The sequence below is a fragment of the Pseudomonas paraeruginosa PA7 genome, assembly GCF_000017205.1.
In the GTDB taxonomy this organism is placed as follows: domain Bacteria; phylum Pseudomonadota; class Gammaproteobacteria; order Pseudomonadales; family Pseudomonadaceae; genus Pseudomonas; species Pseudomonas paraeruginosa.
On record NC_009656.1, the window covers coordinates 1,816,687 to 1,927,930 of the forward strand.

The 111,244-nt window shown below is 67.2% G+C and carries 102 protein-coding genes and 2 tRNA genes (2 of these 104 running past the window's edge); 61 read left to right on the plus strand and 43 right to left on the minus strand.

What is annotated here, in order from left to right; translation table 11 throughout:
• The 7 genes from hsbR to PSPA7_RS08565 form a co-directional block, all read left to right on the plus strand.
• Positions 1-965, plus strand: partial view of a two-component system response regulator HsbR gene (hsbR, locus tag PSPA7_RS08535; protein ID WP_012074899.1) — the 3' portion only. Its footprint begins 751 nt before the window's first position; only the last 965 of its 1,716 coding nucleotides appear in the window; its start codon lies beyond the left edge, outside the window; its stop codon occupies positions 963-965.
• Positions 966-1,030: 65 nt separating this feature from the next.
• Positions 1,031-1,381, plus strand: a complete 351-nt coding sequence (htpB, locus tag PSPA7_RS08540; RefSeq protein ID WP_003151931.1) for a two-component system sensor histidine kinase HtpB — start codon at positions 1,031-1,033, stop codon at positions 1,379-1,381.
• A gap of 84 nt (positions 1,382-1,465) precedes the next feature.
• Positions 1,466-3,601 carry a DNA helicase RecQ gene (gene recQ, locus PSPA7_RS08545; RefSeq protein WP_003151933.1) on the plus strand — a complete coding sequence of 712 codons (2,136 nt, stop codon included), beginning with the start codon at positions 1,466-1,468 and terminating at the stop codon, positions 3,599-3,601.
• Between the two features lie 88 nt (positions 3,602-3,689).
• The gene (locus PSPA7_RS08550; RefSeq protein ID WP_033996574.1) at positions 3,690-4,859 is read left to right on the plus strand and encodes a GGDEF domain-containing protein; all 1,170 of its coding nucleotides are present in this window, start codon (positions 3,690-3,692) and stop codon (positions 4,857-4,859) included.
• Between the two features lie 152 nt (positions 4,860-5,011).
• On the plus strand, positions 5,012-6,028 hold the full coding sequence (locus PSPA7_RS08555) for a DUF2804 domain-containing protein (RefSeq protein ID WP_033996572.1): 1,017 nt from the start codon (positions 5,012-5,014) through the stop codon (positions 6,026-6,028).
• A gap of 112 nt (positions 6,029-6,140) precedes the next feature.
• Positions 6,141-6,575 (plus strand): MarR family transcriptional regulator, encoded by a 435-nt coding sequence (locus PSPA7_RS08560; RefSeq protein ID WP_012074902.1) that lies wholly within the window; start codon positions 6,141-6,143, stop codon positions 6,573-6,575.
• A gap of 275 nt (positions 6,576-6,850) precedes the next feature.
• Positions 6,851-8,902 (plus strand): motility hub landmark protein FimV, encoded by a 2,052-nt coding sequence (locus PSPA7_RS08565; protein WP_012074903.1) that lies wholly within the window; start codon positions 6,851-6,853, stop codon positions 8,900-8,902.
• Between the two features lie 7 nt (positions 8,903-8,909).
• Here the strand turns inward: PSPA7_RS08565 and plpD are convergent, their stop codons facing one another.
• Entirely contained in the window at positions 8,910-11,096 is a 2,187-nt protein-coding gene (gene plpD, locus PSPA7_RS08570; protein ID WP_012074904.1) for a patatin-like phospholipase PlpD, read from the minus strand.
• A 68-nt stretch (positions 11,097-11,164) separates the two neighbouring features.
• Here plpD and PSPA7_RS08575 point away from each other — a divergent pair, with 68 nt between their 5' ends.
• The 3 genes from PSPA7_RS08575 to PSPA7_RS08585 all read left to right on the plus strand — a co-directional run bounded on the left by PSPA7_RS08575 (position 11,165) and on the right by PSPA7_RS08585 (position 13,379).
• Complete coding sequence (locus PSPA7_RS08575) at positions 11,165-11,455, plus strand: Rdx family protein (RefSeq protein WP_012074905.1); 291 nt, start codon at positions 11,165-11,167, stop codon at positions 11,453-11,455.
• 97 nt (positions 11,456-11,552) lie between these two features.
• The gene (gene rfaD / locus PSPA7_RS08580; protein WP_012074906.1) at positions 11,553-12,545 is read left to right on the plus strand and encodes an ADP-glyceromanno-heptose 6-epimerase; all 993 of its coding nucleotides are present in this window, start codon (positions 11,553-11,555) and stop codon (positions 12,543-12,545) included.
• 228 nt (positions 12,546-12,773) lie between these two features.
• Entirely contained in the window at positions 12,774-13,379 is a 606-nt protein-coding gene (locus tag PSPA7_RS08585; protein ID WP_012074907.1) for an ATP-dependent Clp protease proteolytic subunit, read from the plus strand.
• A 40-nt stretch (positions 13,380-13,419) separates the two neighbouring features.
• Here the strand turns inward: PSPA7_RS08585 and PSPA7_RS08590 are convergent, their stop codons facing one another.
• The 3 genes from PSPA7_RS08590 to PSPA7_RS08600 are packed head-to-tail and all read right to left on the minus strand — an operon-like array spanning position 13,420 to position 16,961.
• Complete coding sequence (locus PSPA7_RS08590) at positions 13,420-14,307, minus strand: metal-dependent hydrolase (protein ID WP_012074908.1); 888 nt, start codon at positions 14,305-14,307, stop codon at positions 13,420-13,422.
• Positions 14,308-14,316: 9 nt separating this feature from the next.
• Positions 14,317-16,089 (minus strand): SDR family oxidoreductase, encoded by a 1,773-nt coding sequence (locus PSPA7_RS08595; protein WP_012074909.1) that lies wholly within the window; start codon positions 16,087-16,089, stop codon positions 14,317-14,319.
• On the minus strand, positions 16,086-16,961 hold the full coding sequence (locus tag PSPA7_RS08600) for a M24 family metallopeptidase (RefSeq protein WP_012074910.1): 876 nt from the start codon (positions 16,959-16,961) through the stop codon (positions 16,086-16,088). The genes PSPA7_RS08595 and PSPA7_RS08600 overlap by 4 nt, the downstream gene beginning before the upstream one ends.
• A gap of 312 nt (positions 16,962-17,273) precedes the next feature.
• On the opposite strand from PSPA7_RS08600, the gene PSPA7_RS08605 reads away from it, so the two are divergent.
• On the plus strand, positions 17,274-18,083 hold the full coding sequence (locus tag PSPA7_RS08605; RefSeq protein WP_012074911.1) for a MerR family transcriptional regulator: 810 nt from the start codon (positions 17,274-17,276) through the stop codon (positions 18,081-18,083).
• Positions 18,084-18,090: 7 nt separating this feature from the next.
• Here the strand turns inward: PSPA7_RS08605 and PSPA7_RS08610 are convergent, their stop codons facing one another.
• Positions 18,091-19,005, minus strand: a complete 915-nt coding sequence (locus PSPA7_RS08610) for a LysR substrate-binding domain-containing protein (RefSeq protein ID WP_012074912.1) — start codon at positions 19,003-19,005, stop codon at positions 18,091-18,093.
• An 88-nt stretch (positions 19,006-19,093) separates the two neighbouring features.
• On the opposite strand from PSPA7_RS08610, the gene PSPA7_RS08615 reads away from it, so the two are divergent.
• Both PSPA7_RS08615 and PSPA7_RS08620 read left to right on the plus strand, forming a co-directional pair.
• Positions 19,094-19,549 (plus strand): DMT family transporter, encoded by a 456-nt coding sequence (locus PSPA7_RS08615; RefSeq protein ID WP_003155646.1) that lies wholly within the window; start codon positions 19,094-19,096, stop codon positions 19,547-19,549.
• Positions 19,550-19,777: 228 nt separating this feature from the next.
• Entirely contained in the window at positions 19,778-21,856 is a 2,079-nt protein-coding gene (locus tag PSPA7_RS08620; protein ID WP_012074913.1) for a phosphocholine-specific phospholipase C, read from the plus strand.
• A 37-nt stretch (positions 21,857-21,893) separates the two neighbouring features.
• Here the strand turns inward: PSPA7_RS08620 and PSPA7_RS08625 are convergent, their stop codons facing one another.
• The 5 genes from PSPA7_RS08625 to PSPA7_RS08645 form a co-directional block, all read right to left on the minus strand.
• Positions 21,894-22,622 (minus strand): hypothetical protein, encoded by a 729-nt coding sequence (locus PSPA7_RS08625; protein WP_012074914.1) that lies wholly within the window; start codon positions 22,620-22,622, stop codon positions 21,894-21,896.
• A 113-nt stretch (positions 22,623-22,735) separates the two neighbouring features.
• On the minus strand, positions 22,736-23,506 hold the full coding sequence (gene phnE, locus PSPA7_RS08630; protein ID WP_012074915.1) for a phosphonate ABC transporter, permease protein PhnE: 771 nt from the start codon (positions 23,504-23,506) through the stop codon (positions 22,736-22,738).
• Positions 23,503-24,336: a PhnE/PtxC family ABC transporter permease gene (locus tag PSPA7_RS08635; RefSeq protein WP_012074916.1), complete on the minus strand. Its 834-nt coding sequence runs from the start codon at positions 24,334-24,336 to the stop codon at positions 23,503-23,505. The genes phnE and PSPA7_RS08635 overlap by 4 nt, the downstream gene beginning before the upstream one ends.
• Positions 24,330-25,133: a phosphonate ABC transporter ATP-binding protein gene (locus PSPA7_RS08640; RefSeq protein WP_012074917.1), complete on the minus strand. Its 804-nt coding sequence runs from the start codon at positions 25,131-25,133 to the stop codon at positions 24,330-24,332. The genes PSPA7_RS08635 and PSPA7_RS08640 overlap by 7 nt, the downstream gene beginning before the upstream one ends.
• Positions 25,130-25,987 carry a putative selenate ABC transporter substrate-binding protein gene (locus tag PSPA7_RS08645; RefSeq protein WP_012074918.1) on the minus strand — a complete coding sequence of 286 codons (858 nt, stop codon included), beginning with the start codon at positions 25,985-25,987 and terminating at the stop codon, positions 25,130-25,132. The genes PSPA7_RS08640 and PSPA7_RS08645 overlap by 4 nt, the downstream gene beginning before the upstream one ends.
• Before the next feature lie 148 nt (positions 25,988-26,135).
• Here PSPA7_RS08645 and PSPA7_RS08650 point away from each other — a divergent pair, with 148 nt between their 5' ends.
• On the plus strand, positions 26,136-27,026 hold the full coding sequence (locus PSPA7_RS08650; RefSeq protein WP_012074919.1) for an NAD(P)-dependent oxidoreductase: 891 nt from the start codon (positions 26,136-26,138) through the stop codon (positions 27,024-27,026).
• 3 nt (positions 27,027-27,029) lie between these two features.
• On the opposite strand, the gene PSPA7_RS08655 is transcribed toward PSPA7_RS08650, so the two are convergent.
• Complete coding sequence (locus tag PSPA7_RS08655; RefSeq protein ID WP_012074920.1) at positions 27,030-29,210, minus strand: putative bifunctional diguanylate cyclase/phosphodiesterase; 2,181 nt, start codon at positions 29,208-29,210, stop codon at positions 27,030-27,032.
• Between the two features lie 319 nt (positions 29,211-29,529).
• Here PSPA7_RS08655 and PSPA7_RS08660 point away from each other — a divergent pair, with 319 nt between their 5' ends.
• The gene (locus PSPA7_RS08660) at positions 29,530-31,185 is read left to right on the plus strand and encodes a phosphoethanolamine transferase (RefSeq protein ID WP_012074922.1); all 1,656 of its coding nucleotides are present in this window, start codon (positions 29,530-29,532) and stop codon (positions 31,183-31,185) included.
• Positions 31,186-31,252: 67 nt separating this feature from the next.
• On the opposite strand, the gene uspN is transcribed toward PSPA7_RS08660, so the two are convergent.
• Both uspN and rapA read right to left on the minus strand, forming a co-directional pair.
• Positions 31,253-31,708 (minus strand): universal stress protein UspN, encoded by a 456-nt coding sequence (gene uspN, locus PSPA7_RS08665; protein WP_003091672.1) that lies wholly within the window; start codon positions 31,706-31,708, stop codon positions 31,253-31,255.
• 266 nt (positions 31,709-31,974) lie between these two features.
• Positions 31,975-34,827: an RNA polymerase-associated protein RapA gene (gene rapA, locus PSPA7_RS08670; RefSeq protein WP_170870639.1), complete on the minus strand. Its 2,853-nt coding sequence runs from the start codon at positions 34,825-34,827 to the stop codon at positions 31,975-31,977.
• 227 nt (positions 34,828-35,054) lie between these two features.
• Between rapA and PSPA7_RS08675 the strand changes: the two genes are divergently transcribed.
• The 7 genes from PSPA7_RS08675 (at position 35,055) to PSPA7_RS08700 (ending at position 39,819) form a co-directional block, all read left to right on the plus strand.
• Positions 35,055-35,363, plus strand: a complete 309-nt coding sequence (locus PSPA7_RS08675) for a hypothetical protein (RefSeq protein ID WP_012074925.1) — start codon at positions 35,055-35,057, stop codon at positions 35,361-35,363.
• A gap of 52 nt (positions 35,364-35,415) precedes the next feature.
• Positions 35,416-36,018 (plus strand): alpha-ketoglutarate-dependent dioxygenase AlkB family protein, encoded by a 603-nt coding sequence (locus PSPA7_RS08680; RefSeq protein ID WP_012074926.1) that lies wholly within the window; start codon positions 35,416-35,418, stop codon positions 36,016-36,018.
• On the plus strand, positions 36,015-36,176 hold the full coding sequence (locus tag PSPA7_RS32380) for a hypothetical protein (RefSeq protein ID WP_012074927.1): 162 nt from the start codon (positions 36,015-36,017) through the stop codon (positions 36,174-36,176). The genes PSPA7_RS08680 and PSPA7_RS32380 overlap by 4 nt, the downstream gene beginning before the upstream one ends.
• 246 nt (positions 36,177-36,422) lie before the next feature.
• The gene (ccoM, locus tag PSPA7_RS32895; RefSeq protein WP_003091657.1) at positions 36,423-36,536 is read left to right on the plus strand and encodes a cytochrome c oxidase subunit CcoM; all 114 of its coding nucleotides are present in this window, start codon (positions 36,423-36,425) and stop codon (positions 36,534-36,536) included.
• A 213-nt stretch (positions 36,537-36,749) separates the two neighbouring features.
• Positions 36,750-38,744, plus strand: a complete 1,995-nt coding sequence (locus PSPA7_RS08690) for an FUSC family protein (protein WP_012074928.1) — start codon at positions 36,750-36,752, stop codon at positions 38,742-38,744.
• The gene (locus PSPA7_RS08695; RefSeq protein ID WP_012074929.1) at positions 38,731-38,934 is read left to right on the plus strand and encodes a DUF1656 domain-containing protein; all 204 of its coding nucleotides are present in this window, start codon (positions 38,731-38,733) and stop codon (positions 38,932-38,934) included. Before PSPA7_RS08690 ends, PSPA7_RS08695 begins: the two co-directional genes overlap by 14 nt.
• Before the next feature lie 27 nt (positions 38,935-38,961).
• The gene (locus PSPA7_RS08700; protein WP_012074930.1) at positions 38,962-39,819 is read left to right on the plus strand and encodes an efflux RND transporter periplasmic adaptor subunit; all 858 of its coding nucleotides are present in this window, start codon (positions 38,962-38,964) and stop codon (positions 39,817-39,819) included.
• Here PSPA7_RS08700 and PSPA7_RS08705 read toward each other — a convergent pair.
• From PSPA7_RS08705 to PSPA7_RS08715, 3 genes are all read right to left on the minus strand, one after another.
• Entirely contained in the window at positions 39,800-40,975 is a 1,176-nt protein-coding gene (locus PSPA7_RS08705) for an MFS transporter (RefSeq protein WP_012074931.1), read from the minus strand. The genes PSPA7_RS08700 and PSPA7_RS08705 overlap by 20 nt on opposite strands.
• A 149-nt stretch (positions 40,976-41,124) precedes the next feature.
• Entirely contained in the window at positions 41,125-41,595 is a 471-nt protein-coding gene (locus PSPA7_RS08710) for a MaoC family dehydratase (protein ID WP_003151072.1), read from the minus strand.
• On the minus strand, positions 41,592-42,542 hold the full coding sequence (locus tag PSPA7_RS08715) for an alpha/beta hydrolase (protein WP_012074932.1): 951 nt from the start codon (positions 42,540-42,542) through the stop codon (positions 41,592-41,594). The genes PSPA7_RS08710 and PSPA7_RS08715 overlap by 4 nt, the downstream gene beginning before the upstream one ends.
• Positions 42,543-42,788: 246 nt before the next feature.
• Between PSPA7_RS08715 and fadD2 the strand changes: the two genes are divergently transcribed.
• From fadD2 to hrpA, 4 genes are all read left to right on the plus strand, one after another.
• Positions 42,789-44,477, plus strand: coding sequence for a long-chain-fatty-acid--CoA ligase FadD2 (fadD2, locus tag PSPA7_RS08720; protein ID WP_012074933.1), 1,689 nt, complete (start codon positions 42,789-42,791; stop codon positions 44,475-44,477).
• 234 nt (positions 44,478-44,711) lie between these two features.
• Positions 44,712-46,400, plus strand: a complete 1,689-nt coding sequence (fadD1, locus tag PSPA7_RS08725) for a long-chain-fatty-acid--CoA ligase FadD1 (RefSeq protein WP_012074934.1) — start codon at positions 44,712-44,714, stop codon at positions 46,398-46,400.
• Positions 46,401-46,522: 122 nt separating this feature from the next.
• Positions 46,523-46,732, plus strand: a complete 210-nt coding sequence (locus PSPA7_RS08730; RefSeq protein WP_012074935.1) for an addiction module protein — start codon at positions 46,523-46,525, stop codon at positions 46,730-46,732.
• A 173-nt stretch (positions 46,733-46,905) separates the two neighbouring features.
• A complete protein-coding gene (gene hrpA, locus PSPA7_RS08735) occupies positions 46,906-50,886 on the plus strand; it encodes an ATP-dependent RNA helicase HrpA (protein WP_012074936.1) in 3,981 nt (1,326 codons plus the stop codon).
• Positions 50,887-50,952: 66 nt separating this feature from the next.
• Here the strand turns inward: hrpA and phoA are convergent, their stop codons facing one another.
• Positions 50,953-52,383: an alkaline phosphatase gene (phoA, locus tag PSPA7_RS08740; RefSeq protein ID WP_012074937.1), complete on the minus strand. Its 1,431-nt coding sequence runs from the start codon at positions 52,381-52,383 to the stop codon at positions 50,953-50,955.
• A gap of 203 nt (positions 52,384-52,586) precedes the next feature.
• Between phoA and PSPA7_RS08745 the strand changes: the two genes are divergently transcribed.
• Positions 52,587-53,024: an HIT family protein gene (locus tag PSPA7_RS08745; protein WP_012074938.1), complete on the plus strand. Its 438-nt coding sequence runs from the start codon at positions 52,587-52,589 to the stop codon at positions 53,022-53,024.
• A gap of 51 nt (positions 53,025-53,075) precedes the next feature.
• Here PSPA7_RS08745 and PSPA7_RS08750 read toward each other — a convergent pair whose 3' ends face one another.
• Positions 53,076-53,489: a 3-isopropylmalate dehydratase large subunit gene (locus PSPA7_RS08750; RefSeq protein WP_012074939.1), complete on the minus strand. Its 414-nt coding sequence runs from the start codon at positions 53,487-53,489 to the stop codon at positions 53,076-53,078.
• A 111-nt stretch (positions 53,490-53,600) separates the two neighbouring features.
• On the opposite strand from PSPA7_RS08750, the gene PSPA7_RS08755 reads away from it, so the two are divergent.
• Positions 53,601-54,092: a cysteine hydrolase family protein gene (locus PSPA7_RS08755; protein WP_012074940.1), complete on the plus strand. Its 492-nt coding sequence runs from the start codon at positions 53,601-53,603 to the stop codon at positions 54,090-54,092.
• Here PSPA7_RS08755 and PSPA7_RS08760 read toward each other — a convergent pair.
• On the minus strand, positions 54,076-54,591 hold the full coding sequence (locus tag PSPA7_RS08760; RefSeq protein WP_012074941.1) for an ankyrin repeat domain-containing protein: 516 nt from the start codon (positions 54,589-54,591) through the stop codon (positions 54,076-54,078). The genes PSPA7_RS08755 and PSPA7_RS08760 overlap by 17 nt on opposite strands.
• Positions 54,592-55,084: 493 nt before the next feature.
• On the opposite strand from PSPA7_RS08760, the gene PSPA7_RS08765 reads away from it, so the two are divergent.
• The 13 genes from PSPA7_RS08765 (at position 55,085) to PSPA7_RS08825 (ending at position 65,604) form a co-directional block, all read left to right on the plus strand.
• Positions 55,085-56,206 carry a beta-ketoacyl-ACP synthase III gene (locus PSPA7_RS08765; RefSeq protein ID WP_003156534.1) on the plus strand — a complete coding sequence of 374 codons (1,122 nt, stop codon included), beginning with the start codon at positions 55,085-55,087 and terminating at the stop codon, positions 56,204-56,206.
• A gap of 2 nt (positions 56,207-56,208) precedes the next feature.
• Positions 56,209-56,820, plus strand: a complete 612-nt coding sequence (locus PSPA7_RS08770; RefSeq protein WP_003156535.1) for an RNA polymerase sigma factor — start codon at positions 56,209-56,211, stop codon at positions 56,818-56,820.
• Positions 56,814-57,053 (plus strand): anti-sigma factor family protein, encoded by a 240-nt coding sequence (locus tag PSPA7_RS08775; RefSeq protein WP_012074942.1) that lies wholly within the window; start codon positions 56,814-56,816, stop codon positions 57,051-57,053. The genes PSPA7_RS08770 and PSPA7_RS08775 overlap by 7 nt, the downstream gene beginning before the upstream one ends.
• A gap of 327 nt (positions 57,054-57,380) precedes the next feature.
• On the plus strand, positions 57,381-57,695 hold the full coding sequence (locus PSPA7_RS08780) for an HvfA family oxazolone/thioamide-modified RiPP metallophore (protein ID WP_003156537.1): 315 nt from the start codon (positions 57,381-57,383) through the stop codon (positions 57,693-57,695).
• 18 nt (positions 57,696-57,713) lie between these two features.
• Complete coding sequence (locus PSPA7_RS08785; RefSeq protein WP_012074943.1) at positions 57,714-58,568, plus strand: HvfB family MNIO-type RiPP peptide maturase; 855 nt, start codon at positions 57,714-57,716, stop codon at positions 58,566-58,568.
• Entirely contained in the window at positions 58,565-59,299 is a 735-nt protein-coding gene (locus tag PSPA7_RS08790; protein ID WP_041025307.1) for an HvfC family RiPP maturation protein, read from the plus strand. Before PSPA7_RS08785 ends, PSPA7_RS08790 begins: the two co-directional genes overlap by 4 nt.
• A gap of 2 nt (positions 59,300-59,301) precedes the next feature.
• A complete protein-coding gene (locus PSPA7_RS08795; protein ID WP_003156539.1) occupies positions 59,302-59,892 on the plus strand; it encodes an HvfX family Cu-binding RiPP maturation protein in 591 nt (196 codons plus the stop codon).
• A gap of 247 nt (positions 59,893-60,139) precedes the next feature.
• Positions 60,140-61,456, plus strand: coding sequence for an outer membrane porin OprO (gene oprO, locus PSPA7_RS08800; RefSeq protein ID WP_003156540.1), 1,317 nt, complete (start codon positions 60,140-60,142; stop codon positions 61,454-61,456).
• A 448-nt stretch (positions 61,457-61,904) separates the two neighbouring features.
• Positions 61,905-63,227 (plus strand): outer membrane porin OprP, encoded by a 1,323-nt coding sequence (gene oprP, locus PSPA7_RS08805; RefSeq protein WP_023443253.1) that lies wholly within the window; start codon positions 61,905-61,907, stop codon positions 63,225-63,227.
• Between the two features lie 166 nt (positions 63,228-63,393).
• Positions 63,394-63,693 carry a hypothetical protein gene (locus PSPA7_RS08810; protein ID WP_012074946.1) on the plus strand — a complete coding sequence of 100 codons (300 nt, stop codon included), beginning with the start codon at positions 63,394-63,396 and terminating at the stop codon, positions 63,691-63,693.
• Between the two features lie 116 nt (positions 63,694-63,809).
• A complete protein-coding gene (locus PSPA7_RS08815) occupies positions 63,810-64,622 on the plus strand; it encodes an SDR family oxidoreductase (protein ID WP_012074947.1) in 813 nt (270 codons plus the stop codon).
• A 233-nt stretch (positions 64,623-64,855) separates the two neighbouring features.
• Entirely contained in the window at positions 64,856-65,278 is a 423-nt protein-coding gene (locus PSPA7_RS08820; RefSeq protein WP_003156546.1) for a hypothetical protein, read from the plus strand.
• On the plus strand, positions 65,275-65,604 hold the full coding sequence (locus PSPA7_RS08825) for a YnfA family protein (RefSeq protein WP_012074948.1): 330 nt from the start codon (positions 65,275-65,277) through the stop codon (positions 65,602-65,604). Before PSPA7_RS08820 ends, PSPA7_RS08825 begins: the two co-directional genes overlap by 4 nt.
• Before the next feature lie 79 nt (positions 65,605-65,683).
• Here the strand turns inward: PSPA7_RS08825 and PSPA7_RS08830 are convergent, their stop codons facing one another.
• The gene (locus tag PSPA7_RS08830) at positions 65,684-65,971 is read right to left on the minus strand and encodes a hypothetical protein (protein ID WP_012074949.1); all 288 of its coding nucleotides are present in this window, start codon (positions 65,969-65,971) and stop codon (positions 65,684-65,686) included.
• A gap of 164 nt (positions 65,972-66,135) precedes the next feature.
• Here PSPA7_RS08830 and PSPA7_RS08835 point away from each other — a divergent pair, with 164 nt between their 5' ends.
• Positions 66,136-66,519, plus strand: a complete 384-nt coding sequence (locus PSPA7_RS08835; protein WP_003091614.1) for a hypothetical protein — start codon at positions 66,136-66,138, stop codon at positions 66,517-66,519.
• A 68-nt stretch (positions 66,520-66,587) separates the two neighbouring features.
• A complete protein-coding gene (locus PSPA7_RS08840; protein ID WP_012074950.1) occupies positions 66,588-70,934 on the plus strand; it encodes a DEAD/DEAH box helicase in 4,347 nt (1,448 codons plus the stop codon).
• Between the two features lie 7 nt (positions 70,935-70,941).
• Here the strand turns inward: PSPA7_RS08840 and PSPA7_RS08845 are convergent, their stop codons facing one another.
• Complete coding sequence (locus PSPA7_RS08845) at positions 70,942-74,421, minus strand: PAS domain-containing hybrid sensor histidine kinase/response regulator (RefSeq protein ID WP_012074951.1); 3,480 nt, start codon at positions 74,419-74,421, stop codon at positions 70,942-70,944.
• Positions 74,422-74,686: 265 nt separating this feature from the next.
• Here PSPA7_RS08845 and PSPA7_RS08850 point away from each other — a divergent pair, with 265 nt between their 5' ends.
• The 4 genes from PSPA7_RS08850 (at position 74,687) to PSPA7_RS08865 (ending at position 80,505) form a co-directional block, all read left to right on the plus strand.
• Positions 74,687-75,274, plus strand: coding sequence for a GNAT family N-acetyltransferase (locus PSPA7_RS08850; RefSeq protein ID WP_023443179.1), 588 nt, complete (start codon positions 74,687-74,689; stop codon positions 75,272-75,274).
• 66 nt (positions 75,275-75,340) lie between these two features.
• Positions 75,341-76,195 (plus strand): helix-turn-helix transcriptional regulator, encoded by an 855-nt coding sequence (locus tag PSPA7_RS08855; protein ID WP_012074952.1) that lies wholly within the window; start codon positions 75,341-75,343, stop codon positions 76,193-76,195.
• A 95-nt stretch (positions 76,196-76,290) separates the two neighbouring features.
• Positions 76,291-78,456 (plus strand): TonB-dependent receptor family protein, encoded by a 2,166-nt coding sequence (locus PSPA7_RS08860; protein WP_003155399.1) that lies wholly within the window; start codon positions 76,291-76,293, stop codon positions 78,454-78,456.
• A 174-nt stretch (positions 78,457-78,630) separates the two neighbouring features.
• Positions 78,631-80,505 (plus strand): MFS transporter, encoded by a 1,875-nt coding sequence (locus PSPA7_RS08865; protein WP_012074953.1) that lies wholly within the window; start codon positions 78,631-78,633, stop codon positions 80,503-80,505.
• A 60-nt stretch (positions 80,506-80,565) separates the two neighbouring features.
• Here the strand turns inward: PSPA7_RS08865 and PSPA7_RS08870 are convergent, their stop codons facing one another.
• The 4 genes from PSPA7_RS08870 to rdgC all read right to left on the minus strand — a co-directional run bounded on the left by PSPA7_RS08870 (position 80,566) and on the right by rdgC (position 83,384).
• Positions 80,566-80,775 (minus strand): cold-shock protein, encoded by a 210-nt coding sequence (locus tag PSPA7_RS08870; RefSeq protein WP_003091604.1) that lies wholly within the window; start codon positions 80,773-80,775, stop codon positions 80,566-80,568.
• A gap of 214 nt (positions 80,776-80,989) precedes the next feature.
• The gene (sugE, locus tag PSPA7_RS08875; RefSeq protein WP_003155402.1) at positions 80,990-81,304 is read right to left on the minus strand and encodes a quaternary ammonium compound efflux SMR transporter SugE; all 315 of its coding nucleotides are present in this window, start codon (positions 81,302-81,304) and stop codon (positions 80,990-80,992) included.
• A 136-nt stretch (positions 81,305-81,440) separates the two neighbouring features.
• Complete coding sequence (locus PSPA7_RS08880) at positions 81,441-82,376, minus strand: bile acid:sodium symporter family protein (protein ID WP_012074954.1); 936 nt, start codon at positions 82,374-82,376, stop codon at positions 81,441-81,443.
• Between the two features lie 87 nt (positions 82,377-82,463).
• Complete coding sequence (gene rdgC / locus PSPA7_RS08885) at positions 82,464-83,384, minus strand: recombination-associated protein RdgC (RefSeq protein ID WP_012074955.1); 921 nt, start codon at positions 83,382-83,384, stop codon at positions 82,464-82,466.
• 164 nt (positions 83,385-83,548) lie between these two features.
• Here rdgC and PSPA7_RS08890 point away from each other — a divergent pair.
• The 4 genes from PSPA7_RS08890 to PSPA7_RS08905 all read left to right on the plus strand — a co-directional run bounded on the left by PSPA7_RS08890 (position 83,549) and on the right by PSPA7_RS08905 (position 85,535).
• Positions 83,549-83,624, plus strand: a tRNA-Val gene (locus tag PSPA7_RS08890).
• Positions 83,625-83,640: 16 nt separating this feature from the next.
• Positions 83,641-83,717: transfer RNA gene (locus PSPA7_RS08895), tRNA-Asp, on the plus strand.
• A 254-nt stretch (positions 83,718-83,971) separates the two neighbouring features.
• Entirely contained in the window at positions 83,972-84,733 is a 762-nt protein-coding gene (gene bamJ, locus PSPA7_RS08900; protein ID WP_003158049.1) for a BamJ family beta-barrel-assembly machinery protein, read from the plus strand.
• Positions 84,734-85,103: 370 nt separating this feature from the next.
• The gene (locus PSPA7_RS08905) at positions 85,104-85,535 is read left to right on the plus strand and encodes a YkvA family protein (protein WP_012074956.1); all 432 of its coding nucleotides are present in this window, start codon (positions 85,104-85,106) and stop codon (positions 85,533-85,535) included.
• On the opposite strand, the gene PSPA7_RS08910 is transcribed toward PSPA7_RS08905, so the two are convergent.
• Entirely contained in the window at positions 85,523-86,269 is a 747-nt protein-coding gene (locus PSPA7_RS08910; protein ID WP_012074957.1) for a substrate-binding periplasmic protein, read from the minus strand. The genes PSPA7_RS08905 and PSPA7_RS08910 overlap by 13 nt on opposite strands.
• A 103-nt stretch (positions 86,270-86,372) precedes the next feature.
• On the opposite strand from PSPA7_RS08910, the gene PSPA7_RS08915 reads away from it, so the two are divergent.
• The 3 genes from PSPA7_RS08915 to PSPA7_RS08925 are packed head-to-tail and all read left to right on the plus strand — an operon-like array spanning position 86,373 to position 87,521.
• The gene (locus PSPA7_RS08915; RefSeq protein WP_012074958.1) at positions 86,373-86,684 is read left to right on the plus strand and encodes a helix-turn-helix domain-containing protein; all 312 of its coding nucleotides are present in this window, start codon (positions 86,373-86,375) and stop codon (positions 86,682-86,684) included.
• A gap of 2 nt (positions 86,685-86,686) precedes the next feature.
• Positions 86,687-87,052: a hypothetical protein gene (locus tag PSPA7_RS08920; protein WP_003114793.1), complete on the plus strand. Its 366-nt coding sequence runs from the start codon at positions 86,687-86,689 to the stop codon at positions 87,050-87,052.
• Positions 87,042-87,521 carry an SEL1-like repeat protein gene (locus PSPA7_RS08925; RefSeq protein WP_012074959.1) on the plus strand — a complete coding sequence of 160 codons (480 nt, stop codon included), beginning with the start codon at positions 87,042-87,044 and terminating at the stop codon, positions 87,519-87,521. The genes PSPA7_RS08920 and PSPA7_RS08925 overlap by 11 nt, the downstream gene beginning before the upstream one ends.
• Positions 87,522-87,534: 13 nt before the next feature.
• On the opposite strand, the gene PSPA7_RS08930 is transcribed toward PSPA7_RS08925, so the two are convergent.
• Positions 87,535-89,283: a bifunctional diguanylate cyclase/phosphodiesterase gene (locus tag PSPA7_RS08930; RefSeq protein WP_012074960.1), complete on the minus strand. Its 1,749-nt coding sequence runs from the start codon at positions 89,281-89,283 to the stop codon at positions 87,535-87,537.
• 94 nt (positions 89,284-89,377) lie between these two features.
• Entirely contained in the window at positions 89,378-91,477 is a 2,100-nt protein-coding gene (locus PSPA7_RS08935; RefSeq protein WP_012074961.1) for a carboxy terminal-processing peptidase, read from the minus strand.
• A gap of 129 nt (positions 91,478-91,606) precedes the next feature.
• Between PSPA7_RS08935 and PSPA7_RS08940 the strand changes: the two genes are divergently transcribed.
• Positions 91,607-92,569 (plus strand): NAD(P)H-quinone oxidoreductase, encoded by a 963-nt coding sequence (locus PSPA7_RS08940; RefSeq protein WP_012074962.1) that lies wholly within the window; start codon positions 91,607-91,609, stop codon positions 92,567-92,569.
• A gap of 51 nt (positions 92,570-92,620) precedes the next feature.
• Here PSPA7_RS08940 and PSPA7_RS08945 read toward each other — a convergent pair whose 3' ends face one another.
• The 6 genes from PSPA7_RS08945 to PSPA7_RS08970 are packed head-to-tail and all read right to left on the minus strand — an operon-like array spanning position 92,621 to position 97,810.
• Positions 92,621-93,271, minus strand: coding sequence for an HAD family hydrolase (locus tag PSPA7_RS08945; RefSeq protein ID WP_012074963.1), 651 nt, complete (start codon positions 93,269-93,271; stop codon positions 92,621-92,623).
• A complete protein-coding gene (locus PSPA7_RS08950; protein ID WP_012074964.1) occupies positions 93,271-94,266 on the minus strand; it encodes an ABC transporter ATP-binding protein in 996 nt (331 codons plus the stop codon). The genes PSPA7_RS08945 and PSPA7_RS08950 overlap by 1 nt, the downstream gene beginning before the upstream one ends.
• Before the next feature lie 2 nt (positions 94,267-94,268).
• Positions 94,269-95,066 carry an ABC transporter permease gene (locus tag PSPA7_RS08955; protein ID WP_012074965.1) on the minus strand — a complete coding sequence of 266 codons (798 nt, stop codon included), beginning with the start codon at positions 95,064-95,066 and terminating at the stop codon, positions 94,269-94,271.
• The gene (locus PSPA7_RS08960) at positions 95,053-95,892 is read right to left on the minus strand and encodes an ABC transporter permease (protein WP_012074966.1); all 840 of its coding nucleotides are present in this window, start codon (positions 95,890-95,892) and stop codon (positions 95,053-95,055) included. Before PSPA7_RS08960 ends, PSPA7_RS08955 begins: the two co-directional genes overlap by 14 nt.
• Positions 95,889-96,698, minus strand: coding sequence for an alkaline phosphatase family protein (locus tag PSPA7_RS08965; RefSeq protein ID WP_003150351.1), 810 nt, complete (start codon positions 96,696-96,698; stop codon positions 95,889-95,891). The genes PSPA7_RS08960 and PSPA7_RS08965 overlap by 4 nt, the downstream gene beginning before the upstream one ends.
• 53 nt (positions 96,699-96,751) lie before the next feature.
• A complete protein-coding gene (locus tag PSPA7_RS08970; protein ID WP_012074967.1) occupies positions 96,752-97,810 on the minus strand; it encodes an ABC transporter substrate-binding protein in 1,059 nt (352 codons plus the stop codon).
• A 363-nt stretch (positions 97,811-98,173) separates the two neighbouring features.
• Here PSPA7_RS08970 and PSPA7_RS08975 point away from each other — a divergent pair, with 363 nt between their 5' ends.
• Entirely contained in the window at positions 98,174-98,890 is a 717-nt protein-coding gene (locus PSPA7_RS08975; RefSeq protein WP_012074968.1) for a UTRA domain-containing protein, read from the plus strand.
• A gap of 65 nt (positions 98,891-98,955) precedes the next feature.
• Positions 98,956-99,507: a GNAT family N-acetyltransferase gene (locus PSPA7_RS08980; protein WP_003150356.1), complete on the plus strand. Its 552-nt coding sequence runs from the start codon at positions 98,956-98,958 to the stop codon at positions 99,505-99,507.
• Between the two features lie 11 nt (positions 99,508-99,518).
• Here PSPA7_RS08980 and PSPA7_RS08985 read toward each other — a convergent pair whose 3' ends face one another.
• The 5 genes from PSPA7_RS08985 to minC form a co-directional block, all read right to left on the minus strand.
• Positions 99,519-100,808 (minus strand): M18 family aminopeptidase, encoded by a 1,290-nt coding sequence (locus PSPA7_RS08985; protein WP_003150358.1) that lies wholly within the window; start codon positions 100,806-100,808, stop codon positions 99,519-99,521.
• A gap of 170 nt (positions 100,809-100,978) precedes the next feature.
• On the minus strand, positions 100,979-101,614 hold the full coding sequence (locus tag PSPA7_RS08990) for an RluA family pseudouridine synthase (RefSeq protein WP_012074969.1): 636 nt from the start codon (positions 101,612-101,614) through the stop codon (positions 100,979-100,981).
• A 103-nt stretch (positions 101,615-101,717) separates the two neighbouring features.
• Positions 101,718-101,972 (minus strand): cell division topological specificity factor MinE, encoded by a 255-nt coding sequence (gene minE, locus PSPA7_RS08995; protein WP_003091581.1) that lies wholly within the window; start codon positions 101,970-101,972, stop codon positions 101,718-101,720.
• On the minus strand, positions 101,969-102,784 hold the full coding sequence (gene minD / locus PSPA7_RS09000; protein WP_003150362.1) for a septum site-determining protein MinD: 816 nt from the start codon (positions 102,782-102,784) through the stop codon (positions 101,969-101,971). Before minD ends, minE begins: the two co-directional genes overlap by 4 nt.
• 61 nt (positions 102,785-102,845) lie before the next feature.
• On the minus strand, positions 102,846-103,637 hold the full coding sequence (gene minC, locus PSPA7_RS09005; RefSeq protein ID WP_012074970.1) for a septum site-determining protein MinC: 792 nt from the start codon (positions 103,635-103,637) through the stop codon (positions 102,846-102,848).
• A 159-nt stretch (positions 103,638-103,796) separates the two neighbouring features.
• Between minC and PSPA7_RS09010 the strand changes: the two genes are divergently transcribed.
• Positions 103,797-104,735, plus strand: a complete 939-nt coding sequence (locus PSPA7_RS09010; protein WP_012074971.1) for a lipid A biosynthesis lauroyl acyltransferase — start codon at positions 103,797-103,799, stop codon at positions 104,733-104,735.
• Positions 104,736-104,802: 67 nt separating this feature from the next.
• Positions 104,803-105,972, plus strand: coding sequence for a patatin-like phospholipase family protein (locus PSPA7_RS09015; protein ID WP_012074972.1), 1,170 nt, complete (start codon positions 104,803-104,805; stop codon positions 105,970-105,972).
• 166 nt (positions 105,973-106,138) lie between these two features.
• Here PSPA7_RS09015 and PSPA7_RS09020 read toward each other — a convergent pair whose 3' ends face one another.
• The 4 genes from PSPA7_RS09020 to PSPA7_RS09035 form a co-directional block, all read right to left on the minus strand.
• The gene (locus PSPA7_RS09020) at positions 106,139-106,996 is read right to left on the minus strand and encodes a pirin family protein (RefSeq protein WP_003157069.1); all 858 of its coding nucleotides are present in this window, start codon (positions 106,994-106,996) and stop codon (positions 106,139-106,141) included.
• Positions 106,997-107,135: 139 nt separating this feature from the next.
• Positions 107,136-107,948, minus strand: a complete 813-nt coding sequence (gene mlaZ, locus PSPA7_RS09025; RefSeq protein ID WP_012074973.1) for an outer membrane lipoprotein MlaZ — start codon at positions 107,946-107,948, stop codon at positions 107,136-107,138.
• Positions 107,949-107,951: 3 nt separating this feature from the next.
• Positions 107,952-109,313: a lipid asymmetry maintenance lipase MlaY gene (mlaY, locus tag PSPA7_RS09030; RefSeq protein WP_012074974.1), complete on the minus strand. Its 1,362-nt coding sequence runs from the start codon at positions 109,311-109,313 to the stop codon at positions 107,952-107,954.
• 150 nt (positions 109,314-109,463) lie between these two features.
• Complete coding sequence (locus tag PSPA7_RS09035) at positions 109,464-109,688, minus strand: DUF2061 domain-containing protein (protein WP_003157072.1); 225 nt, start codon at positions 109,686-109,688, stop codon at positions 109,464-109,466.
• A gap of 293 nt (positions 109,689-109,981) precedes the next feature.
• Here PSPA7_RS09035 and PSPA7_RS09040 point away from each other — a divergent pair, with 293 nt between their 5' ends.
• Positions 109,982-110,839, plus strand: coding sequence for a glycine betaine ABC transporter substrate-binding protein (locus tag PSPA7_RS09040; protein WP_041025308.1), 858 nt, complete (start codon positions 109,982-109,984; stop codon positions 110,837-110,839).
• 217 nt (positions 110,840-111,056) lie between these two features.
• Positions 111,057-111,244, plus strand: the 5' portion of a protein-coding gene (locus tag PSPA7_RS09045; RefSeq protein ID WP_012074976.1) for a DUF485 domain-containing protein. Its footprint extends 124 nt past the window's final position; the window shows 188 of its 312 coding nt (coding positions 1-188); it begins with the start codon at positions 111,057-111,059; the stop codon falls past the right edge of the window.

Sequence of the window (111,244 nt, forward strand, 5' to 3'; positions counted from 1 at the left end):
TGCCGGTCGGCGTGTTCTGCTGCGCCACGCTGCTCAACCTGAGCTTTCAGCGCGAACTGGTGGAGGTCTGGAACGGCGGCCTGCCGGACGGCTACCTGGTGCGCGCCGCCGGCGGCGAGCGGGTCGCCCTGGTGTCCCGCCACCTGCCGCTGGGCATCCTCGATCCGATGGCCTTCAGCGACCGCTGCGAAACCTACCCGCTGGGGCCGGAGGACCGGATCTTCCTGTTTTCCGATGGCGTTCTCGAAGCCAGCAACAAGGTCGGCGAGATGTTCGGCGAGGCGCGGCTGCTCGAGTTGTTCGAGCGCAATCGCCAGCCTTCGGCGCTGTTCGACGAGATCCAGCGCAGCCTGGCGCAGTTCCGTGGCGTGGTGCAGGACGACGTGAGCATGCTCGAGGTGCGCCTGGAGCCGGACCCGGACCTGCAATGCCCGCCGCTGGCGTTTTCCGACAGTGGCGTCAGCAGTCCGCTGGACTGGTCGGTGAGCTTCGAATTCCGCGCCGAGACCCTCAAGCATTTCAATCCGCTGCCCCATGTGCTGCAACTGCTGCTCGAGGTCCACGATCTGCGCGCGCGTGGCGGCGCCCTCTACACGGTACTTGCCGAACTGTATTCGAATGCCCTGGAACATGGGGTCATCGGCCTGGACTCGGCGATGAAGAGCGACGCGGCGGGTTTCGCCCGCTACTACCAGGAGCGCGTCAGTCGCCTGCAGGCGCTGCGCGACGGCTACGTGCGGCTGCACCTGGACCTGGCGCCGCATGGCGAAGGCGGGCGGCTGCTGGTACGGGTCGAGGACAGTGGCGAGGGGTTCGACGTCGAGCGCGCGCTGGATGCCGTGGAACGCCGGGAGCGACTCTGCGGCAGGGGGTTGCGGCTGATCCGCGAGCTGTCCGACCGCTGCCAGTGGTCGGCCGACGGCAAGGTGGTCTCCGTGGAGTTTTTCTGGTCGCCTCAGGCATAATCGCGCTTTCGTCGCGGTGCTCCCAATGGGTGGGGCATCGGAAGTCGACTTCAGGGAGCGATCGAATGTCCGCGCCGCATCTCGATGACCGTGTGCTGGCCTCGCTGCAGGAGGTGATGGAGGACGAGTATCCGGTCCTGCTGGATACCTTCGTGCTCGACTCCGAGGAGCGCCTGCGCAGCCTGCATGCCGCCGTCCAGGCCGGCGACGCCCAGGCCCTGCGGCATACCGCGCACAGTTTCAAGGGGGGCAGCAGCAACATGGGCGCGGTGCTCCTCGCCGGCTACTGCAAGGAGCTGGAGGAAAGCGCCAGGCGCGGCGACCTGCAACGGGCGCCGGCGCTGATCGAACAGATGGAGCGCGAATTCGCTATCGTGCGCATCCTTTTCAAACAGGAGCGTCAGCGCTATCGCTGAGGCTTTCGTCCTCATCCGGCGACAAGGGAACGGCCCGTTCGAGCATCCCTGGCGTATAATGCGCCGCTCGATTTGGAGTCCCTCATGCGCGAGCAAGCCCTACGCATCCTCAAAGACGTTTTCGGTTACGACGCCTTCCGCGGCAACCAGGCGCGGATCATCGAGCGGGTGGCCGACGGTGGCGATGCGCTGGTACTGATGCCCACCGGCGGTGGCAAGTCCCTGTGTTTCCAGGTCCCGGCGCTGTTGCGCGACGGCCTGACGGTGGTGGTGTCGCCGCTGATCGCGCTGATGGAGGACCAGGTCGCCACCCTCGACGAGCTCGGCGTGCCGGCGGTGGCGCTGAACTCCACCCTCAACCCCGAGCAGCAGCGGGAGATCGCCGAGCGCCTGCAGCGCGGCGAGATCAAGCTGCTCTACCTGGCGCCGGAACGGCTGGTCCAGCCGCGCATGCTGGCCTTCCTGCAACGACTGCCGGTCGGCCTGTTCGCCATCGACGAAGCGCACTGCGTGTCGCAATGGGGCCATGACTTCCGCCCCGAATACCTGCAACTCGGCCAGCTCGCCGAACTGTTCCCGCAGGTGCCGCGGATCGCCCTGACCGCCACCGCGGACATGCGCACCCGCGAGGAGATGATCCAGCGCCTGCACCTGCAGAACGCCGAGCAGTTCCTCTCCAGCTTCGACCGGCCGAACATCTTCTACCGCATCGTGCCCAAGGAGCAGCCGCGCAAGCAACTGCTCGGCTTCCTCGCCGAGCGACGCGGCGATGCCGGCATCGTCTACTGCCTGTCGCGGAAGAAGGTCGAGGAGGTCGCGGAATTCCTCGGCAACCAGGGCTTCCCCGCGCTGCCGTATCACGCCGGACTGTCCAACGAACTGCGTGCCCACCACCAGAAGCGCTTCCTCAACGAGGAGGGGCTGATCATGGTGGCGACCATCGCCTTCGGCATGGGCATCGACAAGCCCAACGTGCGTTTCGTCGCCCACCTCGATCTGCCGAAGAGCCTCGAGGCCTATTACCAGGAAACCGGCCGCGCCGGGCGCGACGGGCTGCCGGCCGACGCCTGGATGGCCTACGGCCTGCAGGACGTCCTGCTGCTGCGGCAGATGATGCAGAGTTCCGAGGGCGACGAGCGGCACAAGCGCGTCGAGCGGCACAAGCTGGAAGCCATGCTGGCGCTCTGCGAGGAAACCCGCTGCCGGCGCCAGGCGCTGCTGGCCTATTTCGACGAGGAGATGCCGCAGCCCTGCGGGCATTGCGACAACTGCGTGGACGGCGTGGAGACCTGGGATGCCACCGAGTCGGCGCGCCAGGCGCTGTCGGCGATCTACCGCAGCGGCCAGCGCTACGGCGTCGGCCATCTGGTGGATATCCTGCTCGGCCGCGAGACCGAGAAGATCCGTGGTCTTGGTCACCAGCACCTGGCAGTGTTCGGTATCGGCAAGGGACGCGGCGAGGACGAGTGGCGCACCCTGTTCCGCCAACTGGTCGCGCGCGGCCTGGCCGATGTCGACCTGGACGGATTCGGCGGCCTGCGCCTGACCGAGGCCTGTCGTCCGCTGTTGCGCGGCGAGGTGCGGCTGGAACTGCGTCGCGACCTCAAGCCGCAGCGCGCCAAGGGGTCCTCCGGCGGCGCCAGCGCCGCCAGCCAACTGGTGCGCGGCGAGGAGCGGGAGATGTGGGAGGCGCTGCGCATGCTGCGGCGCAAGCTTGCCGAGGAGCACTCGGTGCCGCCCTACGTGATCTTCCCCGATGCCACCCTGCTGGAAATGCTCCGCAGCCAGCCGCGTTCGCTGTCCGACATGGCCCAGGTCAGCGGCGTCGGCGCGCGCAAGCTGGAGCGCTACGGCCAGGCCTTCCTCGATGTCCTCACCGATTCGCCGGCGGCGCCCGCCGCGCCGCCGCAGGACCTGCGCCACGAACTGGTCAGCCTGGCCTGTGCCGGGATGACCCCGGCGCAGATCGCCCGCCAGCTCAACTGCAGCGAGAAGAACGTCTATGCCATGCTCGCCGAAGCCATCGCCGGCCAGCAGGTGAGCCTGGAGCAGGCGCTCGACCTGCCGGAGGAGCTGCTCGGCGAGATCCAGGACGCCTTCCTCGAGGAGGATGGCGAACTGCCGCCGGTGGCGGCGCTCGAAGAGCGCTTCGGCGAGCGCGTGCCGAGTGGCGTTCTGCACTGCGTGCGCGCCGCCCTGCAGCTGGAACTGGAGTCCTGATATGGCCATTTGCCGGTATTTTCCGGCGCCAATCTTGTGACGTCCTGCGCAAGCGTCTACTGTGACGCCAAGCCCTCCAAGAGAAGAGGTGTGCGTGACACAGAAGGACAGGTTGGACGACGTGCGTTCCAATCTCTATTCCGAGCAACTGAGCCGCGGGTTCCGCGGGCTGCGTTTCCTTCCCGAACTGGAACGTGACTACCGGCGCTACATGCTGGAGGACAGCTTCGCGCTGAAGCGCATCGCCCTCAGCGTCGGCATGCTCGTCTGGCTGGCGTTCATCGGCATCGACCTGCTGATCCTCGCCGGCCCACCGCTGTGGGGCGTGCTGGCGGTACGCCTCGGCGTGCTGGTCCTGCTGCTGGTCTGCGGCTGGCTGATCATGTTGCGCCGACACATCCATCTGATGGTGCCGCTGAGCATCGCCTGCGTCCTCGCCCTCGGCGTCGGCGCGGCGGCGGTGGTCGGCCTGGCGCACCGGGCCGATCCCGACTACCCCTACGAAGGCCTGCTGCTGGTCAGCTTCGCCGCCTACTTCCTCGCCGGCCTGCGCCTGGCCCAGGCGCTGAGCTGTGCGCTGATCGTGCTGCTCGCCTACCTGGGCTGCGAAGTCTGGGCGGGCACCCACGAGCCGTTGGGCAACAACCTGCTGTTCCTGCTGTTCGGCAACCTGATCGGCGCGGTCGGCTGCTACCTGCTGGAATACAAGTCGCGCGAGCACTTCCTGATCAGCCGCCTGCTGCGGTTGATGGCCGACCACGACAGCCTGACCGGCCTGCACAACCGGCGCAGCTTCAACCAGCACCTGGACCGCCTCTGGCGCCAGGCCCAGCGCGAGCAGCAGACTCTCGCGCTGCTGCTCTGCGATGTCGATCATTTCAAGGCCTATAACGATCGCTATGGCCACCAGGCCGGCGATACGGTGCTGCAGCGTATCGGCGGGGTGCTCGAGGCGAACGCCCGGCGCCCGCTGGACATGGCCGTGCGCCTGGGCGGCGAGGAGTTCGCCCTGCTGTTGTACGGCGCCAACGAGCACGAGGCCAGGCTGCGCGCGGAAGCGCTGCGCGAGCAGGTCCAGGCGTTGCGCATGGAGCACGAGGGCTCGCAGACGGCGCGGGAGGTGACCCTGTCGATCGGCGTGTCGTGCCTGTGGCCGGCTCCCGGCAACGACCTGAAGCGCCTCTATGACCTTTATGAGCATGCCGACCGGGCGTTGTACGAAGCCAAGGCGTTCGGTCGCAACCAGGTGGTGGCCTGAGAGCGGGGCGGCGGCGTGGCCGATTTTGTCCCTGCGCCTGGCGTCAGCGGTGACTGCGGGAGGGCGCGGCGGATGCTAGGTTCTGCAGGAAAATGGCAGGCGCAGCCACAGGGCTGCCGTTCCCGCCGCGAAACGATAGCCGGATGAAACCCATGCAGCGCTTGATCCAGGCCAACGGCCAACCGCACTACGGCATCTTCCCGAATGCCCCGCAGCACATCAATTACCGCGACTTCGACTTCCGTTCGCCGATGGGGCGGCGCCTGGGCGCGCTGAGCAAGTGGCGCCGCTTCCATCAGTTCCAGTACTTCGGCCTGATCAGCCCGCAGCTGATCGGCGGCTGCGCCCTGGCCCAGCTGAGCCTGCTCGGCGTCGGCTTCGTCTATCTCTACCAACCTTCCAGCGGACGCATGCTGGAGCGGCGCTTCAAGCTGCCACTGGGGTTCGGTACGCGGTTTTCCCAGTCCCCGGACGACGGTGTCTGCGAACTGCGCCAGGGACGCAACCTGCTGCGCCTGGAGAACCACCCGGCGCCGCGGGAAAAGCGCCTGCTGGTGGAGCTCGACGACGGCACCCGCATCGATGCGCGCTTCAGTGAGGACGCGCCGCCGTTCCAGCCGATGTGCCTGTGCACGCCGACCGCGGTGAACGGCTGGGTCTACGCGCAGAAGGTGGCTGGCGTGCGTTGCCGCGGCGAAGTCCGCAGCGCCCTCGGCGAGCACGACCTGCAGGCCCTGGACGCCTTCGCCCATCACGACTGGTCGGCCGGCTACATGCGCCCGGAGACTTTCTGGAACTGGGCTTGCCTGTCCGGCGAGGCGGGTGGGCTGCGGGTCGGCCTGAACCTGTCGTGCGGAGTCAACGAGACCAGCTTCACCGAGAACTGCTACTGGCTGGACGGCCAACTGGTGAAGGTCGACAGCGTGCGCTTCGAGTTCGACCGCGACCAACCGTTGCGCCCCTGGACCATCCGTTCCTGCGACGGCCAGGTGGAATTGCGTTTCGAGGCCCATGGCATGCACCAGGAGCGCCTCGATCTCGGCCTGCTGGCGAGCAATTTCAAGCAGATCTTCGGCTGCTTCAGCGGCGTGTTGCGGCCGGCCGGGCGAGCCGAGGTGAGGATCGAACGGCTCTGGGGCTTCGTCGAGGACCAGTACGCCAAGTGGTAGGCGGGGGCTGCGCACATCGTGCGACAATTTGTCATTGTACGGCGGAAAATTGGACGGGCATTATTAGCCGACTAATAATTAGTCAAATGATATATCGGACCTCCATTTCCCCATGGCTCAGACAGACAAGCACTACTTCGGCACCTTGCTAGCCCAGACTTCCCGTGCCTGGCGCGCTGAACTCGACCGCCGCCTCAGCCACCTCGGCCTGTCCCAGGCGCGCTGGCTGGTGTTGCTGCACCTGGCGCGTCACCGCGACTCGCCGACCCAGCGCGAACTGGCCCAGTCGGTCGGGGTCGAGGGCCCGACCCTGGCGCGCCTGCTCGATGGCCTGGAGTCCCAGGGCCTGGTGCGGCGCCTGGCGGTAGCCGAGGACCGGCGGGCCAAGCATATCGTGCTGACACCCAAGGCCGACGTGCTGATCGCGGACATCGAGGCCATCGCCGCCAGCGTGCGCAACGACGTCCTGGCCGGGATCGACGAAAGCGAACAGGCGCTGTGCCAGCAGGTGCTCCTGCGCATCCTGGCGAACCTGGAAAAACGCTGAGCATTGCGTCACGCAATTCCGCGAGAGTCGCCATTTTTATGGCAGCACCCCCCGGGCTTTCATGCGAAAGCCCAGTAACAAGGTTTTCGTCGGTTTTCTGGCGAAAAGTCTTGACCGCCTCCACGGCTTTCCTCTATTCAGTGATGGCAAAAAGCCATGTCCTGCGCCATTCGGTGCGCTCAGCCCCGTAGAGGGCGAAATCCGGGCTAGTGTGAAATAGATGTAGCAGTGCGCCGAGGGCGGCTGTGTGCTCGACGTGCGGAGAAAGAACGGAAATGCCCGGTAAAGCCTTGCGTGTATTGCTGTGTGCCTGCGCCTGCCTGATGGCGGCGCGAGCGAGCGCCCTGGGAGTAGGGGACATCACCCTGCATTCGGCGCTCAACCAGCCACTGGATGCGGAAATCGAACTGCTCGACGTCGGTGATCTCGACGCGGAAGAGATCAAGGTCGGTCTGGCGGGCGCCGACGCCTTCGCCGCGGCCGGTGTGGAGCGCCTGCAGTTTCTCCAGGAGCTGCGCTTCAGGCCGGTGCTCCAGGGCCGGGCCGGCAACCGCATCCAGGTCTCCTCGAGCCGGCCGGTGCAGGAGCCCTATCTGAATTTCCTGGTGGAGGTGGCTCGACCCAACGGCCGCATCGTCCGCGAGTTTACCGTGCTGCTCGATCCGCTCGGCTATGCTCCGCGTCCGGCGCCCGCGCGCGCGGCGTCCACGACGCAGTGGGCGCCTTCCGCAGCGCAGCCTCGCCGCCGTGCTCCCGTGGCGCTGAGCCCGGCGCTGTTGCGGCCCGGCGAGGAATACCTGATCCGCCCCAGCGACAGCCTATGGGCCATCAGCGGACGCCTGCGCGGCGGCAACGCCGACCGCGCGCAGTTGATGGAAGCCTTGTACCAGCTCAATCCGCAGGCCTTCGTCGGCGCCGACCGGCATCGTCTCAAGGCCGGCCAGCGCCTGCGCCTGCCGGCCGGCTACCAGGCGCCGCAAGAGGCGCCGGTCGTGGCCCCGGACGCTGTGCTGGAACTCTTGCCGCCGGCCGCTGCCGCCCTGGCGGAGGATACGCCGGCCACGCTGGCCGAGGCGCAGCGCCAGGCGGACGCCGAAGCCGAGCTGCTGGCCCGCCAGCGCGCCGAGCTGAGTCAGCGGATGGACGACCTGCAGCGCCAGCTCCAGGCCTTGCAGGAACAGTTGCAACAGCGCGACCGCCAGGTCAGCGAGCTGCAGCAGCAACTGGCCCGACGCCAGGCGGCGAAACCCGCCGCCCCGCCCGTCGCGGTCGCTGCGCCGACGCCAACCGGCGAGAGTGCGGCGGACTCGGAGCACTGGCGCTGGCTGATCATCCTGCTGCTGGTCCTGGCCTTGTTCGGCTTGCTGCTGTGGCGGCGGCGGCGTGAGGCGCCAGTGGTTGCCGGCGATCAACCGAAGCGGCGCATGCCGCTGGCCTTGCCGCTCCGTCGGGCACCACCTGTGCCAGCGGCCGAAGCGCGGGCGGCCACGCCGCCACCGCTCGCGCGCCAGCCCGCGACGGCATCCGCCGTACCGTTCGGGCCGCCCGTTGCGCCTGTCCCGGCACCCGCGCCGGGCGCCGCTCCGCGGGGCGCAACGACGCCGGCGGACAAGCTGGATGGCGCCGACATCTATATCGCCTACGGACGCTACGGGCAGGCCCGCGACCTGCTGCGCCAGGTGCTCGCCGAACAGCCGCAGCGCCTGAGCGCACGCATGAAGCTGTTGCTGGTGCTGGCGGAGCTGGGCGATGCGACGGGCTTCGATGCGCTGGCCGCGGAAACCCTGGCCAATGGCGGTAGCGCCGCGGCCATCGACGAATTGCGTGGGCGCTACCCGGCACTGCTACGAATGCCGGCGACCGAGGCGCCGGCGGCAACGATGAACGACGATGACTGGAGCGACCTGCCGCTGGTCGAGCCGCCCGCCGCGCAGCAGCCGGATGCGTCCTCGGGCGCCGACGGCTTCGGCGACCTCAACCTCGATCTCGATCTCGATTGGGGCGCCCTGGAGAATCCCCTGGACAACCCCGATCTGCCGCGCCGCGCCACTGTCGGCAGGGCGGAACCGCCGGAGGAGGAGGCATTGGCGTTCGAGAGCAATCTCCATGAGCTGCCGGATGTCGCCGAGTACGAACATCTTCAACTCGACGAGCCGGAGCCGGCCGCGACGCCGGCGGAAGAGGCCTCGGCCAGCCTGGACCGGGCCCGCGCCTGCATCGACAGCGGCGACCTCGACCAGGCCAGCCGGATCCTGCGCCTGGTGGCGGCGCATGGCGATCCGTGGCAGAAGGCCGAGGCCCGCGAGTTGCTGGCGCTGATCGCCTGAGCCCCGCTCAGAAGTTCTGCCCGAGGTTCAGGTAGAACGCCTTGAAGTTCTCGTCGTTGATCCCGTAGCTGAAGGTCAGCGGCCCCAGCGGTGTATCGAAGCCGAACATCAGGCTGGCGGCGTTGATGTAGCCGCTGTCGTATTGGTTGTCGTTGTTCCAGATGCGTCCGCGCTCGATGCTGCCGCCCAGGTACAGCGGGAAGTCCAGCGGCAGGAAGGAACGCTCGGTCAGGCGCCGGTAGTAGACGATCCGCCCGAGGCTGTAGTTCTGTCCGGACAGCGCGTCGCGGCGGAAGCCCGACAGCTCGCGGGCGCCGCCGAGAGTGAAGCTGGAAGCGACCACCTCGGCGTCGTCCAGGGTGCGCCCGTAGCCGCCGCCGAATACCCAGGTGTCGGCGCCGAAGCTGAGCGCCTTGTTCAACCGCAGGTCCCACTGCCGGTAGCTGTCGTCCGAGCCCAGGGACTTGTCGTAGCGGCGCATGGTCAGGCCGATTTCCTCGCCTTCGTGGGGGAAGTTGACGTCGTCGACGGTGTCGAAGGAATACTTCAGTTCGTAGTAGCCCTCGGTGAAGTCGATGTCCGGCAGCCCCGGGTCGCCGATGCGCACGTCGGCCTTGCCGTAGGCCTGCACCGCGCCCAGGCGGATCTCGCCGTTGTTGGCGATCTGCCTGCCGATGTTGAGGCCGTAGCCGTAGCGTTCCAGGCGGTAGCGCAGCAGCGGGTCGTTGTCCTCGGTGACGTCGACGTTCTGCGCCTCGTGGAAGAGGAACGGCGCGACGAAGTAGCGCGAGCCGACGTCCAGCGGCTGGTAGAACTCGCTGTAGAACTCCTGGCGATCGCCCAGCTGGACGCGGGTCAGCCACTCCGCGCCGAGCCGGTTGAGGCCGTTCATGCGGTAGCTGCCGCCGAGGTTGAAGGTGCTTTCGCCGCGCATGTCGTCGGACAGGTTGAGGCCCAGGCGCAGGAAGTCGGTGCCACCTTTCTTGCCGGTGGCATGGATCACCAGGGTATTGAGCTTCTTCTCCTTGACCACCCGGTACTGCACCTGGTCGAAGTAGTCGAGGCCGTAGAGCGTGCTCATGTCGTCTTGCAGGCGGCCGAGGTCCAGGCGCGCGCCGAGCGGCTGGCGGATATAGTGGCGAATCACCTCGTCGCTGACCTTCGAGTTGTTCTCCACCCGGATCGCGTCGATCACCGGCTTGCGCTGGTTCGGCGTGCGCGCCACGGCGAGCGCCTCGCTGTTGCGGTCCTGCGGCTTGCGCAGTTCCGCCAGGCGCGCGGCGAGCAGGGTGGTGGCCCGGTAGCCGGCGTCGATCAGTTGCGGCACGCGGCCGAAGTCGGTGGTGCCGAAGCCGGACAGCGGCGGCTGGATCAGTACGTCGCCGGGTTTCAGGGTGGCCAGCTGGGCTTCGGAGTTCTTCCGGGTCATCAGGGTGATCGACTGGTTCATCACGTCGAGCACGGTTGCCAGGTCCTTGCGGTCGCGCAGCGGGTTGCCGATGTCGACCACGATCACCACGTCCACGCCCATCTCGCGCGCCACGTCCACCGGGACGTTGTCGACCATGCCGCCATCCACCAGCAGCCTGCCGTCGATCTCCACCGGGGCGAACACCGCCGGGATCGACATGCTGGCGCGGATCGCCTGGGGCAGGTGGCCCTTGCGGAACACCACCTTCTCGCCGGTGGCGATGTCGGTGGAGACGGCGCGGAAGGGAATCGCCAGCCTGTCGAAGTCGCGGGTGTCGCTGGTGTGCACCAGCAGGCTTTCCAGGACCATCGCCAGGTTCTGGCCCTGGATCACGCCCAGCGGCAGGCCGAGGGAGCCGTCGTCGCGGAAGCTGATCTTCTGCTTGACCAGGAAGTCGCGGTCGTCCTGCTTGCGCCGGAACGGCACGTCCTTGCGCGGCGAGGCGTCGGAAAGCGCCTGCTTCCAGTCCATCTCCAGGGCGATGCGCTCCAGCTCCGCCGGGGTGTAGCCGGAGGCGTACAGGCCGCCGATCACCGCGCCCATGCTGGTGCCGGCGATGGCGTCGACCTGGATTCCCTGTTCGTCCAGGGCCTTGAGCACGCCGACGTGGGCCAGGCCGCGGGCGGCGCCGCCGGAAAGGACCAGGCCGATCTTCGGCCGGGTTTCCGCGGCGAGGCAGAAGAAGGGGAGCAGAAGCAGCGGTAAGAGCAGCAGGCGGCGCATGAGAACGATCCGGAGCCGGGTGAAAAGGCGGCTATTATAGGCGCGACCGTTTCCCCTGAGCCGCCGACATGTCCACCACGAAAGCCGAAATCGTCATCACCTATTGCACCCAGTGCCAGTGGCTGCTGCGTGCCGCCTGGCTGGCCCAGGAACTGCTCAGCACCTTCGCCGACGATCTCGGAAAAGTCTCTCTCGAACCTGGCACCGGCGGGGTCTTCCGGATCACCTGCGACGGCGTGCAGATCTGGGAGCGCAAGGCCGACGGCGGCTTCCCCGAGGCCAAGGCGCTCAAGCAGCGGGTCCGCGACCGCATCGATCCGCAGCGCGATCTCGGCCACAACGACCGCCCTTCGCGCTGAACCGGCGTCCTTCGCCGCCGGGCTTGTTGCAGGTCAACGGGCGAGCGGGCGCGGAGGAATAGCCTGGGGGGCATTCATCCTGTCGAAGGGAGTGCCCATGAGCATCATCGTCACCGGCGCCGCCGGCTTCATCGGCAGCAATCTGCTGCAGGCGCTGAACCAGCGCGGCGAGACCGACATCATCGCGGTGGACGATCTCACCGACGGCGAGCAGTTCCGCAACCTGGCGGACGCCGATATCGCCGACTACCTGGACCAGAACGACTTCATCGAACGCTACGCCCGTGGCGACTTCGGTCCTGTGCGCGCGCTGTTCCACCAGGGGGCCTGCGCCAGCACCCTGGAAAGCAACGGGCGCTACATGATGGAGAACAACTACCGCTACAGCTGTCGCCTGCTGGAGGCCAGCCTGGAACTCGGCGTGCCGTTCCTCTACGCCTCGTCGGCGGCGGTCTACGGCGCCGGCCGGACTTTCCGCGAGGCGCGCCGGTACGAGCGGCCGCTGAACGTCTACGGCTACTCCAAGTTCCTCTTCGACCAGCGCGTGCGCCGGGCGCTGCCGCAGGCGCGCAGCCAGGTGGTCGGCCTGCGCTACTTCAACGTCTACGGTCCGCGCGAGGGGCACAAGGGGCGGATGGCCTCGGTGGCCTACCACTGCTACCAGCAGCTGCGCCGCGACGGGCGGGTGGTGCTGTTCGGCGAACATGATGGCTTCCCGGCCGGCGGCCATCTGCGCGACTTCGTCGCGGTGGAGGACGTGGCGCGGGTCAACCTGCATTTCCTCGACCACCCGCAGCGCTCGGGCATCTTCAACCTCGGCAGCGGCCGCGCGCGCAGCTTCAACGAAGTCGCCCTGGCGGTGATCAACAGCGTTCGTGCCAGCGCCGACCAGCCGCCGCTGGTGCTGGCGCAGGCGCTGGAGAGCGGCCTGCTCGGCTACCGCGAATTCCCCGAGGCGTTGCGCGCGCGCTACCAGAGCCATACCTGCGCCGACCTGGAACTGCTTCGCGAGGCGGGTTACCGCGACGATTTCCTCAGTCTGGAGGAGGGCGTCGGCGGGTACTGCCGCTGGCTGGCGCGCAGCGCCTGAGTGCCCGTCGGGCGGCGCGCTCCCCGCGCCGCCTGTCAATTCTGGTAGGGGGCCGCATGCCACACGGAGCGCTGGACGGGGATATGCTCACAGGCTTCCGGCGTTTCGTTTGCCGCACCGGGCCCGCTTAACGGCGGTTCCGGTCGAGACACACGGAGGCGCGTCGCCATGGTGGCCGGCCGAGCGAACCGGCCGGGCGGATCTTTCGACATTACCAGGAGGGTGGGCATGAGGACCGACGAGAAAGACCGGGAAGGCGCCGAGCCGGGCGGCGCCATCGGCGCCAGGCTGATGGAGTTCGCGCTCAAGGCCAGGAAGGTGTTCGTCATCGGCGAGGTCAACGAAAAGCTGGCCAGGGACGTGGTGCAGCAGTTGCACATCCTCGCCTCGATCAGCGACGAACCGATCCATATGTTCGTCAATTCGCCGGGTGGCCACGTCGAGTCCGGCGACATGATCTTCGATGCGATCCGCTTCATCACACCGAAGGTCATCATGATCGGCTCGGGCAGCGTGGCCAGCGCCGGCGCGCTGATCTACGCCGCGGCGGACAAGGAAAACCGCTATTCGCTGCCGAACACCCGCTTCCTCCTGCACCAGCCGTCCGGCGGTATCCAGGGGCCGGCGAGCAACATCGAGATCTACCGCCGCGAGATCGTGCGCATGAAAGAGCGCCTGGACCGGATCTTCGCCGAAGCCACCGGGCAGACGGCGGAAAAGATCAGCGCGGACACCGAGCGCGATTTCTGGCTGAACGCCGAGGAGGCGCAGGCCTACGGCCTGGTCAACCGGATCATCGTCTCCGAACGTGAGATCGTCCTGCCGCGCGACTGATCCCGGCGACGCCCGGCGCGGTGCCGGGCGCCGCCACTTTTCAGGCGCTCGCCGCGCGCCGCGCCGCCGGTGAGCTGGCCAGGTACTCCAGGGCTTCCTGAGTGTTCGCCTCGTGCTCGGGATGGTACCAGGGGTTGAAGTAGCGGCCGACGTCGCGGAAGGTGTGCACCAGGTTCGGCAGCAATCCCCGCTTGCCGAGACGCCACCAGATGCGCAGGAAGCCCTGGCGCTTGCCGTCGCGCAGGCTCGGATCCTGGGCGAGGAGGGTGCGCGTGCCGGCGTCGAACAGGTACATCAGCAGGACGATCACCAGGATCATGCTCAACTGGCGGGTGACGAAGCTGCCACCCAGGTGCACGTGCAGGTCATGGGCGACGCTGCGATGCTCGACTTCCTCGGCGCCGTGCCAGCGCAGCAGGTCGAGCATCACCGGGTCGCTGCCGCGGCGGTCCAGTTCCTTCGCTTCCAGCACCCATTTGCCGAGCACGCAGGTGAAATGCTCCACCGCGGCGATGATCGCGCAGCGCTGGCGCAGCCACCAGCCGTCGAGGGCGCGGGTCAGGCGGTTGCGGCCCAGCGGGTAGTCGCAGAGCAGGCGCTCGAAAAGGAAGTCCATCCTGGCGGTGAACGGCTTCGAATCGATGTCGAACCTGCCCAGGTAGCGCTGGATCGCGCCGTCGTGGGCCCGCGAGTGCATCGCCTCCTGGCGGATGAAGCCCTGCACGTCGTCGCGCAGGTGTTCATCGCTCACCAGTGGCAGGGCCCTGTTGTAGAGGCGGCAGAACCACAACTCGCCGGCCGGCAGGAGCATGTGCAGGACGTTCATCACATGGGACGCTTCCGCTTCGCCGGGTACCCAGTGCAGGGGGGTATCGGTGAAGTCGAAGCGGACCTTGCGCTGTACCAGCCTGTGCTGGAATTCGCTCATGGCGGGACCTCAGGACGTCAGGTCGAAACGCGCGAGAAGCCGCGTGGCCCAGGGCGCGAAGCGCCATTGCAGGGCGCCGAGATGGACCTCGCTGCCCACCGAGACCACCGCCTTGTTGCGCTCCACGGCACGCACCAGCTTTTCCCCGACGGTGTCCGGGCTCAGCCGGCGACGCTTGTAGAAACGCTGGATCTTGGCCTGGCGCCGCGCCTGGCGCTCAGCATCCATTCCGGCTAAGCGGGTGGCCTGGACGATACCGGTGTCGACGAAGCCCGGACACACCGCTGTGACCCCGATCGAGCGTCCGGCCAGTTCCGCCCGCAGGCATTCGCTGAGCATCAGCACCGCGGCCTTGCTGGTGGCATAGGCCGGATAGTTGCGCGACGGCGCGAAGGCCACCCCGGAGGCGACGTTGACCAGGTGCCCCGGCTTGTTCGCCGCGACCATCTGCCGGCCGAACAGGCGGCAGCCGTCGATCACGCTCCACAGGTTGACCCGCAGCAGGCGCTCCCATTCAGCCGGCGAGGTGTCGAGCATCGGCCCGGCCATGCCGATGCCGGCATTGCTGACCACCACATCCGGGACTCCGAGATTGCCGCGGACCCACTCGGCGAAGATCTCCATGGCCTGGGTGTCGCCGACGTCGACCTGGTAGGCATGGGCCGTGGCGCCCAGCGCGCGGGCCAGTTCGGCGCTGCGTTCGGCGGCTTCCAGGTCGAGGTCGGCGGCGAGCAGGCTGGCGCCGCGCTCGGCGAAGCTGAGCAGGGTCGAACGGCCGATGCCGCCGCCGGCGCCGGTGACCACCACCAGCTTGCCACTCATCGAGCGCGCGTCGGGCCTGACCTGGGCGCGTTGCAGGGCGGGCGTGGGCGCGCCGGTTTCCTGGGCGTCGATGAACTCGCCGAGCCAGCCGGCCAGTTGCTCCGGTTCGGCCAGCAGTTGCCAATGGCCGACGCTCGCCTCGCGCCGCCACAGGCGCGGCGCCCACAGGCTCAGATGCTGGAACAGTTGGGCGCCGACGTAGCGATCGCGGGTCGGCACGATCAGTTGCACCGGCACCTCGGTGTGGCGCTTGCGCGGACGGAACAGGCAGCGGATGAAGTTGCCGCGGTACAGCTTGACGCCGTGCCGGCCGTCGCTGGCCTGGGTCGGGTTGACCGGCGGATGGCGCACGCCCTCGGCGCGCTTCAGGAACTGCGGCCAGAGCCGGGCCAGGCCCATGCTCCAGAGCAGCTCCGGGACGATGGGGGTGTGGAAGAAGGCGATGTACCAGGAATGGAGCAACTGGCTGGCCACCTGTTTCAGGGCCTTCGGGCTGCGCTGCCTGAGATGTTCGCGCATCCAGAAGCCGACGTGATCCAGGCAGGGCCCGGAGATCGAGGTGTAGGAGGCGATCAGCGCGCGGCACTGCGGATCGGTGACGCTTTCCCAGGTCTGGATCGAGCCCCAGTCATGCGCTACCAGATGCACCGGGCGCTCCGGGCTGGTGGCGCGGATCACCGCCTGCAGGTCCTCGCTGAGCAGCCTCAGGTGATAGTCGCGGCTCCAGCGTGGCTTGTCCGAGGCGCCGGCGCCGCGCACGTCGTAGGCGACGATCCGGTAGCGCCCGGCCAGTTGGCGGATCAGCGGCAACCAGGTCTCGTGGTTGTCCGGATAGCCGTGCACCAGCAGCAGGGTCGGCTTGTCCGCCGCGCCCCAACAGTAGACCGCCAGGCGTACGTCGCCGGATTGCACGAACAGGCGTTCCGGCTGCAGGTCGGGAAGGGCGAGGAGCGCGTTCATGCGGCCTCCCGTGCTTGCGGCAGCAGTCCGCGCGCCTGCCAGCGGCGGACGTGCGGCAGGTCGTCGTCGAGCCAGTAGGCGTCGTCCTCGGTGACTACCAGCAGTTCCTCGAACTTGGCGCCCACCCCGCGTAGCCCCAGGTGCGGTTCCACCGCCCAGAGACCGGGCGTTGGCGGGTGCTCGGAGCGCTTGCCGCCGGACCACAGCGGCGACCAGCCCTCGCGCCTGCCGGTGACCAGCGCGTTGCGCGTCAGGGTGTACAGGTTGCGCACGCCGAAGCGCGCCACCGAGGGGCCACGGCGATGACCGAGCTTTTCCACGCGATGGGCGAGCACCTCGAAGGGATAGGCCTTGTGCCGTGGCTGGGTACCCTGGATCACGCACAGGCGGTCCACCGCCTGGCTGACCTCGGCCAGGGTACGGCGCTCGCGGACCAGGTCGAGGATGGTGCGGCGATGGACCAGCAGGTCGTCCATCAGCCGCTCCTGCATCAGGTTGTGGCCCAGCGCCCCGGAGTAGCCGACGTCGGCGGTATAGGCACCGAGGGTCGGCGCGCAGTCGAGGATGAACGGCATGCCGTCCTCCAGGCGCTGCTTGCCGGGGTAGAAGGCCAGGTTGAAGCCGCCGAGATGGCGCAGGCCATCGAAGCCCTTGAACGAGGTGCGGCTGCCGAACCAGGCGAAGGGCTGGTGGAACCAGTCGTCGACGCCGTGATCCAGCAACCAGGTTTTCATCAGTGCCGCGGCTTCCTTCTCGCTGATGCCGGGGCGCAGTTCGGCATGGATGGTTTCGCAGCAGGTATAGGCCAGTCTCTGGACCTGGCGGAAGTGTTCGAGATCGTCGGCAGTGGGTACCCAGGCGCCTTGGGGCATGGCTCTCTCCAGGCTGGCTTGTCGTTATTGTGACATTGAATGATGTCATGGTTGATGCTGGCCCATGGGCGGACATTGCGCCAGCCCTGGGAAGTCTCTTCACGCCGGTGTTACGGCACTTGCTACCAGCGCTGGAAGGCCCGTCGCAGAAGGCGCGCGGCGTTTCAACCGGGTTTTGGCGGTAGCGCCGAAAGGTGGGGAGACCGACGAGTCCAGTCTTTGGTTGGCGCCCACGCTACCCGTCACCGGCGAAGGAGCGTTCCGCCCTCGGTGGTTGTGGCCGTTCGGCGCGCCTGGCTATGATCCGCTTCCATGAGCACACCCCTGACCCTCCTGCAGCGCCTGTTGCAACGTGGCGACCAACCCTCCGCCGACACCCGCGAATACAGCGTCGACGAACTGGCCCGCGCGGCCGGCAGCAGCGTGCGCAACGTGCGCGCCTACCAGGACCGCGGCCTGTTGCCGCCGCCGGAGCGGCGCGGTCGGGTCGGCGTGTACTTCGACAGCCACCTGAAGCGCCTGCGCCTGATCAACCAGTTGCTCGAACGCGGCTACTCCAGCGCCAACATCAAGGAACTGCTGGAAGCCTGGGAGCAAGGCCGCGACCTTGACCACGTGCTCGGCCTGGACCAGGCGATCATCGGCGAATGGAACCTGGAGACGCCCGGCAGCATCGGCTTCGACGAACTGCAGGCGATCTTCGGCGACGAACTGAACGACCGGGTGATCGACAAGGCCCAGGCGCTGGGCCTGCTGCTGTTCGACGGCGAGCGGATGAAGATCCCCAGCCCGCGGCTGTTCCAGGCCGGCCTGGAGCTGTACCGCAGCGGCATACCGCTGGAGGCGCTGCTCGATCACCTCGGCGAACTGCGCAGCGATACCGAGCACCTGGCGGCGGGAATCGTCCGCCTGATCGTTACCCACCTGGTGGATGGCCGCGGCACCGACCTGCTGCCGGGGGCGCCGGACCTGCAGGAGCTGGCCAAGGTGTTCCTGCGCCTGCGGCCCCTGGCGGAACACGTGGTACAGGTGGAACTGGCGCGCGGCCTCAAGCTGTCGGCCAACGAAATGCTCGGCGAGCGTGTCGGCGAGATGCTGCGCAAGCTGGAAAAGCCTTCCTGATCGGTCTTCAGATCTTCCGCGCCGCCGCCTGGATCTGCTCCCTTAGCCAGGCGCCGGCTGCTTCGCGCTCGGCGTCGCCGCGCCAGATCTGCACGTAGTCGAAGCGCGGGATCGCCAGCGGCGGCTCGCAGACCGCCAGTTCCTCGGGCAGGCGCAGGCGTTCGAGAATGCGCTCGGCGATGGTCAGTACCAGGTCGGTGCCGGCCAGCAGCGCCGGGGCCACGGTGAAGTGCGGCAGGGTCAGCGCCACCTGCCGGCGCAGGCCGCGTTTCTCCAGGGCGCTGTCGACTTCCTCGGCCGGATTGTCCTGCAGCGAGACGCGCACGTGGCGGGCCGCCAGGTAGGCGTCGAGGGACAGGCCGCCGGTGTGGTCGAACAGGCTGCGGCGGCAGACGCAGACGAAGCGCTCCTCGAACAGGCGCCTGGCACGCACGCCCTCCGGAAGCAGGGGGAAGACTCCCAGCGCGCAATCCAGTTGACCCTCGGCGACCTGCCGGGCGGTTTCCAGGCGCGGCTCCTGGATGATCCCGAAGCTCACCCCGGGCGCGAGCGCCTGTTGCTGGCGCAGCAGCGCCGGCAGCACCACCCAGGCGCCATAGTCGGACATACCGAGGCGGAAGTGCCGCCGGCTGCGCGCCGGCTCGAAGGCCGGTCCGCCGATCACCCCGCGCACCTGATCGAGGCTGGCCTGCAGTTTCGGCGCCAGTTCCAGGGCCAGGCTGGTCAACTGCATGCGGCTTTTCACCCGCACCAGCAACGGGTCGCCGAACAGTTCGCGGAGGCGCCCGAGGGCATGGCTGACCGCCGGCTGCGACATTGCCAGGCGCTGCGCCGCTCGGGACACATGGCGTTCGCTGAGGAGCGCGTCGAGCACCACCAGCAGGTTGAGGTCGATACGGCGAAGATCATGAATCTGCTGCATGCCAGGTGTACTAACTATCGATTTCCATTCGTGAAGTGGATAGCAAAAACTTCTCGCCAGAGGCAATGGCCGGACCAGGAGAAACTGCATGCCCAATTATCTGATGGTACTGATGGCCGTTTCGGTGGGCGGCATGGTGGTGCTGCAGGCCGGCAGCAACGCCTTGCTCGGAAGGCTGCTCGGCCACCCGCTGAGCGCCAGCCTGACCTCGCTCGGGGTCAGTCTCGGGGTGGTCAGCCTTGGCCTGCTGCTGGTGCGGGTGCCGCTGCCGGCTGCCGCCAGCCTCGGCGCCGCACCCTGGTGGAGTTGGCTCGGCGGGCTGTTCGGCGCGGCCTACCTGACGGTGGCGATCCTGGTCGCGCCGCGCCTGGGCGGCGCCACTTTCATCGCTTGCGTGGTGGCCGGGCAGATGCTGGTCTCGGCGCTCTGCGACCAGTTCGGCTGGGCCGGCTTCCCGGTGCGGCGGTTGTCCTGGGAGGGGCATCTCGGCCTGGCGCTGGTGGTGGCGGGAGTACTGCTCCTGCAATGGCGGGGAAGGCTGTAGGAATGGCATCGCCAGGGCTGTCAAGGGGAATCTGGCCTAGACCAAAATCTTCATCTGAAACTGTGACAAGGTTGGCATGAATAGTTGTTGCAAAGCGTGTTGAAACCAAAGCTTCTTTTTCCCTCACTAGCGTCGTCGGGGTTCGAACAGCTTGCTGCCGAGTGAGCCTGCGGGCGTCACGGATGCGCTCGGCAGCCCTGTGTCACACCCAGACCTGGTGAGTCCCCGATGATTTCGAAAAGCAGAAGAAGCTTCATCCGCCTGGCCGCCGGCACGGTCGGCGCCACCGTCGCCAGCAGCATGCTGCCGCCAAGCATCCAGGCGGCCCTGGCGATTCCCGCGCAGCGCCGGCATGGCAATCTCAAGGACGTCGAGCACGTAGTGATCCTGATGCAGGAAAACCGGTCCTTCGACCATTACTTCGGCACCCTCAAGGGCGTCCGCGGCTTCGGCGACCGCATGCCGATCCCGCTGCCCGACGGCCAGCGGGTCTGGCACCAGAAGGGCAGCAAGGGCGAGATCCTGCCCTACCACTTCGACACCAGCACCACCAGCGCCCAGCGCGTCGACGGCACCCCGCACACCTGGCCGGATGCCCAGCAGGCCTGGAACGAAGGGCGCATGGACAAGTGGCTGCCGGCCAAGACCGAGCGCTCCCTGGGCTACTACAAGGAACAGGACATCGCCTTCCAGTTCGCGATGGCCAACGCCTTCACCATCTGCGACGCCTATCACTGCTCGTTCCAGGGCGGCACCAACCCCAACCGCCTGTTCCTCTGGACCGGCACCAACGACCCGCTCGGCCAGCACGGCGGCCCGGTGACCACCAACGACCACGACAGCAACGGCCCGGTGGAGCAGGGCTACACCTGGACCACCTATCCCGAGCGCCTGCAGGCCGCCGGCATCAGCTGGCGGGTCTACCAGGACATGGCCGACAACTTCTCCGACAACCCGCTGATCGGCTTCCGCCAGTACCGCGGCGCGGCGCCCGACTCGCCGCTGATCGTCAACGGCCTGAGCACCTGGAAGCTCGACGCGCTGAAACGCGACGTGCTGGCCAACGCCCTGCCGCAGGTGTCCTGGATCGTCGCCCCGGCCAAGTACTCCGAGCATCCCGGCCCGTCCAGCCCGATCTGGGGCGCCGAGTACACCTCCTGGGTACTCGACGCGCTGACCGCCAACCCGGAGGTCTGGAGCAAGACCGCGCTGCTGGTGATGTTCGACGAGAACGACGGCTTTTTCGACCACGTCGCACCGCCGGCCGCGCCGAGCCTGAACAAGGACGGCACGCTGCGCGGCAAGACCACCGCCGACGCCACCCTCGAATGGCACACCAAGGGCGATATCCGTTATCGCAACCAGCCCTACGGCCTCGGCCCGCGGGTGCCGATGTACGTGATCTCGCCGTGGAGCAAGGGCGGCTGGGTCAACTCCCAGGTGTTCGACCATACCTCGGTGATCCGCTTCCTGGAGCAGCGCTTCGGGGTCATGGAGCCGAACATCAGTCCCTGGCGTCGTGCCGTCTGCGGCGACCTGACCTCGGCGTTCAACTTCGCCAACCCGAACGACGAGCCGTTCCCCGAACTGCCCGACACCAGCCAGGCCGACGCCATCGTCGCCAGCCAGATCAAGCTGCCGAAGCCGAAGCCGCCGGCGGTGGCCGCCATGCCCAGGCAGGAAATGGGCATCCGCCCGGCGCGCGCCTTGCCCTACGAACTCGGCGTGCACGCGCGCTACCGCAGCGGCGGAGACGCGCTGAGCCTGACCTTCGCCAACACCGGCAAGGCCGGCGCGGTGTTCCAGGTGTTCGACCTGCTCGATAGCGAGAGCCCGCCGAAACGCTACACCGTCGGCGCGCGCAAGCGCCTGCACGACAGCTTCCAGGGTGACGCCAGCGGCGACTACCACCTCGAGGTGCACGGTCCGAACGGTTTCCTCCGGGTCTTCCGCGGCAACCTGCGGCGCGACCTGGCGGAGCGCAAGGCGCCGCTGCCGGAGGTGCGGATCGACTACGAGCCGTTGTTCGGCAACCTGCGCGTGCAACTGATCAACCGTGGCCGCCATCCGGTCAAGCTGACGATCAAGGACAACGTCTATCGCCAGGGCGAGCGGCGTACCGTCAACGTGCCGCCGGGACAGCGCCGGGAAGTCCGCTATTCGCTGCGCAGCAGCGGCAACTGGTACGACTTCAGCGTCAGCGCGCAAGGTACGGAAAGCTTCCTCCGGCGCTTCAGCGGGCGCATGGAGGATGGGCGTTCCGGCTTCAGCGACCCGGGCATGGGGCTGGGCACGCTGACCTTCTGAAGCCGCGCGGGCCCGCCATGGCGGCGGGCCCTTGCGCTCAGTCGCGATAGCGCGGCGGCGGCGCGTAGCCGGGGCTGTCCTGGCGGTCGGCGGGAAATGCCTGCGGACCGTCGGCCGGCGCCTCGCGGCCGCTGGCCGGGGCGTCCAGCTCGAACAGGGCCACGCCGATCACGCCGAGGTTGCGGCTGTCGCCGGCGGCACTGTTGCTGGCGTAGGCATCCTCGGGATTGGCGAAGCGGAACGCCGCGACTTCCCGCGTGCTCTTGCGGAAGCCCTCGATCACCAGGCTGGCGCCCGGTTCCAGCACATAGCCACGGTTCTTCAGGCTGCCCGGCTGGCCGTTGAGCACGTCCAGGCCGTCCACCGTGGAGACCACTTCGTAGGTCGCGCTGCCGAGGTTGTTCAACCACAGACGGTAGCGCTGGCCGTCGCGGCCCTGCAATTGCAGGGTGCTGCGGTGCTGCACCAGGTCGAACTTGCCACCGTCTTCGTCGAGCACCGCGAAACCCACCCGGCCCTTGGCCAGGGGCAATTCCTTGAGGGCCCGGCCGTCGAAGCGACGCGCGCTGTAGAACACCTGGCGGCGATCGACCGGCTGCTCCGAGACACGCCGCAGGGCCACCGAAGTGACCGGGGAGGCGACGCCTTCGCCCCACTGGGTGCCGAGTCGCTGGTTGGCCGGCGCCCCGGCCTGCTGCTGCGGCAGGCTGCAACCGCCGAGGGCCAGCAGGCCCAGCAGTAATACGGATGACAGTGTTTTGCGCATTGGCTTTTTCCTCTCCCTGGACAAGTGGAGGCGGGGCGCCTCCGTGATGGCTCTGACCACCACCGAGGATGGATCTTCGACGCGAGCCGAAAAAATTTCCCCGGCGCCGCTGGCTACTGGCTGACCCAGCGCTGCCGAGCCCAGGCGCTCAGGCTGTCGACCCCGAGCACCAGCACCAGCATGGCCAGGATCACCGTGGCGGCCTGGGCCTGCTGGAACAGGCTCAGGCTGAAATAGAGCATCTGCCCGAGCCCGCCGGCGCCGACGAAACCGAGCACGCTGGCCATGCGGATATTGTTCTCCCAGCGGTACAGGGTATAGGCCACCAGTTGCGGCCAGACGCCCGGCAGGGTGCCATAGAGGAATGCCGCGACGCGTCCGCTGCCGGCCAGGCGCAGGGCCTCGGCGGGTTGCGCCGGGGTGTTTTCCAGGGCTTCGGCGAACAGTCGGCCGAGCACGCCGCCGGTGTGCAGCGCCAGGGCCAGGGTTCCGGCGTTCGGCCCGAGCCCGGCCGCCAGCACCATCAGTGCTCCCCAGACCAGTTCCGGCACCGCGCGCAGCGCGTTGAGCAGCAATCGCGCCAGGCTCTGCGCCGGCACGCCGAAGCGTCCCGCCGCCGGCAGCGCGAACAGCAGGCCGAGAAGTGCCGCCAGCAGGGTGCCGATGGCCGACATGGCCAGGGTTTCCAGCAGGCCCCGGCCGATCGCCGCGAGGTGCGGGGCGGACAGGTCGGGCGGGAAGAATTCGCTGGCGTAGCCGGCCATCTGGCCCAGCCCCTTGGCGCTGAACAGGCCGCCGGCATCCACCTCCAGGTAGGCGAACGAGGCGCCCACCGCGACCAGGAGCAGCAGTGGCCAGAACAGCAGGCGCCAGGCCCGGCTCATGCCAGCCTCCCGCGCAGGAAGCGGCTCAGCAGGTCGGCCAGGAGCACCAGCAGGAGGAAGGTCAGCAGGATGCTGGCGACCTCGCCGCCGGCGAACATCCGCAGCGACAGGTCGATCTGCTGGCCGAGGCCGCCGGCACCGACGAAGCCCATCACCACCGAGGCGCGGACCGCGCATTCCCAGCGATAGACGGTGTAGGAAATCATTTCCCCGGCGGCGTTCGGCAGCACCCCGTAGGCGAACGCTGCCAGCCGCGATCCGCCGCCCAGCAGCAGGGCGCGGGTCGGGCGTGGGTCCACCGACTCGAAGATTTCCGCATAGACCTTGCCGAGCATGCCGGCATAGGTAATGGCGATGGCCAGCACCCCGGCGGTCGGACCCAGGCCCACGGCGCGGACGAACAGCAGTGCCCAGACGATTTCCGGCACGCTGCGCAGGAGGATCAGCAGGCCACGCACCGGCCAGCGCAGCGCCCGTGCCCACCAGGCCGGCAGGCCGCCGCGCGGCAGGGCCGAAAGCGACAGCGCGCGGGTCGCCAGCAGCGCGGCGGGAAACGCCAGGAGCCAGGCCAGGGCCATGCCGGCGGTGGCGATGGCCAGGGTTTCCAGGGTGGCGCGGCCGAGCAGGGCGAGGAACTCGGGATCGTGTGCCGGCGGCCAGAAGCCGGCGAGGAAGTTACCCATGGTGCGCGCATTGTCGCCGTTGAACAGGCCGGGAATGTCCAGTTCGCTGAGGCGCAGGCCAGGCCAGAGCAGCAGCACGGCGACCAGGGTCAGCAGCAGGCGCGGCAGGGCGGCGGGGTCGCGCGGCGGAGAAGCGCTGTTCAGCATCGCGGGATGTGCACCACGGCGGGTTCGCTGGCCGGGCTGGCGCGCTCGGCCTGTAGCTGTTCGTTGGCGTAGAGGGCGTCCAGCGCGGCGCGGTCGACCTCGGTGGCGGGCAGGTCGAAGGCGATGCGCCCGGCGCGGATGCCGATCACCCGGGGGAAGTGCGCCAGCGCCAGGTCCACCGCGTGCAGGCTGGCCAGCAGGGTGCTGCCGCGCGCGGCGGCTTCGCGATTGAGCAGGGCCAGGGTATGCCCGGCGAGCACCGGGTCCATGGCCGATACCGGTTCGTCGGCGAGGATCAGCTCGGCGCGCTGGTAGAGCACGCGGGCGATGCCGACCCGCTGCAACTGCCCGCCGGAAAGCTGGTCGCAGCGCTGGAACAGCTTGTCGCCGAGATCCAGGCGTTGCAGGGCGTCGTGGGCGCCGCCGCGGTCCAGCGGATAGACCAGGCTGGCCAGGCTCTTCCACAGCGGCCACTGGCCGAGGCGCCCGGCCAGCACCGCGCTGACCACCCGCTGCCGTGGCGGCAGCGGCGGCGCCTGGTGGACTAGGCCGATGCGTGCGCGCAGTCGCTGGCGGGCGCCGGCGGACAGCGACCAGGGGTTCTCGCCGAGCAGCTCGACGCGGCCGGCGCTGGGCCGCCACTGGCTGGCGAGCACCCGCAGCAGGCTGGTCTTGCCGGCGCCGGAAGGACCGATCAGGGCTACCCGCTCGCCGGGCGCCAGGCGCAGGCGGATGTCGGCGAGGGCGCGCTGGCCGTCGGCGTGGACCAGGCCCACGCCGTCGAGACTCAGGCTCACTTCAGCAGGCCGGCGGCGCGTGCGGATTCCTCGATGCCTTTGTAGTTGTCCGGGTTGGTCTCGATGAAGCGGCTGGCGGCCTGCAGGTCGAGAATCTCCTTGTCGGCCGGTTTCGCCGGATCGAGGGCGAGGAAGGCCTGCTCGATCTTCTCGGCCAGGGCCGGCTCAAGGTTGCCGCGCACGGTCCAGTTGTAGTCGTAGTAGGTCGGGGTGGTGGCGAAGACCTTGACCTTGGTGGTATCGACCTTGCCGCTGTCGACCAGCTTCTGCCAGACCGAGGCGTTCAGCACGCCGGCGTCGACCTTGCCGGCCTGGACCCAGGCCACGGTGGCGTCGTGGGCGCCGGAGTAGGCGACGCGGGAGAAGAACTGCTCGGGGACGATGCCGTCCTTCTGCATGAAGTAGCGCGGCATCAGGCTGCCCGAGGTGGAGGAGACCGAGCCGAAGGCGAAGGTCTTGCCCTTCAGGTCCTGCAGGGACTTCACCCGGGGATCGGCGGTGATGAATTTGCTGGTGAACTGCTGGTCCTGCTCGCGCTGCACCAGGGGAATGGCGTTGCCGGTCTTCAGCCGCGCCTGGACGAAGGTGAAGCCGCCCAGCCAGGCCATGTCCAGGCGGTCGGCGGCCAGCGCCTCGACCACCCCGGCGTAGTCGGCCACCGGGACGAACTTCACCGGCATGCCCAGCTGCTGCTCCAGGTAGGCGCCGAGCGGCTTGAACTTGCGCAGCAGTTCGGTGGGCGCCTCGTCGGGGATCGCCGAGACCTTCAGTTCCTTCAGGGTTTCGGCGTGGGCGAGCGCGGCGGACAGGGACAGGGCGATGCCGGCGGCGAGCGCCAGGGAGCGTTTCAGCATGGGAGAGTTCTCCGGTTCAATGGCGGAAAAAACCCGGGGATTATAGTGGCGCGCGGTCCGCTTGGGCAGCCGTCGCGGCGTTGCTCGACGGCGCCGCGGGGGTAAGATGGCGCTCCCCGTGCCCATTCGCTGCGTATTGGAGTCCGCCATGTCCGCTTCCCTGCCTTCCCTTGCCTTCGCCGGTCTCGGCCTGATGGGCGTGCCCATGTGCCGCCGGCTGCTGGCCGCCGGCTATCCGCTGGCGGTCTGGAACCGTTCGCCGGGCAAACGCGAGCTGCTGGCGGCCGAGGGGGCGAAAGCCGTCGAAGTCCCGGCCGACCTGGCCGCCGACGCGGAGATCCTGATGCTTTGCCTGGCCGATACGGCGGCGGTGCGCGAAGTGGTGTTCGGCAGCGGCGGCATCGTCGAGAAAGGCAGGCCCGGACAGTTGCTGGTGGATTTCTCCAGCGCCGAGCCGGCCGCCACCCGCGCGATGGCCGCCGAACTGGAGGCGCACTGCGGCATGCGCTGGGTCGACGCGCCGGTCTCCGGCGGTACGCCGGGTGCGGAAAGCGGCAGCCTGGCGATCATGGCCGGCGGTCGCGAAGCGGACATCGGGCGCCTGCGGCCGGTCCTCGCGCACCTCGGCCAGCGCCTGACGCGCATGGGCGAGGTCGGCGCCGGGCAGGTGACCAAGGTCTGCAACCAGATGATCGTCGCCTGCAACGCCCTGGTGATCGCCGAGGTGGTGGCGCTGGCGGAGAACGCCGGGGTCGATGCCAGCCTGATCGCGCCGGCGCTGGCCGGCGGCTTCGCCGACTCGAAGCCGTTGCAGATCCTCGCCCCGCAGATGGCCGAGAGCCGCTACGAGCCGGTCAGGTGGCACGTGCGGACCCTGCTCAAGGATCTCGATACGGCGGTGAAGCTGTCCCGCGAGCAAGGCGCGGCCACGCCGATGAGCGGACTGGCCGCGCAACTGATGCGCCTGCACGGCAGCCGGGGCTACCTCGAGCGCGACCCGGCGACCCTGGTCGAACAGTACCGTGCCGGCGACCAATGAGCCTCAGGCCTGGTCCAGGCTGCACAGCGGCGGGGTGGTGTCGAGCCGGTAGGCGCGGAGGAATTCCTCCAGCGCGGCCAGCGGCAGCGGCCGGCTGAACAGGTAGCCCTGCACCAGCTCGCAATGGTTTTCCCGCAGGAACGCCAGCTGCTGTGGGGTTTCCACGCCTTCGGCGACGACCTTCAGGTGCAGTTTCTGGGCCATCGCGATGATCGCCTGGGCGATCTCCATGTCGCGCTGCGAGGCGGGGATGTCCATGATGAACGAGCGGTCGACCTTCAGCGCGTCCAGCGGCAGGCGGCGCAGGTAGGCGAGCGACGAATAGCCGGTGCCGAAGTCGTCGATCGACAGGCTGACGCCCAATTCGCGCAGGCGCTCCAGCAGCGGGATGGTCTGGTCGATGTTGTACATCAGCGCGTCCTCGGTCACCTCCAGCTCGAGGAAATGCGCGGCCAGATCGGCCTGCTCAAGGGCATGGCGGACTTCATCGACCAGGCTGGCGCGGCCGAGGTTGCTGGCGCAGCAGTTGACCGCCACGCGCAGCCGCGCATGGCCCGCCAGGTGCAGGCCACGCAGGTCGCGGCAGGCGCGCCGCAGGACCCAGTCGTCGAGCTGGTCGATCATGCCGTTGGCTTCGGCCAGGCCGATGAAGCGGTCCGGGCCGAGCAGCCCCTGGCTCGGGTGGCGCCAGCGCACCAGGGCTTCCAGCTGGTGCACCTCGCCGTCGGCGAGGGCGAGGATCGGCTGGTAATGCAGCTCCAGCTGGTCGTCGCACAGGGCCTGGCGCAGTTCTTCCTCCATCTGCAGTTCCTGGGTCGCCCGCAGCAGCAATTGGCGGCTGAAGAACTGTGCATTGTTGCGCCCGCAGGACTTGGACTGATGCAGGGCGAGTCCGGCGTTCTTCAGCAGTTCCTCGCACTGTTCGCCATCGTTGGGGTAGAGGCTGACGCCGATGCTGGCGGTCATCACCAGGGTGCGGCCGTCGAGGGCGATCGGCTCCTTCATCTTCTGCAGCAGGCGCTGCGAGAGAATGTGCGCCTCATGGTCCTGGGCGAGGTCGGCGAGCACGCAGAACTCGTCGCCGGCGAAGCGCGCCACCACATCGGTATCGCGCAGCACGCTACGGATGCGTTCGGAGACGATCTTCAGCAGTTCGTCGCCGGAGTCGTGGCCGAGCGAATCGTTGATCCGCTTGAAGTGATCCAGGTCGAGGAACATCACTGCCAGGCCTTTGCCCCGCAGCTGGCAGTTCTGCAGGTGCTGGGCGAACACTTCGTTGAAGGCCGTGCGGTTCTGCAGGCCGGTCAGGGCGTCATAGCGGGCCAGCTGGCGCAGCGAGGCGTGGGCGTGGTCGAGCTGGTTGAGCAGGGCGTTGACCCGGCTGTTTTCGCTGAGCTGGCGTTCCCGCTGTTTCTCCGACCAAGCGGCCGAGATGCCGCAGGCGGCGATGGCGCTGGCGAGCAGTCCGGTGAGCCAGCCCAGACGCAGCGAGTCGGCGCTGGCCTGCAGTTCCAGTGGCGTGCCGGCGGGTACGCTGAGCACCAGCGCGGCCATCCCGGTGAAATGCATGGCGGCGATGGCGCCGGCCAGCAGCAGGCTGGCGACCAGCTTCATGTAGCGGTAGCGCGCGCTGCGCCGGCCGCGCAGGTAGGGGACCGCGGCGAGGGCGGTGAAGGCGGCGCCGATGGCGATCAGCACCGAAAGGGTGAACAGCGATGGCTGGTAGTACTGGGTGGCCACCGAGCGCATCGCCGCCATCCCGGTGTAGTGCATGGCGGCGATCCCCAGGCCGATGCAGCAGGCGGCGAGCAGGCAGGGCAGCAGGCCGAAGCGCGGGCGGGCGGTCATGTACATCGCCAGGTAGGAGGCGGCGATGGCGATCAGCAGCGACAGGCCGGTGACCGGCAGGTCGTAGCGCAGGGCGACCGGTGCGTGGAACGCCAGCATGGCGACGAAATGCGTGGCCCAGATGCCGCTGCCCAGGCAGAACGCCCCGATCCATTGCCAGCGGCGTGGGTGGCGCAGGCTGTTGCCGACCCGTTCGACCATGTCCAGCGCGGTGTAGCCGGCCAGGCAGGCGACCAGGAAGGCCAGCGCCACCAGCGAGGGAGCATAGGTGCAGTTCTGCAGGACATAGCCATCGACGGGAGACTCTCCGATGAAGCGCAGGCCTTGCCAATCCATAGCGGTGTCTCCCGGGACACGTGGGGCCCGCGCACGGCGCGGGCTTGGGGGTGGCATTGTGCTTCCAGTATAGATAGCGCGCGCCGCCTGCAAGGGCCGGCTGCAACGAAGTCGACGGCCGCCGACATACGGGCTGCTTTCAGTATTTTCCTAGGGGCTAAAGGGATAGCTGCCATTGTTCGGGGCTCACCGCCACGGGCATGATCGCAGCGCCTCCAGGGGTTAGCGGGGCTTCACGAAATTTTGACCAGGCGCCCGATAGAGTTCGGGCGCCCCGCCACGGGGGTGGCGTGGTTCGTTCTGTTCAGGAGTTGCTTCAATGGGTGGGGGTCTCAAGCGTTTCTTGCCGGTCATCGGTTCGACCCGGCTGGTGATGTTGTTCGCGCTGGTTCTGGTGGTGTTCTACAACGCGGCGACCTGGAAGGCCCTGCATGGCCTGGTGCCGCTGCAGGGCCTGAAGGGCTTCGCCTTCTTCGCTTCGTTCGCGGTGTTCCTGTGGGCGGCCTTCACCCTGCTGCTCACCCTGGTTTCGTTCCGCCCGTTGCTCAAGCCGGTCCTGACCCTGGTCGCCCTGTGCTCGGCCGGGGCGACCTACTTCATGGGCAGCTACGGCATCAGCATCGACACGGTGATGGTGCAGAACGTCTTCGAGACCAACGCCACCGAGGCCGGCGACCTGGTCAACCCGACCCTGCTCGGCTACCTGCTGCTGCTCGGTGTCCTGCCATCGCTGCTGGTCTGGCTCTGGCCGGTGCGCTACCGGTCGTTCTTCCGCGGCCTGCTGAACAAGATCCTGACGATCGCCGGTTGCCTGCTGATCGTCGCGGTGATGGTAGGCAGCTTCTATTCCACCTACGCGCCGATCTTCCGCGAGGAAGACAAGCTGACCCACTTCATCAACCCGACCAACTATATCTACGCCGTCGGCAAGTACGCCAAGCAGCGCCTGGTGATCAAGGAGCACCTGGTGGTCGAGCCGATCGGCCTGGATGCCCGCCAGGCGCCGGCGGCGCTGCAGCGGGAGAAGAAATCGCTGCTGGTGTTCGTGGTCGGCGAGACCGCCCGTGCCGATCATTTCTCGTTGAACGGCTATGCCCGCGAGACCAACCCGGAACTGAAGAAGCAGGACATCCTCAATTTCACCCAGGTCCATTCCTGCGGCACTTCCACCGCGGTCTCGGTGCCCTGCATGTTCTCCCAGTACCCGCGCGAGGATTACAGCGACAAGAAGGCCAAGACCCACGAGGGCCTGCTGGACATCCTCCAGCGCGCCGGGGTGCAGGTGCTGTGGCTGGAGAACAACAGCGACTGCAAGGGCACCTGCCTGCGGGTGCCCAACCGGGACATCCCGAAGACCCAGCCGAGCCCGTTCTGCGACGGCAGGAACTGCCTGGACGAGTCGCTGCTGGTGGGCCTGCAGGAGTACATCGACGGGCTGAAGGACAACGCCATCATCGTTCTGCATTCCGACGGCAGCCACGGCCCGGAGTACTACGAGCGCTACCCGAAGGAGATGGAGCGCTTCCAGCCGGTATGCCGGACCAACCAGCTCGGCAGTTGCAGCAAGGAGGAACTGGTCAATGTCTACGACAACACCATCCTCTATACCGACCACTTCCTGTCGCAGGTGATCGAACTGCTCAAGCGCAACGCCGACAAGCGTGACACGGCGATGATCTACGTCTCCGACCATGGCGAATCGCTGGGCGAGAACGGCGTCTACCTGCACGCCGCGCCCTATTCGATAGCGCCCCAGGCGCAGATCCACGTGCCGATGGTCATGTGGTTCGCCCCGCAGGCGTTGGGCAACTGGGGAATCCAGCGCAGTTGCCTGGACGGCAAGCGTGACGAGAAGGGCCTGAGCCACGACAACCTGTTCCATTCGGTGCTCGGCCTGCTGGACGTGCAGACGTCGGTGTACCAGCCGGGCCTGGACATCTTCGCCGGCTGTCGCGCGCCGGGGCCTGCCCAGTGAGCGTCGGGCGTTGAACGAAAAAGGCCGTGGAGGTTTCCCTCCACGGCCTTTTTCATCGGCTTTCGTCTTACTTGTCGCGGACCAGCAGCACCGGGCGCGAGGCCACGCGGATCAGGCCTTCCGCCACGCTGCCAAGCATCAGGCGGCGCATGCCGCGACGGCCATGGGTACCCATGACCACCACGTCGGCATCGCTGGCCTGGGCCTCGAGCTCGATGCGCTCGGCGATTTCCTCGCTGGCGCGCTCCTGGCAGACGCGGTCGAAGGTGGCTCCTTCGACGTTGCTCGCCTCGACCTTCTCGCGGGCCTTGGCCAGGACGTCGTCCGCGGCCTTCAGCGCGGCTTCGCGCAGCGGCTCGGGGTTGTAGTACACCGCGTAGTCGGGGAGGTGGCGCAGCGGGCTGTCGACGATGGTGATGACGCGCAGCTTGCCGCCGCTGAGGCCGGCCAGCTTGATGGCCTCTTCCAGGGCTCGGTCGGAGACCGGGCTGCCGTCCACGGCTACCAGAATGCGATCGTACATAAGGTGTCCCTCCAGAGTGAGTGTCCGCCCGCCGGGCGTTCTTGAAACTTCAAGGACACTGTAGTCCCTCGTGGGGAGCGGACCTTTGCCGGAGGTCAATAAGTCGCAGGGCGACCGTTGCGATTCCGCCGCAACGTCCAGTCTTCGGCCCGGCGAGGGCCTGGGAACGGGGCGAAGGGGCACCGCGCGGCAGCCGCCGCCGTGGAAATGAAAGAAGCCATGGGGGATGCCCATGGCTTCTTGTCCCGCGCAGCCGTTGCCGGACGTCAGCCGGCGACCAGGATGCGGATCGCCTCCAGGCGCAGGGATGCCTTGTCGAGCAGGGCCAGGCCTTCCTCGCGCTGGGTGCGCAGGCTGTCCAGCTCGCTGTCGCGGACGCTCGGGTTGACCGCCTTGAGGGCGGTCAGGCGCGCCAGTTCCTCGTCCATGGCGGCGGCGAACTGCTGCTTGGCCTTGGCTACGCGTTCCTCATGACGCGGGACGATCTTGCCCTCGGCCACGTCGAACTGCTTGGCCAGCACGTCGCGCTGGGCCTGGACGAACTTGTTGGCGCTGACCCGCGGCACGCTTTCCAACTGGTCGTTGAGGGTTTCCAGGGAAACCCGGGCGGCCAGGTCATTGCCGTTGCCATCGAGCAGGCAGCGCAGCGCCTGCGGCGGCAGCCAGCGGCCGAGCTGGAGGGCGCGCGGCGCGACGGCCTCGCTGACGAACAGCAGTTCGAGCAGCACGGTCCCGGGTTTCAGCGCCTTGTTCTTGATCAGCGCCACCGAGGTATTGCCCATCGAGCCGGACAACACCAGGTCCATGCCGCCCTGCACCATCGGGTGCTCCCAGGTGAGGAACTGCATGTCCTCGCGGGCCAGGGCCTGGGCGCGGTCGTAGGTGATGGTCACGCCTTCGTCGTCGCCGAGGGGGAAGCCGGCGTCGAGCATCTTCTCGCTCGGCTTGAGGATCAGGGCATTTTCCGAATGGTCTTCGCTATGGATGCCGTAGGCGTCGAACAGGCGCTCCATGTAGATCGGCAGGGCGAAGTCGTCGTCCTGCTCCTCGATCGCCTCCACCAGCGCCTCACCTTCGCCGGCACCGCCGGAATTCAGCTCCAGCAGGCGGTCGCGCCCGCTGTGCAGCTCCGCCTCGAGGGCTTCGCGACGGGCGCGGCCTTCGTCGAGCAGCGCCTCCCAGGCCTTGTCCTCGCCGCCGTCGAGCAGCGGCAGCAGGCGCGGGCCGAACTCGTGCTGCAGGGCATTGCCGGTGGGGCAGGTGTTGAGGAAGGCGTTGAGCGCCTGGTGGTACCACTGGAACAGGCGTTGCTGGGCGCTGTTCTCCAGGTGCGGGACATGCAGCTGAATGGTGTGCTGCTGGCCGATCCGGTCGAGACGGCCGATGCGCTGTTCGAGCAGGTCCGGGTGGGCCGGCAGGTCGAACAGCACCAGGTGGTGGGCGAACTGGAAGTTGCGACCTTCGCTGCCGATTTCCGAGCAGATCAGCACCTGGGCGCCGAACTCTTCGTCGGCGAAGTAGGCGGCGGCGCGGTCACGCTCGAGGATGCTCATGCCTTCGTGGAACACCGTGGCGGAGATGCCCGAGCGCAGGCGCAGGGCGTCCTCCAGGTCGAGGGCGGTCTCGGCGTGGGCGCAGATGACCAGGACCTTGAACTGCCTGAGCATCTTGAGGGTATCGATCAGCCACTCGACGCGCGGGTCGAAGCGCCACCAGCGGTTGTTGTCGTCGGCGTCTTCCCACTGCTGCTGGAAGTTGACCTCCGGATACAGGTCCGGGTGCTCGCCGGCGGGCAGCTCCTGGTACTGGCTCGGCATCGGTAGCGGATAGGCGTGCAGCTCGCGCTGAGGGAAGCCCTGCACGGCGGCGCGGGTATTGCGGAACAGCACGCGGCCGGTGCCATGGCGATCGAGCAGTTCGCGGACCAGGCGCGAGCGGGCTTCTTCATCGCCACCCTCGACGCTGGCCAGCAGCTCGTCGCCCTCGCTGCCGAGGAAGCCGTGGATGGCCTGGCGCGCGCCGGCGGAAAGACTGCCGTGGTCGAGCAGTTCCTGCACCGCTTCGGCGACCGGGCGGTATTGCTCGCTTTCCCGGCGGAAGGCCTCGAGGTCATGGAAACGGTTCGGATCGAGCAGGCGCAGGCGCGCGAAGTGGCTGTCCTGGCCGAGTTGCTCCGGGGTCGCGGTGAGCAGCAGGACGCCGGGAATGATCTCCGCCAGTTGTTCGACCAGCGCGTATTCGGCGCTGACCTGGTCCTGGTGCCAGACCAGGTGGTGGGCTTCGTCGACCACCAGCAGGTCCCAGCCGGCGGCGAACAGGGCGTCCTGGGCGCGCTCGTCGTCCTTCAGCCACTCCAGGGCGACCAGGGCCAGCTGGGTGTCCTCGAAGGGGTTGCTGGCATCGCTTTCGGCGAAGCGCTCGCTGTCGAACAAAGCGACCTGCAGGTTGAAGCGCCGACGCATCTCCACCAGCCACTGGTGCTGGAGGTTTTCCGGGACCAGGATCAGCACCCGCCCGGCGCGGCCGGAGAGCAGTTGGCGATGGATGATCAGGCCGGCCTCGATGGTCTTGCCCAGGCCCACTTCGTCGGCCAGCAGGACGCGCGGCGCCATGCGGTCGGCAACTTCGCGGGCGATGTGCAGTTGGTGAGCGATCGGCTGGGCGCGGGCGCCGCCGAGGCCCCAGAGCGACGACTGGAGCAACTGGCTGCGGCGTTCCAGGGTGTGATAGCGCAGGGAGAACCAGGGCAGGGGGTCGATCTGGCCTGCGAACAGGCGGTCGCTGGCGAGGCGGAACTGGATGAAGTTGGAGAGCTGGGTTTCCGGCAGGGTGCGCTGCTCGTTCTGCGCGGTGAGGCCGTGGTAGACCAGCAGGCCTTCGCTTTCCTCGACTTCGCGGACGGTCATCTTCCAGCCCTCGAAGTGCGTCACCTCGTCGCCGGGGGCGAAGCGCACGCGGGTCAGCGGCGCATTGCGCAAGGCGTACTGGCGGGTATCGCCGGTCGCCGGATAGAGCACGGTGAGCAGGCGGCCATCCTGGGCCAGGATGGTCCCCAGGCCCAATTCCGCTTCACTGTCGCTGATCCAGCGTTGCCCCGGTTGATACTGCGCCATGTCCACCTCCCGAAAAAAGCCGAGTATGGTACCGGATCGCAGGGCGTTGAGCGACGGTTGGCGATGGATTGCGCAGGCTGTGAGGACGTTCTCGCAGCGCCATCCGTCGGACCGCTGCCGCTCTGTCCTCAAGCAGGACCCGGAGGCGGCCGACAGCCCTCGTAGAAGAACGCCGCAAACCGGCACGCCGCGAGAACCCCTTGCACGCGGCATTACCCAGAGAGGTCGCCTGCATGCTCCCGCCGATTCCCCAGGGCCTGATACCGGTCACCGTCCAGCAGGACCCGCCCAAGCCCCGGCCGGCCACGCCGCCGGTCGCGCCGACCCAGGCCGGCGCGGGCAGCGATGGCGTCGCCTTGCGCCAGGAGCGTGACGAGGAAAGCTGGCTGGAAGAGGAGTACCGCCGTCGCCAGCGTCGCCAGGGCGGCGGCGCGCAAGCCGGCAGCGAGGACGAGGGCGAGGCGCCGGCCGATGACGCGGCGCAAACCCCCGCGGCGGACGAGCCGCCGCGCAAGGGGCGATTGATCGACATCGAAGTGTAACCCTGGTTTTCCGCGCTTCAGCCACCGGTTCCGGCGTAGTAACCTGCCGCCCATGGACCTGTTCGCCGACGTGCCCCTGACCCTGCCGGACGCCGAGCTGCGCTACCTTCCGCACTGGCTGGAGGCGCCGCTGGCGAGCGCCTGGCTGTTGCGCCTGGAACAGGAGACTCCCTGGGAACAGCCGGTCCTGCGCATCCATGGCGAGGAATACCCGACGCCGCGCCTGGTGGCCTGGTACGGCGACGCCGAAGCCATCTATCGCTATTCCGGCCGGGTCCACCGGCCGTTGCCCTGGACCGCGCTGCTCGGCGAGATCCGCGAACGCGTGGAGCGCGAGGTCGGCCAGCGGGTCAATGGCGTGCTGCTGAACTACTATCGCGACGGCCAGGACTCCATGGGCTGGCACAGCGACGACGAACCCGAGCTGCGCCGCGAGCCGCTGGTCGCCTCGCTGAGCCTCGGCGGCACCCGGCGCTTCGACCTCCGGCGCAAGGGCCAGAGCCGCATCGCCCACTCCCTGGAACTGAGCCATGGCAGCCTGCTGGTCATGCGCGGCGCAACCCAGCATCATTGGCAGCATCAGGTGGCGAAGACCCGTCGCTCCTGCATGCCCCGTTTGAACCTGACCTTCCGCCTGGTGTATCCCCAGCCATGAACGACGACGACAAGGTGATCGACCTCAGCGCCGAGCGCGACAAGCGCATCCACGATGTGCACGAGAAACGCCTGCAGGAGGTGCGCAAGGCCTTCGAACAGGTACTGCCGCTGGGCAAGCCGCGAAAGAAGTCCAAGGGCAAGCCGAAGAAACGCTGAACCTTCCGCCGCCGCGCTCGCCGGCGGCCTCTTCCTGTGGCGACCTGCGCCGATCCGGCGCCTTCCTTCGCTCATCTGCGGCGTCCGACCGCATTCTCCGTCCCGCGAAACTTGACCTGGATCAGTGTCATGCACCTGGCCGAAACGGCCCGTCCGGGCGATTGATCCAGGTCAATATTGCGCCGCCGTGCCTCGCTAATCTGAGCCCATCGAGCAACACCCAACCGGCAACTGGAGGCCATCAACATGTTCATCGACGAAGTGGTTCTCGCAGGGATTCTTACGGTAGGCCTCATGGTCGCTTTCTTCGGTGGGGTCGGTTACTTCATCTGGAAGGATTCCCACAGCCGCAAGGGCTGATCCTTCCCGATACACAGAGCACGCAAGGCACTTAGGGCGACTTCGGTCGCCCGTTTTTTTGTGCCCGCAAAAGCCCGGCCGGCGTACGCCCGGAGGGGATGCTACGAATGGCGCTGGACGATATAGTTAGCAGCCTAATAATATAAGCTGCACATATCGCCGCGACACCCGCCGGCTATCTATGCTGATGTAGACCCCGTTTCGGAAGACTCCGTGCCCATTCACTGGAAGCCGTTCCTGGCACCTTCGACGCTGGCGCTCAAGTTCGCCATCAAGACGCTCCTGGCCGGTGGCCTGGCGTTGTGGTGCGCCTTCCGTTTCGACCTGGAACAGCCGCAGTGGGCGCTGATGACCGTGCTGATCGTGTCCCAGCCGCTGTCCGGCATGGTGGTGGCGAAAGGCCTGTTCCGTCTGCTCGGCACCCTGGTCGGCACCGCCATGTCGGTGCTGATGATCGCGCTGTTCGCCCAGACGCCCTGGCTGTTCCTGCTGGCCATCTCGCTCTGGCTGGGACTCTGCACGGCGGCCTCGACCTCGCTGCGCAACCACATTTCCTATGCCTTCGTACTGGCCGGTTACACGGTAGCGATCATCGGCCTGCCGGCGGTGGACCAGCCGCTGCTGGTCTTCGAGCAGGCGGTGGCGCGCAGCACCGAGATCTGCCTGGGGATCATCTGTGCCTCGGTGGTCAGCGCGATCCTCTGGCCGCAGCGGGTCGAGCAGGACCTCGACAAGCAGGCCCATGCCACCTGGCTGCTGGGCATGCAGGCCGCGCGTGGCGAGATCGACCCGCGCCAGCGCCAGCCGCAGGGGTTGCTCAATGCGTTGAGCAGGATCGTCGAGGTCGATGCGCAACGCGACCACGCCTGGTTCGAAGGCGAGCGCGGGCGGCGCCGGGCCGGGGCGCTGGCGCTGCTGTCGCGCGACCTGCTCAGCCTGTTGCGCACCGCGCGCGGCGTGGCCCGGCAACGGGCGCGGCTGAGCGAAGAGGATGAGCGCCAGGTGGAACGCTGGCTGGCCGCGCTGGCCACCGCCCTGGAGGAGGCCGACCCGGTGTCGATGCAGGCGCTGCGCGAGGAATTGGCACAGGTCGCGGTCGAGCCGCAGTGGAGCAACGACCAGCGCTACCTGCTGACCCGCTGCTCGGTGCTGCTGCTCAAGGCGGTGAACGCCGAGAGGGGCATGCGTGCGGTGGCCAGCGGCGAGATCGCGGGGCGGGTCGGCAGCGCCGGCACCCTGTCCTGGCACCGCGACCTGCAGATGGCGTTGTTCTACGGTGCGCGCAGCGCCCTGGCACTGCTCGGGCTGTCGCTCTACTGGATCCATACCGCCTGGCCGGCGGCGTCCGGCGCGATGCTGCTGGCGGCGGTGGTCTGCAGCCTGTTCGCCAACCGCGACAATGCGGTGGCCATCGGCCTGAGCTTCCTGCGCGGTATCGTCTATGCCATCCCGGCGGCGATGCTGGTCAGCCAGTGGCTGCTGCCGCAGTGGAACGGTTTCCCGCTGCTCTGCCTGGCCATGGGCGTGCCGCTGTTCTTCGCCACCCTGGGCATGGCGGTGCCGGTCACCGCCGGCACCGCCACCTCGTTCGCGATCCATTTCATCGTCCTGGTCGCGCCGCGCAACCAGATGAACTACGACCTCGCGGCGCTGCTCAATTCCGCCCAGGGCGTGCTGATCGGGGTCGGTTTCGCGGTGGTGATCTTCCGCCTGCTGACCTTGCGTCCGGGCTGGCTGACCCGACGTCTGCTCGACGCCACCTGCGTCGACCTCGGCCGCCTGACCCGGCGTCCGCTGGCGCAGGCGGAGAACTGGTTCGGCGGGCGCATGGCCGACCGCCTGCTGCGCCTGGCGCGGCACGCCAACCTGTTGCCGGAGCGGGAGCGCCGGCGCTGGGACGACGGCCTGCTGGCGCTTGACCTGGGCAACGAGCTGATCCACCTGCGGGCCTGCCTGGAGGGTGCGCGGGGTGTCCTGCGCAAGGCGCGCGACCGCTTCCTCGGCGAGCTGGGCGACCTGCTCGAGGCCGGCCCCGACGACCCGCGCGGCGAGCGTCTGGAGCGCATCAGCCAGCCGCTGCGCGAGGCCCTGGAGCGCGACGTCCGCCACGACGACGAGGCCAGCCGCCTGGCGCGCGCGGCCCTGGCGCAGTTGCTGTTCACCTGGCAGCAGTGGTGCCAGCAGGAGGAAGTCCATGAGTCTGCATGAATGGGCCTGGGGCGGCGTCTACCTCAGCCCGCTGTTCGTCTATGCCCTGCTGGCGCTGGCGGCCACCGCCGCGCTGCGGGTGCTGATCCAGAAGACGCCGCTGCGTCGCTGGGTCTGGCACGAGGCGCTGTTCGACTGCGCCCTGTTCATCCTGATGTTGAGTGGCATTACCTGGGCGGCCACGACCTGATTGCGTCGCCCCGAGAAGGAGATTCGCATGCGTGCATCGCTTCGCGTCGTCGTCACCCTGCTGGTGGTGGTCGCTGCTGTCCTCGCCGGTATCTGGCTCTGGCGCTACTACATGCTCTCGCCCTGGACCCGCGACGCCCGCGTGCGGGCCGACGTGGTGGTGGTGGCGCCGGACGTATCCGGCTGGGTCACCGATCTGCAAGTGAAGGACAACCAGGTGGTCAAGGTCGGCGACGTGCTGATGCGCATCGACCAGGAGCGCTACCAGGCCAACCTGGAGCAGGCCCGCGCCGTCGCCGAAACCCGTCACCAGCAATACCTGCTGCGGCAGAACGAGGCGGCCCGGCGCAGCCGCCTGGGCATCGGCGCGATCAGCGCCGAGGACAAGGAAAACGCCCAGATCAACGCGGCCATCGCCCGTAGCGAGTACCAGGAGGCGCTGGCCCAGGTGAAGATCGCCGAACTCAACCTCAAGCGCAGCGAACTGCGCGCTGCGCGCAACGGCCAGGTGACCAACCTGCGCCTGGCTCAGGGCAACTACGCCACGGCGGGCCAGGCGGTGATGGCGCTGGTCGACCAGCAGTCCTTCTATGTGGTCGCCTACTTCGAGGAAACCAAGCTGCCTGGTATCCGCGTCGGCATGCGCGCCCAGGTCCGCCTGATGAGCGGCGACCAGCCGATCGCGGGCACGGTGGAGAGCATCAGCAGCGGCATCACCGACCGCAATTCGACGCCGGACGGCCAGTTGCTGGCCAACGTCGAGCCGACCTTCAACTGGGTGCGCCTGGCCCAGCGTATCCCGGTGCGCATACGCCTCGACCAGGTGCCCGCAGGCGTCCACCTCAGCGCCGGGATGACCGCCAGCGTCACCGTGCAGGGCGACTGAGCGGCAGCGCCTGCGCGGCGCCGCTCAGCGCACAGGCGCCGAGGGCACAGGCCAGCGCCGCCAGTACCAGGGCGAGGCCGACCCAGGGTGTCGCGGCGACCCCCAGCAGCGCCACCACCAGGCCGCCCAGCGCCGCCCCGAGACCCACGCCCAGGTGCATCGCCGAGGTGTTCAGGGCGACGCCGGCGGAACCGCTGGCCGGGTCGCTACGAAGCAGGAAGCTCTGCACCACCGGCGAGATCATCCAGCTGATCGCGCTCCAGACCATCAGTACCGGTACGAACCAGGCGCTGCCCAGGCTCGGCGGGAGGGCTGCCAACGCCACGGCGAACGCCGCCGGCACCCATTGCAGGGCGCGCCGGTGGCCGAGGCGGTCGGCCAGCCAGCCGCCCATGTAGCCGCCGCTCAGCGCCGCCAGGCCGATCAGCAGGAGGATCAGGCTGACCTCGTCGGCCGAGCGGATGCCGGCCATGCTCGCCAGGTACGGGGTGAAGTAGGCGAACAGGGTGAAGTGCCCGCCGAGCAACAGGATCGAGACCAGTTGCGCGAGCCACAGCGCCGGTTGGCGCAATTGCCGGAGGTAGCCTTCGCGGCCTGGCAGGTCGCCGGGCTGGCGTTGCGGCAGGCAGCGCCAGAGCAGCAGGCACAGCGGCAGCGAATAGAGGGCGATACCGGCGAAGATCCAGCGCCAGCCGAACCAGTCGCTGACCAGCACGCCCAGCGGCACGCCGAACACCAGCGAGCCGCTGATGCCGACGAAGATCAGGCCGATCGCCCGGCCGCGCTGGCCCGGGGCAGCGAGTTCGGCGGCGAGCAGGCTGGCCAGGACGATCAGCAGCCCGCAGCAGGCCGCCATCCCCAGGCGCGCCAGCAACAGGCCGGCATAGCCCGGGGCCAGGGCGGCGAGCGCGTTGCAGAGGGCGAACGTCAGCAGCGTCGCCAGCAACAGGCGGCGGCGTTCGACACGACGGGTCAGCCAGCTGAGCAGCGGCGCGGCGACGGCGAAGCCGAGGGAGAACAGGGTGGTCAGCTGGCCGGCCAGGCTGATGGAGACCCGCAGGTCTGCGGCCAGTGGCGGCAGGATGCCGATCAGGATGCTTTCCGCCAGGCCGGCGGCGAAGGTGGTCAGGGCTAGCGACAGCAAGCGAAGGTCCATGGCGGCTCCGATTCCCGGGTGAGGGGTTTCGGGCGGTGATGCCTTCGGTTATCCCTGAAGATTGAGGTAAGACAGCCGACAGGGTAGAGCAGCGCGCGGCGGCCCGGCAAGTCCGCCGGGCTGGACGGCCCGACGGCAGGGGAAGCCGATCAGCCGATGCTGATCGGCGGCAGTTCGGCCAGCTCGACGCTGAGCCTGTCTTCCGGCGCCATGATCTCCGCTTCGCCGTCGACCACTTGCTTGCCGGCCTGGTTGAACACCCGGGTGGCCATGCGCACACGGTTCTTCGGCAGCTTTTCCAGGACTTCCAGCTCGACCCGCAGGTCGTCGCCGAGTTTCACCGGACGGGTGAAACGCAGGGTCTGGCCGAGGTAGATGGTGCCCGGGCCGGGCAACACGGTGGCGATCGCCGCGCTGATCAGCGCGCCGCTGAGCATGCCGTGGGCGATGCGCTCCTTGAACTGGGTGGTGGCCGCGTAGGCGGCGTCCAGGTGCACCGGGTTGCGGTCGCCGGAGACTTCGGCGAACAACTGCAGGTCGCGTTCGGCGATGCTGCTGGTGTATTCGGCCTTCTGCCCGACCTCGAGTTCGGCGTAGGGAATGTTCTGTACCTGGCTCATGTTCTCTCCTTTGTCGAATGATCCCGGCGGTGGCGCAGGGCCTGTTCCAGCCAGTCGATCAGGTCTTGGGTGACCGCGTCGCGGTTGCTCTCGTTGAACAGCTCGTGGCGGGCCTCGGGATAGGTTTTCAGGCTCACCTGGCGCAGGCCGGCGCCGCGCAGGGCATCGGCCAGGTCGTGCAGGCGCTTGCCCTGGCTGACCGGGTCGCGCTCGCCGCCGATGACCAGCAGCGGCAGCTCCGCGTCGATCTGGCGCAGGTGGGCGAGCGGGGTGATGTCGGCCAGGCCGCCGAGCAGGTCGACCCACAGCTGGTTGCTGCAGCGGAAACCGCACAGCGGGTCGGCGACGTACCGGTCGACTTCCTGCGGGTCGCGGCTGAGCCAGTCGAAGGCGGTGCGGTTGGGCCTGAACGCCTTGTTGAAGGAGCCGAACGAAAGGAAGTCGATCAGCGCGCTCTTGCCCAGCGGGCCCTGGCGCCAGCGCTCGAAGCGGGCGATCAGCCGGGCGGCACGGTAGAGCGCCCGTGGCTGGTAGTTGGAGCCGGACAGCACCGCGCCCTGCAGGCTGCAGCTGTGGTGCAGCAGGTAGGCCATGGAGATGTAGCTGCCCATGCTGTGGCCCAGCAGGAAGATCGGCAGCTCCGGGTGCTGCTGGCGGATATGGTGGTTCAGGCTGGCCAGGTCTCCGACCACCTTGCCCCAGCCGCCGTGGTCGGCGAAGTGGCCGAGTTCGTCGGCATTGGCGGTCTGGCCGTGGCCGCGCTGGTCGATGGCATAGAGGTGGTAGCCGGCGGCGTTCAGCGCGGCGGCGAGCCGCTCGTAGCGGCCCGCGTGCTCGGCCATGCCGTGGGCCAGCATCACCGCGCCGATGGCCTTTTCGCAGGGCCAGTGGCGAGTGTACAGCGGGGTTTCGTCGCTGGCGGGAAGCCAGTAGGCAGCGGCGGGCATGTTCGTTCCTTGTGCCGGGCGGACGCGTTCCGGCGCATTCTAGCAGCGTGCGCGGTTTCCACCCGGAAAAGCGCCGTCTTTGCGGTAAAGCCGCTCTAGGACGGCGCACGGCGGATGGCGACAGGCTCGAGATTCACACTATCAATAAGGGCAGGTCGAGTATTTGCGCTGCCCGGCGCAGCTGCTAAGTTGCCGGATGCCCCGCTCACGCGGGCCAGACCCGCTCAGGTAAGAGGACAAGAATAAATGCAACCTGAATTCTGGAACGACAAGCGCCCGGCCGGCGTACCCGACAGTCTCGACTTCGCCGCCTACCGTTCCGTGGTCGAGGTCTTCGAGCGCTCCTGCAAGAAATTCGCCGACCGCCCGGCCTTCAGCAACCTCGGTGTGACGCTCAGCTACGCCGAACTCGATCGCCTGTCCGCCGCCTTCGCCGCCTACCTGCAGAAGCACACCGACCTCAAGCCCGGCGACCGCATCGCGGTGCAGATGCCCAACGTCCTGCAATACCCCATCGCGGTGTTCGGCGCCCTGCGCGCCGGGCTCATCGTGGTCAACACCAACCCGCTGTACACCGCCCGCGAGATGCGCCACCAGTTCAAGGACGCCGGCGTGCGCGCGCTGGTCTACCTGAACCTGTTCGGCAAGCTGGTCCAGGAAGTGCTCCCGGATACGCGGATCGAGTATCTGATCGAGGCGCGCATGGGCGACCTGCTGCCGGCGCTGAAGGGCTGGCTGGTGAACAGCGTGGTGAAGTCGGTGAAGAAGATGGTGCCGGACTACCAGCTGCCGCAGGCGCTACCGTTCAAGCAGGCGCTGAAGCAGGGCCAGGGGCATGCCTTGCAGCCGGTCAGGGTGGGCCTGGAAGACATTGCCGTCCTGCAGTACACCGGTGGCACCACCGGCGTGTCCAAGGGCGCGATGCTCAGCCATGGCAATCTGGTGGCGAACATGCTGCAGGTCCATGCGCAGCTGTCCCAGCTCGGCAAGGACGGCCTGCCGCTGATGAAGGAGGCGCAGGAAGTGATGATCGCGCCGCTGCCGCTGTACCACATCTATGCCTTCACCGCGAACTGCATGTGCATGATGGTCAGCGGCAACCACAACGTGCTGATCACCAATCCGCGCGACATCCCCGGTTTTGTCAGGGAACTGAAGAAATGGCGGTTCTCCGCGCTGCTCGGCCTCAACACCCTGTTCGTCGCGCTGATGGAGCACCCCGGGTTCAAGGACATCGATTTCTCCAACCTGAAGCTCACCAACTCCGGTGGCACCGCGTTGGTCAGCGCCACTGCCGAGCGCTGGAAGGGCGTCACCGGCTGCACCGTGGTGGAAGGTTATGGCCTCACCGAATGCTCGCCGGTGGTGACCACCAACCCCTACGGCGAGCAGGCGCGCCTGGGCACGGTGGGGATCCCGGTGGTGGGCACGGCGCTGAAGGTGATCGACGAGGAGGGCAAGGAGCTGCCTGTAGGAGAACGCGGAGAGCTCTGCGTGAAAGGTCCGCAAGTGATGAAGGGATACTGGCAGCGGCCGGAGGCCACCGAGGAAATCCTCGATGCCGAGGGCTGGCTCAAGACCGGCGACATCGCGGTGATCGACGGCGATGGTTTCGTGCGCATCGTCGACCGCAAGAAAGACCTGATCCTGGTCTCCGGCTTCAACGTCTATCCCAACGAGATCGAGGACGTGGTGATGGCCCACCCGAAGGTGGCCAGCTGCGCCGCGGTGGGCATTCCCGACGAGAAATCCGGCGAGGCGGTGAAGCTCTTCGTGGTCGCGCGCGACCCGAGCCTGTCGGTCGAGGAGCTGAAGGCCTACTGCAAGGAAAACTTCACCGGATACAAAATTCCGCGACAGATTGTGCTCAAGGATGCATTACCGATGACGCCTGTGGGTAAAATCCTCCGTCGTGAGCTGCGCGAAATCGCCTGACGGCCCTACAGGGCCCTGAAACGGGCATTTGCCAGGGACAGGAAAGACCGTGACCGAGACTAATGTCTCGGTCATTTTTTTGACTGGATAGGTCATGTTTGGTGCTGGTCTGCCCCTGGCAAAGCTGATAATCTCGGCGCGCCTAATAGCCCTGGGACCAGGGTTAGCGAGCAGATCACAACAAGATGCCGCCATGAGCGGTGAAGATTAGCTGTTGCTTAGGAGTGGGCTTCCATGATCGAAAACTTCTGGAAGGACAAGTACCCAGCGGGTATTGCTGCCGAGATCAATCCCGACCAGTACCCGAACATCCTGTCGGTACTGAAGGAGTCCTGCCAACGTTTTGCCACCAAGCCCGCGTTCACCAACCTGGGCAAGACCCTGACCTACGGCGAGCTGTACAAGCTGTCCGGCGACTTCGCCGCCTACCTGCAGCAGCACACCGATCTCAAGCCCGGCGACCGCATCGCCGTCCAGTTGCCCAACGTCCTGCAGTACCCCATCGTGGTCTTCGGCGCCATGCGCGCCGGCCTCATCGTGGTCAACACCAACCCGCTGTACACCGCGCGCGAGCTGGAGCACCAGTTCAACGACTCCGGCGCCAAGGCGGTGGTCTGCCTGGCCAACATGGCCCACCTGGTCGAGGGCGTGCTGCCGAAGACCGGCGTCAAGCAGGTGATCGTCACCGAAGTCGGCGACATCCTGCCGCCGCTGAAGCGCTTCATCGTCAACTTCGTGGTCAAGCACATCAAGAAGATGGTGCCGGCCTACAGCCTGCCGCAAGCCACCAAGCTGACCGACGCGCTGGCCAGGGGCGCCGGCAAGTCGTTCCAGGAAGCCGCGCCGAAGGCCGACGATGTCGCCGTGCTGCAATACACCGGCGGCACCACCGGGGTCGCCAAGGGCGCCATGCTGACCCACCGCAACCTGGTGGCGAACATGCTGCAGTGCAAGGCGCTGATGGGCGCCAACCTCAACGAGGGCTGCGAGATCCTCATCGCGCCGCTGCCGCTGTACCACATCTACGCCTTCACCTTCCATTGCATGGCGATGATGCTCACCGGCAACCACAACATCCTGATCACCAACCCGCGCGACCTGCCGTCGATGCTCAAGGACCTCGGCCAGTGGAAGTTCACCGGCTTCGTCGGTCTGAACACCCTGTTCGTCGCCCTGTGCAACAACGAGACCTTCCGCAAGCTGGACTTCTCCGCGCTGAAGCTGACCCTTTCCGGCGGCATGGCGCTGCAGCTGGCCACCGCCGAGCGCTGGAAGGAAGTCACCGGCTGCGCCATCTGCGAAGGCTATGGCATGACCGAGACCGCGCCGGTGGTGTCGGTCAACCCGTTCCAGAACATCCAGGTCGGCACCATCGGCATCCCGGTGCCCTCGACCCTGTGCAAGGTGATCGGTGACGACGGCCAGGAAGTGCCGCTGGGCGAGCGCGGCGAACTCTGTGTGAAAGGTCCGCAGGTGATGAAGGGCTACTGGCAGCGCCAGGAGGCCACCGACGAAATCCTCGATGCCGATGGCTGGCTGAAGACCGGCGACATCGCGATCATCCAGGAAGACGGCTACATGCGTATCGTCGACCGGAAGAAGGACATGATCCTGGTCTCCGGCTTCAACGTGTACCCGAACGAACTGGAAGACGTGCTGGCGACCCTGCCGGGCGTCCTGCAGTGCGCCGCGATCGGCATCCCCGACGAGAAGTCCGGCGAGTCGATCAAGGTCTTCGTGGTGGTCAAGCCGGGGGCGACCCTGACCAAGGAGCAGGTCATGCAGCACATGCATGACAACCTGACCGGCTACAAGCGGCCGAAAGCCGTGGAGTTCCGCGACAGCCTGCCGACCACCAACGTCGGCAAGATCCTGCGCCGCGAACTGCGCGACGAAGAGCTGAAGAAAGCGGGCCAGAAGTAAGTCCGCCGTTGCCTGAAGAAGCCCCGCCGATGCGGGGCTTCTTCGTTGCAGGCAGTCGGTTGCGGGGTGAGCCGGCCTGTGCGGAGCGTGCCGGCATCGCATCACGGGCGCAGGAAATCCCCATGGCCCGCATCGATCCTGCCCTGGCCGGAGAAATACGCCGTCTGCCGGTCAGCCGGCGGTTGGAACTGGACGAGGCATTGCTGGAGAGCCTGGATCGCGCCGACCCCGAGGTGGAGCGCCAAGGGTTGCGAGTGGCCGAGGAACGCCTCGCCGCCTACCGGGCGGACGCCACCGATGCGCTGCCGTTGGCCGAGGTGCTCAAGCGCTGAGGTGGCCATCGCCCACCAGCAGCGTCGGCCGTATCGCGGCGGCGAGCGTTAACCGGGATTCGTCCTCGTCCGCCCAAATCTGCGACAATTCCGAATATTTTTCGCCTCGGCAGTGGCTGGAGGCTCTTCCCGTCTCGCGTAGTTCCGCCACGCCCACAGCATCGATAGCCTACATGACCGACCAGACTCCTTCCTTCGACCAGCTCGCCAGGCGTATCGACCAGGCCCAGATCAGCGACCGCCACCGCCTGCGCCGGCAGCTCCACGAACTGCGCAAGCAGCCCGACGACGCGCGCCTGGCGCAGTGGGTCGAGCGCTTCCAGGCTTCCTGCGCCAAGGTCGAGGCGCGCCGCGCCAGCGTGCCGGCGATCCGCTACGACGACAGCCTGCCGATCGCCGCCAAGCGCGACGAGATCAAGGCCGCCATCGCCGCCCACCAGGTGGTGGTGATCGCCGGCGAGACCGGTTCGGGCAAGACCACCCAGTTGCCGAAGATCTGCCTGGAGCTGGGGCGTGGCACCCACGGCCTGATCGGCCACACCCAGCCGCGCCGGCTGGCGGCACGCAGCGTCGCCACGCGGGTCGCGGAAGAGATCGGTACGCCGCTGGGCGCGCTGGTCGGCTACCAGGTGCGCTTCGAGGACCAGAGCGACGACAGTACGCTCATCAAGCTGATGACCGACGGTATCCTCCTGGCCGAGACCCAGCACGACCGCTACCTGGAGCGCTACGACACGCTGATTGTCGACGAGGCCCACGAGCGCAGCCTGAACATCGATTTCCTCCTCGGCTACCTGAAGACCCTGCTGCACCGGCGTCCGGACCTGAAGCTGGTCATCACCTCGGCGACCATCGACCTGGAACGCTTCTCCAGGCATTTCGACGGCGCCCCGGTGATCGAGGTATCCGGCCGCACCTATCCGGTGGAGACCTGGTACCGGCCGCTGGCGGCGGAAACCGACGAGGAGGGCAACCGGGTCGAGGACGACCTCTCGGTGGACCAGGGCATCCTCGCCGCCCTCGAGGAGATCGCCGCCCACGAGCGCGAGCTCGGCAAGCGGCCCGGCGACGTGCTGGTGTTCCTCCCCGGCGAGCGGGAGATCCGTGACGCCGCGGAGATGCTGCGCAAGGCCAACCTGCGCCATACCGAGGTGCTGCCGCTGTACGCGCGACTGACCCCGGCCGAGCAGCAGAAGATCTTCCAGCCGCGCCCGGGACGCAAGATCGTGCTGTCCACCAACGTCGCGGAGACCTCGCTGACGGTGCCGGGCATCCGCTACGTGATCGACAGCGGCACCGCGCGGATCAGCCGCTACAGCTACCGCGCCAAGGTCCAGCGGCTGCCCATCGAGGCGGTGTCGCAGGCCAGCGCCAACCAGCGCAAGGGCCGTTGCGGACGGGTCGAGCCGGGCATTTGCGTGCGCCTCTACAGCGAGGAGGACTTCAACGCGCGTCCGGCCTTCACCGATCCGGAAATCCTCCGCACCAACCTGGCCGCGGTGATCCTGCAGATGCTCCACCTGCGCCTGGGCGACATCGAGGCGTTCCCCTTCATCGAGCCGCCGGACGGCAAGGCGATCAAGGACGGTTTCACCCTCTTGCAGGAGCTTTCCGCGGTCAACCGCGAAGGCCAGCTGACCCCGCTGGGGCGCCAGCTGGCGCGCCTGCCGATCGACCCACGGCTGGGGCGCATGCTGCTGGAGGCGGCCCAGCAGGGCAGCCTCGAGGAGGTGCTGACGGTGGCCAGCGCGCTGTCCGTGCAGGATCCGCGCGAGCGTCCGGTGGAGCGCCAGCAGGCCGCCGACCAGGCGCATGCGCAATGGAAAGACCCGGATTCCGACTTCGCCGCGCTGATCAATCTCTGGCGCGGCTTCGAGGAACAGCGCCAGGCGCTGGGTTCCAACGCCCTGCGCAGCTGGTGCCGGAAGAATTTCCTCAACTACCTGCGCCTGCGCGAGTGGCGCGACGCCCATCGTCAGCTGACCCTGATCTGCCGCGAGCTGAAGCTGCCGTTCGGGCGCCCGGCCAGGGCCGAGGCGCGCAAGCCGGAGGCGAAGAAAGGCGCGCCGGCCAATGGCGAGCGCGAGCTGCCGGGCATCGACTACGCGGCGGTGCACAAGGCGATCCTGTCCGGCCTGCTCAGCCAGATCGGCCAGAAGGCCGAGGAAGGCGACTACCTTGGCGCCCGCCAGCGACGCTTCTGGATCCATCCGTCCAGCGGCATCGCCCGCAAGCGCCCGCAATGGATCATGGCCGCCGAACTGGTGGAGACCACCAAGCTGTTCGCGCGGATGGTCGCGAAGATCGAGCCGGACTGGCTGGAGCCGCTGGCCGGGCACCTGATCAAGACCAACCACTTCGAGCCGCACTGGGAGAAGCGTCGCGGCCAGGTGGTGGCGTTCGAGCAGGTCACCCTCTACGGCCTGATCGTCATCGGCCGACGTCCGGTGCACTACGGCCCGATCGACCCGCCGGTGGCGCGCGAGCTGTTCATCCGCGAAGGCCTGGTACGTGGCGAGATCAACAGCCGCGCCAGGTGCCTGAGTGCCAACCGGCAGTTGCTGGAAAAGCTCGACGAGCTGGAAGCCAAGGCGCGCCGGCGCGACATCCTGGCCGACGAGGAAACCCTGTTCGCCTATTACGACGCGCGCCTGCCGGCGGACATCTACCAGACCGCCAGTTTCGAGAAATGGTACGCCCGCGAGCGACAGAACCAGCCGGACCTGCTGCTGATGCGCGAGGAAGACGTGCTGGCCCGCGAAGCCAGCGAGGTCACCGCCGCGCAGTACCCGGACCGCCTGCGCCTGGGCGACCTGCAGCTGTCGCTGAGCTACCAGTTCGAGCCCGGCACCGCGCGCGACGGTGTCACCGTGCGGGTACCGGCGCCGCTGCTGCCGCAGTTGCCGGCCGAGCGCATCGACTGGCTGGTGCCCGGCCTGCTCTACGAGAAGGCGGTGGCGCTGGTGCGCAACCTGCCGAAGGCGATCCGCAAGAGCTTCGTGCCGGTACCGGACTTCGTCCGTGCCGCCCTGGAGCGCATCACCTTCGGCGAAGGCTCGCTGCCCCAGGCGCTGGGCCGCGAGCTGCAGCGCATGACCGGCGCGCGGGTGGCCGACGAAGCCTGGGCCGAGGCGGCGACGCAACTGGACGATCACCTGCGGATGAACATCGAGGTGGTCGACGCCCAGGGCAAGTTCCTCGGCGAGGGCCGCGACCTGGCCGAACTCACCGCGCGTTTCGCCGAAGCCAGCCAGGCGGCGCTGGCGATACCCCAGGCGAGCGAGGAACAGCAGCGGCCGGTGGAGGCCAAGGCCTTCGCCAGCGTCGCCGAGAAGGTCCAGCAGAAGATCGCCGGGCTGTCGATGACAGTGTATCCGGCGCTGGTGGAAGAGCAGGGCGAGGTCAAGGAAGGGCGCTTCCCGACCCAGGCCGAGGCCGACTACCAGCACCGCCGCGCCCTGCAACGACTGCTGTTGCAGCAACTGGCCGAACCGGCCAGGTACCTGCGCGCCAAGCTGCCGGGGCAGACCGAGATGGGCCTGCTGTACCGCGAGCTGGGACGGGTCGAGGCGCTGGTCGAGGACATCCTTCTGGCCAGCCTCGACAGCTGCGTGCTGCAGGGCGAAAGCCTGCCGCGCGACGGTGCCGCCCTGGCGGCGCTGGCCGAACGCAAGCGCGGCGCCTGGAACGAGCATGCCGAGCGCCTGGCGCGCCTGGTGCTGGAGATCCTCAAGCTCTGGCACGGCCTGCAGAAGCGCTTCAAAGGCAAGGTCGACCTGGCCATGACGGTGCCGCTGAACGACGTCAAGGGCCAGTTGGCCAACCTGGTCTATCCGGGCTTCGTCCGCGCCACTCCGCTGGAGTGGTTGAAGGAGTATCCGCGTTACCTCAAGGCTGTCGAGCAGCGCCTGGACAAGGTCGCTGGCCAGGTCCAGCGCGACCGGGTGTGGAGCGGCGAGCTGGGCGAACTCTGGGCGCAATACCAGGCGCGCCTCGCCAAGCACGCCCAGGAAGGCAAGCGCGACGCCGAGTTGCAGTTGTATCGCTGGATGCTGGAGGAGTACCGGGTCTCGCTGTTCGCCCAGCAACTGGGAACCCGGCTGCCGGTCTCGGACAAGCGCCTGGCCAAGCAGTGGAGCCAGGTCGAGGGCTAGGGAATCCGCGGGAAATGAAAGAGGCGCGCCGGTCGAAACCGGCGCGCCTCTTTCGTTCTGCTCCGATCAGTCGCGCAGGTTCAGTGCGCGACGGATGGTGAAGAACAGGTCGGTCTGGTCGGTCAGGCCGGTGACATTGGCGGCTTGCGGGCCATAGGCGGCGATGCGCAGCTGGGTGCCGGTATGTTCCTGGGAGCCTTCCTCGGAATTGCCGTAGCTGATCGCCAGCGGTGCGCCGTCCTTGGTCGTGAGCAGCTGGGTCAGCCCTGGCGCGGCGGTTTCCGGCGGGATGATCTGGCTGGAATGGGCGTGGTCGGCGGTGACGATCACCAGGGTCTCGCCGTCGGCCTTGGCGAAGGCCAGGGCCTTCTGCACGGCTTCGTCGAGATCGACTGTCTCGCCGATCTGGCCACAGGGGTTGGCGGCGTGGTCCTGCTTGTCGATGGACGCGCCCTCGACCTGGAGGAAGAAACCGTTCGGATTGTCCTTCAACAGCTCGATGGCCTTGCTGGTCATCTGTGCCAGGGTGGGGATGTCGGCGGTGCGTTTCGGATTCGCCTCGCAGGTCACCGCCGGCTGGGTCAGGTTGCCGTGGTAGGTGGCGGTCGGACCGAGCCAGCGTACCGGCATGTTGCCCGGCGCGAACAGGCCGATCAGCGGTTGCTTCTGGTTGGCGCGGCGCACGGCCTTGAGGTCGTCGAGGTTTTCGACGATCCGGTAGCCACGGGCTTCGGCCTGGGCACGCAGGGTCTTGCCGGCGTAGCGGCCAGCCTTGGCGGTTTCCGCGAAGGTCGCGGCGCCGCCGCCGAGGACAACGTCAGGGCGGGTCTTCAGCCACTGCTCGGTGATCGAGCCGGCGCCGCCGTTCTCCAGGGCATTGCTCGGGCAGCGCTTGCTGGTGGCCTCGGGGCCGTAGCACTTGCGAGCGGTGACGTGGGCGAGCAGGGCGGCGGGAGTGGCGTCCTGCAGCTCGGCGGTGGAGACGTTGCCGGTGGCCTTGCCGTTGAGCTTGGCCAGTTCCAGCAGGTTGCGGTGCGGCTGCTCGTGGATATCCACGCCGATCGCGCCGTTGTAGGACTTGACCCCGGTGGCCCAGGCGGTGGCCGAAGCGGCGGAATCGGTCACGTAGTCCGGCAGGCCGCTGTCCTTGTGCAGGGCGTAGTGGGTGTACTGGCCGGTCAGCGGCAGCGCGTCGATGCCCTTGAAGTAGCCGCCCGCGCCGCGCGCGTAGTTGCGCGCCACGGTGATTTCGGAGTCGCCCATGCCGTCGCCGATCAGCAGGATCACATTCTTCGCCTTCTTCTTCGACAGCGACTGCTTCAGGGCCTGGGTCAGGTCCTGCTCGACGCGCCGCGCGCCGCCGTATTCGCTGATTTCGCCGCGCGCCTGGCGGTTGAACAGCGACGGATCGTCCTGGCGTGCCTGGGCCGGCAGAGCGCTGCCGAGCACGGCCATGGAGACGGCGAGAGAAAGGGCGAGGGGATAGCCTGGGGTCATGACGCATTTCCCTATGTTGAGGAGGTGGCTGTGGCGGCCGGCCGGGCCGGCCGCGAGTGCTACGAAAGTAGGGAAGGGTGATGACGGGCTTGTGACAATTTCTTTCGAAGTGTGTGGCGCGCGCGGCGTATCACATCGTGACGAGCCTGGGGCGAGCCGGTATGGTGCGCAGGTCTACTCCGCTTCGTCCAAGGAAAGCTTCCATGAGCCTGCAAGGCGTTTACGATTCCCAGAACATCTTCGCCAAGATCATTCGCGGCGAAGCTCCCTGCTACAAGATCTACGAGGACGAGGATGTCCTCGCCTTCCTCGATCTGTTCCCGCAATCGTACGGCCACGCCCTGGTGATCCCCAAGCACGCCGAGGCGCGCAACCTGCTCGAGATCGATGCGCAGAACCTGGCCAGGGTCATGGCTGTGGTCCAGCGCCTGGCCCGCGCGCTGGTCGACGAGGTGCAGCCGGACGGCGTGCAGGTCGCCCAGTTCAACGGCGCTCCCGCGGGGCAGACCGTGTTCCATCTGCACTTCCACGTCATCCCGCGCTTCAGCGGCGAGAACCTCGGTATCCACGCGGCGAAGCAGGGCGATCCCGAGGTGCTTGCGCAACTCCAGCAGCGCCTCGTGAAGCGTCTGCAGGACTGATCGGCGGGGGCCGGCTGGTCCTGCGGCGGAGCGCCGAAGGCGGGCGACGGTTCATTCGGCGCGGATGTCGAAGCCGCTACTGGCCTCGCTGACGATGCGGAAGCGGGCGCTGCCATCGGCGGCCACATGGACGCCCAGCTCGCGGTTGAGCAGGCCCTTGCCGCAGAGGGTGTCGTCCTGCGTGTCGATGCCGATGCCGACCACATGCTCGCCCGCCGGGACCTGGAAGCTGGCTTCCTCGCCGACGCCGATGCGCGCGGCCACCTGGCGGTCGATAAGGAACGCCACGTAGCAGCCTCCGCCCAGGTAGCCATAGTCGCGGTGGACCTCCAGCCGCCCGCCGCCGTTCACCGGCTGCTGGAAGCCGAGCAGGCGGTCGGTGGGAATGGCCCGGGTCTTCTCGGCGGGAACCGAGGAACAGCCGGCCAGGAGGGAAAGGATCGCTACGGCATACATGGGGCGCATGAAGGCTCTCCGTCGAAAGGTTCCTTCAGGCTAGTCGAGTTTCATCGCGGCGCGGGGGACCGGGCGCGGCGCGCCGGAATGCCTGGCCTGTTCTTGCGGAGGTAGCCAGCGATGCGCCAGGCCCTGCTTATCGTCGACGTGCAACCCTGCTTCGCCCCGCCGCACTGGCTGCTGGATGGGATTGGCCGGTTGCTCGGACACATGCCTTCGCTGGCCAGCGTCGAGCTCCACGACGAAGCACGCACGCCGTTCCAGCGCCAGCTCGGCTGGCGGCCGCCGCTCGACGACGCCTGCCTGGTGGCGGCCGAACGGGTGTTCGTCAAGCACGGCTACCTGCCGACGGCGGAAATGCTCGATCATCTGCGCGGGCTGCAAGCGGAGCGGGTGCTGGTCTGCGGCATCCAGGCCGACACCTGCGTGCTGGCCGCCGGCTTCGCCCTGTTCGACGCCGGCCTGCGGCCGACCCTGATTGGCGACCTGGTGGTCGGTTCCTCGCTGGATCGCTCGGGCGAGCTGGGCGTGCGCCTGTGGCGGCACCATTTCGGCCAGGTCGTCGACCTGGCCGAGGTGCTGGAGGAACTGAGACTCAGTGCGGGCGGCTGAGCAGGGCGAGCGTGGCTTCGGCGTTCATCATCCGCGCCGCCGCCAGCGGCGTCAGGCCGGCGGCGTCCCGGGCGTCGCGCCGGGCGCCGTGGGCCAGCAGACTGGCGGCGACTTCCACCCGGTTGAACATGGCGGCCATCATCAGCGCTGTCTTGCCATCGGCCGAGGCGCCCTCGACGTCGGCGCCACCGGCGAGAAGCAGTTCGACCATCGCCAGGTCACCCTTGAACGCCGCGCCGGCCAGCGGCGTCTGCCCGGCCAGGTTGCGCAGGTCCGGGTCGGCCTTGTAGGCCAGCAGCAGGCGTACCGTGTCGGCATGGCCGTGGTAGCTGGCCAGCATCAGCAGGCTGTCGCCCTTGTGGTTGCGCAGATTCGGCGGCAGGCCCTGTTGCAGCAACTGGCCGAGGCGCTGGCTGTTGCCTTGGCGGGCCAGGTCGAAGAGCTGATGGACGAACGCCTGGGTTTCCATATCCAGTTCTGGGCGCGGGCTGTCGGTCATGGGATGGCTTCCTTGTGAATTCCGGGTCTGCCCAATGATAGGTGGCCTGGCCGCGGCGGGCTCTTGAGCATTGCCTATGGGCCGGGTTGGCAAATTCAATCGCTGGCTGAGGTGGGAAGCTGCCAGCCTGCTGTGACCGGAAGATGGCCTGGTTGCGTCGTCTTTACAGTTCGATACGGATACCGGCGGCGAAAACGAGGAAAATAAGCCGATCGTGCGCCTATCGGCTGTGCCCGGCGCGCGCTCTGGAATATCCTTAGCGCCATCGATACCACTGAGCGGTGCGCGCGCTGGCCGAAGCGAGGCGGTGGCACACTGCGCAACGGTGGTCGACGGCACCGGACCCTGTACGAAAGCGCGCCGCCAGCGTCCTTTCCTGGAGCGCCCGGTATCGTCACGAGCGAACCCGTTTCCGGTGCCGGCCCCCGGCGGGCACCGACATGCCTACATCGGCCCCGTTCGACGGCGGCCCAGCGAAAGAAGAGGAACGACTGTGCATAAAGCCGTCATCAGTGGAACCGGTCTTTATACCCCGCCCTACAGCATCTCCAACGACGAACTGGTGGAGAGCTTCAATACCTTCGTGCGCCAGTACAACGACCAGCATGCCGAAGCCATCGCCAAGGGCGAGCTGGAAGCGCTGGCCGAGTCCAGCTCGGCCTTCATCGAGAAGGCGTCCGGCATCAAGAGCCGCTTCGTGATGAACAAGGAAGGCATCCTCGATCCGCAGCGCATGGTTCCGCACCTGCCCGAGCGCAGCAACGACGAATGGTCGATCCTCTGCGAGATGGCCGTGGCCGCCGCCCGCGAAGCGCTGCAGCGCGCCGGTCGCAGCGCGGCCGATATCGACGGGGTGATCGTCGCCTGTTCCAACCTGCAACGCGCCTACCCGGCGATCGCCGTGGAAGTGCAGGCCGCGCTGGGTATCCAGGGCTACGGCTACGACATGAACGTGGCCTGCTCCTCGGCGACCTTCGGCATCCAGGCCGCCACCACCGCGATCCAGACCGGCCAGGCGCGGGCGATCCTGATGGTCAATCCGGAAATCTGCACCGGCCACCTGAACTTCCGCGATCGCGACAGCCACTTCATCTTCGGCGATGCCTGCACCGCGGTGATCGTCGAGCGCGCCGACCTGGCCGTGTCGAAGCACCAGTTCGACATCGTCAGCACCCGGCTGCTGACCCAGTTCTCCAATAACATCCGCAACAATTTCGGCTTCCTCAACCGCGCCGACGAAAGCGGTATCGGCAAGCGCGACAAGCTGTTCGTCCAGGAAGGCCGCAAGGTGTTCAAGGACGTCTGCCCGATGGTCGCCGAACTGATCGGCGAGCACCTGGCGGCCAACGACATCGCGGTCGCCGAGGTCAAGCGCTTCTGGCTGCACCAGGCCAACCTCAACATGAACCTGCTGATCACTCGCAAGCTGCTCGGTCGCGACGCCGAGGCGCACGAGGCGCCGGTGATCCTCGACAGCTACGCGAACACCAGTTCCGCCGGTTCGGTGATCGCCCTGCACCTGCACCAGGACGACCTGCCCAGCGGCGCCATCGGGGTGCTCAGCTCGTTCGGCGCCGGCTACTCGATCGGTAGCGTGATCCTGCGTAAACACTGATCGTGGCGGCACCTACCGACGCCGAGTTGCTGCCGCGCCTGCTGGCCGGCGAGCAGCGAGCCTTCCGCGAGCTGGTCGGCGCCTACCAGGGCGCCATGCGGGCCGTGGCCTGGGCGATCATCGGCAAATCGCACACCGAGGAGGTGGTGCAGGATGCCTGGCTCGCGGCGGTGCGCGGCCTGGACGGTTTCCAGGGGCGCTCGAGCCTGAAGACCTGGCTGCTGACCATCACCGCGAATACCGCCAAGAGTCGCTTGCGCCAGGTGCGCCGGGAGGTTTTTCTCGACGACCTGCCGGGCCCGCATGGTACGGTGGACGAGCGGCGCTTCGCCGCCGACGGACACTGGAGCCAGCCGCCGCATGCCTGGCACGAGGACTCGCCGGACGCCCTGCTCACCGAAGGCGAGCTGCGCGACTGCCTGGAAAAGACCCTCAACAGCCTGTCCGAATTGCAGCGCAGCGTGCTGACCCTGCGTGAACGCCAGGGCTTGGAGCTGGATGAAATCCGTGATCTGCTGGACATCACGCTGTCCAATGTCAGGGTGCTGTTGCATCGCGCCCGGCTGAAAGTCTTCGCCACCCTGGAGCATTTCGAGGAAACCGGTCAATGCTGAGTTGCAAGGAACTGGTCGCCCGGTCCAGCGACTTTCTCGATGGGCAACTGGACTTCCGTGGACGACTGGCGGTACGTAGCCATCTGCTCATGTGTCGGCATTGCCGGCGCTTCATCCGGCAGATGCGCCTGACCCAGGCGACCGTGCGCCGCCTGCCCGAAGGACAGAGCCCGGAACTCGACAGGCTGGCCGCGCACCTCGTCGAACTGCGCAAGGACGCCGCGCGGCGCTGAGCCCGGCCGCCAAGGAAAAAGCCGCCGCCCGTGAATCGCGGGTGGCGGCTTTTTCGTTTCCGGTATCCGGCCTGGGCGAACGGAACCCGGCCTGGCGTGGGCGGCTCTCTCTTCCGCCAGCGGGAATGGGTATCCGAAGTCGCGGAGAGCGCCCGGGACCTGGCGAATATCGCCGCCCGATATTTTCTCCAGTAGGGGTAAACCCTGTCTCCAGGTAAAGGGCCGAAAAATTTTTTTCGACGCCGTTGTAACGCCGCCGCGGGTGCCCCGTCCATTGGGGCGAGGACGCCATACCGGCTCCCGTTACCGAAACTCAGGAGTTACCCCATGAAAAAGATTTCCCTCGCTTCCTCCGTCGTCGGCGCCGCTCTGCTCGGCGTGGCCAGTGTCGCCGCGCATGCCGCGCAGAATCCCTTCGCCGTTCAGGAGCTGAGTACCGGCTACAGCGTGGCGGCGGCCGAGAAGACCAAGGAAGGTTCCTGCGGCGAGGCCAAGTGCGGCGCCGACAAGGGCAAGCGCGAAGCCTCCAAGGCGGGCCATGAAGGTAGCTGCGGCGCGGATCGCAAGGCCAAGGAAGGGACTTGTGGTGGCGAGAAGAAGGCCGGCGAAGGCAGCTGTGGCGCCGACAAGAAAAAGTCGTAAGTCCTGAGGAGACGGACCATGCAAGAGGTATTCGTCAGCGGCGCCGGGCTTGGCCTGCGTCGCGCGCTGCTGGAGCCGCTCGGCGCCAGCGCCGAGGGCCGGGTCGACTTCCTCGAAGTCGCCCCGGAGAACTGGATCGGCATCGGCGGCCGTCTCGGCCGCCAGTTCCGCGAACTGACCGAGCGCCTGCCGTTCCTCTGCCATGGTCTGTCTCTCAACCTGGGCGGCTACGCCCCGCTGGACATGTCGTTGCTGCGCGCGATCAAGGCTTTCATCGGGCAGCACGGCATCCGCGCCTACAGCGAGCACCTCTCGGCCTGCGCCGACGACGGCCAGCTCTACGACCTGATGCCGCTGCCGTTCAGCGACGAGTCGGTACGCCGGGTCGCCGAGCGGGTCCGGGTGGTCCAGGACGTGCTCGAGCGCCCGCTGATCATCGAGAACGTCTCGGCCTACGCGCGCTTGCCGGGGGAGATGGAAGAAGTCGATTTCGTCCGCGCGGTGCTGGAAGAGGCCGATTGCCAACTGCTGCTGGACGTCAACAACGTCTACGTCAACGCCTGCAACTTCGGCCTCGATGCCCATGCCTACATCGCCGCGATGCCCAGCCGGAGGATTGCCTACCTGCACATGGCCGGGCACGACGAACAGGGCGCCAGCCTGAAGATCGATACCCATGGCGCGCCGGTCTGCGATCCGGTGTGGGACCTGCTGGCGCATGCCTACGCCTGCCACGGCGAGCGTCCGACGCTGCTGGAGCGCGATTTCAACTTCCCGCCGCTGGCCGAGTTGTATGCCGAAACGCAGCGCATTCGCGAGCTGCAGCGGCGCAGCGACGAACTGCAACTGCGCAGCCTGGGGTATGGCACATGAGCGATGTCACGTTGCAACGCGGGTTCGCCGCGCGCATCCGCGATCCGCAGGCGAGCCTGCCGCCCGGTGTCGCGGCGGAACGCATGGCGATCTACGAGGAACTGTTCTTCAACAACCTGGAGAGCTTCGTCCGCAACGGCTTCCCGGTACTCCACAGCCTGTTTCCGGCGCCGCGCTGGGAGCGCCTGGTGCGTGCCTTCCTGCGCGAACACCGCTGCCGTACGCCGTACTTCGGCGAACTGGGCGAGGAGTTCCTCGCCTGGTTGCAGGACGGCTACCGGGCGGAGGACGGCGATCCGCCCTTCCTGCTCGAACTGGCGCACTACGAATGGGTCGAGCTGGCCCTGTTGCTGGCCGAGGCGCCCGCCGGGATGCCGACGCAGGCCTGGTCCTGGTCGCCGCTGGCCTGGCCGTTGGCCTATCGCTGGCCCGTACACCGCCTGGGACCGGAGCATCGACCCGCGCAGCCGGCGGCCGAGCCGACCTGCCTGCTGGTCTGGCGCGATCCGGCGGAGCAGGTGCGCTTCCTGCAGTTGTCGCCGTTCGCCTATTGCCTCGCCCTTCGCCTGAGCGAGGCGGGCGAGGCTCCCGGCACGCTGTTGCCATTGTTGCGCGAGCTGGCCGAAAACAGCGGCCTGGAGCCCGACGCGCAGTATTTCGAAAATGCCTTCGCCTTGCTGGAGGACTGGCGCGCGCTGGGCATCCTCCTCGGCGAGGGCGCCCTGGAGTGATGATGAAGACCGTGTTCCTGCGTTTGCAGCATGCCCTCGACGCTACCCGTGGGCTGGATTTCCTCGCCCCCCTGGCGCTGCGCCTGTACCTGGCGCCGGTGTTCTGGATGGCCGGCAGTCAGAAGCTGGCGGACATGCCGGCGACCATCGAGTGGTTCGGCAATCCCGACTGGGGGCTTGGCCTGCCGTTTCCCGAGCTGCTGGCCTGGCTCGCCGCGCTGAGCGAGGCCGGCGGCGCCGTGCTGCTGCTCTGCGGCCTGGCGGTGCGCTGGATCAGCCTGCCGCTGATGGTGACCATGCTGGTGGCGATCTTCGCCGTGCACTGGCCGAACGGCTGGCAGGCGATCGCCGATCCCGCGGCGCCGTTCGCCAATGCCCGGGTGCTGGAAGCCGGCGAGAAGCTGGCGCGGGCCCGGGAGATCCTCCGCGAGCATGGCAACTACGAGTGGCTGACCTCCAGCGGCGGCTTCGCCATCGTCAACAACGGCATCGAGTTCGCCGCGACCTACCTGGCGATGCTGCTGGCGCTGTTCTTCGGTGGCGCCGGCAAGTGGCTGTCGGCTGACTTCTGGATTGCAAGAAAATTGCGCTGAGCTTTCCACCCATATCGAATAACCCTGTAAAGCCCGCTGTAGCGGGCTTTTCGCGTTATTCGCATTGGAGATAAAAAGTTCCTCTGTAATGAAACATTTATCTTCATGCAATTTGGCTGCAATCTGCCCTCGCCAAGATTCCCCCCAACACAACGGGGCCGCCTTCCGGCCAGCGCGAAACAAGGGGCGCGCTGAAGCCAGGCACTCGCGTGTTGCCAATGCACACACCATTAAGGGGAAATCTTCGATGATCCGTAAGCACTCGCTCGGCTTCGTTGCCAGCGCTCTGGCTCTGGCCGTATCTGCCCAGGCGTTCGCCGGCACCGTGACCACCGACGGCGCCGATATCGTGATCAAGACCAAGGGCGGCCTCGAAGTCGCCACCACCGACAAGGAATTCAGCTTCAAGCTGGGCGGCCGCCTGCAGGCCGACTACAGCCGCTTCGACGGCTTCTATACCAAGAACGGCAATACCGCCGACGCGGCCTACTTCCGTCGCGCCTTCATCGAAATCGGCGGCACCGCGTACAAGGACTGGAAATACCAGGTCAACTTCGACCTGTCGCACAACACCGGCAGCTCCGACAACGGTTACTTCGACGAAGCCTCGGTCACCTATACCGGCTTCAACCCGGTCAACCTGAAGTTCGGTCGTTTCGACCCCGACTTCGGCCTGGAAAAGGCCACCAGCTCCAAGTGGGTGACCGCGCCCGAGCGTAATGCCGCCTACGAACTGGCCGACTGGATCAACACCCACCAGGACGGCATGGGTGCCCAGGTCAACTCGACCCTCGCCGACATGGCCTACCTGTCCGCCGGCGTGTCCGCCAAGGATGCCGACGACCGCGACGGCGACAGCGTCAAGCAGTTCAACTTCCGCGGCGTATTCGCGCCGATGCACGAAACCGGCAATGTCCTCCACGTCGGTGTGAACTATGCCTACCGCGACCTCGACGACACCGCCTTCGATTCGCGCATCCGTCCGCGCCTGGGCATGCGCGGCATCGCCACCAGCGGCGGCAACGACGCCGGCGACAACGGCAACCGCGCGACTTTCGGCGGCGTCTCCAACTCGCCGGCCGGCTCCTACAAGGACGACAGCGTCTGGGGCCTGGAAGGCGCCTGGGCGATGGGCCCGTTCTCGGCCCAGGCCGAGTACCTGGCGCGCAAGCTGAAGGCCGACGACAACGGCTACAAGGACATCAAGGCCAAGGGCTACTACGCGCAACTGGCCTACACCCTCACCGGCGAGTCCCGCCAGTACAAGCTGGAAGGTGCCAAGTTCGACTCCATCAAGCCGGAAAACAAGGAAATCGGCGCCTGGGAACTGTTCTACCGCTACGACAACATCAAGGTGGAAGACGACAACGTGGTCGCCGACACCGCCACCCGCGAAGTCGGCGACACCAAGGCCAAGGCGCACAACCTGGGCGTGAACTGGTACGTCAACGACGCGGTGAAGATCAGCGCCGCCTACGTCAAGGCGAAGACCGACAAGATCACCAACGCCAATGGCGACGATGATGGTGACGGCTTCGTGACCCGCCTGCAGTACGTGTTCTAAGAAACGACAACGATCCGCTCCTGTTTTCGGCCTCGCTCCGGCGAGGTCTTTTTAATCGGTTCCTTACCCGGTTGCGGCGATGTTGGCCGCTGCAATCGGGTCTTTCTTTGGTGACCCGGCGGTCTGGTAGGAAACTGCGTGAGGCCGTTTCCAAACGGTAGGAAAGTTCGTTTTTCCTTGCAGTTCGGCAATCTTCGCAAGGTTGCCGCAATAAAGGAAACAAGTGGTTACATCTATCGCGCAGGCCTGATGCCACTAGGCCCGCATCGCTGCCTGGCAGTCTCGGCCGGGTGCTCTCCGGCTGCCTGTCACAAAAGCTTTCGCGCTTTGCAGTCTCGCTGTCACAACCTGTCCAGATGATCCCCCTCCAGCAGCGCCGGCGCGGGACGATCCCGGCCGCTTCCGCGCTGCTCAAGACCATTCGAAATCCGAACAGGGGACTTACCTGATGATTCGCAGACACTCGTGCAAAGGGGTGGGGAGCAGTGTTGCCTGGAGTTTGCTGGGCCTGGCGATTTCCGCGCAGAGCCTGGCCGGGACAGTGACCACCGATGGCGCCGATATCGTGATCAAGACCAAGGGCGGGCTGGAAGTCGCCACCACCGACAAGGAATTCAGCTTCAAGCTCGGCGGCCGCCTGCAGGCCGACTACGGCCGCTTCGACGGCTACTACACGAACAACGGCAATACCGCCGACGCCGCCTATTTCCGCCGCGCCTACCTCGAGTTCGGCGGCACCGCGTACAAGGACTGGAAATACCAGATCAACTACGACCTGTCGCGCAACGTCGGCAACGACAGTGCCGGTTACTTCGACGAAGCTTCGATCACCTACACCGGCTTCAATCCGCTGAACCTGAAATTCGGCCGCTTCTACACCGACTTCGGCCTGGAAAAGGCCACCAGTTCCAAGTGGGTCACCGCCATGGAGCGCAACCTGACCTACGAGATCGCCGAGTGGGTCAACGACAACGTCGGCACCGGCCTCCAGGCCAGCTCCGTGGTGGGCGGGACGGCCTTCCTTTCGGGCAGCGTGTTCAGCGAGAACAACAACGACACCGATGGCGACAGCGTCAAGCGCTACAACCTGCGGGGCGTGTTCGCGCCGCTGCACGAGTCGGGCAACGTCGTGCACCTGGGCCTGCAATACGCCTACCGCGACCTGAAGGACAGCGCGGTGGACACCCGCATCCGTCCGCGGATGGGCATGCGCGGCGTTTCCACCAATGGCGGCAACGATGCCGGCAGCAACGGCAACCGCGGCCTGTTCGGTGGCAACCCGGCGCTCGAAGGGTTGTGGAAGGACGATTCGGTCTGGGGCCTGGAAGGCGCCTGGGCGCTGGGCGCCTTCTCGGCCCAGGCCGAGTACCTGCGGCGCACGGTCAAGGCCGAGCAGAACCGCGAGGACCTCAAGGCTTCCGGCTACTACGCGCAACTGGCCTATACCCTCACCGGCGAGCCGCGCATCTACAAGCTGGACGGCGCCAAGTTCGACTCCATCAAGCCGGAGAACAAGGAAATCGGTGCCTGGGAGCTGTTCTACCGCTACGACTCGATCAAGGTCGAGGACGACAACATCGTGGTCGACCGCGCCACCCGTGAAGTCGGTGACGCCAAGGGCAAGACCCACACCCTGGGCGTCAACTGGTATGCCAACGAGTCGGTGAAGGTCTCCGCCAACTACGTCAAGGCGAAGACCGACAAGGTCAGCAATGCCAACGGCGATGACAGCGGCGATGGCGTGGTGATGCGCCTGCAGTACGTGTTCTGAACCCGCCCGGGCCCCGCATGGCGGGCGGGGCCCGGTCTTGCGCCGATACCTGCGTCATGGAATCGCCGGGCCGCTGCGACGCGCGGCGCTGTCCTTGACCCAGGGCACAGATCCCATGGCGGCATCTGGCTATGCTCGTTCCTCGGAATCATTCGGGGAGGGACTGATGATCGGTTGGGGACGTGCCTGTATTGGCATCGGCGGCCTGCTGCTGCTGGGCCAGTTGCTGGGCGGCGCGCTGTTGCTGGGCGGGAAGGGGGAGCGCGCCCTGGCGGCCGAGCACTTCTGGCAATTCGTCTTCCTCCTGCCGGCGATCCTGGTGGCGCTGGGAATGTTCGTCCTGCAACGGCATGTCGGCTCCTTCGCCCAGCTGTACCGTCGGCGTCTCGATGGCGCCTCCTACCTGCTGGTGGCCTGCGGAATCGCCCTGGTGCTCGGCAAGCTCTGCGCGCTGCTGCTTGCCTGATCCCTGTCCGCCCCGTCCGGGTTTGCCCGAGGCATTCAGCTTCCTGATTTAGCCGGAGGCCGCTGGAGCCCTTGGTTACACTGGCCTTCATCACACGAACAGGAAGGCAGGACCCTATGCAAAACCGCATGATGATCACCGGTGCCGGCTCCGGGCTGGGGCGCGAAATCGCCCTGCGCTGGGCGCGTGACGGCTGGCGCCTGGCGCTGGCCGACGTCAACGAAGCCGGCCTGGCGGAAACACTGAAGCTGGTGCGCGAGGCCGGTGGCGACGGATTCACCCAGCGCTGCGACGTGCGCGACTACAGCCAGCTGACCGCGCTGGCGCAGAGCTGCGAAGAGAAGCTCGGCGGCATCGATGTCATCGTCAATAATGCCGGGGTTGCCTCCGGTGGCTTCTTCGGCGAACTGTCCCTGGAGGACTGGGACTGGCAGATCGCGATCAACCTGATGGGCGTGGTCAAGGGCTGCAAGGCCTTCCTGCCGCTGCTGGAGCGGAGCAAGGGCAGGATCGTCAACATCGCCTCGATGGCGGCGCTGATGCAGGGCCCGGCGATGAGCAACTATAACGTGGCCAAGGCCGGAGTGGTGGCGTTGTCGGAAAGCCTGCTGGTGGAACTGGCGCTGGTCGAGGTCGGCGTCCATGTGGTCTGTCCGTCGTTCTTCCAGACCAACCTGCTGGACTCTTTCCATGGCCCGAGTCCCGAGATGAAGCACCAGGTCGGCAAGCTGCTGGAGAGTTCACCGATCAGCGCCGCCGACATCGCCGACTACATCCACGCCGAAGTGGCCAGGGGCAGCTTCCTGATCCTGCCCCACGAGCAGGCGCGGGTGGCCTGGAAGATCAAGCAGCAGAACCCCCAGGCGATCTACGACGAGATGACCGTGATGGCCGGCAAGATGCACGCCAAGCGGCAGCGCCAGGCCTGAGCGGGAGTACCTTGCAGGCCAGGCGGGACACGGCCTTGCACCATCGCGGTGCGTTTCCGATAGTGCTTGCCCAGGGCGGTGCGATCGAGTAGCTTGGGTCACCGGCCTGCCTGCCGAAGTACGTTGGACCCCACAAGAAGCCTCGCTCATTTGCGAGGCTTTTTGCTTTTCCGGCCTCGCGCCCTGTGCTAGAAGGCTGCCTCTGCGAGTCCGTTCTGTTCTGGAGTACCCCTGTGGAGTCTGAATCCATCGTCTATGGCTGCATCCGCGACTGGCCGGGCGATTCGATGGAGCGGCGCATGCGCCGTGCCGCCAACCGCCGCGTGCTGGACAGCCTGCCGGGCGGCGAGGCCTGGCCGTTCCTCGGCCGCGAGATGTTCAGCCGCTGCGAGCAGTCCGGCGCCGGGCTGTACCAGACCCAGATCATCCATTTCGGCGCCAGCTACCAGGCCATCGAATACGAGTGGAATCTCTGGGTCGAGCAGTTCGAGGCCCTGCTCCGTCGCTTGTACTGGGCCAGCGCGGTGGTCCACCTGGAAACCGAAGTGAACGGCAGCCATACCTTCCGCTGGGAGTCCGAGCGCGGTTTCCACACCCCCCAGGAGAGCGACCTGCAGGTCCGCTGCGCGTGGGAGCGGGAGGGCGGGCGGCGGTGATCAACTACCTCTGGTTCGTTCTCGCGGCGTTCTGCGAGATCGCCGGCTGCTACGCCTTCTATCTCTGGTTGCGGCTGGGCAAGAGCGCCCTGTGGGTGCTGCCCGGCCTGCTCAGCCTGAGCCTGTTCGCCTTGTTGCTGACCCGCGTGGAGGCCAGCTACGCCGGCCGCGCCTATGCCGCCTATGGCGGCATCTACGTCGCCGCGTCGCTGTTCTGGCTGGCTTTCGTCGAGCGCTCGCGGCCGCTATGGAGCGACTGGCTGGGGGTGGCTTTGTGCGTGCTCGGCGCCAGCATCGTGCTGTTCGGCCCGCGCCTGTCGCAGTGATCCAGGGTGGGGTGGGCGGCGCGCCCGCCAGGGGCGCCGGACCCCGCCGTCCCGGGCCGCCACACCCCGAACCGGCGGATCACTGCGAAGTGTTGCGCTGCACGTCGCCTTTTTCCTGGTCCAGTTCCTTGAGCATCTGCGCGTAGGCGTCGCAATCGCTCGGCCGGTTCCGTTCCGAGCGGGCTTCCTGGCGCTGGCGCAACTGCTCGTTGAGTTCCCTGGCTCGTTGCGGGTTCTTCTGGGTGATCGAGGCGACCTTGCTGGCGACTTCCTTGCCCATCTTTTCCGCCTCCGCTTCGGAACAGGCGAAGACCGGCGCGGCGGCCAGCAAGGCGCAGGCGCTGGCGAGGGCGAAAAACGCTTTCATGGCGTACTCCTGTGGGGGGCCTGAGCGGTGGAGCCCGGTGGGGCCGGCAAAGTTCAGCCTCGGCGCCGGACGGCGATCGGTTCGAACCCCGGCGGCGGGTTGCGGGTCGCACGGATAGAGAGGGTGCGAGGAACCCTCGTCGCTTACGTCGCAGGAGGTATGCCATGACTCACGATTGGGATCTGGTCGAACGGTTGCTGCTGGAGGTCCGGCAGTCTGCCCACGAGAACTTCGCCCCGCGCGCCCATGCCGAACGCCTGGCCGAGGAACGCTCCCAGGCCGGGCAGCGGGTCGGCGACATGGACGCGCTGAAGCAGAAGGCCGCCGACTACGAGGCGATCCTGCTGGAGGGCGGTTTCATCGAGCCGCGTCCGGAAGAGCAGGGCGGCAATGGCGAGAACTTCGTCCTCACGCCGCGCGGCGAACGCCTGCTCGGGCTGATCGGCGGCGAGACGCCGAAGGCCGCCGAGGCCCGCCGGCTGCTCGAGGAGAACGGCAGCGAAGCGCTGCACGCCGAGCGTTTCGACCGTTTCGTCGCCGGGCTCTGAGATTGCGCCCGACCGGCGATCGACGGGCCTTGTGAGTCGCCCGCGGCGCCACCATAGTGCGGAGCATGATGCCTATTTCATCCTCTTCCGCCCGCCGCGCCGAGCCCGCTCCGCGGCCCCTGGCGGAGTTCCATCCCGCCGTCCGCCAGTGGTTCGAACGCCACTTCGCCGCGCCCACGCCGGCCCAGGTCGAGGCCTGGCCGACGATCCGCGCCGGCCTCTCGACCCTGGTCGCCGCGCCCACCGGTTCGGGCAAGACCCTGACCGCTTTCCTCGCCGCCATCGATACCCTGGTGGTGGAGGGCCTGGCCGCCGGCGGCGAGCTGGCGGACGCTACCCAGGTGGTCTATGTGTCGCCGCTGAAGGCGTTGTCCAACGACATCCGCATCAATCTCGAACAACCGCTGGCCGGCATCCGCGAGGAACTGGCGCGTCTCGGCCTGCCCGACGTCGACATCCGCAGCGCGGTGCGCACCGGCGATACGCCGCAGGTCGAGCGCGGGGCGATGCGCAAGCGCCCGCCGCACATCCTGGTGACCACCCCGGAATCGCTGTACATCCTGCTCGGCTCGGAGTCGGGACGGCAGATGCTCGCCGGGGTGCGCAGCGTGATCGTCGACGAGATCCATGCCCTGGCCGGCAGCAAGCGCGGCAGCCACCTGGCGCTGTCGCTGGAGCGCCTGCAGGCGCTGTGCCAGCGACCGCTGCTGCGGATCGGGCTGTCCGCCACGCAGAAGCCGATCGAGAAAGTCGCGCGCTTCCTCGTCGGCGCCAGCGGCGATCCGCGCGATCCGGCCTGCCGGATCGTCGACATCGGCTATACGCGTCAGCGCGACCTGGCCATCGAGGTGCCGCCGGTGGCGCTGGAAGCGGTGATGTCCAACGATGCCTGGGAACTGGTCTACGACCGCCTGGCGTGCCTGGCCGGCGAGCACCGCACCACCCTGGTGTTCGTCAATACCCGGCGCATGGCCGAGCGGGTCACCCGTTTCCTCGCCGAACGCCTTGGCAGCCAACGGGTGGCGGCCCACCACGGCAGCCTGGCCAAGGAGCTGCGCCTGGACGCCGAACAGCGCCTGAAGGCCGGGCAATTGAAGGTACTGGTGGCGACCGCCTCGCTGGAGCTGGGCATCGATATCGGCGACGTCGAGCTGGTCTGCCAGTTGTCCTCGCCGCGCTCCATCGCCGCCTTCCTGCAGCGGGTCGGGCGTTCCGGGCACAGCGTCGGCGGCACCCCCAAGGGCCGGTTGTTCCCGACCTCCCGCGATGACCTGGTGGAATGCGCAGCGCTGCTCGACAGCGTGCGCCGTGGCGAGCTGGACAGCCTGGTGCTGCCACGCCAGCCGCTGGATGTGCTGGCGCAGCAGATCGTCGCCGAGGTGGCCTGCCAGGAATGGCGCGAGGACGACCTCTATCGCCTGGTGATCCGTGCCGAGCCATACGCCGGACTGGAGCGCGAGCGCTTCGACGAAGTCCTGCGGATGCTCGCCGAGGGCTACCACTCACGCCTCGGCGTGCGCGGCGCCTATCTCCATCGCGATGCGCTCAACGGCCTGCTCCGCGGCCGCCGTGGCGCGCGGCTGACCGCGCTGACCTCGGGCGGGACCATTCCCGATGCCGGCGACTACAGCGTGCTGCTGGAGCCGCAGGGCTTGCTGGTGGGGACGGTCAACGAGGACTTCGCGGTGGAGAGCCTGGCCGGCGACGTATTCCAGCTGGGCAACACCTCGTACCGGATCATCCGCATCGAGCCGGGACGGGTGCGGGTCGAGGACGCCCAGGGCCAGCCGCCGAACATCCCGTTCTGGCTCGGCGAGGCGCCGGGGCGCAGCGACGAGTTGTCGGCCAGCGTGGCGCGCTTGTGCGACACCCTCGACGAGCTGCTCGGCGAAGGCCAGGCATTGCCGGAGGGGCAGCGGCTGGAGCCGGCCATCGCCTGGCTCGGCGCCACCCTCGGACTGGACGATGGCGTCGCGCGGCAGATCGTCGAATACCTGGCGCGCGCCCGCCAGGCCCTGGGCGGCCTGCCCGGGAGCCGGCGGCTGGTAATGGAACGCTTCTTCGACGAGTCCGGCGGCATGCAGCTGGTCATCCACAGTCCCCACGGCAGCCGCCTCAACCGCGCCTGGGGCCTGGCGCTGCGCAAGCGTTTCTGCCGCAGCTTCAACTTCGAGCTGCAAGCGGCGGCCACCGAAGACGCGATCATTCTCTCATTGTCCACCAGCCACAGCTTCCCCCTCGACGAGGTCTGGCGCTACCTGCATTCGGCGAGCGCCGAGCACCTGTTGGTGCAAGCCGTGCTCGACGCACCGCTGTTCGGCGTGCGCTGGCGCTGGAACCTGACCACCTCGCTCGGTTTGCCGCGCTACGCCGGCGGTCGCAAGGTGCCGCCGCAGTTGCTGCGGATGAAGAGCGAGGATCTGCTGGCCAGCGTGTTCCCCGATCAGGTGGCGTGCCTGGAGAACATCGTCGGCGAGCGCGAGGTACCCGATCATCCGTTGGTGGCGCAGACCCTCGACGACTGCCTGCACGAGGCGATGGATTGCGACGGCTGGCTGGCCCTGCTGCGCGACATGGAGGGCGGCGCGGTGGACCTGCTGGCGCGCGACCTGCCGGCGCCCTCGGCGCTGGCGGCGGAAATCCTCAGCGCGCGCCCCTACGCCTTCCTCGATGACGCGCCGCTGGAGGAGCGCCGCACCCAGGCGGTACAGAACCGGCGCTGGAGCGATCCGGAGTCCGCCGACGATCTCGGCGCGCTGGACGCCGAGGCGATCGAGGCGGTGCGCGGCGAAGCCTGGCCGGACGTACGCAGCGCCGACGAGATGCACGAGGCGCTGAATAGCCTGGGCTTTCTCACCGTGGCCGAGGCCGAGGCCAACCCTGGCTGGGCGCAATGGCTGCTGGAGTTGTCGGGGCAACACCGCGCCGGATGCCTGGCGTGCGCAGGGAGCGGTCTCTGGCTGGCGGCGGAGCGCCTGCCGGCGATGCGCATGGTGCATCCCGCGGCGAGGGTGCCCGGCGCTTTCCAGGCACCTCGCGGCTATCCGCCGCCGGACTCGGCGGAGGCGGCGATGGTGGAGCTGACCCGTGCCCGCCTGGGTGGCTTCGGACCGCGCACGGCCGGGCAGTTGGCGGCCGACCTGGGTATCGGCCTGGCCGACCAGCAGTACGCGTTGGCCGCCCTGGAGCGGGAAGGCTATGTGCTGCGTGGCCGCTTCAGTCCTGGCGCGGTGGAAGAGGAGTGGTGCGAACGCCACCTGCTGGCGCGTATCCATCGCTACACGGTGAAGCGCTTGCGCCGGGAAATCGAGCCGGTGGAGCGCGCCGACTTCATGCGCTTCCTGTTCGACTGGCAGCGCCTGGCGCCGGCGACCCGTGGCCGGGGAGCGGAGTCCCTGGCTACGGTGGTCGAGCAACTGGAAGGCTTCCAGGCCGCGGCGGCCGCCTGGGAAAGCGAACTGCTGGCAGCGCGGGTGGGCGACTACTCCAGCCACTGGCTGGACCAGCTGTGTCGCTCCGGGCGCATCGTCTGGGCGCGTCTGGCCGGACGCAGCAAGGCCTCCGGCGGACCGCTGCGCAGTGCGCCGATCGTCCTCCTGCCGCGCCGCGAGCTGGGACTCTGGAGCGCCTTGCAGCGCGACGCGCCGGAGCCGGAACTGTCGCCGCGCGCGGCCCGGGTGCTGGAGGTGCTGCGCGAGCAGGGCGCCTCGTTCTTCGACGAACTGGGCCAGGACGCCCACCTGCTGCGCAGCGAGCTGGAGAACGCCCTCGGCGAGCTGGTCTCGGTCGGCCGGGTCAACGCCGACAGCTTCGCCGGGCTGCGCACCCTGCTGATGCCGGCGGACAAGCGCAGCCGCCAGGAGCGCCGCTCGCGCGGCCTGCCGGGCGGCATGCAGGACGCCGGGCGCTGGGCGCCGCTGCGCCGGACGAAGGTGGAAGAGGCGGGGCAGCGTTTGCCGGCGGAAGTCCTCGAACATGTCGCCCGGACCTTGCTGCGGCGCTATGGGGTGGTCGCCTGGCGCCTGCTGGAGCGCGAGGCCGACTGGCTGCCGCCGTGGCGCGAGCTGCTGCGCGTCTTCCATCGCCTGGAAGCGCGTGGCGAGATTCGCGGCGGGCGCTTCATCGCCGGCCTGGCCGGCGAGCAGTTCGCCCTGCCGGAAGCGCTCGGCCTGTTGCGCGAGGTACGCAAGCGACCGCCGGACGGGGCGATGCTGGTGGTGTCGGCGGTCGACCCGTTGAACCTGGTCGGCGGCCTGCTACCCGGCGAACGGGTCCCGGCGCTGACCGGCAACCGCCTGCTCTATCGAGACGGAACGCCGCTGGCGGCGCTGGTGGCCGGCAAGGTACGGATGCTCGCGGAGGTCGACGGCGAGACCGCGCAGCAGATACGCGCGCTGCTGATCCGCCGTCACTGAGGCCCGCTCAGCGCAGGCTCAGGTGGCGGCTGAGCAGGGCGCGCAACGCGGCCGGCTTGACCGGCTTGGACAGGTAGTCGAGGCCGGCGGCATGGATCTCCGCCACCAGCTCCGGTCGCGCGTCGGCGCTGATCACCACGCCCGGCACCGGTTCGCCCAGGCGTGTGCGCAGCCAGGCCATCAGTTGCGTGCCGGTCTCGCCATCGTCCAGGTGATAGTCGATCAATGCCAGTTGCGGACGCATCTCGCTGTCCAGCAACGCCGCGCACTCGTCGCGGCTGCGCGCGGTCCAGACCTGGCAGCCCCAGCGGCTGAGCAGGCTGTTCATGCCGGTGAGGATGCTGTCCTCGTTGTCCACGCAGAGCACCTGGGCGCCGTTCAGCGCCTGCGCTGGCTCGGCCTTGTGGCCGTTGGCGAGGACCGGTGGCGCCTGGCGCGCCAGCGGCACGCGGACGCTGAAGACGCTGCCCTTGCCCGGCCAGGAGCGCACTTCCAGCGGATGGCCGAGGACCTTGCAGAGCCGGTCGGCGATCGCCAGGCCGAGGCCCAGGCCCTTCTCGGCGCGGGTCTGGTGGCTGTCCAGGCGCTTGAACTCCTCGAAGATGACCTTCTGCTTGTCCGGCGGGATGCCCGGGCCCTGGTCCCAGACCTCCAGGCGCAGGTAGCCATCTTCGCGACGCACGCCGAGCAGCACGTGGCCCTTGGCGTAGCGGAAGGCGTTGGTCAGGAAGTTCTGCAGGATGCGTCGCAGCAGCTTGATGTCGCTGTCCACCCGCAGCTGGCTGCCGCGCAGGCGGAAATGCAGGCCCTGTTCCTGGGCCAGCGCCTTGAATTCGACGCCGAGGGCATCGTAGAGGTTGTTCAGCGGGAACGGATTGCGTTCGGCGCTGACCCGGCCGCTTTCCAGGCGCGAGATGTCCAGCAGGTCGGTGATCAGGTCCTCGGCGGAACGCAGCGAGGAATCGAGATGCTGCACCAGGTCGCGGACCTCGCCGGGCAGCGCATCCTGGTGGGCGAGCGCCGCGGAGAACAACCGCGCGGCGTTCAGCGGCTGCATCAGGTCGTGGCTGACGGCGGCGAGGAAGCGGGTCTTCGACTGGTTGGCGGCCTCGGCGTTGCTCTTCGCCTCGCTGAGTTCCTGGTTCAGCTGCGAGAGTTCCTGGGTACGCTCCTGGACACGCTGCTCCAGCGATTCGTTGGCGCCCTTGAGGCCCTGTTCGGCCTCGCGGTAGGCGGTGATGTCGGTGAAGCTCATGACGAAGCCGCCGCCGGGCATCGGGTTGCCGATCAGCTCGATGACCCGGCCGTTGGGGAACAGCCGCTCGGACGTATGCGGGGTGCCCTGGCGCATCCAGTAAAGGCGCTTGGCCACGTGCATGTCCGGGTCCCCCGGGCCGCACAGGCCGCGGTCGGCGTTGTAGCGGATGATGTCGGCGATCGGCCGGCCGACGTAGATCAGCCCGTCGGGATACTCGAACAGCTCCAGGTAGCGGTGGTTCCAGGCCACCAGGCGCAGCGACTGGTCGACCACGCTGATGCCCTGGGTGATGTTCTCGATCGCGCCCTGCAGCAGGGCGCGGTTGAATTGCAGCACCTCGGAGGCTTCGTCGGCGATCCGCACCACGTCCTCCACCTGCATCTCGCGGCCCTCGATGGCGGCCTTCACCACCGCCCGCGCCGAGGACGCGCCGAGCACGCCGGCGAGCAGGCGCTCGGTGTGCGCGATCCACTCGTTGTTGGCGGTCTGGTTCGGAGTGAAGCCCTTGCCCTGGCGGTAGGCGAAGCGGATGAAGCTTTGCCGCGCGCGTTCCTCGCCGACGAAGCGCGCGGCGAGCATCAGCAGGTCTTCCACCTGTACCGCGAGCATGAAGCGCGAGTTCTGCCGCTGGGAAATCTCCTGGCCGATGAAGCGGCTGGCCTGCCAGTGCTCGGACACACGGGTGCGCGAGAGCACCGAGACCAGACCGAACAGGGCGAAATTGCCGACCAGGGAGATCAGCACGCCCTGGGTCAGCGGTTCGATCGGCAGGCCGAACGGGTTGCTCGCCAGCCAGGTCAGGCCGGGAATGCGTTCCAGCGGCCAGCCGAGGCCCTTGGCCACCACCGGCAGGACCAGGGTATAGGCCCACAGCAGGGAGCCGGCGGCGAGGCCGGCGAAGACCCCGCGGCGGTTGGCCTGCTTCCAGTACAGCGCGCCGATCATCGCCGGGCCGAGCTGGGCGATGGCGGCAAAGGCGATCTGGCCGATGGTCGCCAGGCTGGCGCTGGAGCCGAGCAGGCGGTAGGCCACGTAGGCGAGCAGCAGGATCACCGCGATGCTCACCCGGCGCACGGTCAGCAGCCAGTGGCGGAAGGCCTCGAAGGGCCGTTCGGTGTCCTTTTCCCGGCGCCGCAGCAGCCAGGGCAGGAGCATGTCGTTGGAGACCATGGTCGACAGCGCCACGCTGGCCACGATCACCATTCCGGTGGCGGCCGAGGCGCCGCCGATGAACGCCAGCAGGGCCAGCGCCGGGTGCGCCTCGGCCAGCGGCAGGCTGATGACGAAGGAGTCCGGCATCACCCCGGCGGGCAGGTGCAACTGCCCGGCGAGGGCGATCGGCACCACGAACAGCGCGGCCAGCACCAGATAGAGGGGAAACACCCAGCGTGCCAGGTTGAGGTCGCGCGGCTCGATGTTCTCCACCACGGTGACGTGGAACTGGCGCGGCAGGCACATGATCGCGGTCATCGCCACGCCGGTCTGCAGCAGCATCGCCGGCCAGTGCACGGTCTCTTCCCAGTAGTCCGCCAGTTGCGGCGCGGCGCGGGCCTGGGAGAACAGATCGGCGAAGCCGTCGTAGAGGCCGAAGGTGACGAAGATGCCCACGGCGAGGAAGGCGGTGAGCTTGACCAGCGACTCGAAGGCGATGGCCAGGACCATGCCGCGGTGGTGCTCGGTGACGTCGAGGCTGCGGGTGCCGAAGACGATGGTGAACAGCGCCAGCACCAGCGACACGATCAGTGCGGTGTCCTGGGCGCGGGTACCGGTGGAGTCGGCGCCGGAGCCGATCAGCAGGTTCACCCCGAGGACGATGCCTTTCAGTTGCAGGGCGATGTAGGGCAGCACGCCGACCATGCAGATCAGCGCCACCACCACCGCCAGCGCCTGCGACTTGCCGTAGCGGGCGGCGATGAAGTCGGCGATGGAAGTGATGTTCTCCTGCTTGCTGATCATGATCATCTTCTGCAGCACCCAGGGCGCGAACAGCATCAGCAGCACCGGCCCGAGGTAGATCGGCAGGAACGACCAGAGCTGGTCGGTGGCCTGGCCGACCGCGCCGAAGAAGGTCCAGCTGGTGCAGTACACCGCCAGGGAGAGGCTGTAGACCCAGGCGCGCAGGCGGGGGGAGAGCGGGGTGCGGCGGCGATCGCCATAGAAGGCGATGGCGAACAGGATGGCCATGTAGACCAGGGCGACCACGGCGATCAGCCCGATGGACAGCGACATGCGAACTCCGATGATGTCCCCGCGTGAAGCAGGCGTGAGGCGGGGGTCTTGCTTTGCGCCAGTTTCGCACTTGTCGGCCCGCGCGTCAGGCCGCCTGCGACCAAGGTCGCAGCCATGCTTGAGCCGGACGCGCGGAGTTTGGTAGCGTGCCGGGCTGCGTGAGCGCGGACGGCCCCGGCGGCCGGCTGTCCGTTCATCGTAGCCGGTTTCGGCTGCGGCACTAAACGCGGCCGCTACGCTCTGATGGGAGCGGAGTTTTGCGTCGATGTCGAGGAGGGCGCCCATGTTCAAGCCGCTACCTATCACCCTGCAGCGTGGAGCCTTGCGGCTCGAGCCGCTGGTGGAAGCGGACATTCCCGAGCTGGTGAGCCTTGCCGAAGCCAACCGCGAGGCACTGCAGTACATGGACGGACCGACGCGCCCGGACTGGTATCGCCAGGGCATCGCCGACCAGCGCGAGGGACGCGCGTTGCCGCTGGCGGTACGCCTGGGCGTGCAACTGGTCGGGACCACGCGCTTCGCCGAATTCCTTCCCGCCCTGCCGGCCTGCGAGATCGGCTGGACCTGGCTCGACCAGGCCCAGCACGGCAGCGGCCTGAACCGCATGATCAAGTACCTGATGCTCAAGCATGCCTTCGACAACCTGCGCATGGTCCGCGTGCAGTTCAGCACGGCGGCGAGCAACCTGCGCGCCCAGGGCGCCATCGACAAGCTCGGCGCCCAGCGCGAGGGCCTGCTGCGCAACCAGCGGCGCCTGGCCGGCGGGCGTCTCGACGACACCATCGTCTACAGCATCACCGACCACGAATGGCCCCAGGTCAAGTCCGCGCTGGAAGCCAGTTTCACCGGCTGATCCCGGTCCCGCCACGCCCGCGGTATGCTGGGCGGCCCGTCCGCACGGGCGAACGAGGAGACGGCAGTGCCGGACGAGACGAGCGGAGAACATACGCATTTCTGGCGCGCCGCCGAACTGGGCGGCGTCGAGTTGCTGCATGCGCGCTACGTCGAGCAGCGTTTCGCCCCCCATGTGCACAGCGGCTTCGCCCTGGTCTTCATCGAGCAGGGCGCGCAGCGCTTCCGCCATCGCGGCGGCGAGCACCTGGCGCCCTGGGGCAGCATGGTGCTGATCAACCCCGACGAAGTGCACACCGGCTCCAAGGCCCATGACTCCGGCTGGCTCTATCGCGGCTACTACCCGGAGGTGGAGCAGATCGCCAGTATCCTCGACGAGCTGGAAATCCGCCACGGCGGGGTGCCGCGTTTCGCCGACAGCGTGGTCCATGACCAGCCCCTGGCGCGCGCCTTCGTCCATCTGCACCGCTTGCTGGCCGACCACGCCGGCAGCCTGGAAACCCAGACCTGCTGGCGCGAGACGCTGCTCGCCCTGTTCCGTCGCCACGCCCGCCTGCCGGAGGCGCCGAAGGCCGGGTCGGAACCGTTGGCGGTCGCCCGCGCCCGCGAGTTGCTGGCGGCGCGTTTGCTCGACCCGCCGTCGCTGGAAGAACTGGCGGCTGCGGTGAATCTGTCGCCGTTCCACTTCGCCCGGGTGTTCCGCCGCGCCACCGGGATGCCGCCGCATGCCTGGCTCCGGCAACGGCGCCTGGAACAGGCCAGGGCGCTGCTCAAGAATGGCCGGGCGCCGCTGGATGTCGCCCTGGAACTGGGCTTCGCCGACCAGAGCCATCTCGGTCGCCAGTTCAAGCAGGCCTACGGCGTGGCGCCGGGCGAGTACCGCGCGGCCTGTGCGCGCTCGTCCTTGACGATGTGCGAATAAGTCAAGCTCACATTTGAAAATAGTTACTATTTACGTTTTTTACGATTTGCCTTAATTTGCGCCCCACTTTTTCGTGCGTCCGTGGGGGAGCCTCGATGTCGTCCGTGAATACGTTGTCGCGCCTGGCCGTTGCCATCGCGCTGGGTGTGCCGCTGTCGTCGGTGCTGGCCGACGAGGGCAGCAAGGAGCTGGGCACACTGACCGTGGTCGGTGACTGGCTCGGCGAGGCTGACCAGGCGGTGGTGCAGAACCATCCCGGCGCGCGCAGCGTGGTGCGTCGCAAGGACATGGTCGAGAGCGGCGCGCAGAATGTCCGCGACGTGCTGCGCAAGGTGCCCGGCGTACAGGTGCAGGACAACAACGGCACCGGCGGCAGCGACATTTCCCTGAACGTCGGGGTGCGTGGCCTGACTTCACGCCTGTCGCCGCGCTCGACGGTGATGATCGACGGCGTGCCGGCGGCGGTGGCGCCCTACGGCCAGCCGCAGTTGTCGATGATGCCGCTGTCCATCGGCAACCTGGAAAGCATCGACGTGGTGCGTGGCGCTGGCTCGGTGCGCTACGGCCCGCAGAACGTCGGCGGGGTGATCAACTTCGTGACCCGGGCGATTCCGGAGAAGCTCTCCGGCGAGGTCGGCACCACTCTCGAGCATGCCGGCCACGGCGGCTGGAAGAAGCTCAACCAGGCGTTCCTCGGCGGGACCGCCGACAATGGCCTGGGCGTGGCGCTGCTGTATTCCGGGGTGAAGGGCGCCGACTACCGCGACGGCAACAACGACAACGATATCGACGACGTGCTGCTCAAGACCCACTGGCAGCTCACCGACAGCGACCAGTTGGCGGCCAACTTCCACTACTACGACGCCTACGCCGACATGCCGGGCGGCCTGACCCAGGCGCAGTACGACGACGATCCCTACCAGTCGCTGCGCGACTGGGACAACTTCCGCGGCCGGCGCAAAGACTTCTCGCTGAAATACATCCGGCAGGTGGATGACCTCACCCGCTTCGAACTGCTCACCTACTACAGCGACAGCTTCCGCGGCAGCCGCATCGCCGCGCGGAACCTGCGGACCATCACTTCGTATCCGCGCGACTATCATGTGTTCGCAGTGGAGCCGCGGGTCTCGCGGATCTTCTTCGCCGGTCCGACCACCCAGGAGGTCAGCGTCGGCTATCGCTACCTGAAGGAGGCGATGAACGAACGCGCCAGCCAGTTGGCCCTGGTCGACAACGTGCCGACGGTCCGGCCGGGGGCGGACGGCCATACCTACCAGGACCGCACCGGCGGCACCGAGGCCAGCGCTTTCTACATCGACGACAGGATCGACGTCGGCAACTGGACCATCACCCCCGGCATCCGCTTCGAGAAGATCGACAGCGACTGGCGCGAGCGTCCGGTACTCGGACTGAACGGCAGGCCGGTGCAGGAGAAGAAGCGCAGCAAGGACTACAACGAGCCGCTGCCGGCGCTGAGCCTGATGTACCACCTCAGCGACGAGTGGAAGCTGTTCGCCAACTACTCCGAGTCGTTCGGCAGCCTGCAGTACTTCCAGCTCGGCCAGGGCGGCAGCGGCAACGACACCGCCGCCGGCCTGGAGCCGGAGAAGGCCAAGACCTACGAGCTGGGCACGCGCTACGATAACGGCAGCTGGGGCGGCGAGATCACGCTGTTCTACATCGACTTCGACGACGAACTGCAATACGTCAGCAACGACGTCGGCTGGACCAACCTCGGCGCGACCAAGCATCAGGGCATCGAGACTTCCGGCCACTATGACTTCGCCGCTCTCGACCCGCGCCTGGACGGTCTCTCGGTCTACGGCAGCCTCACCTATACCCGCGCCACCTACGAAGGCGACCTCCCGTCCTTCAAGGGCCGCGACCTGCCGCTCTACTCGCGCAGGGTGGCCACTGCCGGGCTGCGCTACGAGGTCGAGCGCTGGACCTACAACCTGGATGCCTTCGCCCAGTCCATGCAGCGGGCGCCGGGACTGAGCACCGACAGCCAGGGCAACTTCACCCACAACTACATCACCGAGCCGAGCGGCGACGGCCAGTACGGCGATATCCCCGGCTACGTGACCTGGAACGCGCGGGTCGGCTACGACTTCGGCCCGCAGGCGTCGAACCTGAAGCTCGGCCTGGGAGTGAAGAACCTGTTCGACAAGCAGTATTTCACCCGCTCCAGCGACAACAATTCGGGAATTTACGTGGGCCAGCCGCGCACCTTGTTCATGCAGGCCAGCGTCGGTTTCTGAATATTCCGGTGCGACGTTGCGTATCGTCCGACGACAGGTGTCCTGCGGCAACGCGGACGCCTGTTCTATGATGGGCGCGGAATATCCGTCGGAACGCTGTGGCCTGATCCGCGGTCCATGCAGTCCAATCGATGACGGGCTTCCTTTCGGCGGCCACGCAAGGTAACAAGGACGATGACCCAACACTCGCAATTCGCCCTGCTGGGCAAGCGGCGCTTCCTGCCGTTCTTCATCACCCAGCTGCTCGGCGCATTCAACGACAACATCTTCAAGCAATCGCTGATCCTCGCCATCCTCTATCACCTCAGCGTCAGCGGCGACCGCAGCCTGCTGGTCAACCTCTGCGCGCTGCTGTTCATCCTGCCGTTCTTCCTGTTCTCCGCGCTCGGCGGGCAGTTCGGCGAGAAGTACAACAAGGACGCGCTGATGCGCGCGCTGAAGCTGGCCGAGGTGGGCATCATGCTGGTCGGCGGCGCCGGCTTCCTCTTCGGCAGCCTGCCGCTGATGTTCGTCGCCCTGTTCGCCATGGGTACCCATTCGGCGCTGTTCGGCCCGGTGAAGTATTCGATCCTGCCGCAGCACCTGCGCGAGGACGAACTGGTCGGCGGAAACGCCCTGGTGGAAATGGGCACCTTCCTGGCGATCCTCGCCGGTACCATCGGCGCCGGCGTGCTGATGTCCCAGGAGCGCTACGCCACCGCTGTGGCTGTCGCCGTGGTGCTGGTGGCCGCCTGCGGCTACCTGGCCAGCCGCGGCATTCCGCGCGCGGCGGCGGCGTTGCCGGAACTGAAGCTCGACTGGAACATCTTCGCCCAGTCCTGGAGCATCCTGCGCCTGGGGCTCGGCCAGCGCCCGGCGGTGTCGCGCTCGCTGGTGGGCAACTCCTGGTTCTGGTTCCTCGGCGCGGTCTACCTGACGCAGATCCCGACCTTCGCCAAGGAATGGCTGCACGGCGACGAGAGCGTGGTGACCCTGATCCTCACGGTGTTCTCGGTGGGCATCGCGCTGGGCTCGATGCTGTGCGAGAAGCTTTCCGGGCGCAAGGTGGAGATCGGCCTGGTGCCGTTCGGCTCGATCGGCCTGACCCTGTTCGGCATCCTCCTCTGGTGGCACGCCGGTGGCATTCCCCAAGGCGAGGTGCCCTACGACTGGCTGGCGGTGCTGCGTCACCACGAGACCTGGGCGGTGCTCGCCGACATCCTGTTCATCGGCATCTTCGGCGGCTTCTATATCGTGCCGCTGTACGCCCTGATCCAGGCGCGCACCGACGAGGACAAGCGGGCCCGGGTGATCGCCGCGAACAATATCCTCAACGCCCTGTTCATGGTCGCCGCGGCGCTGGTCTCCATCCTCTTCCTCAGCGTCGCCAAGCTGTCGATCCCGCAGCTGTTCCTCGCCCTGTCGCTGATGAACGTCGCGGTGAACGTGTACATCTTCAAGATCGTCCCGGAATTCACCATGCGCTTCCTGGTCTGGCTGCTCAGCCACACCCTGTACCGGGTGGAGCATGTGAACCTGGACGAGATTCCGGACGAAGGCCCGGCGGTGCTGGTGTGCAACCATGTCTCGTTCGTCGACGCGCTGCTGATCGCTGGTTCGATCCGGCGACCGGTGCGCTTCGTCATGTACTACAGGATCTTCTCGCTGCCGGTGCTCAACTTCGTCTTCCGCACCGCCGGCGCGGTGCCGATCGCCGCGCGCCACGAGGACGAGGGGATCTACGAACGGGCCTTCCAGCGCATCGCCGACTACCTGGAGGACGGGGAAGTGGTATGCATCTTCCCGGAAGGCAAGCTGACCGCCGACGGCGAGATCAACGAATTCCGCGCCGGCATCGAGCGCATCATCGAGGAAACCCCGGTACCGGTGATCCCGATGGCGTTGCAGGGGTTGTGGGGCAGCTTCTTCAGCCGTGATCCGAACAAGGGCTTCTTCCGCCGCCTGTGGTCGCGGGTCAGGCTGGTCGCCGGCGAGTCGGTGGCACCGCAGGCGGTGGAGCGTCTCGACCTGCAGGCGCGGGTAGCGAAACTGCGCGGCGAGGCGCGCTGAGAGGAGGGCGGAAACAAAAAAGCCCCGGCGATGCCGGGGCTTTTTTTGGCGAACTACAAGTCAGATGACTTGTACTTCGTCGGCTTGCAGGCCTTTCTGGCCGTTGACGACCACGAAGGAAACCTTCTGGCCTTCCTGCAGGCTCTTGAAGCCGGTGCCCTGGATGGAACGGAAGTGAACGAACAGGTCGTTACCGCTTTCCGGGGTGATGAAGCCGAAGCCTTTGGCGTCGTTGAACCATTTTACGGTGCCGTTCTGACGATTCGACATGGTGTAACTCCTGAAACAAAGTTGATTGCGGCGTCGGAAACGTCCGAGCCGGTAGGTACTGAGTTGCAAAGAGTACGAGGAGCCGAGGCGATGAGCGGACCGAGATCTACCACACCAGGTCACGATTCACTGTGACCCAAGCAAGCACAGTGGTCGCAGAGTACGCGATAAAACTGCGGAAAGCGATACCCCACGGCGCATATTCGATGGATGTCTAATGGCTCAGCTTCAGACCGATCAGACCGCAGACGATCAGGGCCACGCTGGCCAGTCGGATCAGCGCCATCGATTCGCCGAACAGGACGATCCCGGCGATCACCGTGCCGACCGCGCCGACCCCGGTCCAGACCGCATAGGCGGTACCCAGCGGCAGTTGCTTCATGGCCAGGCCGAGCAGGCCCAGGCTGACCAGCATGGCGAGCACGGTGAGCGCCGTGGGTAGCGGCTTGCTGAAACCTTCGGTGTATTTCAGACCAACGGCCCAGCCCACTTCGAACAGGCCGGCGAAAAACAGGATGATCCAGGACATGGCGATCTCCAGGGCGGATGGTGGGGCCGTCCCCGTTCGGTCACCCGCCGGCGGCGGGTGGTGAGGTCGTCCCCACAGCGGCCGGTATTGTGCATGGATCGGCCGCCAGGACAAGGGTTCCCGCTGCGTGCCAGGCTCAGCGCGGGGTGTCGTCCAGGCGCCGGAACAACGTGGCAAGCAGCGAGCCGGAGAGGTTGTGCCAGACGCTGAAGAGGGCGCTGGGCACCGCCGCCAGCGGTGAGAAGTGCGCATTGGCCAGCGCCGCGCCGAGTCCCGAGTTCTGCATGCCGACCTCGATGGCCAGCGCCTTGCGTTGCGCCAGCGGCATGCCGGTCAGCTTGCCGACGAGGTAGCCGAGCAGCAGGCCGAAACCGTTGTGCAGCATTACCACGGCCATGATCAGCAGGCCGGATTCGGCGATCCGCGCCTGGCTGGCGGCCACCACCGCGGCGATGATCACCACGATGCTGAACACCGAGACCAGCGGCAGCGCCTCCGCCACGTGCCGGCTGCGTTCGCCGAGCAGGCGCTGTGCCAGCAGGCCGAGGGCGATGGGTACCAGCACCACCTGGAGGATCGACAGGAACATCGCCGCGAAGGACACCGGCAGCCAGGCCGAAGCCAGCAGCCAGACCAGCGCCGGGGTAACCAGGGGCGCGAGCAGGGTGGTCACGGAGGTGATCGCCACCGACAGGGCGACGTCGCCGCGCGACAGCCAGGTCATCACGTTGGACGCGGTGCCTCCCGGACAGCAGCCGACCAGGATCACGCCTACGGCGATTTCCGCCGGCAACTGCAGCAGGCGACAGAGCAGCCAGGCCAGGCCGGGCATGATGACGAACTGGGCGAGCACGCCGATCAGCACCCGCAGGGGATGCCGGGCGACCTCACGGAAGTCTTCGCCTTTGAGCGTCAGGCCCATGCCGAACATCACCAGGCCGAGCAGCGGCGCGATGGCAGCGGTGAGCGGGAGGAACCAGGCAGGCCGGCAGAAGGCGAGGATGGCGAACAGCAGGACCCAGAACGGGAAGGTGGCGCTGACGAAACGGCTCAGGGCGGTCAGGGCACGCATGGGCTTTCCTTGTTATTGGACGGATGCCAGTCTGCCATGCCGGATGCGAGTCTCCCAGCGGCGGGCGCCGCCGGGAGAGGAGGGGCGTCAGACGCCCTGGGGAATCTCTTCGCCGCCGAGGGCTTCGAAGAGCGCCGGGAGGAATTCGGCGAAGGTCAGCATCATCAGGGTGAAGCTGGCGTCGAGTTGGCCGAGGGCGTCTTCGCCGCCGTCCTTTTCCGCCTGTTCCTGCAGCAGGTCCTCGAAACGCAGGCGCTTGACCGCCAGCTTGTCGTCGAGGACGAAGGACAGCTTGTCCGACCAGGCCAGGGACAGCTGGGTGACCAGCTTGCCGGCGGTGAGGTGCAGCTGGATTTCCTCGCTGGTGAGGTCCTGGCGCTTGCAGCGGACCACACCGCCGTCCTCGTGGGTGTCACGCAGTTCGCACTCGTCGAGGACGTGGAAATCACCGGCGGCTTCCTGGGTCTTGACCCAGTCGGTGAGGGTGGCGGTCGGCGCCACCTTCACGCTCAGCGGGCGTACCGGCAGGGAGCCGAGGGCTTCACGGAGGGTCGAGAGCAGGTCTTCGGCCTTCTTCGCGCTGGCCGAGTCGACCAGGATCAGGCCGAGGCTCGGCGCGATCGCGGCGAAGGTGCTGGAGCGGCGGATGAAGGCGCGCGGCAGCAGGGTCTGGACGATCTCGTCCTTCAACTGGTCGCGTTCCTTCTTGTAGACCTTGCGCATCTGCTGGGCTTCGATCTCGTCGACCTTTTCCTTCAGCGCGTCACGCACGACGCTGCCCGGCAGGATGCGTTCCTCCTTGCGTGCGGAGACCAGGAAGAAGTCCTGGCTGACGTGCACCAGCGGCGCGTCCGGACCTTTGCCGAACGGCGCGGTGAAGCCGTAGGTGGTCAGCTCCTGGCTGGCGCAGGGACGGGCGGGTTTTTCGCCGAGGGCTTTCTCGAGGGCGTCGGCATCCAGCTGCAGATCCTGGGTGAGGCGGTAGACGAGCAGATTGCGGAACCACATGGGGTCGTTCTCTCCGGGCACAAAGGACCCATTATTCCGCCGCTGGCGGCTCAGGCCAACCCCGCTCCGTCGCTAACTCCTTGGAACGGCAGAAAAAATTTTTCATCGAGGGGCTTGCCAGGGGGCGAATCGCTCCGTAGAATGCGCCCCACTTCGAGAGTGAAGGGTGATTAGCTCAGCTGGGAGAGCATCTGCCTTACAAGCAGAGGGTCGGCGGTTCGATCCCGTCATCACCCACCAATCTCGCAAGTTACGCGCAGCGGTAGTTCAGTCGGTTAGAATACCGGCCTGTCACGCCGGGGGTCGCGGGTTCGAGTCCCGTCCGCTGCGCCATTTCCTTTCTCTGTTTCATTTCCTTCGCTTTCCTCGCGTTTTTCCTTCGAAGCTTTTCGATTCCTTTCTTCGTTTTCCGCACCTTGCGAATCCTTTCGCTCGTTCTGCTATCTCCTTCATTTTTCGGCCGGTTCGGCCTTGAACTTATCCGTGCGCACCTGTTCCTATTGCCCATAGCCACTGGTCGCGACAGCCTGCTAAGCTCGCGGCTTCATCGAATATGCCCGAGCGGCGAACAGATTAAAGGACTCAGCATGAAACAACATCGGTTGGCAGCAGCGATCGCCCTGGTCGGTCTGGTTCTCTCCGGCTGCGATTCGCAGACCAACGTTGAGTTGAAGACCCCGGCGCAAAAAGCTTCCTATGGCATCGGCCTGAACATGGGCAAGAGCCTCTCCCAGGAAGGCATGGACGACTTGGATTCGAAGGCCGTCGCCAAGGGTATCGAAGACGCCCTCGGCAAGAAGAAGCAGCAGCTCACCGATGAAGAGCTGACCGAGGCCTTCGCCTTCCTGCAGAAACGTGCCGAAGAGCGCATGGCCGCCATCGGTGACGAAAACGCCAAGGCCGGCAAGAAGTTCCTCGAGGAAAACGGCAAGCGTGACGGCGTGACCACCACCGCCTCCGGCCTGCAATACGAAATCGTGAAGAAGGCCGATGGCCCGCAGCCGAAGGCCACCGACGTGGTGACCGTGCACTATGAGGGCCGCCTGACCGATGGCACCGTCTTCGACAGCTCCATCGAGCGTGGCAGCCCGATCGACCTGCCGGTCAGCGGCGTGATCCCGGGTTGGGTCGAAGCCCTGCAACTGATGCACGTCGGCGAGAAGATCAAGCTGTACATCCCCAGCGAACTGGCCTACGGCGCGCAGAGCCCGAGCCCGGCGATCCCGGCCAACTCGGTACTGGTCTTCGACATGGAGCTGCTCGGCATCAAGGACCCGTCCAAGCCGGACGCGGAACCCGAGGCCGGCGCGAGCGCGCAGCCCGAAGCCAAGGCGGACGCGAAGAAGTAATTCTTCCGTCGCGACAGATGAAACGCCCCGTCCTGGACGGGGCGTTTTCGTTTGGCTTCCCGGCTGAACCCTGACGAGATGCCAGGAGTCTGAAACCAAGACGGGGATGAGGCCGGTGTTACCCTTATGCACACATTTGTCGCACGTCGATCCGACCTACGGTATTGACCTCGGGTTGCCCGTTGCGTTAGGTCAAATCCTTGATTTTCAATGCTTTTAGAGCATTGTCTAAAAAGTGTCCGATCTGTCGGAAAGCCCGTAGCTACGGGCTTCTCATCGGCGGAAGGGGGGGGCTGTTCACAAGGTTATCCACAGTATGCGTGGATAACCCGGAGAGGCTCGAAGACAAGCGCTTCAGCGAGGTGAAAGGATGGATGCGCCACGAGGTTTCGGTCGTTACCTAGGGATCGCGGAGCGTTTCCTGGCTCGCGGTCGGGTGCCGGCATTGTTGATTGCGGTAGCACGCAAGCGCTCGCGCCTGAAACTGGTGAAAAGCGACCTGCGCCTGCTGCAGGAATTGCTGGGGGCCTGGGTGCGCGGCGAGTATCGCGGGCTCAGCCGCCAGGCGTTGCTGTCGGTGATCGCGGCGCTGGCCTATTTTCTCTCGCCGGTGGATATCGTCCCCGACTTCATCTTCGGCGTCGGCCTGCTCGACGATCTCGCCGTGCTGGCCTGGGTGGTCCGGCGCTGGCAGTCCGAACTGGATGCGTTCAAGGCCTGGCGCGACGCCCAGAGCGTCGAGACGCGGCAGGCGCCGAAGGAGCTTCCGGCACCCCGGGCGGAGCGCGTTCAGCGCTCCTGAGGCTGCTGCTGGCTGGCCTCGAGCAGGCGCTCGATGCTGCCGTCCCTGACCATCTCGGCGAACACTGCATCCATACTTTCGGCGGGTACCGGTAGTTGCCCGCCATAGATGCAGTGCATGCGGTAGCTCTGCAGCACCAGCGGACTCACGCGCAGGCCCAGTTCCGGATGCCGGCGCGCCAGGTAGAGCAGCGGGCGGCGCATGTCCACGGCGGCGTCCAGCCGCGAGCGCTTGAGCATCTGCACGCGGCTGCGCAGGTCGCGGGTATCTTCCCGGCGGATTTCGCCGGCCGCGAAGGCACGCATCAGCTCGTCGGCGTAGACATAGCCTAGACTTGTACCCAGGGTCTTGCCGCGCAGCTCGGCGAATTCGCGGATCGCCGGCTGGTCGTTGCGCTGCAGCAGGACATCCTGCTCTTCGAAGAGGGCGGGAGACCAATGGTAGCGCTCGGGTTTGCTATCCCATCCGGGGTTGGAGTTGCAGATCAGGTGAATATGTCCGCTGGCCATGAAGCCGTCGATCCTTCGGTTCGGCGTTTCCACGAAACGCAGCGACAGTCCCAGCCGCTGCGCGACCTGCTCGCCCAACTGGCGGGTAAAGCCGCCGCGCAGCCGATGATCGACGATGTCCACGTAGGGCATGCCGTCGGCGGGGCTGAAGCCCCAGCGCAGCTCGGCGGCGAAAGCCTGTCCGACTCCCAGCAGGATGCACAAACCAAGACTTGTCCGGCGCACCCGCGGACTCCTTCACCAGGCAGACTGTGTGACCAGGGCAGCAGTATAGCCAGTCCGCAGCCGGGCGCTGCCTGTTAAGATGGCGGCTTGCAAGGAGACCGACATGAATGTCCAAGTGATCACCCGAGACGGTGAGGCGGAATACGCAGTGCTGCCCTGGGCCGAATACCAGGCGTTGCTGGCCGCCGCCGGACGTCCGGCCGCCAGCGCCCCCGTGCAGGCGCCAGCGTCGGCGCCGGCTGGCGCAAGCCTGCTGGAGCGCCGCGAGGCGCGGGGCCTGAGCCTGGAGCAAGTGGCCCGGGACGTCGGTATCAGTCCTTCCTACATGGCAATGATCGAGCGTGGCGAGCGGGAGGCCAGCGAGGCCATCCAGTTCGCCCTGGAGCGCGTGCTGGGCAAAGCGACGGGGGCCTGACCTTGAGTGTGCTGATCAGTCGTAAACACTGGGATAGCCTGCTGCTGGAAATCGAGGATGCGCGCCGCCAGCGCCATCTGCTCACCTACCGGGCGCTGATCGAGCGCCTGCAACTGCCGACCCCGGCGATGACCACGCTCACCGCGGCCCTCGAGCACCTGGCATCCCTGGATGCGCGCTCGGGGCGACCGTTGCGCAGTTCGCTGGTGATCAGCCAGGGCGCCAGCCGCTTGCCGCGCACCGGTTTCTTCGAGTGCGTGGAGCGTCTCGGACGCTTTTCCGGCCCGCCGGACGGCCCGGCCGCGGCCGGCTGGCATGCGGCGGAAGTGGTCCGCGTGTTCGAATTCGAGTATCCCGATGAACTCTGAATGGATCTGGCGCCTGCGCGCGCGCCTCGGTTACGCCGTGGCCCGGCAATTGATGGGGTGGCCCTGGCTGGTCAAGCAGCCGCGAGCCTGGCAATGGATGCAGGGCCAATTCTCGCGCATGGCCAACCTGGGGCATCGCGACGCCCAGGCTTTCTATGGTCACCTGCTGCTGTTCCGCGGCCAGGGTTTCGGCGCGCGCGAGGAAGGCCTGCGCCTGCTGCGTCTGGCCGCCAGCGCGGGCGATGCGAAAGCGGCCTACCAGCTAGGCGTGCAGGCGCTCAAGGGCGACGCGCGGCAAGCGCCGGACGCACTGGCGGCCAGCCGCCACTGGGCGCAGGCGGCAGAGGCGGGGCACCCGCTGGCGGCGCGCAAGCTGGCGGAGCTGTACCGGGATGGCGGCCCCGGCCTGGCGCCGGACGGCAAGCGCGCCGACCACTATGCGCAACGGGCATCCGCGCTCGGCCTCTAGTCTGGCGAACGGCTCAGGCGGCCTCGATCAGGTGCAGGCTGTAGCCTGGCACCGCCTTGGCCTGGTGCTTGGCCTCGGAGGCCAGCGTCGCCAGGTGCGCGGCATCCATGCCCTGGCAGGCCTCGGCCGGCAGATGCACCACGCCGACGGACAATGACAGCAGCGGGTACTCCTCGCGCTGGCCCTGGCGGTTGTGCGCGACGAAACAACCGGCTTCCAGGTGTTCGCGGCTGTAGAAGCGCCGGCATTGGCCCTGGAAGGTTTCCAGCAGCCGGTTGATCCGCCTGCGCCAGTCCTCGGGACCGAGCACCAGCATGAAGTCGTCGCCGCCGATGTGACCGACGAACTCGCAGCCTGGATCGATCCGTTCGCTCAGGCACTGCGCCAGGCACAGCAGGACCTCGTCGCCGCGGGCGTAGCCGTAGAGATCGTTGAAGGGCTTGAAACTGTCGATGTCGACGTAGCAGATAACCGCTTCGCGCCTTTGCTGCAGCAGGCGTTCGAGGCATTGCTGGATCGGTACGTTGCCGGGCAGCAGGGTGAGCGGATTGGCGTGCCGGGCCTGCTGGATCTTTTCCTCGGTGATCAGCCTGAGCACGTCGATCACCCGGCCCATCCCCGCATAGCGCCCGGCGTGGGTGATGATGAAGTCTTCCTCGATACGCTGGCGTGCGCGGCTGGTCAGCAAGCGGCTGACCTGCTGCAGGGTCTGACCGAGTTCCACGGCGAGAAAATCGTCGCTCATCAGGCGGCTGATCGGCTTGCGCAGGAACAGGTCGCAGGCGAAGGGCCGGAGCAAGGCGTCGGTGAGCGCGTGGCGGTGGACGATTCCGGACGGTCGAAGTTCTTCGTCGACAATCGCCAGGGAATTCAGATTGACCTGGCGGCGGAAGATTTCCACCACGTCCTGGGTCGACGTGCGCGTGTCGACCGCACGCTGTTGCAGCAGCAGCGTGCGCAGATCGCCGGGCTGGTCGCCTGGAACTGGGGGGGAGCCGGTGGCGCCGGGCAGCATTTGCTGCACATCGGTCGCCGGATGCTCCTGCGGTCGGCCGAACAGATAGCCCTGTACCAGATCGACACCCATCTCGCTGAGCACCGCCAGTTCCTCCGCCAGCTCGATGCCCTCGGCAATCACCTGGGCGCGGGAGGCCCGCGCCATCTTCAGGATGGAGCCGACGAACTCGCGCTTCACGGGATCCAGGTGGATGCCGTCGACGAAGTGGCGGTCGATCTTCACGTAGTCGGGACGCAATTCGGACCACAGACGCAGGCTGGAGTAGCCAGCACCGAGGTCGTCGAGGGCGATGGAGAAGCCCATGGCGCGATAGTGGTGCAGTGCGGTGTCGAGCAGGTCGAAGTCGTCGATGGGAGTCTGCTCGGTCAGCTCGATCACCACCCGGTTCGGCGAGATCCCCAACTGTTGCAGCAATTGCAGGGTGCGGCCGGGCGGATGGCCGGCCTCGAGGAGGGATTCCGGCGAGACGTTGAGGAACAGCATGGCGTCGCCCTGGATGTCGCGGAAGCGCCTGAAAGCGCATTGCCGGCAAAGCAGTTCCAGTTCGCTCAGCCGCCCGCACTGGCGCGCGACGGCGAACAACGCCAGGGGCGAATGCAAGGGGCTGTTGGATGGGCCGCGGGTCAGCGCTTCGTAGCCGACCAGGCGCCGCTCGGAAAGCGAGAGGATGGGCTGGAACAGGCAGTGCAGGTCGCCATGGGCCAGGATGCTGTCCAGGGCGCTCAACTGCTCGGTGACGGTCATGGGACGGTCTCGTCGGAATGAAAAGGGCCGGTTGTGCAACCGGCCCCGTATTTCACGACAGTCCCATGTCTGTTTTATGACGCTCCCGCTGAACTCAGTGCTTGGCCACCGCCGAGTTGAGGTTCAGGTAGTCCAGCAGGATGTGCCCGGACTCGGTGAGGTAGGCGTCGTCCTGCGGCTTGGTCTTGTCGTCCTCTTCTGGCAGGGCGTTCTCGTCCTCGCGCTTGAGTTCCTTCAGCGGTTCCTGGCCCTTGGACTTGCGCAGGGCGTTCTCCATGGCCAACTGGCGGTTCTCGATGCTGGTCTGCTGGGCGCGACGCTTGGCCTCGTTCAGGCTGACGGTCTTCTCCTTCATCAGCTCCTGGGCCAGGGCCAGGCGCTTGCGGGCATAGACGAAGTCGGCGTTGTTCTCGGTGCGCGCGTCGTGCTGGGCCTTGAGTTGCGCGAGGAACGGCTTGAACGGATTGGCCTCGTCCTTCACCACCGGGCGGATGGTGTCCCACGGCATCGAGTCGGGCAGGGCGCTTTCGCCGATTTCCTTGTCGTCGACGATGGACGGGTAGCTGATGTCCGGGATCACGCCCTGGTGCTGGGTGCTCTGCCCGGAGACACGGTAGAACTTCGCCAGGGTCAGCTTCAGTTCGCCGTGGTTGAGCGGCTGGATGGTCTGCACGGTGCCCTTGCCGAAGGTCTGTCCACCGAGGATCAGCGCGCGGTGGTAGTCCTGCATGGCGCCGGCGAAGATCTCCGAGGCGGAGGCCGAAAGACGGTTGACCAGCACCGCCAGCGGGCCGGTGTAGAAGGCCTTGCCTTCGTCGTCGTTGAGCACGTCGACGCGACCGTCGCTGTTGCGCACCAGGACGGTCGGGCCCTGGTCGATGAACAGGCCGGTCAGCTCGGTGGCTTCCTGCAGGGAGCCGCCACCATTGTTGCGCAGGTCGAGGACGATGCCGTCGACCTTGTCCTTCTGCAGTTCGGCGACCAGCTTCTTGACGTCGCGGGTGGTGCTCTTGTAGTTCGGGTCGCCGGCGCGGTAGGCCTTGAAGTCCAGGTAGAAGGCCGGCAGGTCGATCACGCCGAGCTTGTAGCTGCGGCCCTCGTGGTCGACATTGATGATGGATTTCTTCGCCGCCTGGTCTTCCAGCTTCACCGCCTCGCGGGTGATGGCGACGATCTTGCTGGTCTGGTCGTTCGGCGCGTTGCTCGCCGGGATCACTTCCAGGCGCACCTGCGAACCTTTCGGCCCACGGATCAGTTTGACCACTTCGTCCAGGCGCCAGCCGACCACGTCGACCATCTCGCCCTTGCCCTGGGCGACGCCGATGATCTTGTCGGAGGTGGCGATCTGCTTGCTCTTCGCCGCCGGGCCGGCCGGTACCAGGCGCACGACCTTGACGTAGTCGTTGTCGCTCTGCAACACCGCGCCGATGCCTTCCAGCGAGAGGCTCATGTTGATGTCGAAGTTTTCCGCGTTATCCGGCGACAGGTACTGGGTATGCGGGTCGTAGGACTGGGCGAAGGCGTTGATGTAGGCCTGGAAGATATCTTCGCTGCGGGTCTGCTTCAGGCGCGACAGCTGGTTCTTGTAGCGCTTGGTGAGCTGTTCCTGGATCGCCTTGTCGTCCTTGCCGGTGATCTTCAGGCGCAGGACCTCGTCCTTGACCTTCTTGCGCCAGAGGTCGTCGAGCTCTGCGGTGTCCTTAGCCCAGGGAGCCTTCTCGCGGTCGATCAGCAGGCTCTCGTCGACGCTGAAGTCGATCTTGTCGACGCCCTTGTCGAGCATCGCCAGGGCATAGTCGAGGCGGCCCCTCAGGCGGTCGAGGTGGCGCTTGTAGATGACGAAGCCGGGATCCAGGTCGCCGCTCTTGAGGAAGTCGTCGAACCTGTTGCGCCAGCGATCGAACTCGGCGATGTCGCCGGCGGTGAAGTACATCCGCGCCGGGTCGAGCATCTTCAGGTAGCTGTCGTAGATCTTGGCCGAGCGCTCGTCGTTCAGTGGCGGCTTGTTGTAGTGATGACGCTTGAGCAGTTCCACCACGTTGAGGCTGGCGATGACCTGCTCGCGGTCCGGCTGCAGGCTGTCCCAGGGGTTCTGGGGGCCGCTGCCGACGGAGACGGCGGTCGAGGCGAACAGCGGCAGCGAACTGGCGCCGAGGAGGAGCAACAGGGCGGTACGGGGCAGAAAACGCTTCATGCTGATTCGACTGATCGCGGAGTAATGACGCATATTAGGCCTTATTAGCCGGCGCCGGGTTCCCTTGGCGCAATGCAAAAAGCCCGACTCTGGGTGATCGGGCCGTGACAACCCCACTATGGAGGCAGCGTGAACGCATTGCAAGGTATCGAAGGTCGTGTCGAGTGGTCGGAAATCGCCGTCCCGTCCTGCGGCCAGGGCGAAATCCGCATCCGCGTGGCGGCCGCCGGACTCAACCGCGCCGACCTGTTGCAGAAGGCCGGGCTCTACCCGCCGCCGCCCGGCGCCAGCCCGGCGCTGGGGCTCGAGTGCTCCGGAGTGGTCAGCGAGGTGGGCGCGGGCAGCACCTGGCAGGTCGGCGACCGGGTTTGCGCGCTGCTCGCCGGCGGCGGCATGGCCGAGGAAGTGGTGGTGGACGCGCGCCACGTGCTGCCGGTCCCGGCAGGGCTGAGCCTGGCGGAGGCGGCGGGGATTCCGGAGGTCTACGCCACGGCCTGGCTGAACCTGTTCCAGCTGGCGGCGTTGCAGCCCGGCGAGAAGGTGCTGCTGCACGCCGGCGCCAGCGGCGTCGGTTCGGCCGGCATCCAGCTGTGCAAGGCGTTCGGCAATCCCTGCTGGGTCAGCGTCGGCTCCGCCGAGCGCCTGGCCTACTGCGAGTCCCTCGGTGCCGCCGGCGGCGTGCTGCGCAAGCAGAGCCTGGAGTCGCTGCGCGACTTCGCGCCGTTCGACGTGATCCTCGACCCGGTCGGCGCCCGCTATGCGGCGCTCAACCTGGAGCTGCTGCGGCGCGACGGGCGCTGGGTGATCATCGGCCTGATGGGCGGTCGCGAGGCGCAGCTGGACCTGGCGCAACTGCTGGGCAAGCGTATCCAGCTGACGGGGTCGACCCTGCGCACCCGCGACGCCGACTTCAAGGCGCAGCTGATCGCCGAGCTGGGCCTGAAGGTCTGGCCATTGTTCTCCGCCGGGAAACTCCGCGCGCAGTTGGAGCGAACCTTCCCGATCGGCGACGCCGGGGCGGCCTTCGAGGCGCTGGCGAGCAACCAGGTGCAGGGCAAGGTGGTGCTGGTGGTGGATCCGTCACTGGCCTGAGCAGCCAGGTGCCGGAGGCGTGAACCGGGCGCGCTTTCGAGGCGGATTCCGTCAGCGCCAGGCGTGCACCGGCCAGCCCATTTCCTTGGCGTAGGCGAGCAGGGTCGGGTCCGGGTTGACCGTGTTCGGATGGCCGACCAGCTTCAGCAGCGGCAGGTCGTTGCGCGAGTCCGAATAGAACCAGGCGTCGGCCAGCTGGCGATCGTCTCCTTCCAGCAGGTCGAGCAGGCGCAATACCTTGCCTTCGCGATAGGTGAGGGTGCCGAGGGTGCGGCCGGTGTAGTGTCCGTCGAGCACTTCCAGATCGATGGCGAGGACTTCGTCGACGCCGATCCGCGCCGCGATCGGCTTGACCAGGTGCACTCCGGAGGCGGAGACGATCAGCACCCGGTCGTTGGCGCTGCGGTGACGTGCCAGGCAGGCGCAGGCGTCGCTGTAGATCAGCGGCTCGATGACCTCCTCGACGTAGGCTTCCACTTCCCGCTCGATTTCCTCCACGCTGCGGCCGATCAGCGGTTGCAGGGTGTACTCCATGTACAGGTCCATGGACAGCTTGCCTTCGGCGTACTGTTCCATCAGTTCGGCGTCGCGGCGGACGAAGGATTCGTCGACCCAGCCGAGACTCGCCATGCGCTGGCTCCACAGGCTGGAGCAGTCGCCGTGGATCATGGTCTCGTCCAGGTCGAAGATCACCAGGCTCATCAAGCTACCTCTCGAATACTGTTGCGATCGATGACCAGCGTCAGTCGACTGCCGGCCGGATACAGGCGGTCTGCGCTGCGGTTGAGGACGTCGACGGTGAGTTCCACCCCGGCCGCCTCGACGCGGTAACGGATCACGTTGCCGAGCAGACTGTGCGAGCGTACCAGCGCCGGCACGCCTTCGCTCGCTTCGTTGCCCAGGCGCAGGGATTCCGGGCGGATCGCCACCTGCTGCGCGCAGGGCCGGCCGAGCAGGCGGCTGGCCTGTTCGGCGTCGAGCAGGTTGTAGTTGCCGATGAAGCCGGCGGCGAAGGCGTTTTCCGGCGCGGTGTAGAGGGTCTCCGCGTCGCCGCTCTGGACGATGCGCCCGGCGTTCATCAGGACGATGCGGTCGGACAGGGTCAGCGCCTCCTCCTGGTCGTGGGTGACGAATACGGTGGTCAGCCCCAGCTCCTGCTGGATCCGCCGGATCTGTTCGCGCAGGTGCTTGCGGATGCGCGCGTCGAGGGCCGACAGCGGCTCGTCGAGCAACAGCAGGCGCGGCCGGGTCACCAGCGAACGGGCCAGCGCCACGCGCTGGCACTGCCCGCCGGAAAGCTGGTGCGGGTAGCGCGCGGCGTAGTCGCCCAGCTCCACCAGTTCGATGGCTTCGGCAACACGCTTCTGCAGTTCCGCCGCCGGCACCTTCTGCATGCGCAGGCCGAAGGCGATGTTCTGCTGCACGCTCATGTTGGGAAACAGCGCGTAGCTCTGGAACACCATGGCGATGCCGCGCTTCTGCGGCGGCAACGGCACCACGTCCTCGCCGTCGATGAGGATGCGCCCGCCATCGACCTCGGTAAGCCCGGCGATGCAGCGCAACAGGGTGGACTTGCCGCAGCCGCTGGGGCCGAGCAGGGTGACGAACTCGCCGCGGGCGGCGGCGAAGTCGATATCGCGGAAGATGCTGGTGGCACCGTAGCTCTTGTCGAGCTGCTCGACACTGACGAACGACATGATCAGGCCTTGTCCTTGTTCAGTCGGTTGGCCGCCCAGGTCAGGACCAGGACGAACACGAAGTAGGAGACCACCACCGCGCTGGTGTAGTGGCCGCTGCTGTTGCGCATGTTGTTGAGGAATACCTGCAGGGTCTCGTAGCGGGTGCCGACCAGCAGGTTGGCGAAGACGAATTCGCCGATGAGGAAGGAGAACGACAGCAGCAGGGCCACCATCACGCCCTTGCGCAGGTTCGGCAGCACCACCAGCAGCGCGGCTTTCCAGGTGCTGGCGCCGAGCAGGTGGGCGGCATCCATCAGGTCGCGCAGGTTGATCGCCTGCAGGTTGTTGGTGATCGCCCGGTACATGAACGGCAGGGCGATGGTGAAGTAGCAGCCGACCAGCACCCAGGGCGTGCCGATCATTTCCAGCGGTCCGCTGGCGTAGAGCTGCAGCAGGCCTACCGAGGACACGATCGGCGGCACCGCGAAGGGCAGCAGGATGAGCACGTTCATCACCCCGTCCAGGCGCGGGAAACGGTAGTGGATGACGAACATCAGCGGCAGGATCAGCAGCACGCTGAACGCCAGGGCGCCGAAGCAGACCAGCAGCGAGCGGCCGAAGGCCAGCAGGAAGCGCTGGTCGCTCCACAGCGTCAGGTACCACTTCAGGGTCAGGCCGTCGGGCAGCAGGGTCGCCGACCATTGGGTGGCCAGCGAGTAGAGCAGGGTCGCCGCCAGCGGCAGGACCAGGATCAGGAACAGCGCGCAGACCACCAGGCGATGGTAGAGCGCGACGGGACCTCGTTCAGCGCGCGACATGGTAGCTCCTGCGCAGCAGCCATTGGTGGACCAGGGTGATCAGGGTCATCAGGCCGACCAGCACCATGGCCAGGGCGCTGGCCATGTTCGGGTCGGGGAACACGTCGCCGGCGACCAGCGCGCCGATGCGGATCGGGATCACGTTGAAGTTGCCGGTGGTCAGCGAGTACACCGTGGCGTAGGCGCCGAGGGCGTTGGCCAGGAGGATGACGAAGGTACCCAGCAGCGCCGGGGTCAGCACCGGGATGCCGATGTGCCGCCAGTACTGCCAGCCGTTTGCGCCGAGCAGCGCGGCGGACTCGCGCCAGTCCTCGCGCAGGGCATCGAAGGCCGGGTAGAGCAGCATCACTCCGAGGGGAATCTGGAAATAGGTATAGAGGATGATCAGGCCGGTCTTCGAGTAGAGATTGAAGTCGTCGATCCAGCCGGCCTGCTTGAGCAACAGGGTCAGCGCGCCGTTGAAGCCGAGCAGGATGATGAAGGCGAACGCCAGCGGCACCCCGGCGAAGTTGCTGGTCATGTTGGAGAAGGCCATGACGAAGTCGCGCAGGCGGCTGTCGACGTGGCGCAGCGAATGGCTGCCGAGCACCGCGACGAGCAGGCCGAGCAGGCTCGACCAGCCGGCGATCTCCAGGCTGTGGCGGATCGCCTGGCGGTAGAAGGGCGAGCCGAACAGCTCCAGGTAGTTGGCCAGGCTCCAGGCGTCGCTGGCCTTCAGGCTGTTCAGCGCGACCCAGGCCAGCGGCGCTAACTGGAAAATCACGAAGAACGCCGCGAAGGGCAGCAGGAGCAGCAGCGCCAGCCATCTGCCGGATAGTCGTTTCATGAGGCGAGCAGCTCCCGGCAGACGGGCTTGTCGTGTGCGGCGCCGAGGATTTCGCAGAGCGTGCCGCAGAGGTCGGTCTGCAGCGGTTGCGCCAGGTCGTCGCGACTGAAGGCGTCGCCGAAGACGAACAGCGGCACCTCGCGTTCCTCCTCGAGGATGCCGCCGTGGCTGCGGTCCTCGTTCATTCCGTGGTCGGCGGTGATCGCCACCTGGTAGCCGGCCGCCAGCCACTGGTGCAGGTATTCCGACAGCAGCGCGTCGGCGCGCCGCGCGGTGTTGCGATAGACCGCGCTGTCGAGGCCATGCCTGTGCCCGGCGTCGTCGATGTTCATCGAGTGGACCAGCATGAAGTTCGGTGCGTGCCGGCGACGCAGGCTTTCCGCGTCGGCGAACAGGTGCGAGTCCGGATAATGGTCGCTCCAGTAGAAATGTCCGCGCTGGATCGGCAGGGCGCCGTCGTCGGTGTGGCGGTCGCGGGCCGGGTCGAACGGCGCGCGGTTGTACAGCTCGCTGACCCAGTGGTAGGCCGCCGCCGCGGTACTCAGGCCGGCCGCGCGGGCGTAGTGGAACAGGCTCTGCTCCTGGCTCAGGCGCACCACGTCGTTGTGCAGGATGCCGCTATCGATCGGCGGCACCCCGGTGAGGATGCATTCGTAGAGCGGCCGGGACAGCGAAGGCAGCTCGCATTCCAGGCGGTACGACTGGCCGCGGCCGGCGCCGCAGAGGGCCTGGAGATGCCCCATGCAGTCGCGGGCGACGCTGTGGTTGAGGCCGTCCAGCAGGACGAGGATGACGTCGTGGCGCATTCGGGTATCCATCTATGCGGGACGGCCGCCGGCGAGGGCGGCCGCGCTCCGCGTCACTGCATGTTGATGATCACCGCTTCCTGCCACTGCCGCGGCAGGCGCTTGGAGGTTTCCTCCCAGGCCTTGGCGTCCTTGATCGGCTGGGCCTTGGCGTACTGCTCGTTGGGCAGCAGCCGGGCCTTCACGTCGTCCGGCAGGGTCAGGCTCTCGGCGCGGATCGGGCGCGCGTTGCCCTTGGCCAGGTTGATCTGCCCGGCGTCGCTGAAGATGTACTCGCGGGCGAGCTTGGCGGCGTTCGGATGCTTGGCGTACTTGTTGATGATGGTGGTGTAGCCGGAGATCACCGAGCCGTCCGAGGGGATCAGCACCTCGAAGCGCTCCGGGTCGATCTGCTGGCGGTAGCTGAGGCCGTTGAAGTCCCAGACGATGCCGACCTCGACTTCGCCCTTTTCCAGGGTGGCGATCACCGGGTTGGTCAACGACAGGCGCCCCTGCCTGGCGATCTTGCCGAAGAACTCCAGGCCCGGCCCGATGTTCTTCTCGTCGCCGCCGTTGGCGATGGCCGCGGCGAGCACCCCATTGACCGCCTGGGCGGCAGCGCCGACGTCGCCGATGGTTACCTTGTACTTGCCCTGCAGCAGGTCCGCCCAGCTGTGCGGCACGTCCTTCACCAGTTGCTTGTTGACGATGAAGGCGATGGTCCCGGTGTAGGCGAGCGCCCAGTGGCCGTCCTGGTCCTTGGCCCAGGCCGGGATCTGTTCCCAGGTGCTCGGCTTGTATGGCTGGCTGACGCCCTGCTGCACGGCGATGGGACCGAAGGCGGCGCCGACGTCGCCGATGTCGGCGCTGGCGTTGTCCTTCTCGGCCTTGAACTTGGCCAGTTCCTGGGCCGAGCTCATGTCGGTGTCCATATGCTTGAGCCCATACTTGCTCTCAAGATCCTTCCAGGTGTCCTTCCAGTTCGCCCAGCTGTCGGGCATGCCGACGCTGTTGACCTGGCCTTCCTTGCGGGCGGCCTGTTCCAGGGCCTGTAGGTCGGCCTCGGTGGCCAGCGCCAGGCCGCTGCCGAGGGCGATGGCGGTTCCCAGCAGTGAAGCAAGCATGCGTTTCATTCGGTGCTCCTTCGTTCGAGAGATTCGGGCCGGCAGTCTCGGAGTTCTCGTCGCTCCGTGCGGGCAGGCCTGCCGTGGGTGTGGTCTAGATCAGCAAGACCCAGGCCAATCTAGAACCGCTGGATGACGGTTTCATGTCAGCTAGCCGCGCCCGGTATCGCCGCGGCTTGCATCCGCAGAAGCGTAGACCATGCTTAAAGCCCCGGTTCCATGGGGGCGGAAGGGTGCCGGAAGGAGGTGTTGACATGTGTCTGTCACGTCCCGGTCATCTGTGTTTCCTAGCATCGGACGAGCCGGACGCATGGCGCTGGCCGGCGTCGGCGCCCCGCGATGGGGCTGGACTAGACCAAAAGGAAGCAGTGCATGCGTGACGAAGCGCTACCCACCGTAACGGCGATCTGCCGGGCGCTCAGCGAGCAGATCGGCCATGGTCTGCTGCCGGCGGGTGGCAAGCTGCCGGCCGAGCGCAAGCTCAGCGAGCTGTTCGCGACGACCCGGATCACCCTGCGCGAGGCGCTGATCCAGCTGGAGTCGCAGGGTCTGATCTATCGCGAGGAACGCCGCGGCTGGTTCGTCTCCCCCGAGCGGCTGGCCTACAACCCGCTGGTGCGCAGCCACTTCCACGCGATGGTCAGCGAACAGGGGCGGGTGCCGGCCACCGAGGTGCTCTCGGCCCGGCAGATGCCGGCGAGCGCGGCGGTCTGCGAGCTGCTCGGGCTGCCGGCGCTGTCCAGCGTCTACCAGATCCGCCGGGCGCGGCGGGTGGACGGGCGGCTGGTGCTGTATGTCGAGCACTACCTGAACGCGCAGTACTTCCCCGGAATCCTCGGCCACGACCTGACCCGCTCGCTGACCGAGCTCTATGCCAGCGAGTACGGTATCCACTATGGGCGGGTGCGTTTCGACATGGTGCCCACAGCGCTGCATGCCGAGGCCGCGGCGCCGCTGAAGGTGGCCGTGGGCAGCCCGGCCCTGCGCATCAGCCGGATCAACCGTGACCAGCGTGGTCGGCTGATCGACTGCGACCTGGAGTTCTGGCGCCACGATGCCATCCATATCAGCGTCGAGGTACCGCAGTAACGCCACGCGTCGACGACCTGCGGCGTCTTCTGCGAGGATGGGGCGCCGGGAAAAGGAGCCCTCGCATGTTCATACTGCCGATTTCGTCCGACCTGCACCTGGAGCTGCTCGACCAGCCGCGCGCGGAGGAACTGTTCCGCCTGGTGCGTGCCAACAGCGAGCACCTGGCGCCCTGGATGCCGTGGGTGCCGCTGACGCAGAGCGCGGACGATACCCGCCGTTTCATTGGCGAAGGCCAGCGGTTGTGGGCGGAGCGCAGGAGCTGCCGCTGCGGGATCGTCGAATCCGGATGCCTGGTCGGCGTCATCGACCTGCACGACTTCACCGAGGACAGCCGCAGCGCCAGCATAGGCTACTGGCTGGCGGCGTCCGCACAAGGACGCGGGCTGCTCGCCAGCGCGCTGGGGAAGACGATCGAACTCGGTTTCCTTGGCTACGACCGGCAGCGCCTGGTGATCCGCTGTTCCACCGAGAACCGGCGCAGCCAACGCGCCGCCGAGCGCCAGGGCTTCCGGCGCGACGGAGTGATCCGGGCCAACGAGATCATCGCCGGGCGTGCCCATGACCATGCGATCTACACGCTGTTGCGCAGCGAATGGCGCGCTGCGCACGCCTGAGTGGCTGGCGGTCAGGGCAGCTCGCTGCTGGCGTAGAAGGCGCCGAGCACCTTGACCAGGTGAGCCAGGTCGTGGCTGCCGGCGAGCTCGCGGATCGAGTGCATGGCGAAGGTCGGCAGGCCGATGTCGACGGTGCGCACGCCGACCTGGCTGGCGGTGATCGGGCCGATGGTCGAGCCGCAGCCCATGTCGCTGCGGGTCACGAAGCTCTGCACCGGCACTTCGCTGTCCTGGCAGAGGTGGCGGAAGAAGCCGGCGGTTTCGCTGTTGGTGGCGTAGCGCTGGTTGCTGTTGATCTTGATCACCGGACCGCCATTCAACGCCGGGCCGTGGTTGGCGTCGTGCCTGTCGGCATAGTTCGGGTGTACGCCGTGGGCGTTGTCGGCCGAGACCAGCAACGAGCGCTGGATTGCCCGGCTGAAGGCGTCGCCTTCCGGCAGCAGGCGGCGCAGCACCTGCTCGAGGAACGGACCATCGGCGCCGCAATGCGAACAGGAACCGACCTCTTCGTGATCGGTGCAGACCAGGATGCAGTTCTCGTCGCCCTCGGCGTTGAGCAGGGCTTCCAGGCCGGCATGGCAGGACAGCAGGTTGTCCAGGCGCGCCCCGGCGATGAATTCGTCGTTGAGACCGATCACCGCGGCGGACTGGGTGTCGTAGAACGACAGCTCGTAGTCCAGCACCACGTCGGCGGTGATGCCGTGCTCGCGCAGCAGCTGTTCGTCGAGCAGCAGGCGGAAGTCGGCGGCCTCGCCCGGCGCCAGCTGGGCGATGATCGGCGGCAGTTCGTTCTGCGCGTTGATCGGCCAGCCTTCGTTGGCGGCGCGGTTGAGGTGAATGGCCAGGTTGGGGATCACTGCGATCGCCTTGCGGAAGTCGACCAGGCGGCTTTCCAGCTTGCCGTTGGCGCGGAAGGTCACCCGGCCGGCCAGCGACAGGTCGCGGTCGAACCAGGGGGCGAAGAGGGCGCCACCGTAGACCTCGACGCCGAGCTGGAGGAAGCCGTTGCGGGCGATCTCCGGGTTCGGCTTGACCCGCAGGCAGGGGCTGTCGGTGTGCGCGCCGACCAGGCGGAAGCCGCTTTCCAGCGGCGAGCGGCGACCGAGGCGGATGGCGATCAGCGAGGAGTCGTTGCGGGTCACGTAGTAGCGCCCGCCGGCCTCGGTGTGCCAGGCATCGCGCTCGTCGAGGCGACGGTAGCCGGCGGCCTCCAGGCGGCGGGCGAGGCTGGCGGTGGCGTGGAAAGGCGTGGGCGAGGCCTTGAGGAAATCGATCAGGCCCTGGTTGAGTTCTGCGCGCATAGGGGCTCCGGACGGCAATCCATGCAGTCTATCGTATTGTCCGACGGGGTTCAGGTCGTTGGCGGCGGGGCCGGCCAGGAAAAGCGGAAGTTGGTCGTTGTATGGCAAAGCGGGTCCCGGAAATCGGCGGGCGCTGCCCGGCCAAAGCCGGGTGGCGTCGCGTGGAGGGCTCAGAACGGTGCCGCTGACTCGAAGCGCAGGCGTTCGCCGCTCCGCGGATGGGTCAGGCACAGCAGGCTGGCGTGCAGGCACAGGCGGTCGTGGGCGGCCAGGGCCTCGGGGTTGGCGTAGAGGCGGTCGCCGAGCAGCGGATGGCCGATGGAGAGCATGTGCACGCGCAACTGGTGAGAGCGGCCGGTGATCGGCGTCAGCTCGACCCGGCTCCAGCGCTCGTGGCGCTCCAGCACGCGCCAGAAGGTCAGGGCGTGGCGGCCGTGCTCGAAGTCCACCACGTGGCGCGGCTTGGTCGGCGGGTCGTAGCGCAGCGGCAGTTCGATGCGCCCGCTGTCCAGTTCCGGCAGGCCCCAGCAAAGGGCGGTATAGGCTTTCTCGGTCTCGCGGTCGTGGAACTGGCGGGACAGCTCGCGGTGGCTGTCGGCGTCACGGGCGAGCACCATCAGGCCGGAGGTTTCCCAGTCCAGGCGATGCACGATGCGGGCCTCGGGGTAGCCGTTTTCCTGCAGGCGGGTAACCAGGCAATCCTTGTTGTCGTCGGCGCGGCCGGGTACCGACAGCAGCAGGGTGGGTTTGTCGACCACCAGCAGGGCGTCATCCTGGTGAACGATGCGGATCTGGGACAGCGGCATAGCGAACGGGCTCATCGCCGGGAGGCGGCAGGGGACCTGGCGGGCAGGCCCGGTGAAACGACTGCGGCGGCCAGTGGCCGCCGCAGTATGGACCCCGCGCGAATCAACGATCCGGCAGGGTGATGTTGAGTTCCAGGATCGAGCAGTTGCCCTGGTTCTCCAGTTCGACCTGGATCTGCTCCTGGTCGATCGGCACGTACTTGCGGATCACTTCCAGCAGGTCTTTCTGCAGCTGGGGCAGATAATCCGGCTGCGCGCGCTGGCCACGTTCGTGGGCAACGATGATCTGCAGTCGTTCTTTCGCGATGGAAGCGCTGTTCTGCGATTTCCGGCTGCGAAAGAAGTCTAAAAGGCTCATTCACGTCCTCCGAACAGTCTTTGCAGGAATCCTTTCTTCTGCACATCGAGGAATCGATGCGGTATTTCCTTGCCGAGCAGGCGGTCGACGGCGTCGCTGTACGCCTGGCCGGCGTCGCTCTGCTCGTCGAGGATCACCGGCACGCCCTGGTTGGACGCCTTGAGCACGGCCTGGGATTCCGGGATCACCCCGAGCAGGCGGATGGCGAGGATCTCCTCGACGTCGTCGACGCCGAGCATCTCGCCCTTGGTGACGCGCTCGGGGTTGTAGCGGGTCAGCAGCAGGTGTTCCTTGATCGCCTCCTCGCCCTTCTCGGCGCGCTGCGACTTGCTCGCCAGCAGGCCGAGCATGCGGTCGGAGTCGCGCACCGAGGAAACCTCCGGGTTGGTCACGACGATCGCCTCGTCGGCGAAGTACATGGCCAGGTGGGCGCCTTTCTCGATGCCCGCCGGGGAGTCGCAGATGATGTATTCGAAGTCCTTGCGCAGTTCGGCCATGACTTTCTCGACGCCTTCCTTGGTCAGGGCGTCCTTGTCACGGGTCTGGCTGGCGGCCAGGACATGCAGGTTTTCGAGGCGCTTGTCCTTGATCAGGGCCTGGGTGAGGGTGGCCTCGCCGTTGACGACGTTGACGAAGTCGTACACCACGCGGCGTTCGCAGCCCATGATCAGGTCGAGGTTGCGCAGGCCGACGTCGAAGTCGACGATGACGGTCTTGAAACCGCGCAAGGCCAGGCCGGTGCCGATCGCTGCGCTGGTGGTGGTTTTACCGACGCCACCCTTACCGGAAGTGACTACGAGAATTTTGGCCAAGGTGATTCACCCCAATGAAAAACGTAAGAATTCTGGTCCCTGAAAGTGGCGGCAGTATCCGTTAAAGGCGGGTGATGTTCAACACGTCACCCGACAGGCTGACGTGCACCGCCTTGCCCCACTGCGGGCTGCGTCGCAGGTCCTCCGCGACCTTGTAGTTACCGGCGATGGAGACCAGTTCGGCGGCCAGTTGCTGGCAGAAGATCCGTGCCGTGGCATCGCCTTTGACACCGGCCAGCGCGCGTCCGCGCATCGGGCCGTACACATGGATGTTGCCGTCGGCGAGAAGTTCCGCGCCGGGACTCACCGCGGCCAGCACGATCAGGTCACCGCCGGCGGCATAGATCTGCATGCCGCCGCGTACCGGGGTCTTCACCACCTTGGTCGGACGGCTGGCGGGTTCGGCGGGCTTCTCTTCCGGCTTGGCCGGCTCGGGCCTGGGTTCCCCGGCGCTCGGCCGGACCTCTTCGGCGGGCTTGCGCGGGGCGCTGTCCTTGATGTCCAGCGGCCGTTCGCGGGCGCCGGACGGCGGCAGCACCGGCAGGTCGAGGGCCTGGGCGGCGGCGATGTCTTCCTCGCGTCCGGCGCGGATCGCCAGGGTGCGCAGGCCATGGCGGCGGCAGACTTCGAGGAGCGCCGGCAGGTCCAGGCGGCCTTCGCCCTCGGGCAACTTGTCGAGGGCCATGACCAGGGGGGTATCGCGGAAGAAGTTCGGCGCCTGCGCCACCTTGTCGGCGAGTTGCCGCTCGAGCCTCGCCAGGTCGTTGTGCGCCAGTTCGAGGATGGTCACCGCGAGCATGCTGCCCTTGAGCTGGAATACGGGGTCTTGATCGAGGAGGTCGGCTTGGCTCATGGGGCTTGTCGGTCGTTGAATTGCAGGGACTTATAACGAGAACACCGGATGCCCGCAAGCGTGGCAGATAGCCGGGCCGGCCTCGATCGGCGACGCGGCGTCCCGCCGGGGCGGCGGGCAGGGTAGAATGGCGGGCTTTGATCGTCGCCGGAACCGTCCATGGATCGCCCCCGTTTCTCCACCGCCTTCCTCCATCCCCGCTACTGGCCGCTCTGGCTCGGCCTGGGGCTGCTCTGGCTGGTGGTGCAGTTGCCGTATCCCGTCCTGCTGGCGCTCGGCCGCGGCCTGGGGGCGCTGATGTACCGCTTGGTCGGCTCGCGCCGGGAAATCGCCGCGCGCAATCTCGAACTGTGCTTTCCGGAAAAGTCGCCGGCCGAGCGCGAGCGCTTGCTGAAGGAGAACTTCGCCTCCAGCGGCATCGCCTTCTTCGAGATGGCCATGAGCTGGTGGTGGCCGAAGGCGCGCCTGGCGCGCCTGGCCCATATAGAAGGCCTGGAACACCTGCGCGAGGCCCAGGCGAAGGGCGAGGGGGTGATCCTCATGGCCCTGCATTTCACCACACTGGAGATCGGCGCGGCGCTGCTCGGCCAGGTGCACACCATCGACGGCATGTACCGCGAGCATGGCAACCCGGTGTTCGACTACGTCCAGCGTCGTGGCCGCGAGCGGCACAACCTCGACGCCACCGCCATCGAGCGCGAGGACGTGCGCGCCATGCTCAAGGTGCTGCGCGCTGGCCGGGCCATCTGGTATGCGCCGGACCAGGACTACGGCGCCAAGCAGAGCCTGTTCGTGCCGCTGTTCGGCATCCCGGCGGCCACCGTCACCGCCACCACCAAGTTCGCCCGCCTGGGCCGGGCGCGGGTGTTGCCGTTCACCCAGAGCCGCCTGGCCGACGGCAGTGGCTACCGGCTGACCATCCACCCGCCGCTGGAGGACTTCCCCGGCGAGAGCGAGGAAGCCGATTGCCTGCGGATCAACCAGTGGGTCGAGCGTTGCGTGCGCCAGCAGCCCGAGCAGTACCTGTGGGCGCACCGGCGTTTCAAGACCCGCCCGCAAGGCGAAGCCAGGCTCTATCCGAAACGGCGCAAGCGCTGAGGACGGGCATTCCGGACGTGCGCGGGGTCTGGCTATACTCGCCGCAGTTCATGACGGAAGCCCCGCTGTGTCCGATCCCCTTGCCCCACGTCCGCCGCTCACCGGCCTGATCCTTTCCGGCGGCGGCGCCCGCGCGGCCTACCAGGTCGGCGTCCTGGCCGCCATCGCCGACCTGCTGCCGGACAGCGCCGGCAATCCCTTCCCGGTCATCGTCGGTACCTCCGCCGGCGCCATCAACGCCGTTGGCCTGGCTTGCGGCGCCCTGCAATTCCGCCAGGCGATCCAGCGCCTGACCGCGGTCTGGCAAGGCTTCCGCACCGATCATGTCTATCGCAGCGACTGGCCGGGCGTGACCCGCCAGGCCGCGCGCTTCCTCGGCCACAGCCTGCTCGGCCTGGGTCGGCGGGTGCCGGTGGCGCTGCTGGACAACCGTCCGTTGCACGAACTGCTGGCGCGCGAACTGGATTTCTCCGGAATCCACGCGGCGGTACGCCAGCGCCAGTTGCGCGCGGTGGCGGTGACCGCGTTCGGCTATGACTCGGGACAGGCGGTGACCTTCTACCAGGGGCGAGCGACCATCGATCCCTGGATACGCCATCGGCGCCTGGGCATTCCCACCCGTCTCGAACTTCGGCATCTGCTGGCCAGCGCGGCGATCCCGCTGTTGTTCCCGCCGGTGCGGATCAACCGCGAATACTTCGGTGACGGCGCGGTGCGTTCCCAGGCGCCGATCAGTCCGGCGTTGCACCTGGGGGCCTCGCGGGTGCTGGTGATCGGCGTCAGCGGCAACCCGGCCACTGGCGGCGACAGTGCCATGACCGGCCTGCCACCCTCCGATCGACCGCCGAGCCTGGCGCAGATCGGCACGCACCTGCTGAACAGCACCTTCATCGATAGCCTGGAAGGCGATATCGAGCAGTTGCAGCGCATGAACCAGATCGGCCATCTGGTCGGGCCCGAGGTGCGCCACCAGGTGGGCGGGCTGGAGCCGGTGGAGGTATTGCTGGTCTCGCCAAGCCGTCCTCTGGACGAGATCGCCGCGCGGCACTACCGGGAGCTGTCGCGGGTACTGCGGCTTTTCCTGCGCGGTCCCGGCGCGACCCGTGCCAGTGGGGCGGGGGTATTGAGCTACCTGTTGTTCGAGCGCGGCTATTGCAGCGAACTGATCGAACTCGGCTACCACGATGCGATGGGCAAGCGGGCGGAACTGGAGCGCTTCCTGCGGATCGAGCGGTAAACCCGCTCGATTGCCCAGGGTGGGCGAACGGCGCGCTGTCCCCGCCGTCACTGCGAGGATGCTGCGGATAACCGCCAGGCAGCTAGGCGCGGGTATCTGGGTATCTGAGTATCTGGGTGCGGCGGCAGGTGGGAAAAGCCGCCCCGGAGGGCGGCTCGCGCAAGGCTCAGACGGCCAGGACACCGTCGCGGTAGTCGCGCAGCGCCTGCTCGATCTCCTCGCGGCTGTTCATCACGAACGGGCCGTACTGGACGATCGGTTCGCGCAGCGGCTTGCCGGCGAGGACCAGCACGCGGGCGCCGGTGTCGCTGCGCAGGCTCAGCTCGCCTTGCTCGGAGAGGCGCGCCAGGCGGTTGGTGGCGACTTCCACCGGCCGTTCGCCTTCCACCGTCAGGCTGCCTTCGTAGACGTACAGCAGCACGCGGTGGCCATCCGGCAGGCGCGGGGCGATACGGCCGCCGGCGGGCAGCTGCAGGTCGTAGTAGTGCGGCTCGGTGTCCGGCCGCTCGACGGCGCCGGCCTGTTGCAATTGTCCGTCGTCGAAGCGCCCGGCGATCACGGTGACCTTCACCCCGCCGGCGGTTTCCAGGCGCGGCACGTCTTCCGGCTCGATATCGCGATAGCCGGCCGGGGCCAGCTTGTTCTTCGCCGGCAGGTTGACCCACAGCTGGAAGCCGCGCATCGCACCTTCCACCTGCTCCGGCATCTCGCTGTGGATGATGCCGTGGGCGGCGGTCATCCACTGCACGCCGCCGGGCTTGAGCAGGCCGCGATTGCCGAGGTGGTCCTCGTGGCGCATGCGTCCTTCGAGCATGTAGGTCACGGTCTCGAAGCCGCGGTGCGGGTGCGAGGGGAAGCCGGCGACATAGTCGTCCGGGTTCTGCGTATCGAACTGGTCGAGCATCAGGAACGGATCGAAGCGTTCCGGGGACGGACCGCCGATCACGCGGGTCAGGCGGACGCCGGCGCCATCGGAGGCGGGGTGGCCGGTATGCAGTTCGAGTACATCACGGTAGCGGGTCATGGGGACCTCCTGGTTCGTGTATGGCTCGATGATAGTCCTCTTTAGTCGATATATGGTTGCGAGTTTTATGTGATTCCTATCGATTAATTGGATGATTAGAGATAAAAGAAACCGCCGCACGGGGCGGCGGTTCTTCGTCTCACTCGGCGATCTGCAGCTTGCGCGCCTCGGTATAGATGTAGCGCAGTTTCTCGTACTCGAACGGCGAGTTCATCTGGCCGTAGCGGAAGCTGGTGTTGTAGCGCTTGTCCACCACGCGCAGGGCGGTGATCTCCGGATGGTCGCCGCTGGCCTGCGGCACGTTGAGGTAGTTCACCTGGTACTCGCCGACGTAGTCCACCACCAGCCCGCCGGTGTCACGCAGGTTGGACGGGCCGAGGATCGGCAGCATCAGGTAGGGACCGCTGCCCACCCCGTAGTAGCCGAGGGTCTGGCCGAAGTCCTCGCTGCGCTTGTGCAGCCCCATCCTGGTCGCCGGATCCCACAGGCCGAGCACGCCGAAGGTGGTGTTGAACAGCAGGCGCGCGGTGGTTTCCATCGCTGCCTTGCCCTTCAGCTGGGCGAGGTTGTTCAGCAGGTTGGGCACGTCGCCCAGGTTGTCGAAGAAATTGCTCACGCCGCTGCGGACGAAGTGCGGGGTCACGTATTCATAGCCACGCACCACCGGCAGGAACACCCACTCGTCGAAGCGGTAGTTGAAGTGGTAGACCCGGCGGTTCCAGGATTCCCAGGGGTCGTACATGTTCAGAGCGTCGAGGGTGGCGCGCTCGAACTCGCGCTGGTCGAGGCCGGGGTTGAACTTGAGCTGGTCCAGCGGACGGCTGAAGCCGTCGCCGTCGAGTTGGCGCGGCGGCAGTTCGACCGGCGCGGTCGGGGTGTCGGCGGCGTTGGCCTGAGCGCTGGCGGCGCCGGTCAGCAGCAGGGCGAACATCCAGTGTGCGGTACGGGTCATCGATCAGTTTCCTGCCTGCTGGGTGGGCGTCGCGCTGGCGACCTGGGTCTGTCCGGCGGCGGGCGTGGCGAAGAAGTTCAGCATGTCCTGCGCGTTGACCTTGTAGTTGAGGTTGCCGCAATGGCCGCCATAGGGGTAGACGGTCAGGCGTTCGCCGAAGGTGCGGCGGAGGAAGCCGAGGTCGCCAGGACCGAGGATGACGTCGTCGGCGTTGTGCATCACGGCGAGCTTCGGGCTGTCATGCAGGTAGTCCTGCAGTTTGTACAGGCTGACCTGGTTGACCAGCTGGGTCAGGCTGCCGCCATCGTAGCGGGCCCGCCACATGGGGATCAGCTGTTCGGTCATGTAGCACTCGAAGTCGCATTGCAGGGCGCGCTTGAAGAACGGCTCCAGGCTGGTGCCCTCGTTGATCGGGTAGTTCGGCGGAGTGATCAGACCGCGCCGGTTGACCAGGTCCGAGGTGAAGGCGATGTCGGCGGCGGAGAAGCGGAACGAGGTGCCGATCAGCATCGCCATCTCCTCGTTGCTCAGGCGCTGCTTCGACTGCTGGAAGTCGTAGAGCATGGCGTCGTTGATGTCGACGTAGCCCTTCTGTCGGAAATAGCGGGTCAGCTTGCCCAGCACCACCTCGTAGAAGGTGCGCGAGTCGGTGATGCCCTTGACCTGGGTTTCCACCAGCTTGTCCAGGTTGCTTACCGAGGTGTAGAGGTTCACTGGCGGATTGAGCAGCAGGACTTTCTTGAAATTGAAGCTCTGCCGGCTTTCGTCGAGGTGGCTGACGAAGGCCGCGTTGAGCGCGCCGAGGCTGTAGCCGGTGAGGTAATAGTCGGTCACCGGGAGGTCGCGTTGCTGTGCGCGCACCGCCTGCATCACCCGGTACAGGTCGTCGGCGTCGTCGCTGGAAAAGCCCGGGGTGGCGAAGCGCGAGGCGCCGGCCATGAAGTCCCAGCTGGTCGGCGAGGACAGCTGCACCACGTGGTAGCCGGCCTGGTAGAAGAGTTTCTTCAGGTATTCCGGGAAGCTGCTGGCATAGTGCGCGCCGGTCCCGGCGATGATGAAGATCAGCGGCGCCGCGTGGTCCTGGCGGGCCAGGCGGTAGCGCAGCTTCTTCACCGGCCAGAAGTTGTCCGGCAGGGCGAATTCGCGCTCCGGGCGCAACTTCAGGCTGTAATCCTTCTGGTCGATGTCCTCGCTGTGCGGCAGCTCGGGACGCAGCTCCGGCGGCGTGGTGGCGATGGTCGCCTCGAACGGGTTGGTCAGCGGGTAGCCGTAGCTGGCGGCATCCACGTCCCGGGCCTGCGCCAGGCTGGCGCAACCGAGGGCGAGGCCGCCGAGCAGGGCAGCGAAACGGAGGAAGTGGGGCATCGAGGAGGTCCCTTCGAGGGAAAAAGTACTGAGTGAATATACTGCCGTTATGACAACTGCAAGCTTCACTAGTGCAGTGGGTTATTGCAGCCGGCGATTCAATCGGGCTTTTCCCCGCTTCCGTGCCCCTCCAGCGCAGCCGTCGCCGGTTCAGGCGTGGCGGTGCAGCCAGCCGTGGGCGGTGCTGGTCGGGCGCGCCGCGCCGTCCTTCTCGAAGCGTTTCCAGATCTTCTCGTGGAAGTAGAAACCGACCGAATTGCACAGCGGCTCGACCGCCGCCACCAGTCCGCCGACCGCGACGCTGCCGGTCAGCGCATAGGCCACGCTGAAGGCGATCATGAAGTGCATGACGGTGAAGGTCAGGGTCTTGAGCATGGTGGCTCTCCTTTAACGAGAATCATTCCTCTTTGTCGCAAAGACTATCCGGGCGCCCGGCCTGGCGGAAATCGCTCTGTCCAATCGGGGGCATAGAGCGGCTCCATCGCACCAGCCCGGCGCACGCCGACAGCGGCCCCAGGCGCAGTATGGGAGATGTCGCTATCGGGTGCGCTGGACGTCGTTCTCAGAGCAGTCCGGTGGCCGGGCGCGCCGATGATGGACGGCGGCACCGCAGAGTGCCGCGACCGTCGGGGAGCGTCCCCGGCGGCATAGAACAAGGGGTACGTCTGATGCGAATGATGCGACGACTGTTGTGCTGGAGTGCGGGCCTGGCAATGTCGGCGGCGGTGGGGATGGCGGCCGCGGCGGACAAGCCGGTGATCACCATCGGTTACGTGGACGGCTGGTCGGACAGCGTGGCGACCACCCATGTGGCCGCCGAGGTGATCCGCGAGAAGCTCGGCTACGAGGTGAAGCTGATGCCGGTGGCGGCGGGGATCATGTGGCAGGGAGTGGCGCGCGGCAAGCTCGACGCCATGCTCTCGGCCTGGCTGCCGGGCACCCACGGCGCCTACTACGAGAAGATGAAGGACAAGGTGGTCAACCTGGCCATCAACTACCCGGACGCACGCATCGGCCTGATCGTCCCGGAATACGTGAATGCCGGCAGCATCGCCGACCTCCAGGCGCAGAAGGACGCTTTCGGCGGCCGCGTGGTGGGCATCGACGCCGGCGCCGGGGTGATGATCAAGACCGACGAGGCGATCAAGCAATACGGCCTCGACTACAAGCTGGTGGCCAGTTCCGGCAGCGGCATGATCGCCGAGCTGACCCGTGCCGAGAACGAGAAGAAGCCGGTGGTGGTGACCGGTTGGATCCCGCACTGGATGTTCGCCAAGTGGAAACTGAAATTCCTCGATGATCCGAAGAAGGTCTACGGTGACACCGAGCACGTCGACACCGTCGCCAACCCGGCGCTCGAGGCCAAGGCCAGGCCGGTCTGGGAGTTCCTGAAGAAGTTCGGCTGGAAGGACGGCAACGAGGTCGGCCGGGTGATGCTGGCGATCCAGGAGGGCGCCAAGCCCGAGGATGCGGCGAAGCAGTGGGTGGCGGCCAATCCGCAACGGGTCGGGGAGTGGCTGCCGTAGCGGCCGGATCGCTTCGAAAAAACGCCGCGCCCGGGTTCCCGGGCGCGCGTTCGTTTTCTCTCGCAGGCAACCTGCGAAATTCGCCGGAGGGCCCGGGAATACCGGTCTAGAGCGGCTGGCGAAACGCTACGACTAAAGTCGTCTGGAGTGCTTGCACCAGCGTCCTACAGTGGTTACCGACGACATTCCGCGTCACCCCGCTGTGAGGATAAAAACAATGAACGACAGCATCTACCAGCGGATTGATACCAATCCGCGCTTCAAGGAGTTGGTAGCCAAGCGAGAGCGATTCGCCTGGATACTTTCTTCGATCATGCTTGGCCTCTACGTGATATTCATCCTGCTGATCGCTTTCCAGCCGCAGCTGCTGGGCGCGCGTATCAGTCCCGATTCGTCCGTGACCTG

What these genes read in the sequence shown, in the direction of transcription:
- PSPA7_RS08870 (WP_003091604.1), bottom strand. Translation starts at nt 80,775, where the DNA reads ATGTCGAATCGTCAGAACGGCACCGTAAAATGGTTCAACGACGCCAAA.
- PSPA7_RS08755 (WP_012074940.1), top strand. Translation starts at nt 53,601, where the DNA reads ATGCGCCAGGCCCTGCTTATCGTCGACGTGCAACCCTGCTTCGCCCCG.
- PSPA7_RS08645 (WP_012074918.1), bottom strand. Translation starts at nt 25,987, where the DNA reads ATGCTGAAACGCTCCCTGGCGCTCGCCGCCGGCATCGCCCTGTCCCTG.
- PSPA7_RS08815 (WP_012074947.1), top strand. Translation starts at nt 63,810, where the DNA reads ATGCAAAACCGCATGATGATCACCGGTGCCGGCTCCGGGCTGGGGCGC.
- PSPA7_RS08745 (WP_012074938.1), top strand. Translation starts at nt 52,587, where the DNA reads ATGAGCCTGCAAGGCGTTTACGATTCCCAGAACATCTTCGCCAAGATC.
- PSPA7_RS08680 (WP_012074926.1), top strand. Translation starts at nt 35,416, where the DNA reads ATGGACCTGTTCGCCGACGTGCCCCTGACCCTGCCGGACGCCGAGCTG.
- minC (WP_012074970.1), bottom strand. Translation starts at nt 103,637, where the DNA reads ATGAGCCAAGCCGACCTCCTCGATCAAGACCCCGTATTCCAGCTCAAG.
- PSPA7_RS08605 (WP_012074911.1), top strand. Translation starts at nt 17,274, where the DNA reads ATGAGCACACCCCTGACCCTCCTGCAGCGCCTGTTGCAACGTGGCGAC.
- PSPA7_RS08965 (WP_003150351.1), bottom strand. Translation starts at nt 96,698, where the DNA reads ATGCGCCACGACGTCATCCTCGTCCTGCTGGACGGCCTCAACCACAGC.
- PSPA7_RS08780 (WP_003156537.1), top strand. Translation starts at nt 57,381, where the DNA reads ATGAAAAAGATTTCCCTCGCTTCCTCCGTCGTCGGCGCCGCTCTGCTC.
- PSPA7_RS08700 (WP_012074930.1), top strand. Translation starts at nt 38,962, where the DNA reads ATGCGTGCATCGCTTCGCGTCGTCGTCACCCTGCTGGTGGTGGTCGCT.
- PSPA7_RS08575 (WP_012074905.1), top strand. Translation starts at nt 11,165, where the DNA reads ATGTCCACCACGAAAGCCGAAATCGTCATCACCTATTGCACCCAGTGC.
- PSPA7_RS08775 (WP_012074942.1), top strand. Translation starts at nt 56,814, where the DNA reads ATGCTGAGTTGCAAGGAACTGGTCGCCCGGTCCAGCGACTTTCTCGAT.
- phnE (WP_012074915.1), bottom strand. Translation starts at nt 23,506, where the DNA reads ATGAGCCGGGCCTGGCGCCTGCTGTTCTGGCCACTGCTGCTCCTGGTC.
- recQ (WP_003151933.1), top strand. Translation starts at nt 1,466, where the DNA reads ATGCGCGAGCAAGCCCTACGCATCCTCAAAGACGTTTTCGGTTACGAC.
- PSPA7_RS08955 (WP_012074965.1), bottom strand. Translation starts at nt 95,066, where the DNA reads ATGTCGCGCGCTGAACGAGGTCCCGTCGCGCTCTACCATCGCCTGGTG.
- PSPA7_RS08565 (WP_012074903.1), top strand. Translation starts at nt 6,851, where the DNA reads ATGCCCGGTAAAGCCTTGCGTGTATTGCTGTGTGCCTGCGCCTGCCTG.
- oprO (WP_003156540.1), top strand. Translation starts at nt 60,140, where the DNA reads ATGATCCGTAAGCACTCGCTCGGCTTCGTTGCCAGCGCTCTGGCTCTG.
- PSPA7_RS08625 (WP_012074914.1), bottom strand. Translation starts at nt 22,622, where the DNA reads ATGCGCAAAACACTGTCATCCGTATTACTGCTGGGCCTGCTGGCCCTC.
- PSPA7_RS08845 (WP_012074951.1), bottom strand. Translation starts at nt 74,421, where the DNA reads ATGTCGCTGTCCATCGGGCTGATCGCCGTGGTCGCCCTGGTCTACATG.
- PSPA7_RS08595 (WP_012074909.1), bottom strand. Translation starts at nt 16,089, where the DNA reads ATGAACGCGCTCCTCGCCCTTCCCGACCTGCAGCCGGAACGCCTGTTC.
- minE (WP_003091581.1), bottom strand. Translation starts at nt 101,972, where the DNA reads ATGAGCCTTTTAGACTTCTTTCGCAGCCGGAAATCGCAGAACAGCGCT.
- PSPA7_RS08840 (WP_012074950.1), top strand. Translation starts at nt 66,588, where the DNA reads ATGCCTATTTCATCCTCTTCCGCCCGCCGCGCCGAGCCCGCTCCGCGG.
- rfaD (WP_012074906.1), top strand. Translation starts at nt 11,553, where the DNA reads ATGAGCATCATCGTCACCGGCGCCGCCGGCTTCATCGGCAGCAATCTG.
- PSPA7_RS08835 (WP_003091614.1), top strand. Translation starts at nt 66,136, where the DNA reads ATGACTCACGATTGGGATCTGGTCGAACGGTTGCTGCTGGAGGTCCGG.
- uspN (WP_003091672.1), bottom strand. Translation starts at nt 31,708, where the DNA reads ATGTACGATCGCATTCTGGTAGCCGTGGACGGCAGCCCGGTCTCCGAC.
- PSPA7_RS09040 (WP_041025308.1), top strand. Translation starts at nt 109,982, where the DNA reads ATGCGAATGATGCGACGACTGTTGTGCTGGAGTGCGGGCCTGGCAATG.
- PSPA7_RS08945 (WP_012074963.1), bottom strand. Translation starts at nt 93,271, where the DNA reads ATGAGCCTGGTGATCTTCGACCTGGACGAGACCATGATCCACGGCGAC.
- PSPA7_RS09010 (WP_012074971.1), top strand. Translation starts at nt 103,797, where the DNA reads ATGGATCGCCCCCGTTTCTCCACCGCCTTCCTCCATCCCCGCTACTGG.
- PSPA7_RS08710 (WP_003151072.1), bottom strand. Translation starts at nt 41,595, where the DNA reads ATGAGCCAGGTACAGAACATTCCCTACGCCGAACTCGAGGTCGGGCAG.
- PSPA7_RS08985 (WP_003150358.1), bottom strand. Translation starts at nt 100,808, where the DNA reads ATGCGCGCAGAACTCAACCAGGGCCTGATCGATTTCCTCAAGGCCTCG.
- oprP (WP_023443253.1), top strand. Translation starts at nt 61,905, where the DNA reads ATGATTCGCAGACACTCGTGCAAAGGGGTGGGGAGCAGTGTTGCCTGG.
- PSPA7_RS08615 (WP_003155646.1), top strand. Translation starts at nt 19,094, where the DNA reads ATGCCCAATTATCTGATGGTACTGATGGCCGTTTCGGTGGGCGGCATG.
- PSPA7_RS08695 (WP_012074929.1), top strand. Translation starts at nt 38,731, where the DNA reads ATGAGTCTGCATGAATGGGCCTGGGGCGGCGTCTACCTCAGCCCGCTG.
- sugE (WP_003155402.1), bottom strand. Translation starts at nt 81,304, where the DNA reads ATGTCCTGGATCATCCTGTTTTTCGCCGGCCTGTTCGAAGTGGGCTGG.
- PSPA7_RS08760 (WP_012074941.1), bottom strand. Translation starts at nt 54,591, where the DNA reads ATGACCGACAGCCCGCGCCCAGAACTGGATATGGAAACCCAGGCGTTC.
- htpB (WP_003151931.1), top strand. Translation starts at nt 1,031, where the DNA reads ATGTCCGCGCCGCATCTCGATGACCGTGTGCTGGCCTCGCTGCAGGAG.
- PSPA7_RS08785 (WP_012074943.1), top strand. Translation starts at nt 57,714, where the DNA reads ATGCAAGAGGTATTCGTCAGCGGCGCCGGGCTTGGCCTGCGTCGCGCG.
- PSPA7_RS08790 (WP_041025307.1), top strand. Translation starts at nt 58,565, where the DNA reads ATGAGCGATGTCACGTTGCAACGCGGGTTCGCCGCGCGCATCCGCGAT.
- phoA (WP_012074937.1), bottom strand. Translation starts at nt 52,383, where the DNA reads ATGACCCCAGGCTATCCCCTCGCCCTTTCTCTCGCCGTCTCCATGGCC.
- PSPA7_RS08750 (WP_012074939.1), bottom strand. Translation starts at nt 53,489, where the DNA reads ATGCGCCCCATGTATGCCGTAGCGATCCTTTCCCTCCTGGCCGGCTGT.
- PSPA7_RS09035 (WP_003157072.1), bottom strand. Translation starts at nt 109,688, where the DNA reads ATGCTCAAGACCCTGACCTTCACCGTCATGCACTTCATGATCGCCTTC.
- PSPA7_RS08990 (WP_012074969.1), bottom strand. Translation starts at nt 101,614, where the DNA reads ATGCCGCTGTCCCAGATCCGCATCGTTCACCAGGATGACGCCCTGCTG.
- hrpA (WP_012074936.1), top strand. Translation starts at nt 46,906, where the DNA reads ATGACCGACCAGACTCCTTCCTTCGACCAGCTCGCCAGGCGTATCGAC.
- PSPA7_RS08830 (WP_012074949.1), bottom strand. Translation starts at nt 65,971, where the DNA reads ATGAAAGCGTTTTTCGCCCTCGCCAGCGCCTGCGCCTTGCTGGCCGCC.
- PSPA7_RS08935 (WP_012074961.1), bottom strand. Translation starts at nt 91,477, where the DNA reads ATGAAGCGTTTTCTGCCCCGTACCGCCCTGTTGCTCCTCCTCGGCGCC.
- PSPA7_RS09020 (WP_003157069.1), bottom strand. Translation starts at nt 106,996, where the DNA reads ATGACCCGCTACCGTGATGTACTCGAACTGCATACCGGCCACCCCGCC.
- PSPA7_RS08915 (WP_012074958.1), top strand. Translation starts at nt 86,373, where the DNA reads ATGAATGTCCAAGTGATCACCCGAGACGGTGAGGCGGAATACGCAGTG.
- mlaZ (WP_012074973.1), bottom strand. Translation starts at nt 107,948, where the DNA reads ATGACCCGTACCGCACACTGGATGTTCGCCCTGCTGCTGACCGGCGCC.
- PSPA7_RS08610 (WP_012074912.1), bottom strand. Translation starts at nt 19,005, where the DNA reads ATGCAGCAGATTCATGATCTTCGCCGTATCGACCTCAACCTGCTGGTG.
- PSPA7_RS08880 (WP_012074954.1), bottom strand. Translation starts at nt 82,376, where the DNA reads ATGCGTGCCCTGACCGCCCTGAGCCGTTTCGTCAGCGCCACCTTCCCG.
- PSPA7_RS08930 (WP_012074960.1), bottom strand. Translation starts at nt 89,283, where the DNA reads ATGACCGTCACCGAGCAGTTGAGCGCCCTGGACAGCATCCTGGCCCAT.
- PSPA7_RS08705 (WP_012074931.1), bottom strand. Translation starts at nt 40,975, where the DNA reads ATGGACCTTCGCTTGCTGTCGCTAGCCCTGACCACCTTCGCCGCCGGC.
- PSPA7_RS08730 (WP_012074935.1), top strand. Translation starts at nt 46,523, where the DNA reads ATGGCCCGCATCGATCCTGCCCTGGCCGGAGAAATACGCCGTCTGCCG.
- PSPA7_RS08660 (WP_012074922.1), top strand. Translation starts at nt 29,530, where the DNA reads ATGGGTGGGGGTCTCAAGCGTTTCTTGCCGGTCATCGGTTCGACCCGG.
- PSPA7_RS08600 (WP_012074910.1), bottom strand. Translation starts at nt 16,961, where the DNA reads ATGCCCCAAGGCGCCTGGGTACCCACTGCCGACGATCTCGAACACTTC.
- PSPA7_RS08865 (WP_012074953.1), top strand. Translation starts at nt 78,631, where the DNA reads ATGACCCAACACTCGCAATTCGCCCTGCTGGGCAAGCGGCGCTTCCTG.
- PSPA7_RS08555 (WP_033996572.1), top strand. Translation starts at nt 5,012, where the DNA reads ATGCAGCGCTTGATCCAGGCCAACGGCCAACCGCACTACGGCATCTTC.
- PSPA7_RS08810 (WP_012074946.1), top strand. Translation starts at nt 63,394, where the DNA reads ATGATCGGTTGGGGACGTGCCTGTATTGGCATCGGCGGCCTGCTGCTG.
- PSPA7_RS08590 (WP_012074908.1), bottom strand. Translation starts at nt 14,307, where the DNA reads ATGAGCGAATTCCAGCACAGGCTGGTACAGCGCAAGGTCCGCTTCGAC.
- PSPA7_RS08980 (WP_003150356.1), top strand. Translation starts at nt 98,956, where the DNA reads ATGTTCATACTGCCGATTTCGTCCGACCTGCACCTGGAGCTGCTCGAC.
- PSPA7_RS08925 (WP_012074959.1), top strand. Translation starts at nt 87,042, where the DNA reads ATGAACTCTGAATGGATCTGGCGCCTGCGCGCGCGCCTCGGTTACGCC.
- fadD1 (WP_012074934.1), top strand. Translation starts at nt 44,712, where the DNA reads ATGATCGAAAACTTCTGGAAGGACAAGTACCCAGCGGGTATTGCTGCC.
- rdgC (WP_012074955.1), bottom strand. Translation starts at nt 83,384, where the DNA reads ATGTGGTTCCGCAATCTGCTCGTCTACCGCCTCACCCAGGATCTGCAG.
- PSPA7_RS08560 (WP_012074902.1), top strand. Translation starts at nt 6,141, where the DNA reads ATGGCTCAGACAGACAAGCACTACTTCGGCACCTTGCTAGCCCAGACT.
- PSPA7_RS08650 (WP_012074919.1), top strand. Translation starts at nt 26,136, where the DNA reads ATGTCCGCTTCCCTGCCTTCCCTTGCCTTCGCCGGTCTCGGCCTGATG.
- PSPA7_RS08950 (WP_012074964.1), bottom strand. Translation starts at nt 94,266, where the DNA reads ATGTCGTTCGTCAGTGTCGAGCAGCTCGACAAGAGCTACGGTGCCACC.
- PSPA7_RS08655 (WP_012074920.1), bottom strand. Translation starts at nt 29,210, where the DNA reads ATGGATTGGCAAGGCCTGCGCTTCATCGGAGAGTCTCCCGTCGATGGC.
- plpD (WP_012074904.1), bottom strand. Translation starts at nt 11,096, where the DNA reads ATGCGCCGCCTGCTGCTCTTACCGCTGCTTCTGCTCCCCTTCTTCTGC.
- PSPA7_RS08975 (WP_012074968.1), top strand. Translation starts at nt 98,174, where the DNA reads ATGCGTGACGAAGCGCTACCCACCGTAACGGCGATCTGCCGGGCGCTC.
- PSPA7_RS08850 (WP_023443179.1), top strand. Translation starts at nt 74,687, where the DNA reads ATGTCGAGGAGGGCGCCCATGTTCAAGCCGCTACCTATCACCCTGCAG.
- PSPA7_RS32380 (WP_012074927.1), top strand. Translation starts at nt 36,015, where the DNA reads ATGAACGACGACGACAAGGTGATCGACCTCAGCGCCGAGCGCGACAAG.
- PSPA7_RS08970 (WP_012074967.1), bottom strand. Translation starts at nt 97,810, where the DNA reads ATGAAACGCATGCTTGCTTCACTGCTGGGAACCGCCATCGCCCTCGGC.
- PSPA7_RS08905 (WP_012074956.1), top strand. Translation starts at nt 85,104, where the DNA reads ATGGATGCGCCACGAGGTTTCGGTCGTTACCTAGGGATCGCGGAGCGT.
- mlaY (WP_012074974.1), bottom strand. Translation starts at nt 109,313, where the DNA reads ATGCCCCACTTCCTCCGTTTCGCTGCCCTGCTCGGCGGCCTCGCCCTC.
- PSPA7_RS08860 (WP_003155399.1), top strand. Translation starts at nt 76,291, where the DNA reads ATGTCGTCCGTGAATACGTTGTCGCGCCTGGCCGTTGCCATCGCGCTG.
- PSPA7_RS08585 (WP_012074907.1), top strand. Translation starts at nt 12,774, where the DNA reads ATGAGGACCGACGAGAAAGACCGGGAAGGCGCCGAGCCGGGCGGCGCC.
- fadD2 (WP_012074933.1), top strand. Translation starts at nt 42,789, where the DNA reads ATGCAACCTGAATTCTGGAACGACAAGCGCCCGGCCGGCGTACCCGAC.
- PSPA7_RS08635 (WP_012074916.1), bottom strand. Translation starts at nt 24,336, where the DNA reads ATGCTGAACAGCGCTTCTCCGCCGCGCGACCCCGCCGCCCTGCCGCGC.
- bamJ (WP_003158049.1), top strand. Translation starts at nt 83,972, where the DNA reads ATGAAACAACATCGGTTGGCAGCAGCGATCGCCCTGGTCGGTCTGGTT.
- PSPA7_RS08620 (WP_012074913.1), top strand. Translation starts at nt 19,778, where the DNA reads ATGATTTCGAAAAGCAGAAGAAGCTTCATCCGCCTGGCCGCCGGCACG.
- PSPA7_RS08795 (WP_003156539.1), top strand. Translation starts at nt 59,302, where the DNA reads ATGAAGACCGTGTTCCTGCGTTTGCAGCATGCCCTCGACGCTACCCGT.
- ccoM (WP_003091657.1), top strand. Translation starts at nt 36,423, where the DNA reads ATGTTCATCGACGAAGTGGTTCTCGCAGGGATTCTTACGGTAGGCCTC.
- PSPA7_RS08960 (WP_012074966.1), bottom strand. Translation starts at nt 95,892, where the DNA reads ATGAAACGACTATCCGGCAGATGGCTGGCGCTGCTGCTCCTGCTGCCC.
- PSPA7_RS08715 (WP_012074932.1), bottom strand. Translation starts at nt 42,542, where the DNA reads ATGCCCGCCGCTGCCTACTGGCTTCCCGCCAGCGACGAAACCCCGCTG.
- PSPA7_RS08675 (WP_012074925.1), top strand. Translation starts at nt 35,055, where the DNA reads ATGCTCCCGCCGATTCCCCAGGGCCTGATACCGGTCACCGTCCAGCAG.